The sequence below is a fragment of the Bradyrhizobium shewense genome, assembly GCF_900094605.1.
GTDB classification, from domain to species: Bacteria; Pseudomonadota; Alphaproteobacteria; order Rhizobiales; family Xanthobacteraceae; genus Bradyrhizobium; species Bradyrhizobium shewense.
The window spans coordinates 1-112479 of record NZ_FMAI01000003.1; the positions used below are offsets into that span (position 1 = coordinate 1).

A 112479-nucleotide genomic window follows, 5' to 3' on the forward strand; every position below is an offset into this window, starting at 1 on the left:
GCTTGGCCAACGCCCACCTGCCAGCGTCTATCAGCCCTCGCCGCGTGCGATGCCGAGGCGGCTTCCCGAGCCTGATTACCCGGCCGAAGCCGCGGTGCGCCAGGTTCGCTCCAACGGCGAGATCAAATGGCGAGGCGAGCTCATTCACATTTGCAGCGCTCTCGTTGGTGAAGCCGTTGCCGTCGAGGAGACCGAAGACGGAACCTGGCAAGTGCGCTTCTTCAACGTACCGATCGGCATCATCGACCAGAAAACGCGCAAGCTACGGCGCAGCGCCAGCGCCGCGCCGCAGCCGACCAAATCATGAACAACTGTTACCCATCCATCCGGTCTGTTTTGTTACCTATCCATCCGCTGGACAAAGTGCCTCACACCTTCTTCGCTTCCACCGCCATCCGTACCGCGAGCCCGGCCAGCACCGTGCCCATCAGCCAGCGCTGCACCAGCATCCAGCTCGGCCGGTTCGCCAGGAATTGCGCGATCGATCCCGCCGCGAGCGCGATCATCGCGTTGACGCTGACGCTGATCGCGATCTGGATTGCCCCCAGCACGACCGACTGCGTCAGCACGCTGCCGGCGGTGGGATCGATGAACTGCGGCAGCAGCGCGAGATAAAGCATCGCGATCTTCGGGTTGAGCAGGTTGGTGATAAAACCCATCGCGAACAATTTGCGCGGGCTGTCGATGGCGAGCTGCTTGACCTGGAACGGCGAGCGTCCGCCCGGTTTCACCGCCTGCCAGGCAAGCCAGAACAGATAACCCGCGCCGGCAAAGCGCAGCGCGTCATAGGCGAAGGGAATGGCGAGCAGTAGCGCCGTGATGCCGAACGCCGCGCACAGCATGTAGAACACGAAGCCGAGCGCGACGCCGCCGAGCGAAACGATGCCTGCCGCCGGGCCTTGCGTGATCGAGCGCGAGATCAGGTAGATCATGTTCGGCCCCGGCGTGAGCACGAGGCCAAGGCAGACGAGGGCGAAGCCGAGCAGGGCGGAGGTGTGGGGCATGGGTGAACCGGTGCGGGAGATGGCACGGTTCTAATATGCGAGGCGCGGTGGGGCCATCGCGCAATTGCTCGGAGGACAATTCAGGTTCTCGCATGTCACTCCAACGTCGTCCCCGCGAACGCGGGGACCCATACCCCCAGGGAGAAGTTTGGCGCGAGATCGTCATGGGCAATCTTCGCCAAACCCGATCCAGTGGCTATGGGTCCCCGCTTTCGCGGGGACGACACCGGCTGTGTGGCGTCAGCGAGTGCAAGCGGGAGAGGTAAAGAGCAGCCTCAATGCGCCTCGTCCCAGTTGGTCGCCGCGCGCGCATCGACGTGCAACGGCACCGACAGCAGCACGGCCGGGAAGGGCGCGTCCTGCATCACATGCTGTACGACGGGCAGCGTCGCCTCGACCTCGGCGTCGGGCACCTCGAAGATCAATTCGTCGTGCACCTGCAGCAGCATCTGCGCCGACAGCTTCTTCTCGGCGAGGGCATCCTCCACCCGCGTCATGGCGCGGCGAATGATGTCGGCAGCGGTGCCCTGCAGCCGCGCGTTGATCGCGGCGCGCTCGTTGAAGGCGCGCACCGAGGCGTTGGAGGCCTTGATGTCGGGGTAGTGGCATTTGCGGCCGAACAGCGTGGTGACATAGCCGTTCTGCCGGCAGAAGTCGCGCGTCTCGTCCATGTAGGCGCGGATGCCGGGGAAGCGCTCGAAATATTTCTTGATGTAGGCCGAGGCCTCCTCGCGGGCGATGCCGAGCTGGTTGGCGAGGCCGAACGCGGAGATGCCGTAGATGATGCCGAAATTGATCGCCTTGGCGCGGCGGCGGATCTCGCTCGGCATGCCCTTGATCGGCACACCGAACATTTCCGATGCCGTCATGGCGTGAATGTCGAGCCCGTCGCGGAACGCCTGCTTCAGCACGGGAATGTCGGCGATCTCCGCCAGCAGCCGCAGCTCGATCTGCGAATAATCGGCGGAGACTAGCTTGTGCCCGGGTGTTGCGATGAAGGCGCGGCGGATTTTTCTGCCGTCTTCGGTGCGCACCGGGATGTTCTGCAAATTCGGCTCGTTCGACGACAACCGGCCCGTCGTGGTCGCGGCCAGCGCGTAGGTGGTGTGCACACGATGGGTCTGCGGATTGACGTAGGTCGGCAGCGCGTCGGTGTAAGTCGATTTCAGCTTGGAGACCTGGCGCCACTCCAGAATCTTCTTCGGGAAGTCATGGCCCTGCTCGGCGAGCTCGTCGAGCACCTGCGCGGTGGTCGACCAGGCGCCGGTCTTGGTCTTGGTGCCGCCTGACAGTCCCATCTTGCCGAACAGGATGTCGCCGATCTGCTTGGGGCTGCCGACATTGACCGGCTCGCCCGCGATCTCCTGGATCTCGGCCTCGACGCGGGCCGCAGTCTGGGCGAAGTCGCCGGACAGCCGCGACAGCACCTGGCGGTCGATCGAGATGCCGCGCCGCTCCATGCGCGCAAGCACAGCGACCAGCGGCCGCTCCAGCGTCTCGTAGACCGCGGTCATGTGCTCGGCGACGAGGCGCGGCTTCAGCACGCGCCAGACGCGCAAGGCGACGTCGGCGCCTTCGGCCGACAGCGCCGCGGCCTTGTCGATCGGCACCTGGTCGAAGGTGATCTTGCCCTTGCCGCTGCCGAGCAGCTCGCTCTCCTTCAGCATGGCGTGTCCGAACCAGCGCTCGGACAGCGATTCGATCGCATGCGAGCCGCGGCCGGCATCGAGCACGTAGGAGATCAATTGCGCATCGTCGGTGTTGCGCAAGGTGATGCCATGCTGTGCCAGCATCACGGCGGTGAATTTGAGGTCGAAGCCGATCTTGAGAATGCCCGCCGATTCCAGCACCGGCCGCAGCGCCTCGATCGCATCGGCATGCTTGACCTGATCGGGTGCAAGGCCGGCGTCGAACAGGCCGGCCCCGCCGCCAGCTTGCTTGTGCGCCAGCGGCACATAGCAGGCCTCGTTCGGCGCCAGCGCCAGCGCGATGCCGCAGAAATCGGCCTGCATCGGATCGATCGAGTTTCCGCGGATCTCGACCGCGACATGACCGGTATCGTGGATGCGCGCGATGAAGGCGTCGAGCTCCTTGAGCGACTTGATCGTTTGATATCTGGCGCGATCGACTGGAAGCTTGCGCAACGCCTCTTCGCGCGCGGCGGCCAGCGAGATCGGCGCGCCCTTCGGGCTCGCAGCCTTGTCGTCCTTGCCCGCTGACTTGTTGGGCTCTTTCGCCCGGGCTTGCGCCGACGTATCGCCGCCCGGCGCAGGCACGACATCCGAGGGCGGCAGCGTCGTGAACACACTGGCGCCGCTGGCATAGCCAGGGTCGGCATCGACATTGGCGGGATCGATTTGCGAATATTCGGCGACGCGCCGTGTCAGCGTCGTGAATTCCATGGCTTTCAGGAAGGCGATCAGCTTGCGTGCGTCGGGCTCGTGGACCGCGAGGTCGTCCAGCGGCACCTCAAGGTCGACCTTGTCATCGAGCAGCACCAGCTTGCGCGAGATTCGCGCCTTCTCGGCATTCTCGATCAGCGCCTCGCGCCGCTTGGGCTGCTTGATCTCGGTGGCCCGAAATAGCAGCTGGTCGAGGTCGCCATATTCGGTGATCAGCTGCGCCGCGGTCTTGATGCCGATGCCGGGCACGCCGGGCACGTTGTCGGTGGAATCGCCGGCCAGAGCCTGTACCTCGACGACCTTGTTCGGCGGCACGCCGAATTTCTCGATCACCTCTGGGATGCCGATGCGGCGATCCTTCATGGTGTCGAACATGGTGACGCAATCGGTGACGAGCTGCATCAAATCCTTGTCGGAGGACACGATGGTCGCGCTGGCGCCGCGCTCGCAGGCCTGCCGCACATAGGTTGCGATCAGGTCGTCGGCCTCGAAGCCCACTTGTTCCAGGCAGGGCAGGTCGAAGGCGCGGACCGCCTCGCGGATCAGCGCGAATTGCGGGATGAGATCGTCAGGCGCCGGCGCCCGGTGGGCCTTGTACTCCGGGTAGATCTTGTTGCGGAACGTGACCTCCGACTTGTCGAAGATGATCGCGAGGTGCGTCGGTCGGTTGTCTTCCGGCATGTCGCGGAGCAGCTTCCACAGCATGTTGCAGAAGCCGAGCACGGCGTTGACCTGCAGGCCGTCGGACTTGCGGTTCAGCGGCGGCAGCGCGTGATAGGCGCGGAAGATGTAGCCGGAACCGTCGACCAGGAAGATGTGGTCGCCCTTGCCGGCCGGCTTTGCTGCAACCGGTTTGGCCGCAACCGGTTTGGCAGCAGCTGGCGCGGCAGTGGGGGTATCGGCTTTGGCGGAGGTCTTCGGGGAGGTCTTTGGCATGGCCGCAATGTATGAATTTTTGCGGGCTTTGACAGCCTTGGGAGGGGGATTTTTGGCTTGCTGGCGCCGCTATCCCCCGCTGTCATTCCCCGCGGAAGCGGGGAATCCAGTACGCCGCCCTATCGGTCGACAACGACTGTCTCTGGAATACGCCCGGTCAAGCCGGGTGACGACACCGAGATTGGCGCTACTCCGCCGCCTGCAACACCGGCCCAACCTTCTTCGGCGCAATCCAGAACGCATCCGGCCGCTCGAACAGGAAGCGGGCATTGAACAGCAAGGCGCCCCGCCAGATCGCGAGCGCGCCGACCACGCCGGCGACGGTGACGATCAGCGAAACCGTGCCGATGTCGGGAATGATGCCGGTGCGCAGCAGCAGCGTTCGCGTCGCCGCCATCGGCAGGAAGAAGGCGAGATAGATCACGATCGAATGCTCGCCGCAGAAGCGGAAGAAATTCAGCCACTGCGCGCGTGCGAGCAGCGTGCCCATCATGATGATGGCGCAGGCACCGGCAAAGCCGAGCACGAGCGAGACGATCCTCCATTCGCTGGCCCCCGACGCGACGAGGCCGGCATTGATCAGCACCCAGGTCGCGAGCGCTGCAAGCGCAAGGGCGGGATGTTCCCTCGCGCGATCCGACAATGCGAACACGTGAGGCGCGAACAGATAACCCGAATAGAAATAGACGAAGCGTGAGCAGAACTCGTCGATCGCGGTCCAGCCGGTCGAGATCCGGGCTGTCTCCAGGGCAGCGGCGACCAGCCAAATCGCGAGCGGCGGGAATTTGCGTGTCAGTTTTGTGACGATGAAGAAGACCGGCAGCAGATAGATGAACCACAGCGTGCCGAACGGCTCGATGAAGGATTCGAGATACAAGAAGCCAACGTGGTGCCAGCTCGTCTCCGCCGCGAAAGCCGGCGCCTTGAAGCCGAACTGGATTGTCACCCAGACGACATAGAAATAGGCGAAATGCACCACCTTGCGGTCGAGATAGGTTCGCCAGTCCCGATCGATCACCAGCGGCAGGAACAGGCCCGAGATCAGGAAGAAATCCGGCATCCGGAACGGCTTTGCGAAGGCCACGGCGACATGCATGAAACCGCTCTCGCCGGCGGCGAGCTCGACCCCCAGCACCGAATGCATCATCACGACCATGATGATGCAAATGCCCTTGGCGTAGTCGATCCAGTCGACACGCGCGGCAGAAGGGGATTGGCTGCCTCCGCTCCCTGCAATTGTGCCAGATGGTGCCATGGTGTCTCTTTTCGAGGCGCGTTCCGCCCCGTCCTGTTCGGGTGCGGGGCAGTGTGGGGCCTGCACGGTTTCCGACTTCTTTACCGGTTCAATTCCTATGCCGCTTTTTTGCCTGCGGACTGTTCCCTCCCCTCGGGAAAATGCTAAACCGCCCCGTGTCGGGGTTTCGTTAACCAATCTAAAACAGGGATTTTCATGCGCATCGCGATGATCGGCACGGGTTATGTGGGACTGGTGTCCGGAGCCTGCTTTGCTGATTTCGGTCACGACGTCACCTGCGTCGACAAGGACGAGAAGAAGATCGCGGCGCTCCGTCGCGGCGAGATTCCGATCTACGAGCCCGGCCTCGACGAGCTGGTCGCGACCAACGTCAAGGCCAAGCGCCTCGATTTCACCACCGATTTGTCCAAGCCGGTCGCCGATGCCGATGCCGTGTTCATCGCGGTCGGCACGCCGTCGCGGCGCGGCGACGGCCACGCCGACCTCTCCTATGTCTACGCCGCAGCGAAAGAGATCGCGCGGTCGCTCACCGGTTTCACCGTCGTGGTGACGAAGTCGACCGTGCCGGTGGGCACCGGCGACGAGGTTGAGCGCATCATCCGCGAGACAAATCCCAACGCCGACGTCGTCGTCGCCTCGAACCCCGAGTTCCTGCGCGAGGGCGCAGCGATCCGCGACTTCAAATTTCCCGATCGCGTCGTGGTCGGCACCTCCGACGAGCGCGGCCGCAAGGTGATGGGCGACATCTACCGCCCGCTGTCGCTGAACCAAGCGCCGCTGATGTTCACGGAGCGTCGCACCGCCGAAATGATCAAATACGCCGCGAACGCATTCCTCGCGACCAAGATCACCTTCATCAACGAAATCGCCGATCTCTCCGAAAAAGCCGGCGCCAACGTCCAGGAGGTTGCGCGCGGCATTGGCCTGGATAACCGCATCGGCACCAAATTCCTGCATGCCGGTCCCGGGTTCGGCGGCTCGTGCTTCCCGAAGGACACCAAGGCGCTGATCAAGATCGCGCAGGATTACGACGTCTCCTTGCGCATCGTCGAATCCGTGCTGGCCGTGAACGAAAATCGCAAGCGCGCAATGGCGCGCAAGGTCAGCCAGGCGCTCGGCGGCTCGCTGCGCGGCAAGACCATTGCGGTGCTCGGCCTCACCTTCAAGCCCGACACCGACGACATGCGCGATGCGCCGTCGATCCCGCTGGTGACAGGCCTGATCGACATGGGCGCGACGGTCAAGGCGTTCGATCCCGTCGGCATGGAGCAGGCCAAGGGCGAGTTGCCCGATATCACCTATTGCGAGGACGCCTATTCCTGCGCGCAAGGTGCCGACGCGCTCGTTATCGTCACCGAATGGGTGCAGTTCCGTGCGCTCGATCTCGACCGGCTGAAGAGCGTCATGGCGCAGCCCGTGGTCGTCGACCTGCGCAACATCTACCGCCCCGAGGACATGGAAGCCGCCGGCTTCACCTATGACAGCATCGGCCGCCCGCCTGTGCAGGGCTGATCGCCACACACGATTGTCATACCCCGCGAAGGCGGGGTATCCAGTCATCCCGATCTTCGTGATGATCGGGATCTGAGTTGACTGGATCACCCACCCGGCGCGCAAGGCGGGCGATGACGGATGCGAGATCTTGCCCCGCAGTTTCGACACACCCCTTCCGATCGATGCCGTGCTCGACGATTTGTCGCGCACGCTGGAGGCCAACAATGCCGCCGTGCTGGTGGCCCCGCCCGGGGCCGGCAAGACCACGCGCGTGCCGCTGGCGCTGCTCGATGCGCCCTGGGCTAGGGATAAGAAGATCATCGTGCTGGAGCCGCGGCGCATCGCGGCGCGGGCCAGCGCCGACCGCATGGCCAAATCGCTGGGCGAGCGCGCCGGCGAGACCGTCGGCTACCGCGTCCGGTTCGGCTCGAAGATCTCGCGCACCACGCGCATCGAGGTGGTGACCGAAGGCATCTTCACCCGCCAGATCCTCGACGATCCCGAGCTGCCAGGCGTTGCCGCCATCCTGTTCGACGAATTCCACGAGCGCTCGCTCGATGCCGACATGGGCCTGGCGCTCGCCCGTGACGCCCAAACCGGCCTGCGCGAAGACCTGCGCATCCTCGTGATGTCGGCAACGCTCGATGGCGCGCGCGTTGCAAAGCTGCTTGGCGATGCACCCGTCGTCGAGAGCGAGGGCCGCGCCTTTCCCGTCGAGACGCGCTATCTCGGCCGCAAGGCGGATGCGCCGGTGGAGCGGCAGATGGCGGATGCGATCGCATCGGCGCTGCGCGCCGACAGCGGCTCCGTGCTGGCATTCCTGCCGGGCGCCGCCGAAATCCGTCGCACCCAGAACTTTCTCAGCGAACGCGTGCAGGACGCCAGCATCGAAATCGTGCCGCTGTTCGGTGCGCTCGACGCCACCGTGCAGGATCGCGCCATTTCGCCTGCTCCCAAAGGCATGCGCAAGGTGGTGCTGGCGACATCGATCGCGGAGACCTCGCTGACGATCGAAGGCGTACGCATCGTGGTCGATTCCGGTCTTGCCCGCGTGCCGCGCTACGAGCCCGACATCGGGCTGACCCGGCTCGAGACCGTGCGCGCTGCGCGTGCGGCGGTAGACCAGCGCCGCGGTCGCGCCGGCCGCACCGAGCCAGGTGTCTGCTACCGGCTCTGGGACGAGCCGCAGACGGCCTCGCTCGCGCCCTACACCCAGCCGGAAATTTTGAGCGCCGACCTATCTTCGCTGGTGCTCGATCTCGCGCAATGGGGCGTGAGCGATCCCGCCGCGCTGTCGTTCCTCGATCCGCCGCCGGCGCCCGCGTGGAAAGAGGCAAAAAGCCTCCTCTCCGAGCTCAACGCACTCGATGGCGATGGCCGCATCACCGCAGAGGGAAAAAGCCTGCGTGCGCTGGCGCTGCCGCCGCGGCTCGCGCGCATGATCGTGGATTCGCATCGCGCAGGCGAGGGCGAAGCCGCCGCCGAGATCGCGGCCATCATCACCGAGCGCGGGCTTGGCGGCGACAGCGTCGATCTCGAGCATCGGCGCGACCAGTTCCGCCGCGACCGCTCGCCCCGTGCCGCCAGCGCGCGCGATCTGGCGCGGCGCTGGGCCTCGCAAGTGGCGGCTTCGGAGAAGGCGGGGCCGCAGGATGATCTCTCGACCGGTTTGATGCTCGCCTATGCCTTCCCCGATCGCGTCGCGCGCAATCGCGGCAATGGCAGTTTCGTGTTGGCCAACGGCCGTGGCGCCGCCGTCGAGCAGACCTCCTCGCTCGCCCGCGCGCCCTACATCGCGATTGGCGAGATGACCGGGACGGCGGCGAGCGGGCGTATCCTGCTCGCCGCGCAGATCACTGAGAGCGAGATCGAGCGGCATTTCGCCGAGCATATCGAGAGCGCCGACGAGATTTCGTTCGACCGCGGCGCGATGGCGCTGCGCGCGCGGCGCAAGCGCGCGCTGCATGCGATCACGCTGTCCGAAGCGACACTGGCCGTGTCGCCCTCCGAGGACACCGCGCGCATCTTCGCGGAAGGATTGATCGCCGCCGGCCTTGATCGGCTGCCCTGGTCGAAGGCTGCAAAGCAATGGCGCGACCGGGTGATGTTCCTGCGCAAGGCCGAGGGCGACAGCTGGCCCGACCTGTCCGACGACGGATTGATCGCGCGCCGCGACGACTGGCTGGTGCCGGCGCTCTACGACAAGATCGCGCTCAAGGACATTTCGTCCGGCGATCTCTCCGACGCGCTGATGGCGTTGCTGCCGTGGGAGATGCGCGCGCGGCTCGAGCGCGAGGCGCCGACGCATTTCGAGGCGCCGACCGGAAGCATGCTCGCGATCGACTACGAGGCCGAGCAGGGGCCGACCATCGCGGTGCGGCTGCAGGAGTTGTTCGGCCTCAACAGCCATCCCTCGATCGCGGCCGGCAAGGTGCCGCTGGTGCTGGAGTTGCTGTCGCCGGCGCAGCGCCCGGTGCAGGTGACGCGCGATCTTCCCGGTTTCTGGCGCGGCAGCTACGCCGCGGTCCGTTCCGACCTGCGCGGCCGCTATCCCCGTCATCCCTGGCCGGACGATCCGGCCAGCGCAGTGCCGACCCGACGCGCCAAGCCGCGCGGGACGTGAATCCCCATTAACCGTTCGCTCATCCTTTTCGTCAAAATAGCATTGCTCTGGCCGCGGCAATGCTCGCGGCCTGGCGTGTCGCGTGGTGAAATCGAGCTTTCCGGCTCGGAAGTGGTGTGATGCGTAACATTATGATCGTCGCAGCCGTCATGATCGGCCTTGGCACCTTCATGGCGCAGATGGCGGACAAGATGAGCTCCGCCTCCGCAACCTCGGTGCCGCGCACCACGGTCGCCGTCGCGGCAACCGCGCCTGCCGGCGGCCGCAGCCTCGCCATTCCCCGCGATGGCCGCGGTCATTTCCAGGCAGAAGGCCGGATCGACGGCCAGCGCATCGGCTTCATGCTCGACACCGGCGCCTCCGTGGTTGCGCTGAATGAGACCTCGGCGGCCCGCTTTGGCCTGCGTCCCTCGCGCAGCGATTACAACGCCACCGTCTCCACCGCCAACGGCACCATCAAGGCCGCGCGCACCCGCATCGCCATGCTCGAGGTCGGCGGTCTCGTCGTGCGCGACGTCGATGCCATGGTGCTGCCCGACGAGGCGCTGTCGGAGAACCTGCTCGGCCTCTCCTTTCTCTCCCGCCTGAAGCGCTTCGAATATTCCAACGGCCAGATGGTGCTGGAGCAATAGGCGGAGCCTTTCGCGATCAAGCGCCGTCCATTTCAAGATAGCTATTTGCGTCGACCGCCCTCGCGGTAACGTTTCTTCGTTACCAAACTGCCGCAATTATCGGCCATAAGCCTTCATTCCCGCCTTCCGCTGCGGCCTGGCATTCGCTAAGGCTGCATCAATTCCTGCCCTTTTTCACGAGACCGTCTCAATGTTCCCCAAGCCGAAATCCGTATTGCTGCCCAACACCTACGCCTTCGAATCCGAGCCGATGGTGAAGCCTACGGGCTTTCGCGAATACGACGCGCGCTGGTTGTTCCAGAAGGAAATCAACCTGATGGGTGTGCAGGCGCTCGGCATGGGGCTGGGCGCGCTGATCGCCGAGCTCGGCGTGAAGCAGGAGATCGTCACCGGGCACGATTTCCGTGGCTATTCGGCCTCGATCAAATACGCGCTGATCTCCGGCCTGATGGCGGCGGGCTGCAAGGTGCATGACATCGGCCTTGCCGTGACGCCGATGGCCTATTTCGGGCAGTTCGATCTCGACGTGCCCTGCTGCGCGATGGTGACCGCCTCGCACAACGACAATGGCTGGACCGGCGTGAAGATGGGCGCCAACCGTCCGCTGACCTTCGGTCCCGACGAGATGACGCGGCTGAAGGAGATCGTTCTGAACGCGGAGTTCAAGAACAAGGCCGGCGGCTCCTACCAGTTCCACGAGAACTACCCGGCGCGCTACATCGCCGATCTCACCTCTCGTCCGAAGCTGACGCGCAAGCTCAAGGTCGTCGCGGCCTGCGGCAACGGCACCGCCGGCGCCTTCGCGCCGCAGGTGCTGGAGGCGATCGGCTGCGAGGTGATCCCGCTCGACACCGAGCTCGATCACACCTTCCCGAAATACAATCCGAACCCCGAAGACATGGAGATGCTGCACGCGATTCGCGATGCGGTGCTGCATCACAAGGCCGATGTCGGCCTCGGCTTCGACGGCGACGGCGATCGCTGCGGCGTCGTCGACAATACCGGCGAGGAGATCTTTGCCGACAAGGTCGGCGTGATGCTGGCGCGCGACATGTCGGCGATCCACAAGGACGCGCAGTTCATCGTCGACGTGAAATCGACCGGCCTGTTCGTCACCGATCCGGTGCTGCAGAAGCAGGGCGCGAAGGTCGCCTATTGGAAGACCGGCCATTCCTACATGAAGCGCCGCACCAACGAGACCGGCGCGCTGGCGGGCTTCGAGAAGTCCGGCCACTTCTTCTTCAACAAGCCCTATGGACGTGGCTATGACGACGGCCTGGTGTCGGCGCTCGCGATCTGCGACATGCTCGACCGCGCGCCCGGCAAGTCGATGGCGGACCTGAAGAACGCACTGCCGAAGACATGGTCGTCGCCGACCATGTCGCCGCATTGCGCCGACGAGACCAAATACGGCGTCATCGACCAGGTGGTGAAGCACTTCGAGGGCTTGCAGGCCAAGGGTGCCAAGATTGGGGGACAGTCGATCCGCGATCTCGTCACCGTCAACGGCGTGCGCGTCACGGTCGAGGACGGAAGCTGGGGCCTGGTGCGCGCCTCCTCGAACAAGCCCGAGCTCGTCGTCGTGGTCGAGAGCCCGGTCTCCGAGCAGCGCATGCACGACATGTTCGAGATGGTGAACAGCGTGCTGCGCACGCATCCCGAAGTCGGCGAGTACAATCAGAAGATTTGAGGCGGGCCGAGGCAGGCGTGATCCATGCCTTCCTCACCGCTGTCATGCCCCGGCTTGACCGGGGTATCCAGTACGCCGCGGCCCCTCCGTATACGATTGACGTCTCTGGATACTGGCTCGCCCGGTCAAGCCGGGCGATGACAGCTTCCGTGTGGTGAAGAAGAGCTAAGCCGCCACCACTGCCGGGATCGGCAGCGCGGTGACCGATTTGATCTTCTCCATCGCGAAGCGCGAGGTGACGTTCTTCAGCGGCACGGCGCTGATCAGCTTCTTGTAGAACACGTCATAGGCCTGCATGTCCGCGACCACGACGCGCAGCATGTAGTCGACGTCGCCGGCCATGCGATAGAACTCCATCACCTCGGGCATCGCGCTGACGGCTTCGGCGAATTTCTTGAGCCAGGCGTCGGAATGATCGGAGCTTTCCACCGAGACGAACACGGAGATGCCGAGCCCGATCTTGTTCTGGTCGACCAGGGCCACCCGCTTCAGGATGACGCCGTCAGCCTCCAGGCGCTGGATGCGCTTCCAGCAGGGGGTCGAGGACAGTCCGACGCGGTCGCCAATCTCGGCGACGGACAGGGAGGCATCCTCCTGCAGCACCATCAGAATCTTGCGGTCGATGGCATCGAGGCGGCGGCTGGTCTCGGGGATCTGGACGGCGACGTCGGTCATTTGAAGAACTTTGTTCCATTTAAGGGGCTTATTTCCCTGATATAGAGAAAATCTTTCCCCAGCAAGCCCATAATCTCGGCTCATCCATGGAATTGCTCTAGGGCCTTCCTCGCAAAAACTCTTCAACTTCAATGCGTTGGGGTGCAGCCATGCCACCGCCATGGCGGGTGCATTTCAGTGCTGCCGCGGCCGCGGCGAATCGCAGCGCCTGCCGCACGTCGCCGCCCTCAGCGAGGCCGAGCGCGAAGGCGCCATGAAAGACGTCGCCGGCGCCGAGCGTATCGACCGCCTGGACCGGGAAGGCCGCGGTCTCCTCCAGCTCGCCTGCCTCGTTCAGCCAGATGCTACCGAGCGGACCGCGGGTTGCGGCAAGGAAGGCGGGCGTCAGCTTGGCCAGGCGTCGCAACGCCTTGCCGTCGTCGGCGATACCGGCGGTCTCCTGCACCTGCTCGCTGGCGAACAGCAGATGCGAGCCGGCGGTCAGCAGGCCGTCCTGCAGCGACATCGCGCGATCGACCCCGACGATGACGGGAATGCCGCGTCGCCGGGCCTCGGCGCAGAGATCAATGCAGAATGAGGCACAACGGCTTTCAACGAGGATGGCGCGGCAGTCGGCCAGCAATTCGTCGGCATCGGGCAGCTTCACGCTCCACAGGCCGGGATCGCGATAGATCGTGAGCGTCCGTTCGCCCGAGGGCTCGATCATGATCGCGGAAACCGGCGTGGTCACATCAGGCATGCGCACGATGTGCGTGGTGTCGATGCCCTCCTGCGCCATTTGGTCGAGGATGAAGCCGCTCGATGTCTCCCGCGCATCGCCCATGGGGCCAGCGAAAAAGACGTGACCACCAAGTCGCGCAATCGCGATCGCGGCATTGAGCGCGTTGCCGCCGCAGATCTCGGCGAGATGGCTGGCGTTGGCCTTGCTGCCGCGCACCGGCACGGCCTCGACCCGAAAGGTGAGGTCGCGCACGGGAATGCCGATGCAGAGGATTCGCGGCGCGATCCCGGATGCGGCCATCGGCGGTCAGCTCTTGTCGTGCACCCAGCGGCCGAGCAAATGATGGGCGATGGCGAAGGGATGCGGGCCGGCGAGTCCGTCCGGATGCGTTCGCGCCAGCATCAGGGCGGCCTCCTCGCGCGTGAACCAGCGCGCATCCTCCAGCTCTGAGTGATCCACGACGATGTCCTCGCTCACGGCCCGCGCGCTGCAGCCGATCATCAGCGACGACGGATAGGGCCAGGGCTGGGTCATGTAATATTGCACGTCGGTGCAGCGGATCCCGGATTCTTCCAGGATCTCGCGGCGCACCGCGTCCTCGATGGTCTCGGCGGCTTCGACGAAGCCGGCAAGGCAGGAATACATCCCTGCCGGAAACTGCTTCTGGCGGCCAAGCAGGCACTTGTCGCCGGAGGCGACGTGCATGATCACGACAGGGTCAGTCCGGGGAAAATGCTCGGCCTTGCAAGCCGGGCACTCGCGCTTCCAGCCGCCTTCCTTCATCGCGCTGCGCGTGCCGCAATTGGCGCAATAGCCGTGGCGCTGGTGCCAGCCGACCATCGACTTCGCCATCGCGATCGCCGACAGCTCGTCGGGGGGAATCGCGCCCTGCATCGCCATGCCGCGCAGCTCGGTCACGGTGTAGTCCTCGCGTCCCACCAGCTTCTCGGCGGCGGCCTGCGACAGGCCCATGCCGAACATCGCGGCGTCGTCGCGTAAGCCTAGGAAGATCGTGCCGGGATTGGCGCCGCACTTCAGCGCCTCGTCGATCGAGAGCAGCGCGCGAATCTTGTCGCCCTCGCGCTTGACCAAGAGCGAGTCGCGGTAAACGACATAGGCGCGCGAGGCCGGCTTCTGCTCCATCGCGAACAGCTTTTGGTCGTCGCGGCGCAGATGCGCGGCGCGATCGAGGATGTTGGTGACGAAGGCCGGCTGTCCCAGCGGAAATGCGTTGAATGCTGACATTATCGTTCTTTCAACCCAACCAGATCTTGCGGCGAAGCGCGCTGATGAAATTCTGAACCTCTGCGGCGTCATGCGCCAATGGCGGCATCACGCCCCAGACCGGCCGCGGCCAGGCCGCGTCACTGGTGCGGCGCGCGATGATGTGGACGTGAAGCTGCGGCACGAGGTTGCCGAGCGCCGCGACATTGAGCTTGTTGCATCTGGTGATCTCCTTCAGCGCGCGCGAGACGCGGGAGATCTCCGTCATCAGCTGCGCCTGCTGCACCTCGTCGAGATCGATGATCTCGACCGCATCGGCGCGCCGCGGCACCAGCAGCAGCCAGGGATAATGCGCGTCCTTGATGACCAGCACCTTCGACAGCGGCAGATCGCCGATATCGATGGTGTCCTCTTTCAGGCGGGAGTGCAGCGACCAGGCGGGTTCGGGCATATGCGTTTCCGGATGGCCCGACGGGAACGGGCGTGTTGGGCACGACCATACGATAGGGAGTTAGCGAGGGGAAGGATGGCAACTGCATACTCGATCGTCGTCCCGGACAAGCGCAGCGCAGATCCGGGACCCATAACCACAGGGAGTGGTTTGGCGAAGACACGGAGTTGCCAGCCCTCACCAAACTCGATCCTGTGGTTATGGATTCCGGGCTCGCGCTGCGCGCCCCGGAATGACGGAAACTACGCCTCCGCCAGCACCCGCGCATTGGCGCGGACCGAGGTTTCGCTGACGCGAATGCCAAGGCCGGGCCCGTCGGGCACCACGACATGGCCGCCGCGGTTGGCGACGCGCTCTTCTAGCACGTCCTCGGTCAGCACGTGGTGCGGCATGTAGAATTCGCAGCCGAGCGAGATGCCCGGCGTCGCCGCGATCAGCTGCGTGCCGGCGGCTAGCCCAATGCCACCCTCCCACAGCGTGCCGCCATAGCCGGGCAGGCCGGCGATGTCGGCGATCGCCATGATCGCCTGCGCCTCGAACAGGCCGCCGGCCTTCATCAGCTTGATCGAGACCGCATCGGCGGCCTCGCGGCGCACCACTTCCATCATGTCGCGGCGGTCAAAACAGCTTTCGTCGGCGAGCACGGGCGTTTCCAGCGCGGCGGTGAGCTGCGCCATCACGTCGAGAAACTTGCGCGGCACCGGCTGCTCGATGAAGGTCGGCGCGAACTCTTCGACATCGCGCAGGATCTTGATGGCGCCGAACGGCGCCAGCGCCTGGTTGTAGTCGACGCGCAAATCGACCGTGTCGCCGAATTCCTTTCGGATCGCTTCGAGATGGTCGAGGTCCTCGCGGTGCGGCTTCACGCCGGTCTTGACCTTGTAGATGACGTTGCCGTCCGGAACCATTCTTCGCATGCGCTCGAGATCGGCGGCGAAATCCGGATCGGCGATGGAGAAGGAGAGGGGAATCGTGTCGCGCACGCGGCCGCCGAGCAGGTCGGCAACCGAGAGCCCCGACGATTTGCCGACGATGTCGAGCAGCGCCATCTCGATGGCAACTTTTGCCTCGGCATGGCCGACCAGCGCGCGGTCGAGCTCGGCCATCAGCGCGCGGATCCGGCGCACCGGCTTGCCGAGCACGATGGGCCTTAAGTAAATGTCGAGCGCGGCGAACGCGGCTTCCGGCGTTCCCGTGAACACTTCCCACGGCGCCGCCTCGCCCCAGCCGACCACGCCGTCGCTGGACGTGAGCTCGATCAGCACGCGCTTTACCGTGCCCTTGACGTTGCCGACGCCCTGCAGGCGCGCCATCTTGATCGGGCTTTCGATCAGGAACAGCCTGAGACGTTCGACGGTTGCTTCGGTCATGTCAGGCCTCCATTGACGTGCCAGACCTGGCCGGTGACGTAGGATGCTTTTGGGGATGCCAGGAAGGCGATGATCTCGGCGACCTCTTCCGGCCGCCCGCGGCGGCGCATCGGGATCAGCGCTTCGGTCGCGGCGATCTGCTCGGGCGACAGCCGGCTCTCGCTCGGCTTGTCCTTGACGATGAGGCCCGGCGAAACCGCGTTGACGGCGATGCCATCGCTGGCGAGCTCGATCGCGGTCAGCCGCACCAGTGCTTCAAGCGCGGAGCGGCTCGCGGCCGTTGCCGCGAACGGCGCGAATTCGGGCCGGATCGCATGTGCGACGAAGGAGGACACGGCGACGATCCGTGCATCTTGCCCCGCGCGCAACACTGGGAGCGCGGCATCAACCAGACGTGTGAAGGCCAGCGCAGACTCGTCCATCGCCTGCCGGAACTGATCCGCCGGCGTGCCGATCGCGCTGCCGCGGCGGGCATGGCCGCCGACCAGGATCAATCCGTCGAGCCGGCCGAAGGCGGCTTTCGCGGCGGCGATGGCGTCGGTGGCGGCAGTCTCCTCGGCGAGGTCGCCAAGGCACGTTGCAACGGCCGCACCGCAGGCTTCGGCCTCCGCCGCGGTCGCCTTAAGTCCGTCTTCGTTCGAGCGCGTGTGCAGAACGAGCCCGACGCCGGGCGCCGCGAGCAGTTTTGCGGTGGCACGGCCGATGCCGCTGGCGGCACCGGTGACGAGATAGACGCGATTGATATCGGACATCACGATGCCGTTGTGGCCGGCGGCAGCGCGCCGGTGCGGTGGAAATGGCTGAGGAAGGCGCGTGTCGCCGCTTCCTGCGGATTGTCGATCACCTGCCGCGCCGGGCCTTCTTCGACCACGACGCCGTCGCGCATGAAGATGAGACGGTCGGCGACCTCGCGGGCAAAGGCGATCTCATGCGTCACGATCACCATGGTCATGCCTTCGGAGGCCAGTTGCTGGATCACGCTCAGCACCTCGCCGACCAATTCAGGATCGAGCGCGGAGGTCGCCTCGTCGAACAGCATCACATCGGGCTCCATCGCGAGCGCGCGGGCGATGGCGACGCGTTGCTTCTGTCCGCCGGACAGCGTCGCCGGGTATTGGTCGGCCTTCTCGGCAAGGCCGACCTTGGCGAGCTGCGCCCGCGCGAGCGTCTCGGCGTCCGCCTTGGCCATGCGCCGCACCGTGACCGGTCCCTCCATCACGTTCTCAAGCGTCGTCATGTGCGGGAACAGATTGAAATGCTGGAACACCATGCCGGTGGTAGCGCGGAATTTTGCCAGCGTCTTCACGTCGGGCAGTTTCGAACCATCGCCGAACGCAAAGCGGGTGTCGCCGACGCGGACGCTGCCGCCATCGGGCACGACCAGCAGATTGATGCAGCGGAGCAGCGTCGACTTGCCCGAACCTGATGGCCCGATCAGCGCGACGACGCCGCCTTTGGCGACGTCGAGATTGATGTTCTTCAAGACCTCGTTGCTGCCGAAGCTCTTGCGAAGGCTGCGGATCTCGATTTTCGACGTCTGGCTCATTCGCTGACCGCCAGTCGCTTCTCGCCGCGGCGGACGAGGATGGTGAGCGGGATCAGGATCGCCGCATAGGCGACCGCGACCGCGGTGTAGGTCTCCAGCGGCCGGTAGCTGTCATGGGCCGCGACCTGGCTCTGGTAGACGAGGTCCGGCACTGCCAGGACCGAGACCAGCGAGGTGTTCTTGAATTGGATGATCGACTGGTTCATCAGCGCCGGGATCATACGCTTGATCGCCTGCGGCAGCACGATGCGCCGCATGGTCTGGATCGGCGTCATGCCGAGCGCGGCGCCGGCTTCGGACTGACCGCGGTCGATCGAGATGATGCCGCCGCGGATGATCTCGGAATAGAACGAGCCGCCATAGAGCGAGAGCGCCAGCGCCGAGGCCGTGATCGGCGTCATCTCGACGCCGGCGAGGATCGGCAGCGCGTAATAGAACCAGATCAGCTGCACCAGGATCGGCGTGCAGCGAAATGCCTCGATGAAGGTGAGCGCGAGAAGACGCAACGCCCTAAAGCGCGACAGGGTGCCGAACGCCCCGAACAGGCCGAACAGCAGCCCGCACACGACGATGACCACGGTGAAGCCGACGGTGACGCCAAGCCCGTTGAGAAACAGCCAGCGATAGGTCCAGAGGATGCCGAAGTCCCACTGATACATGTGTGTTCAACTCGTCGTGGGTGCTGTTTCACACCGTCATTCCGGGGCGCGACAAAGTCGCGAACCCGGAATCCAGAGATTGTAGCGCGAGATTCCGGGTTCTCGCTTCGCGAGCCCCGGAATGACGAAAGTGGAAACTTACAGCGAAACGCCCGGCGGAATGTCCGCTTCGGTCACGCCCACCAGTTCCATGTTGGTGATGATCGCGTTGCGGATGAAGCCGAGGCCCTTGTTGAAGTCGATCCAGGTGTTGACGTAATCGCGCCAGGTCTTGTCGGTCTCGCGGCGGAAGCCGGCATTCGAGGTCGTTGCGAAGATCGGCGTCGGCAGCACGAGCTGGCCGAGCGAGGGGTTCTTCTTCAGTACGGTCAGCGACAGCATGGTGATCAGGCACTGCGCATCGACGCGGCCGGTCTGCAGCGCGGCGGTGGCGTCGTCCGCCGTCTTCAGCCGCGTGATCTGCGCCTTCGGCGTCAGGCGGCTGACGACCTGATCGTGCGAGGAGCCCTGGTCGACCGCGATCTTGATGTCGGGCGAGTTCAGCTCGGCCCAGCTCTTCGGCTTGAAGTCCTTCTTGCAGAGGATGGCGAAGGCGTTGTTGAAGACCGGCACCGAGAAGTCGACCACCAGCGCGCGCTTCGGGGTCGGGTTGAGGCCGAAAAAGATGTCAATCTTGTTGGCCTGCAGATCGAGCACCGAATTGCCCCAGGTGGTCTCGGTGATCTCGAGCTCGGCCTCCATGTCGTCGGCGAGCCCCTTGGCGATGTCGATGTAGAAGCCCTTCCACTGACCGCTGGAGAGATCCTTCATGTAATAGGGCGCGCCGCCGCCGACCGCGCCGATCCGCATCTTCTTGGTGCGGCGGATGCGGGCGAAGGTCGATTCGTTCGGATCGGCGGTCTGGGCCACGGCCGGCGAAGCCAGCGCGGCCGCTGTCATCGCGCCAAGTCCGACAATCGATGCAACATCACGACGTGTAACCATTGGGATCAATCGCTTTTCTGGTTGGGACAGGTTCCGGCAGGTTCATACCAAGGTCGCACTTTCAGTGAAAGCACAGCCTATCGGCTGGGCAGATCGGGAATTGCCCGGATGCTGGGCAGGCACCGTCAATCAAGGGCGATAGCCGCTTGCTTTCCGCCCCTTTTGGCTCCAAATAGGGACCGGGAGATTGGCGGTGGACGAGCCACTCGCCAACCGGGTCAGGTCCGGAAGGAAGCAGCCCTAACGAGGTCCGGATCGGGTCGCTCGTCAGTCTCCTACCTGTTTTTCGAGCGAACCAGCGCCGGCGGCACCAGCCGCCAGCGCGCTCCTTTCCGCAAAAGCCGGCCAAGAGACATTTCATTGCGGATCGACCGATGACCGACGCTGGCGCCCCTCCGAACCCCGACAGCGCCGGCCGGGCCGGCAACGCGCCCTACCGGGTGCTGGCACGCAAATACCGTCCTTCCAGTTTCGACGATCTGATCGGCCAGGAGGCGGTGGTCCGCACCGTTTCCAATGCGTTCGAGACCGGACGGATTCCGCAGGCCTGGATCCTCACCGGCGTCCGCGGTGTCGGCAAGACCACCACCGCGCGCATCCTGGCCCGTGCACTCAACTACGAGGTGCCTGATGGTTCGGTGAAAGGCCCGACCATCCACATGCCGACCCTGGGCGTGCATTGCCAGGCGATCATGGAAAGCCGGCACATGGACGTGCTGGAGATGGACGCGGCCTCGCACACAGGCGTTGACGACGTCCGCCAGATCAATGACAGCGTGCGCTACGCGCCGGCCAGCGCGCGCTACAAGGTCTACATCATCGACGAAGTCCACATGCTGTCGACGGCGGCGTTCAACGCCTTCCTGAAAACGCTGGAGGAACCGCCGGAGCACGCCAAGTTCGTGTTCGCCACGACCGAGATCCGCAAGGTTCCCGTCACCGTGCTGTCGCGCTGCCAGCGTTTCGACCTGCGCCGCGTCGAGGCCGACGTGCTGATGAAGCATCTCGCCAATATCGCGGCGAAGGAAAGCGTCGAGATCGAGCCCGAGGCGCTCGGCATCATCGCGCGCGCCGCGGAAGGCTCGGTGCGCGATTCGCTGTCGCTGCTCGACCAGGCGATCGCGCATGCGGCAGGCACCGTGAAGGCTGACGCGGTCAGGCAGATGCTGGGGCTCGCCGATCGCACCCGCGTCATTGACCTCTTCGATTCGATGGCGCGCGGCGACATCGCCGCCGCCTTCAAGGAGTTCCGCGACCAATACGACGTCGGCGCCGATCCCATCGTCGTGCTCTCGGACCTCGCCGAATTCGTCAATTTCGTTACCCGCGTGAAGGTCATTCCGGCGATTGCCGACAACGTCGCCTATGGCGAGACCGAGCGGGTTCGCGCCAAGGAGTTCGCCTCGAAAATCTCGATGCGCGTGCTGTCGCGGATGTGGCAGATGCTGCTCAAGGGCATCGCCGAGGTGCAGGCCGCGACGCGCCCGGCTGCGGCCGCCGAGATGGTGCTGGTGCGCATCGCCTATGTCGCCGACCTGCCGACGCCGGACGAAGCGATCAGGATGCTGGAGCAGAACGGCGGCGGCTCGCCGGCCGCGAGCGGCGGCGGTGCTGCACGCAGCGTACCGGCCGCGCCGACGGCCTCCGCAGCGCCTGTTCGCATGCCAACGTCGTCGCCTTCATTTGGCGGTGGTGGAGCGCGGCCGCAGATGGCCGCGCCTGCGCCGGATCCGCAAGGTGCCGCGCCGGCGTTGCGCATCACGAGCTTTACCCAGCTCGTCGCGCTGGCCGGGCAGAAGCGCGACATCATGACCAAGAGCGCGCTCGAAGGCGACATGCGCCTTGTCCGTTTCGAGGAGGGCCGGCTGGAGGTCGCGCTCGAGCCCAACGCCTCCAAGACCATGATCTCCGAGCTCGCCAAGAAATTCGAGCTGTGGACCGGCCGCCGCTGGACGGTGATCGTCTCCAATGAGCAAGGCCAGCCGACGCTGCGCTCGGTGAACCATGCGGCGAAGCAGGAGCATGCCCGTACCGCGGAGGCCGATCCGCGCGTGCGGGAGGTGCTGTCGCGTTTCCCCGGCGCGAAGGTTGTCGAGGTCCGCAGGCTTGCCCCCGAGACGCCGGAAGCCAATATAAACGCTGACTATGGCAGTGACGATCCGCCCGACGGTTCCGACGGCGACGATCTCTGAGCCCATCTTTTTCCAAGGACGAGCACCGATGGCTGATTTTCTCGGCATGATGAAGCAGGCGGCGCAGCTGCAATCCAAGATGCAGGAGATGCAGGAGCAACTGGCCAACGTGGAAGTCGAGGGCATCTCCGGCGGCGGCCTCGTCGCCGTGCGCATGACCGCGAAGATGGACGTCAAGGGCATCAAGATCGATCCCTCGCTGATGAAGCCGGAAGAGCGCGAAGTGCTCGAAGACCTGCTCGTCACCGCGCTCAGCGATGCCCGCCGCAAGGCGGAGACCGCGATGCAGGAGAAGATGCAGTCGCTGACCGGCGGTCTCGGCCTGCCGCCGGGGTTGTTCGGCCAGTAAGATGGGCGCGGTTGCAGGTCCCGAAATCGAGCGGCTGGTGCAGCTTCTCGCGCGGCTGCCGGGCCTCGGTCCGCGCTCGGCGCGGCGCGCGGCGCTGCATCTGATCAAGAAGCGCGAAGCGCTGATGATGCCGCTGGCCTCGGCCATGCAGGTCGCGCTCGACAAGGTCCAGGTCTGCAAGACCTGCGGCAACATCGATACGCAAAATCCCTGCACCGTCTGCACCGATCCCAAGCGCGATGACGCCATCATCGTTGTCGTCGCCGACGTCGCCGATCTCTGGGCGCTGGAGCGCGCCAATGCGACCCAGGGTCGCTATCATGTGCTGGGCGCGACATTGTCGCCGCTCGACGGCGTCGGCCCGCAGGATCTGACCATCGACGCGCTGGTCGCGCGCGCGCATGATTCTCGGGTGCACGAAATCATCCTGGCGCTGAATGCGACGGTGGACGGCCAGACCACGGCGCACTACATCACCGACCTGCTCCAGGACGCCAACGTAAAAGTAACCCGGCTGGCCCATGGTGTGCCTGTCGGTGGCGAGCTTGATTATCTCGATGAAGGTACGCTATCGGCCGCGATGCGGCAGCGTACCCTGTTCTAGCCATCCAGACTTTACGGAACGGACGACATGACGAAACTTTTCGCCACACGCTTGGCTTTGGTCGCGACGATGATGCTGCTGGCGAGCCCGGCCATCTCCGCGCAGCAGGACGACGGGGCGCCGCCGCCGTCCAAGCCCGGCAAGCCAATCAACGCCGGCGAGGTGTTGTCCGGCGAGTTGAACGCCTTGAAGGTGCGCGACGTCAAGAATGCCGGCAAGCGGGTTGCGACCTACCAGATCACGTCCGAGCCGCGCCGCCTGCCGCCGCCGAACGGGCTGTGCAATCTCGAGACCGGGCCCGAGACGTTCCAACTCGTTCCGAGCGGCGATGCACAAGCGGCGCAGCTGAAGACGTTCGCCGGCAAGGAAATCTCGGTCAAGGTCGACGAAGTCGCCTGCGCCAGCGATCCCGGCCAGATGAGCGAAGCCGTGATCACGAAGTGGAGCCTGATCAAGAAGCAGTAGGGGCGGCGAGACCCTCACCACGCTTCCGGTGTCATCGCCCGCGCAGGCGGGCGATCCAGTACGCCGCGGCCTCTCGGTCAATCACAACTGTCTTTGGAATACTGGATTCCCCGCCTTCGCGGGGAATGACAGTGGTCATCACACCCTGACCGGCCCCAGCGCCTCGAAGTGCCCGCGCTTCTGCAAGTACGCCAGCAGCACCAGGCTCGGGATCGCCACCAACACGCAGATCACGAAGAACAGCGGCCAGCCGGTCGTGTCCGCGACGTAGCCCGCACTCGACGACAGATAGGTCCGCCCCACCGCCGCGAGCGCGGTGAGCAGCGCATATTGCGTCGCCGTGTGCAGCGGGTTCTGGCAGAGCGCCGAGAGGTAGGCCACGAAGATCACGGTGCCGATGGCGCTGGTGAAGTTCTCGGCGCAGATCGCGAGCGCCAGCGCCCATTGATTGGTGCCGACCACTGCGAGCCAGGCAAAGGACAAATTGGCCAGCGCCTGCACCACGCCACCGATCCAGAGCGACATTGCCAGCGGATAGCGCCGCGCGACGAAACCACCGGCAAACCCGCCGATCAGGGTGGCGGCGAGGCCGACGCCCTTCACGATCGCCGCATAGTCGTTGCGGGTGAAGCCGAGGTCGATCACAAACGGCGCCGTCATCGTGCCCGAGAAGGCATCGGTGAACTTGAACAGCACCACGAAGGCGAGCGCGGCGAGTGCGTCCTTGCGTGACAGGAATTCGGAGAACGCGCCGATCGCCGCGCTCAACACACGCGCAAATGCGGTCTCGGTTTGTGTCGCAGCTTCCGCCTGTGCGGATTGCGCCGGCTCGGTCGCGGCCAACGCAGTGATCGTGCCGATCAGCACCATCGCGGCCATCACCACATAGCCCCACATCCACGCCGAGGTGCGGGGTATGCCGGTGCCTTCGAAGCCCGAGACGATGAACAGCGCGCCCGCGGTCGAGACCAGCATTCCGATGCGGTAGGCCGCAACGTAAGCCGCCATACCGGCGGCCTGCTCGCTCTCCGGCAGGCTCTCGACGCGGAAGGCGTCGACCACGATGTCCTGCGTCGACGACGTCGTCGCCACCAGCAGCGCGCCCAGCGCGACGTAGAACGGCGAGCTGGCCGGGTCGGTCATCGCCAGCAGCAGGATCGCGACGATCAGCAGCAGCTGCGAAAACACCAGCCAGCCGCGCCGCCGTCCGAAGGCGCGGGTGAACAGCGGCACATGCAGCGCATCCACCAGCGGGGCCCACAAGAATTTCAGCGTGTAGGGCGTGCCGACCAGCGCGAACAGCCCGATCGTCTTCAGGTCAACCCCGGCCTCGCGCATCCACACCAGCAGCGTCGAGCCCGACAACGCCAGCGGCAGGCCGGAGGAGAAGCCGAGAAACAGCACGATCAGCACCCGCGGCTGCAGGTAAACGGCAAGACTGTCGCGCCAGGAGGCGGCGGGGGCGGAGGTCGCGGCGGGGGAGGTCGCGTCGGGAGCGGTCATGGGGCCGTGTTAGCAGATTCTGGGGAAAAAGACTCGTGGTCGCCGGTGAGGTGGAGAGGCCGCAAACACCCTCGGTGTCATCGTCCGCGCAGGCGGACGATCCAGTAATCACCAGCGTTTCGATTCAATCACACTCGCCGCGGCGTACTGGATGCCCCGCCTTCGCGGGGCACGACAGCCTCATGGAGGGCGGCTATCTCGTGATAGAGGTCATCCCAATTCGGATTGTGTTGCTCGATCAACCGAACCTTCCAGGTTCTGTTCCCCTTCTTCAGGCGCTTTTCCCGCCTGATCGCATTCTCGGGGTCATCGAACTGCTCGAAGTAGACCAGCCTCACGACGCCGTAGTCTTTCGTGAAGCTCTCGATGAGCTTCAGCTTGTGTTGTGCGACCCGGCGGATGAGGTCGTTGGTGATGCCAATGTAGAGCGTTCCGTCAATCTTGCTGGCGAGAATGTACACGTAGTAGCAGCGAGGGCTCATCTGCCGTCTCTGGGATACTGGGTCGCCCGGTCAAGCCGGGCGACGACAGTGAAATTGGGCTGGCAGCGTACCTGATCTCAGAAGAGAATCACTCCCCCGCCTGGAGCTTCCGCGGGAACAGCGCACCCGCGCCCGTCGCCACCAGCCGCGGCCCTTCCGCATCGCTCTTGCTGAAATCGAGCTCCTCAATCCTTCCGGCACGCTTCTCGATCTTGTCGGCGGAGATCAGGATCTGGCGGACGTCCTCGTTCGCATCGGAAAAGTGTTTCTGCAATTTGACCACGCGGTCGCGAAGGCGGCCGAGATCGTCGCCGAGCTTGATCACTTCGGTTTGGATCTGGTCGGCGGCATCGCGCATGCGCGCGTCCTTCATGATCTGCTGCATCACCTGGATCGCGAGCATCAGCAGCGAGGGCGACACCAGCACCACGCGGGCGCGATAGGCCTTCTGGATCACGTCGTCGAAACCGTCGTGGATCTCGGCATAGACCGATTCCGACGGCACGAACATCAGCGCCATCTCCTGGGTCTCGCCGGTGACGAGATATTTTTCCGCGATGTCGCTGACATGCTTCATCACGTCGCCGCGCAGCCGCTGCGTGGCGACGCGCCGCTCCTCGTCGGTGCGGGCGTCGTGCAGCGCCGTCATCGCCTCCAGCGGAAATTTCGCGTCGATGCAGAGCGGGCGCTGGTCGGGCAGGAACACGACGCAGTCCGGCCGCTTGCCGGTCGAGAGCGTGAACTGGAACTCATAGGCGCCCTTCGGCAAGCCGTCCTGGACGATCGCCTCCATCCGCGCCTGGCCGAAGGCGCCGCGCGACTGCTTGTTGGCGAGCACGTCGCGCAGGGTCGTCACCTGGGTGGTGAGATCGGTGAGGTTCTTGTGGGCGCTGTCGATGATGCCGAGCCGCTCGTGCAGCGCGCGCAGGCTTTCCATGGTGTTGCGGGTCGAGTGCTCCATCGATTGGCCGACGCGATGGGTCACCGAATCGAGCCGCTCGTTGACCGCGCGCGTCATCTCGGCCTGGCGTCCGGCCAGCGCCTGGGTCATGGCGTCGACCCTCCCAGAGGATTCGCTCTGGGCGCGCAGCACCTCGCTGAGGCGCTCCTCAAGCTCGTCGGCCCGGATCGCATGCGCCATCGCGAGTTCCGCGCCGCGCCGGCCCGAGCGGCCGATCACGACGGCGATTACCACCAGGAGGATGAGGACGAGGGCGCCGAAGCCGATCAGCGCATCGATCGTGCGCACCGGCCAGTCGCCCAACATGAAAATGATCTCGTTCATTCCGCCCTTCTAGCCGATTCGCTGGACTCCCGCGAACGAAGAGGGAACGGTGGCGGTTAACGACCCCCTAATTTTTATGGTTAACGAAAGCTGAAGTTTTATGGTTAGCGAGGGGTTAACGAGGTTCCTCTCCGCATTGACCGCATCCGGCATGGGGCTTAAATCGCGGCCATGGCCCTCAGAGAAATCATCATCCTGCCCGACAGGCAGCTGCGTCTGGTCTCCAAGCCGATCGAGAAGGTCACGCCGGAGATCCGCAAGCTTGCCGACGACATGTTCGAGACCATGTATGACGCGCCCGGCATTGGCCTCGCCGCGATCCAGATCGCGCAGCCGCTGCGGCTGATCACCATGGACCTCGCCAAGCGCGACGAGAACGGCGAGACCACGCCGCTGCCGCGCGTCTTCATCAACCCCGAGATCATCGCCTCGTCCGAGGAGCTGTCGGTCTACGAGGAAGGCTGCCTCTCGATCCCCGAATATTACGAGGAGGTCGAGCGCCCTGCGAAGGTGCGCGTGCGCTTCACCGATCTCGACGGCAAGGTACACGAGGAGGACGCCGAAGGCCTCTATGCCACCTGCATCCAGCACGAGATCGACCACCTCAACGGCGTCCTGTTCGTCGATTATCTGTCAAAGCTCAAGCGCGACCGCGTGATGAAGAAGTTCGAGAAAGCCGCCAAGCGCGCGGAGTAAGTGTTTCGTAGCCAAGCACTCCGCTCTGCTCCCTCCCCCCTTGTGGGGGAGGGCGGGGGAGGGGGGTAGCCCAGGAAAAGGTTTGTCTGGGGCGAAGAACTAGTCCGCGCTCAATCCGCGAGAGCGCGTCGTGTGGCACCCCCCTCCCTAACCCTCCCCCACAGGGGGGAGGGAACGCATCTGAGTCCTTGTCATGCCCCTCCGCCTGATCTTCATGGGCACGCCCGATTTCTCCGTGCCGACGCTGCTCGAGCTGGTCGCGCATGGCCATGAGATCGTCGCCGTCTACACCCGCGCGCCGAAGCCCGGCGGGCGGCGCGGCCTGCACTTGCAGCCAACCCCGGTCGAAGAAGCTGCGCGAAAGCTCGGCATTCCCGTGCTGACGCCGAAGACGCTGAAGACCCAGGAAGCGCTCGACGAGTTCACCGCGTTCGACGCCGATGCGGCCGTGGTCGTCGCCTACGGCATGATCCTGCCGCAGGCGATCCTCGATGCGCCAAAACTCGGCTGCTACAATCTGCACGCCTCACTGCTGCCGCGCTGGCGCGGCGCAGCGCCGATCAACCGTGCGATCATGGACGGCGATGCCGAGAGCGGCGTGATGGTGATGAAGATGGATGTCGGCCTCGACACCGGCGATGTCGCCATGGCCGAGCGCCTCGCAATCACGGACAACATGACCGCGCTGGACCTGCATGATCGTCTCTCCCGCCTCGGCGCCGATCTGATGGTGCGGGCGATGGCCGCGCTCGCCCGCGATGGCCTCCAGCTCAAGAAGCAGAGCGAGGACGGCGTCACCTATGCCGCCAAGATCGACAAGGCCGAGGCGCGCATCGACTGGACCAGGCCGGCGCGCGCCGTGCTTCGTCACATCCACAGCCTGTCGCCATTCCCCGGCGCATGGGCTGAGCTTGCCGGCGTCAGCGAGAATGCGCGCGTCAAGATCCTGCGGTGTGAATTGGCAAAGGGGTCGGGCGCGCCGGGCGATGTGCTCGATGACAAGCTCACCATCGCCTGCGGCGTGGGCGCCATCCGCATCATCGAGCTCCAGCGCGAGGGCAAGGGCCGGATGCAGGCCGCGGACTTCCTGCGCGGCGTGCCGTTGAAGGCGGGAGCGAGGTTCACCTAGTCAACTCGTCATACGCGGGCTTGACCCGCGTATCCATCTTCTAACAAAACTCTTTCCCAGGCGATGGATTGCCGGGTCAAGCCCGGCAATGACGTCGGATAGAGCTGGATTGAGATGCCCCGCTACAAGCTCACCATCGAATATGACGGCGCGCCGTTTTTCGGCTGGCAGGTGCAGGACACGCTGCCTTCGGTGCAGGGCGCGCTGGAGGCGGCCGTGAAGGCGATGACCGGCGCGGATTTGCGCGTGCATGGCGCCGGGCGCACCGACGCCGGAGTGCATGCGCGTGGTCAGGTCGCGCATGTCGACATCGACAAGCAGTTTCCGCCGGGCCGGTTTCGCGACGGGCTCAACGCGCATCTGCGCCCGCATCCGATCGCGGTGCTGGAGGCGGAGATCGTGCTTGACGCGTTCGAGGCGCGCTTCTCGGCGGTGAAGCGCCACTACCGCTACCGCATCGTCAACACCCGCGCCAATCTCGCGCTCGACATCGGCCACGCCTGGCGCGTGCCGCGCCGGCTCGATGCCGATGCGATGCATGCGGCGGCACAGCGCCTGCTCGGCAAACACGATTTCACCACGTTCCGCGACACCGAATGCCAGGCCAAATCGCCGGAGAAGACGCTCGACCAGCTCGACGTACTGCGTGACGGCCGCGAGATCACCATTGTCACCTCGGCGCGCTCGTTCCTGCACAGCCAGGTCCGCTCGATGGTGGGCTCGCTGGTCTGGGTCGGCGAGGGCCGCTGGACCGCCGATGATCTCTCCGCAGCGTTAGAGGCGCGCAACCGCACCGCCTGCGGCATCGTCGCGCCGCCGGACGGGCTGTATCTGATGAAGGTGGATTATTAGAGCCTAATGCTGTCACATCGTCATGGCCGGGCTTGATGTTTGTCCCGGCCATCCACGTGCGTCAACATGCGACCATGCATGGCGGATGGGTCTACATCCTGGCAAGCGCGCCCAACGGCATTCTGTATGTCGGTGTGACCAGCGACATTGTCCGTCGCATCTACCAGCATCGAAATGGGTTCGTGCCTGGCTTCACCAAGAAGTATGGCGTTAAGCTGCTCGTCTATTTCGAGCGCTATGAAGACATCCAAACGGCAATCCAGCGCGAGCACAACATCAAGCATTGGTCACGAACGTGGAAGGTGAGGTTGATCCTCAGGGACAATCCCGAATGGAAGGATCTCTACGACACGATCGTCCAGTAGGCCATGCCGAGCTCTCGCCACATCGTCATGGCCGGGCTCGTCCCGGCCATCCACGAACTTTCTTGTTAGCGGCAGCAAAGAACGTGGATGCCCGGGACGAGCCCGGGCATGACGGTGGGTTTGGCGGAAAGCGCCCTACTCAAAATACCGCGTCAAAATCCCGCGATAGACCTGCGTCAGCTTCTCCAGATCCTTAACCGGCACGCGCTCGTCGACCTGATGCATGGTCTGGCCGACCAGACCGAATTCGATCACCGGGCAATAGCTGGAAATGAACCTTGCGTCCGACGTGCCTCCGCTCGTCGATAGCTCGGGCTTCCGCCCCGTCACCTCCTCGATCGCGGACACTGCAAGATCGGTGAACGGGCCGGGCTTGGTGACGAACACGTTGGAGTTCGAGGGCTCCCAGACGATGCGGGCCTTGATGCGGTTGCCGCAGGCTTTTGTCAGCCGCGTCTCGACCAGCTCGCGCAAGGAGGCCTGGGTGTGGTTGTCGTTGTAGCGGATATTGAACTTGGCGCGGGCCTCGCCGGGGATCACGTTGTTGGCTTTGTTCCCGACGTCCACCGAGGTGAACTCGAGATTGGAGGCCTGGAATTGCGCGCTGCCATGGTCGAGCGGCTCGTCGGAGATCGCCACGATCAGCCTGGAGATGTCAGGCACCGGATTGGAGGCGCGATGCGGATAGGCGACGTGGCCCTGCACGCCGTCGACATAAAGCGTGCCGGATTGCGAGCCGCGGCGGCCGACCTTGATGGTGTCGCCGAGGGTCTCGACATTGGAGGGCTCGCCCAGCACGCAATGGTCGAACTTTTCGCCGCGCTCGGCGGTCCATTTCAACAGCTTGATGGTGCCGTTGATCGAGACGTCTTCCTCGTCGCCGGTGATCAGGAACGAGATCGAGCCCTTTCCGTCGCTGCGCGGCTGGCCGCCGTTGGCGGCGAGATGCTCCAGCACCGCGGCCACCGAGCAGGCGATGCCGCCCTTCATGTCGACCGCGCCACGGCCGTGCAGGATGCCGTCTTTCACCTCACCGGAGAACGCACCGACGCTCCAGGCGCTCTCGTCACCGGGTGGCACCACGTCGGTATGGCCGGCAAAGGTGATGTGCGGTCCCTCGCTGCCGATCCGCGCGTAGAGATTGTCGACGTCGGCGGTACCGGGCTCGCTGAAGGTCACGCGGTGGCAAGTGAAGCCGGCGGCGTTGAGGGCTTTTTCGAGCACCCCGAGCGCACCGGCATCTTCAGGGGTTACCGAGGGGCAGCGGATCAGAGCGCGGGCAATGGAGAGAGCATCGGTCATGCGCCCCGCTTAACATGCATGCCGCCGGGTGGGCTAGCACGGGGCGGGACAATTTCGATCTCGCGGCTCTGGTCCCAGCTTTTCGCAGGGGGAGCGGCGGATGCGGAGCCGTCGTCGAAGTCGGCGAGCGGATCGGAGCCGAAGCGGTTGTGGCCCGAGGTGCCGGACCGGCAGAACATTTCGACGAGGCCCCACAGCCACAGCAGTGCGGCAGTCAGGTTGAGCGAAAATATCCAGCTTGATTTAGGCAGCAGGTCCGCGAACTGGCTGAACAGGCCGGGCAGGAAGAAGAACGGAACGATCCACCAGCCGCTCTTGTCGCGGTCATGGAGTCGCTTGATCGCCGTCGCGAGATAGATCCAGAAGAACAGCGCCATGCCGGACGCCTTGAGGATCGAGCCCGCGAGATCGGCTGGTGCCAGCGCGTGGGAGACGCGGGGGTCGACCAGCTTGAAGAGGCCGTCGAGACCGAAGTCGAAATCGAGCTCAATTCCGAGCTTCAGGGTGGACCTCGTCCCTCCGACGATCCCGATGACTTGACCGGCAATCTCCAGCAAGCCCGCCAGCAGCGCGACGATCAGCAGCGCCTGCCACAGCAACGCGCGGTTGATGCGGCCGTCGAAGCGGAACAGATACCAGGTCCAGTCCATGCCAACGGCTCCGGGCGGGAGGAGCCACCCGAGGATTGGTCGCGATGGAGGGAGAGGGGGTTCGATAGGGCTCTAAGACCCGTCATCCACGCGCAGCGGCGAAGCCGCTGTCGCTGGAGGTGCGAAGCATGGGACGCGACGCGTCCCATGGTGAGCCTCGAAGGATGAACGGCCCGCGATGTCGGCGCCAGCCGGGCCGTCGCCCTTCGAGGGCCGCTGAAGGAGCGGCCACCTCAGGGTGACGGGGATAGGTCTGGGATCGTTGCTCTAACTCAATCCCGCAGCAGCTCGTTGATGCTGGTCTTCGAGCGCGTGCGCTCGTCGACGCGCTTGACGATGACGGCGCAGGCGGTGCTCGGGCCGATCTGGCCGTTCTTCATCGGCTTGCCGGGCAGTGCGCCGGGCACCACAACGGAATATTCGGGCACTTCGCCGATGAAGACCTCGCCGGTCTCGCGGTCGACGATCTTGGTCGAGGCGCCCAGGAACACGCCCATCGCCAGCACCGCGCCCTTGCGCACGATCACGCCCTCGGCGACCTCGGAGCGCGCGCCGATGAAGCAATCGTCCTCGACGATCACGGGCTCGGCCTGCAGCGGCTCGAGCACGCCGCCGATGCCGGCACCGCCGGAGATATGCACGCGCTTGCCGATCTGGGCGCAGGAGCCGACCGTGGCCCAGGTGTCGACCATGGTGCTCTCATCGACATAGGCGCCGAGATTGACGAAGGACGGCATCAGCACGACGTTCTTCGCGATGAAGGCCGAGCGGCGTACCACCGAGCCGGGCACGGCACGGAAACCGGCGTCGCGAAAACGGTTCTCGCCCCAGCCTTCGAACTTCGAGGGCACCTTGTCCCACCAGGTCGCCTTGCCGGATCCGCCGGGAATGACGCCCATGTCGTTGAGGCGGAACGACAGCAGCACGGCCTTCTTCAGCCACTGATTGACCTTCCACTTGCCGTCGCTGCCGCGCTCGGCAACGCGCGCCTCGCCCTTGTCCAGAATCTCCAGTGCCTGGTCCACGGCCTCGCGCACCTCGCCTTTGGTCGAGGTCGAGATGCCGTCGCGTGCGTCGAAGGCGCTGTTGATGGTGGATTCGAGGGCTTGGAGGGACATCGGGATTTCCTCTGGGGAAGGCGTGGTTTCGTGTGAATTGGAGCGCTTTTTCGGGATTTGGCGGGGCGGAGTCAAGGCATACTCCGCTGTCGTCCCGGGGCGCGCGAAGCGCGAGCCCGGGACCCATAGCCACAGGCAGTCGTTTGGCGAGGATTCGGAGTTATCGATCTCGCGCCACAACCACTCCCTGTGGTTATGGGTCCCGGGCTCGCTTCGCGCCCCGGGACGACAGCGGTTATTCGGGCGACAACCCGGCCAAAAACCCCGTCAGATCATCCGTGACGTGGTCGACATGGGCGGCATCCCGGCCTTCCAGTTCCCAGTCCTCCCGCACCACCTCCTTCGTTCCGTCAGGCACCACCAGCACGGTGGTCATGCCGAGCTGGTGCGGGACAGTGAGGTTGCGGGCGAGGTCCTCGAACATGGCGGCGCGGGTTGGATCGACCGCGTGGTCGGCGAGGAATTTCTGATAGGTCTGCGCCGCCGGCTTCGGCTCGAACTGGGCGGCGATGATATCGAACACGCCATCGAAATGCGTTGCCAGGCCGAGACGCGCCAGCACCGCATCGACATGGTCGACCGAGCCATTGGTCAGGATCAGCTTGCGCCCCGATAATTTTGCAATGGCTTCGCCGAGCGCAGGGTTCGGCTCCAGCGGCGAATGGTCGATCTTGTGGACATAGGCGAGATAGTCGTCGGCGGACACGCCATGCAGGGTCATCATGCCGCGCATCGTGGTGCCGAAGCGCAGGTAATAATCCTTCTGGAGTTTTCGCGCCTCCGCCGGCGTCACCTGCAGCCAGCTGGACACGAACTCGGTGATCCGCACATCGACCTGCTGCCACAGATTGACGTGATGCGGATACAGCGTGTTGTCGAGGTCGAACACCCAGGTGTCGACATGGGCAAAGGTGCGGGGGGTAGTCATCGAGATTCTCTATCCGTTACACGCAAGCGCCGCCCCCTCTCAGCTGTCGTCCCGGACAAGCGGAGCGCCGATCCGGGACCCATAGCCACAGGGAGTGGTTTGGCGAAGATTCGGGATGACCAGCTTCGCGCCACAACCGCGTCCCGTGGTTATGGGTCCCTGCGTTCGCAGGGACGACAGCGGAGTTTTTGGTGACACCATCATCAGCAACACCATCACGGCACCGCAAAGCGCAGCGTCTTGCCGCCGCTCGACATGTCCACCGCGCCAAAGCCGGTCGCCGCGAATCCGCGCGCGCCGCAATCGGTCTGCTCAACGGTCTCGAACTTGGTCTCGCGCGTGCAGAGCTGCCTGTCGCCGCCCCAGTTCAGCGGCCGGTCCTTCAGCTTGACGGCGCGGTTGTCGGCGTCGACGGCTTCCGCGAAGCTGAAAATCTGCTTCGGCTGACCGGTCACATCAGGGTGCAGGCAGGTCTTGGGATCGATGCGATACCAGCCGCGGCTGGTCACGGACTTGCCGTCGTCGGTCGCGATCGCCGCCATCACCTTGTGCTGCGTGTCGTTGCACCAGGTGAGGCCGGTCGCGGACGGCGTCTGCACCGCATCGACCATGGTCTTGAAGAAGTTTTGCGAGCCCACGATGTCCGAGGACAAACCGCGGCTCTTCAGGAACGCGGCCAGGGCTGCCTGCGTCTTCGGCCCGTCGACGCCGTCGATCGGCGCGGCGTCGTAGCCCGCGATCACCAACAGCCGCTGGATGCCGGCGAGGCGGGCCTGCTCGTCGTCATATTCGGAGTCCTCGGCGAGATAGGCAATGAGGTTGCCGTCCGCGCTTTGCGTCGGGGTGACTTGCGTAAACGCAGCCTGGCTCTGGCCGCTGCGGCATTGCCGGGCCGCCGCGATGACGAAATTGTCCTGCGCCACGCACAGCATGTCGCTGCCGTTCTGCGGAATCGGGGAGGCGCCATAGACGCCGAGCGCGCGGGCGTTGAGCAGGATGCGGTCGGCGGTCAGCGTGCCCTGCACCACCACGCGGCAGGTGGCGGGATCGACCCTGAACCAGCCGCGCGTCGCGGTCGCCGCCTTGTCGTCGATGCCGATCGCGGCCTCGACGACATAGGACATGCGGTTGCAGATCTTCAGATCGGCGAAGGCCGGCACCGAGGAGAAGACGAACGAAACGGCCGCGGCCGGCAGCGCCATCAGGAAGCGGGTCAGGGGTGAGCGGCGATTTCTCCGCTCTCTCAGCTCGTCATGGCCGGGCTTGTCCCGGCCATCCACGTCTTTGCCACGAGAAGAAAGATCGTGGATGCCCGGGACAAGCCCGGGCATGACGGCTTTCGTGCGTGGCGTCTCTCGCATCACTTGTGGATCAGCGTTCCCGTGCCCTGGTTGGTGAAGAGTTCCAGCAGCACGGCGTGCTGCATCTTGCCGTCGATGATGACGACGCCCTCGACGCCCTGCTCGAGCGCATAGATGCAGGTCTCGACCTTCGGGATCATGCCGCCGGAAATGGTACCGTCGGCGATCAGCTTTCGCGCGTCCTTGACCGACAATTGCGGGATCAGCTTCTTCGACTTGTCGAGCACGCCGGGCACGTCGGTGAGCAGCAACAGGCGTTTGGCCTTCAGCGCGCCGGCAACCGCACCGGCAAAAGTGTCGGCGTTGACGTTCAGCGTCTGGCCGTCCTTCGAGGTTGCGAGCGGCGCTAGCACCGGGATCAGCTCGTAGCCGATCAGCTGGTTGAGCAGCGTGAGGTCCACCTTCTCGGGATCGCCGACGAAGCCGAGATCGATTGCCTTCTCGATGTTCGAGCCCGGATCGATGATGGTCCGCGTCGTCTTCGACGCCTTCACCATGTTGCCGTCCTTGCCGGACAACCCCACGGCCTTGCCGCCGGCTTCGTTGATGTAGCCGACGATCTGCTTGTTGACGGAGCCGGCGAGCACCATCTCGACGATCTCGATGGTCGCCGCATCGGTGATGCGCAGGCCGGCTGCGAATTCCGAGACGATGCCGAGGCGCTTGAGCATGGTCGCGATCTGCGGCCCGCCGCCATGCACCACCACCGGATTGATCGCGGTCTGCTCCAGCAGCACGATGTCGCGGGCAAAATTCTTCGCGGTCTCCTCGTCGCCCATGGCATGGCCGCCATATTTGATGACGATGGTTTCCTCGTCGTATTGCTGCATGTGCGGCAGCGCTTCCGACAGGATGCGGGCCTGGTCGAGCGGGGAGATGTCGGTCATGTCACGGATCTCGCTGGCGGGACTGGAGCGGCCTGCGTTCTATCCGATTGGCGGGCGTGGCGCAAAGTGTGGTGTTCGCTCTTACCCTCCCCTGGAGGGGGAGGGTCGATCGCGCGTAGCGCGAGCGGGGTGGGGTGGCGGTCTCTTCGCAATGAGCAGTGCCCGAGTGGAGAGATCACCCCACCCCGGCTCACATTTCGCTACGCTCAATATGAGCCGACCCACGGGCGAGCTACGCTCGTCCCGGACCCCTCCAGGGGAGGGTAAGAAAGAACGTCACTTCCTCGCCACCACCGCCGCCGCACTCACCGCCAGCCAGCCCAAAATCATCACCGTCCCGCCCGTGGGCGCTGCATATGGAAACAGCGAGTGTCCGGCATATTGCCGCAAGGTGAGGTCGCCCGCGAATAGCACGGCGCCGATCAAGAGGCCGAATGCGCCGATGAGGCCAATTCCGCCGTGCAGAAGGCCGCGCGCGAGCAGGGCGACAGCTGCAAGTATGGCAGTTGCATGAAACAGCAGCATCGCGCTGGCCGAGGCCAACCGGCTCGCATCGCCGCCATGCGCCGAGGCGGCGGCCAGCGCGACGCCGGCGGCGCCCATCAAACCGGCAAGTCCGATCAGCAGGCGCTGCGCCACCATTACGAAGCCCGCTCTTCCAGCAGTTTCGCCATCGCGGCGCGCAAGCTCTCCATGCCGGTCGAGCTGCGTGACGAGGTCGCGAGCACGTTCGGGAACGCGGCCGGATGCTTGGCCAGCGCCGCCTCGGTTTCGGCGATGCGCGATTGCAGCTCGGAGGCCTTCACCTGGTCGGCCTTGGTCAGCACGATCTGGTAGCTGACCGCGGAGCGGTCGAGCGTCTTGAGGACCTCGAGGTCGACCTCCTTGAGGCCATGCCGCGCGTCGATCAGCACGTAGACGCGCGCAAGCGAGGCGCGTCCCAGCAGGAATTTGTGGATCAGCTCGGTCCAGGACGCCACCTGGCTCTTGGGCGCCTTGGCATAGCCGTAGCCGGGCATGTCGACCAGGCGCAGGTCGGTCTTCCCGGGGACCTCGAAGAAGATCAGCTCCTGGGTGCGTCCCGGCGTATGTGAAGTGCGCGCCAGCGCGTTGCGCCCCGTCAGCGCGTTGATCAGGCTCGACTTGCCGACATTGGAGCGCCCGGCAAAGGCGACCTCCAGCCCCGCCATCGGCGGCAGCGTCTGGATCGAGGGTGAGGCCCAGATGAACTGCCAGTCGCGCGCGAACAGCTTTCGCCCGGCTTCGATCAGCTTGTCGTCTGACTTATCGGTCATCTGAAAAGTCTACCCTCGCGTCTTGGCCGGGCAAAAGCGCGAAGCGCGTCTTCCCATTCAAATGTCCCGGCCATCCACGCCTATCGGCGCGGCACCCTCCAAAACGTGGATGCCCGGGACGAGCCCGGGCATGACGCTGTGGAGGCATTTGCGCCCGCATGACCGGGCACGCTTCGTGTGCAGCTACGTCGCCTTCTTCGCGAACGTCGCCTTGAGATTGTCGAACAGCTCCACCTTCACCCCGTTGCGGCGCATGATGTAGCTCTGCTGGATCACCGAGAGCAGGTTGTTCCAGGCCCAGTAGATCACGAGGCCCGCCGGGAAGCCCGCCAGCATGAAGGTGAAGATCAGCGGCATCCAGTTGAAGATGATCTGCTGCGTCGGGTCCGGCGGCGTCGGGTTCAGCTTCATCTGGAACCACATCGTGATGCCCATGATGATCGGCCAGATGCCGAGCGCGAGGTAGTGGCCGAACACCGGGATCGTGGTCGGATCGAACGGGATCAGCCCGAACAGGTTGAAAAGGTTGGTCGGGTCCGGCGCCGAGAGGTCCTTGATCCAGCCGTAGAACGGCGCGTGCCGCATCTCGATGGTGACGAACAGCACCTTGTAGAGCGAGAAGAACACCGGGATCTGAATCAGCACGGGAAGACAGCCGGCGACCGGATTGATCTTCTCCTTGCGGTAGATCTCCATCATCTCCTGCTGCTGCTTCACCTTGTCGTCGGGGTAGCGCTCCTTGAGCGCCTGAAGCTGCGGCTGAACCGACTTCATCTTCGCCATCGAGGCGTAGGACTTGTTCGCCAGCGGGAAGAACAGCAGCTTCACGATCACGGTCACGAGCAGGATCGAGATGCCGAAATTGCCGAAGAAGCGGTAGAAGAAGTCGAGGCCGAGGAACATCGGCTTGGTGATGAAGTAGAACCAGCCCCAGTCGATCAAGAGATCGAAATGGTTCAGCCCCAGCTCCTTGTTGTAGCCGCCGAGGCCGGCGAACGGGAACACGCCGACCACGCCGGCTTCCTTGGCGCCGGCGAACAGACGCGCATTCGCGGTCGCAGTGCCGCCGATCGCGACGGTGACGGGGTCGAGCAGGTAATCGGTCTGGTAGGTGTGGACGTTGCCGGATGGGTTCGACGAGAAGCGCGCCTGCAGCTGGGCATTGGTATCCGGCAGCAGCGCCGAGGCCCAGTACTTGTCGGTGATGCCGAGCCAGCCGTTGGTGACCTTGAAGTCCACCTTCTTGCTTTCGTCGATCTTCTTGTAGGCATATTCCTGCAGGCCCTGGTCGCCGAGATAGCCGATCAGGCCTTCATGCAGGATGTAGTAGCCGGAGACCTGCGGCGCACCGTGGCGCGAGATCAGCGCGAACGGATAGAGCGTAACCGGCGCATTGCCGACATTGCTCACCTCGTCCTTGATGGTGAAGAGATAATGGTCGTCGACCGCAATGGTGCGGCGGAAGGTGAGACCATCGCCATTCTCCCATTTCAGCACCACCGGCGTCGTCGGCGTCAGGCTGCCGCTGCCGTCCTGCTGCCAGACGGTCTGGGCATCAGGCATCTTCGCCGTCACGCCTGTCGCCGCCACCCAGCCGAATTCGGCGTAATAGGGCTCCGCGGTGCCCGAGGGCGAATAGAGGATGATCGGCGGCGACTTCGGATCGACCGTTTCGCGGAATTGCACCAGCGCGATGTCGTCGATGCGGCCGCCCTTCAGCGCGATGCTGCCGGCAATCCGCGGCGTGTCGATCTTCACGCGCGGGCTGGCTGCAATCGCGGCCTCGCGCGCCACCACGGGCTGGGCCTGCTGGTTCGCGCCCGGCGTTGCCGGCTGAGCGGCGTTGCCCGGCTGCTGCGGCGTCGCGCCCGGCGTTGCGGAGGCCGACGGCTGCGGCGTGGTCTTCTGGAGCTCGGACTGCGCCTGCTGCTGGGCGCGCTGCTTCTCCATCGCCGGCACATTGTAGAAATACTGCCAGGCGATCAGGACGAGGCCCGACAGAATGACGGCGAGGATGGTATTGCGATTGTCGGTCATCTCTGGGGTCTCGTCATCAATCCGGTTTGCGGCTGGCAGCAGGAGCGGGGCGGGGCCCGGTACGGTCAGTCCTCGGGCTGCGTCCCTTCGCAGGTCCCTTGGCCGTATGCCGCGCCGGCTTCGTGAACGCCATGCGCAGATCGTCGAGCATGGTGGCGAAGTCGCGCGAGAGCGCGCCGCTTCGTCCGACCAGGACATAATCATGATGGGGCTGCATCGACACCGGATCGAGCCGCTTCACCAGTTCGCGAAGCCGGCGCCGGATACGATTGCGCGCGGGGGCGTTGCCGTTCTTTTTGGTAACGGTGAAGCCAATCCGGATCGGGCCGCCGTCATCGCGGGGGCGGCTTTGCAGGACGAACGCGGGACTGTTCACCCGCGCGCCATTGGCAACGGCGAGGAAATCCGCCCGCTGCCTCAGCCGATCCATGATGAAATCCCGGAAAAGGGGGTCCGGCTCAGGCGCTCAGACGCTTGCGGCCGCGAGCGCGGCGGGCGGCGAGAACCTTGCGGCCGCCGGCAGTGGCGAGACGGGCACGGAAGCCGTGACGGCGCTTGCGCACCAGTTTGCTGGGTTGATAAGTCCGCTTCACGGGTTTTTCTCCGCTGACCGGGCAATTTGCCTGTAGAATTGATGGTAAAGTCCGGAAGATGCGGCCCAAAACGAGCCGTTTCCGGCCCCAAGAGAGCCGCTCCCGGTGTCGCACCGGGTCATCGCGGACAATTTGGCCGGCTTATAAGGGAGCTCCATGTTTTCGTCAACGCCGCACAAGCGCACGATTCCGGTGAATATCGCTGTTTGTGCGGGGTTTTTAACCCTTGAGGTGGCGACTCGCGATATCAGCGCTTACATCCCACCTCGGCAGATTAGCGATCCGTAATTTGACCGGACCCGGGTCGGGCCGCATCTTCATACCAACAATCCTTCATCCGCCAAAAGGCGAGGGCGACTTTCGTGGCAACGACAGACCTCCAGCCGGTCCAGGATCAGGATCAGCCGGACCCGCCGGCGATGCGCCCCCGTGGGACGCGCGGGCTCGGGCTGTCAGGCAAGCTGTTGCTGCTCACCGTCCCTCTGGTGATGATCGCGGCCGTGCTCCTCTATGTGCCCGCCATTGCCAACTTCTGGGTCAACCGGCTGAACGACCGTGTCGCCGCAGCCAATACGGCGGCGCTGGTGCTGGATGCGGCGCCGCTCGGCATGGTTCCCGATTCGCTGTCGCGCCAGATCCTGAAAAGCATCAATGCCCGCGCCGTCGCGATCAAGATGGGCCAGCAGCGCCGATTGCTTGCCAGCGACAATTTGCCGACCGCCATCGAGCATGACATCGACCTGCGCGACATGACGGCCTGGGAGGCGATCACCGGCTCGTTCCGGATGATGCTGGAGACCGGGAATCAGGCCATCCGCATCGTCGGGCCCGGCGTCGGCACGGCCCAGTTCATCGAGATCGTGACCGACGAATTGCCGCTGCGGCAGCAGATGTACCGGTTCTCCCGCAACGTCGTGGTGGTCGCGCTGATCATCGCGGCGCTGACTGCGGGCCTCGTCTACCTGGCGCTTCATTATCTCTTCGTGCGCCCGATGCGGCGGCTGACCGCGAGCCTGGTCGGCTTCCACGAGAACCCCGAAAGCTCGGCGGGGATCATCGTGCCGAGCCAGCGCAGCGACGAGATCGGGGTCGCTGAGCGCGAATTGTCGGACATGCAGCGGGATCTGATGTCGATGCTGCATCAGAAGAGCCGGCTCGCCGCCCTCGGCCTCGCGGTGTCCAAGATCAACCACGATCTGCGCAATCTGCTGGCCTCGGCCCAGCTGCTGTCGGATCAGCTCGCCAGCGTGCCGGATCCGCGGGTGCAGCGCTTTGCGCCAAAGCTGGTGCGCTCGCTCGAGCGCGCCATCGCCTTCTGCCAGTCGACGCTCTCTTATGGCCGCGCCCAGGAGGCCGCACCGGATCGTCGCATGATCCTGATCGAGCCTGTGGTGCTGGAGGTGCGCGAGACCGCGGGCCTCGCCAGCGATGCCTCGATCGCCTGGGTCGCCGCGATCGATCGCGGGCTTGCGGTCGATGCCGATCCCGATCAGCTGTTCCGGGTGCTGCTCAACCTCGTCCGCAATGCCGCCCAGGCGCTGGAAAGTCACGCCCCCGGCGAGGGCGGGGTGCAGCAGATCCGGATCACGGGAAAACGCGAGGGTGCGGTCGCAATTCTCGAGGTTTCCGACACCGGCCCCGGTGTCCCCCCAAAGACCCGGGAGCACCTGTTCGAGGCGTTCCAGACCTCCGGCCGCCCCGGCGGCAGCGGCCTTGGCCTCGCCATCGCCGCCGAGCTGGTCCGCGCCCATGGCGGCGACATCCACCTGGTCGAAGGCACCATCGGCGCCACTTTCCGCATCGTGATCCCCGACCGCCCCGTCGAGCTCCTCTCCATCCGCAACGAGCGGCAGAGGGCGTAAGTCGGCCAAAGGCCGAGTTCTTCCGTCATTCCGGGGCGGCGCAAAGCGCCGAACCCGGAATCCAGAGGTTTGAGCGCGAGATTCCGCACTTCTCGCTTCGCAAGCCCCGGAATGACCGGGCGGAGATCGTCATCTCCTTGCAAAATCTCCCCATCCCGGACCTTGCCAATCGGGGCAAGAGCGGTTAGTCAGAGCGCTCTTTCGCACCCCCTCCGGCTTTGCCGGGGGCTGCCTGCGGGCCAAGCCCGCGCTGTTTGCGAAAAACGCGCCCGTAGCTCAGCTGGATAGAGCATCAGACTACGAATCTGAGGGTCGGACGTTCGAATCGTTCCGGGCGCGCCATTCTTCGCCGAAAGGTCAGGACCTAGCAGCATCTGGTCGCCAGACGGGCCCGAGACCGGATGGCGACGCCGTGTGAGGAGCGGAATGAAGATATCGCAGGCGTTCAAGTTCGAGGCGGCGCATCGGCTGCCGAACGTGCCCGAGACCCATCGATGCCGCCGGCTGCACGGTCATTCCTACCGGGTCGAGGTCCAGCTGGACGGGCCGATCGATCCGCACACCGGCTTCGTCGCGGATTTCTTCGACATCGAAAAATGCTTCGCCGACATCCTGGGCGCGCTGGATCACCACTGCCTGAACGAGGTCAAAGGCCTCGAGAACCCCACCGCCGAGAATATCGCGATCTGGATCTGGGACCGGTTGAAGCCGAGCCTTCGACAGCTGTCGGCGGTCCGTGTCTATGAAACGGCGGACTGCTGGGCCGAACATAACGGGCAGTAGCGATGGCCCTGCGCTGATCCGGCGCGGGCCGCCCTTGGCTCGGTCGGATAGAGCATCAGCTACAATTCCGGAGGGGCGGACGTTCGAATTGTTCCGGGTGCGCCATTTCGGTAGTAAGTACGTCCCATGCGTACCATCGATCGTCTGTTCTCCTGCCTCGTTCTGTTCCTTGCAATCGCAGCCGTCCCGGTGCTTCCCGCGCGCGCGGCCGAAACCTGCCCGTTCATCAGCGCCAAGGAGCTCGCCGGCGCGATGCCGGCGCTCAAATGGTCGTTGATTTCAAATCAGGACGGCCGCGGCTGCATCTACCAGGCCGGGCGCGGCGACACGATGATGCTCTCCGTGTTCCGCAATCCCGACAAGGACCGCGCCAGGGAATTGTACGCGACCTTCGTCAAGACGCTTGCCGAGCGCATGCCGCTCAACGCCGTGTCCGGGATCGGGGACGAAGGCCAGGGCGGAACGAGCGCGGCCGGCGCGGAGCGCCAGGAAGCCTCGGTCGTCGCCTTGTCAGGCGATTACATTCTGCAGATCACCGTCTATCCGATCGGCCGGCGCGCCGACGACGCGCTGCTCGGGCCGGTCACCGAGGCCGCGCGCGTGGCCATAGGCAACGTGAACAGGAGCAGCGAACGGTTCGGCAATTGCGAGTGGCTGACCGCCGCCGATGCCGACGGCTTTCTCGACGCGAGCACGCTGACGGTGCAGCGGACCGGCGCGGGCAGCTGCATGATGTTCGATCGCGAGGCCAACACCATGACTGTCGCGGTGATCGCGACCTCGCGCGACACCGCCATCGGCATGATGAAACGCGCGGGTCCCTGCAAGCACGTGGCGATACAAGAGCTCGGCGGTGAAGCGTTCGGCGAGCATTCCTGTACCAAGGGCAACGGCAACGCCGTCATCATCTATGTCTGGAAGAACGGCAGGCAGGCTTCGATCCTGTTCGCCCCGGTCAAGCCGCATCCGGAGTCGGGCTCGGTCGAGCGCCTGAAGACGGTCGCGGGGCGGGTCTATGGAAAGTTGTAACGGCGGCGTGCGACATTGCCGGCGAGAGATGCGCCTTTGGCTCACCGTCCGAAATTAGCCCGTAGGACACTGGCCAGCATCAAATGACGCCGCGCTCCCTCAGGAGGGTCTGCTCGTCCCCCGACACCCATCCGAAGACCTTGGGCTCTGCGCCCAAATGCTGGACGAGGTAGTGGACCTCGAAATCAATCACGACGTCGGATTGGTTCTTGCGGACATACGTCGCTCTCCAGGAGACGTGGGCGACGCAATGGTATTCGTCCACTGGCGCGATGCGGAGCCCCCGCATCTCCATCGCCTTTGTTCCGATAGCGCGGTAGTGGGCATAGCCCTTAGCAAGGACCTGCTTGAGATGCTCGTCGTTCTTCCCAGTCATCACGCCGGCGGGTGTGGCCGCGATGAACTCCGAGGCGTAGAGCGCGGCGACTTCATCCATGGCGACGTCGCCGCGCAGAGACGCCTTGGAGATATTCTCATATCGCTCGAACAGCTTCCTGACGTTCGTCTCCATCGTCTTCATAATCGCCTCCAACGCGTGTCGGGATCGGAAATTCCGCTGACGTCACTTTCGCAGGACCAGCTCGCCGGTGCGCGGGTTCGTCAAGGTCACGTTTTCGAGCGCCTTGAAGCTCAACGCATCTTGAAACGGAAGGTTGCCGCGAGCGCAAGCCAAGGGGCGCGTAGGGCCAGTCGGTAGCGAAGCGGCGGCGACCGGCTTCACTGGCCCGCCAGCACCTCCTTGCACTTTGCCGCGAACGCGTTGAGGTACGCGCCGATCTCGCCGGCCAGCGCCTCGGATCGATCGACATTCTGCAGGCTCATGTTGAGCGCGTAGACCGGCAGACCGCCCAGCACGATGGGCGTTGCAACGGCGAGAACGCCGGGTTGCCATGACACCGCGCAATAGCCGTTGCGTTCGACCGAGCGTATCGATGTCCTGACGTCCGCCAGTAGCGCCTTGGTGGCCGCAGCGCTGCGCCGCTTGAACAGTTTCAGCAATCGCTCGCGCTCGGCCTCGGCAATGCCGGCCAGATAAGCGCGACCCAGCGACGTCAACTCCATCGGGACCTGCTGGCCGGCGACGACGTTGCGCAGGGCCGCGCGTGGGCTGTAACGGATCGACTCCAGATAAACCATCATGGTTCGATCCGCGGTCGCGAGCCCGACGTTGAGCCGGCGCTTGGCCGATTCTGCCCGCATCATCGCTCCGATCGCGTTGAGCACCGGTGATCCCGTCCGCATGGCGTGACCGATACTGATGACGGACGCGGCAAGCCGGTAGGCCCGCATCGCGCGGACTTCGTCGAGCATCCCGGAATTGACCAGCGTTCGCGTCAGCCGGCTGACCGTCGATCGCGGCAATCCTGTTCGCTCCGCGATCTCGCCGTTGCCCAGCGTGTCGACGCCGGGCCGGAACGCCCGGAGGATTTCGATGCCCCGTTCGAGCGAGCGATTGCCGTCAACCCCGCCCGCATATCTGCGCGCCTGCGCCACATCAGCCTCCGCCCAGCGTTTCCACTAAGTGGAATTAGGGGGATGTTCAGGCGGACGCAAGCCGCTATCAGCACAGGGAAGAAGAACACCCGGCCGTGCTGGGGCCCAACGAGGAACCGGCACGGCCGAAATCGGCATTCGTCATCCGCAATGCGTCACGGTGATCGATCCGACTCGAACCAAGGAGTTTGCCATGTCCTATCAGCTCATCGAATTTTCCGTCGAGGCCGGTGTCGCGACGATTGCATTCAACCGGCCGGACCGGCGCAACGCCATGAGCGACGACATGCGCTCGGAGTTCGTCGCTGCGCTCGAAATCGTGGCTCGCGACAAAGCGATCAAGGCTCTGGTGCTGACGGGGCGCGGCAGCGCGTTTTGTGCCGGCGGCGACATCAGCGGAATGAAGCGCCGGCTCGCGGCGCCGCAGGGCGAAGTTGCATTCAACGGATGGAGCCGTCAGCAGGGCGTGCATCACGTGCAGTCGTTCCTGCTCGGGCTGCCGAAGCCGACGATCGCCGCCGTCAACGGCGCCGCGGCGGGCCTCGGTGCGGACACCGCGCTGGCCTGCGACTTCGTCATGGGCACGGAGCGATCGAAGTTCACCTGGTCCTACATCAAGCGCGGTTTGATCCCCGACGGCGGCGGCCTGTATTTCCTGCCGCGCCGGGTCGGGCTTCCCAAAGCAAAGGAGCTTATCTTCACCGGGCGCGTCGTCGAAGCCGACGAAGCGCTCGCGCTCGGCATCGTCGATCGCAAGGTGGCCTCGAGCGAGCTCCTGTCGGCCGCGCAGGCCTGGGCGGCCGAACTGGCTCAGGGCTCTCCCACCGCGCTGGCGCTGGGCAAGAAGATCCTGAACGAGGCGTTCGAGCATTCCGCCAATGACATCTTCAGTCTCGGCAGCCAGGCGCAGGCCATCTGCTACACCAGCGCAGAGCATCGGGATGCCGTGACCGCGTTCCTTGCGCAATCCGCGTCGAAGGATTGAGCCATGGATGCGATCGGACGCCTGATCCGGCCTCGTAGCGTCGCCGTCATCGGTGCATCGGCGGACCCGAGCAAGACGTCGGGGCGGCCGGTGTCCTACCTCCAAAAGTATGGATTTGCGGGTGAGATCTATCCCGTCAATCCGAAGGTCGAAAACATCGGCGGTCTGACCTGCTACCCCGACGTCGCCTCGTTGCCTGATGTGCCTGATGTCGGTCTAGTCCTGCTCGGCGCCGAGCGCGCGCACGTCGCGGTGCGCGAATTGTCCGAGCGGGGGGCTGCCGCCGCGATCGTTCTCGCCAGCGGTTTCACCGAGACCGGGGCGGAAGGCGCCGAGCGTCAGAAGCAGCTCATGCAAGCCGCCGGCTCCATGCGGATCCTCGGGCCGAACACGATCGGCCTCGTCAATCTCACCGACAATATCGTGCTGTCGGCGTCGGGCGCGCTGGCGATGGATGACTTCCCGGCGGGGTCCGTCGGATTGGTCTCGCAAAGCGGGGGCATTCTCGGATCCCTGCTGTCGCGCGCCGCGGCGCGCGGGGTCGGTCTGTCGAAGCTGGTGTCGACCAGCAACGAGGCCGATCTCGAACTCGCTGATTTCATCGACTTTCTCGCCGGCGACAGCGCAACCAGGGTCATTGCGCTCTATGTCGAGGCGATCCGCAATCCGGCTCGCTTTCGCGAGTCGGTTCTGAAAGCGCGACGCGCCGGCAAGCCAATTGTCGCCTTCAAGATCGGTCGATCGGAGGCGGGTGCACAGGCGGCGGTCTCGCACACCGGTGCGCTGGCCGGTTCCGATCGCATGTACGACGCCTTGTTCAGGCAACTCGGCGTGATCCGCGCAAAAACGTTCGAAGACCTGCTCGACATTCCCGCAATCCTTGCCGCGGGACGGAAGCTCTCCGGCCGGCGGGTTGCGATCCTCACCTCGACCGGCGGCGCCGGCACGATCGTATCAGACAGTCTCGGCGTCGCCGGCTTTGCAACGCCCGCCCCCGACACTGAGACGGCCGCGCAATTGCGCAGCCTCCAGTCGGGACCGCAGGCCAATCTCGATCGCAATCCGATCGACGTGACCCTGGCCGGCTTGCAGCCCGATCTGCTGCGCGCTGCCATCCGCATCTTGCTCGCAAGTTCGTCCTACGATGCGCTGGTCGTGATTGCCGGCTCGTCAGCCGTGGGATCGCCGAGCCTGATGGCCGATGCCATCCACGACTGCCTGCCACTCAGCGACAAGCCCGTCATTGCCTATGTGAGCCCCTACGCGCCCGAGGTGGTTTCAGTTCTCACCCGGCGAGGCGTCCCGGCCTACACGTCCGCGGAGAGCTGTGCAGCTGCCCTCGATGGGCTCTTGCGCGCCGTAAAGCCGGAGCAGGTCCAGACACCCACCTCGCCCCTGACGGCGGCCGATGTCAGCGACTTCCCGGCGGGATCGCTGGATGAGGCTCAAGCCAAGGCGTTGTTCGCCCGCTTTGGGATTTCTGTCGCTGAAGAGAAGGTGGCCGCAACGGCGCGCGAAGCCGAACAGGCGGCGCGCGACCTCGGCGGCCGGGTCGTGCTCAAGATCCTCTCGCGCGAGATCGCGCACAAGAGCGATGTCGGCGGCGTCGCGGTCAACCTGACCGCCGAGACGATCGGCGGCCGCCTGTCGGCGATGGCGGACGAGGTCGAGGCCAAGGTCGGGACGCGGCCTAACCAATTCCTGGTGCAGGAGATGGTTTCGGGTGGCGTCGAGATCATTCTCGGAATGCATCGCGATCCCCTGGGAACGGCGATCCTCCTTGGCATGGGCGGCGTCACCGCCGAATTGTTCAAGGACACGACGATGCGCCTGCTGCCACCGGATGGCGGCCTCAGTCATGCCGAGGCCCTCGCGATGGCGCGCGATCTCGTCACATGGCCGTTACTGGACGGTTTTCGGGGCCGGCCGAAATGCGATGTCGAAGCGCTCGCAGAAGCGATCGTCGCTTTCTCGCGCATGGTTGCGCAACTCGGTGATCACCTCGTCGAGGCTGAAATCAACCCGGTTTTCGTGCTGCCGGCGGGCCAGGGTGTGAAGGCGGCCGACGGGTTGGTTGTTCTTGATGTCTGAACAAAATCGGATGGAGTTCCAGATGGCCAGTGGCGGAATCATCAATCAAGACGGCGCGCGCAGGAACGGCTTCGCCGTGCGGCGCTGGCTGAACCTCGCCATCTTCGCTTGTGCCGTCGTGCCGGCGGTCGCCGGGCTGGGCGTCGCGCCGGCGCGCGCGGAATATCCCGAAAAGATCATCAAGATCGTGGTGCCCTTCGCAGCCGGCGGCGGGACCGACATCATCGCGCGAACGACGGCGCAGGAAATCCAGACGGATCTCGGCAAGTCCGTCATCATCGAGAACAAGCCGGGCGCCGGGACCATCATCGGGACCCAGACGGTGGCGACGAGCGAGCCCGACGGCTATTCGCTGCTGATGGCGACCTTCGCGCACGCGGTCAATCCGAGCCTGTACAAAAAGCTGCCGTTCGATCCGCACAAGGATTTCGCGGCGGTCTCGCTGATCGCGCGATCCTTCAACATCGTCGTCGTCAATCCGGCCTCCAAGATCAACTCGATCTCCGATTTGATCGCAGAAGCCAAGGCCAATCCCGGCAAGCTCAATTTCGGGACATTCGGCACCGGCACCTCGGCCCATCTCGCGGGCGAGCTGTTCAATGCGATGGCGAAGGTCAAGATGACGGCGGTGCCCTACAAGGGTGCGGCGCCCGCGATCAGCGATCTCTTAGGCGGCCAGATCGACGTGATGTTCACCACCGTGGCGAGCGCGGCCTCGCTGGTGGCTGCAGGCCAGCTCCGGGCGCTGGCTGTCACGTCCGCCGAACGTTCAGCGGCGTTTCCGCAATTGCCTGCTGTGGCCGAGGCCGGAGTGCCCGGCTACGCCGCCGAATCCTGGTACGGATTGTACGCTCCGGCCAAGACGCCCGCTCCGGTGATTGCGCGTCTCAATCAGGCGATCGCAAAGGCGGTTCAGTCCGGCGCTTTCAAGAAGCTGGAGGCCAACGAAGGCCTCATCATGGTCGGCGGCGCTCCGGAACAGCTCGATCGCTATGTCGGGCAGGAGGAGGAGCGATGGCGCAAGCTGGTCAAGGATGCCAACATCGAGGTGCAATAGGACAGCAGGAGGGCGCCTGCGCATTGCGAAACATTGCGCAAGCACGCTCCGCTTCTATCTGGCCTCGCTAGAGTGTTCTGCTCAGTCGGAATACAGCCCTCATTCGGAAACGGCGAGAACGGTCAGCCCCCTGGTGCGCTTGTCGGGCGTCTCGAACTCGATCCGCTGCCCCTCCGAGAGGCCGATCAGGGCCGCTCCAACAGGCGTCAGGATCGAGATCCGGTTGAGCTCGATATTCGCCTCGTGCGGATAGACCAGCACGATCTCCCGGCTCGCACCGGTCCCGTCATCACGATAGGTCACTTTGGAGCCCATCCTGACCACGCCGCGCAGATCGTTCTCTGCGGCGACCGACGCGCGCTCCAGTTCGCGCGCCAGAAACTGGGCGACGCGGGGAAACAGATCCATGGTGGAATTCGCTAGCGAGCTGAGACGCCGCGATTCGTCTTCAGTGATCTTGATCGGCGGCAACGCCGGCTGGTCTCGCCGAATCTCGGTTTCAAAGTTGTGCATTTGATGTCTCCTATGCTGCAGTTGGTCCGGGATCGTCATCGAGCGGCTTGCTGCGCCGATGAGCCCGGAAGAGCGGGACGACGTTGGGGCTTGATTGGGTGACGTTCTGAACCCTGACGACGTTCAGGCAGCCGGCGAGAATGTATGGCATTTGGTCGCCGACCCGCAGGCCGATCAACGCCGCCCCCAAAGGTGTCAGGACCGAAATGCGGGCGGGATCCGACCCACACTCCTCCGGCCAGACCAATTGCACGATGCGACGCGGAACGCCCCAATTCGTGCAATAGGTGACCCATGATCCCACGGTCACCCGCGAACGGAGATCGTCCCAATCGTTCGGCACGATGTCGGCGCGGTTGATCTCACTGATGAGGAATATCCCGTCCAAATCGCCTTTTTGGGCGGCAAGGCGGGCAAGTCGTTCGAGTCGCGGATAGTCCGATGCGGTGAGCGCGATTTTTGGAAGAGGCAGCACGGCACACTCCTTCTGCTTCAAGACGACCTCTCAGGGCGAGGTCACGAAAGCTGGAAAAGAGCCCGGACGGCGCAAGCACCGTCCGGCTAACCGCCTGCTTGGAGGCGGCCGGCGTGAAGACCAAAGCGCGCGGTGCGCGCATCTATGTCGACGACATATGCCATGACATCCTGACTATAGTGATTCATTTCACGGCGACCATTGCGGCGAAACCGCACAGTCGCGAGCGATCGAATCGTTGCTTTCACCGCAGCCCTTGTTCGTCGATCAGGATGCGGTGGATCTCGATGCGCTCCGGCAGCTCGATCAGGAATTCCGCGCCGCGCGCGAGATGATGGACCTTGGTCGGCTCGCCCTTGGTGAAGGCCGTCATGGCCGCGATGTCCGTCCAATAGGAGATGGTCGTGAACCACGTCTCCTCGTCGCGGTCCTCGCGCAATTGCTGCACACCGAGCGCGGTCCCTAGCAGCGGCGGAATGCCCTCGGCCTGCAGATAGGCTTGGTAGGCATCGGCGAGATCGCGGCGGCTGCGACCGCGCCAGATGCGAGCGATGGTCGGCTTGGTCGGCATGGCGGGCTCCCTTCCAGGCGAAACGCCGTGCTTCGCAGTCTCGTTCCATGCACCTCGCTGTCGCTGCCGGCGGCGGAACCTGTGCCGGCTGCTGACGGTCCCGTCTCGGAATTCCCCATCATTGATCTGAAGCAATGATGATCCCGACGACCAATGCTAGAACGACTCGCAAGTCGCCACTCAGGGCTTCCCAGCCGGTCGCGACAATCGCAGCGCGTGTTGGAATCTGAGGGCTCAATGGGACGACTACTGAATATCGTGACGCCGCTGCATACGGCGACCAAGCGCGACTACATGGGCCGCATGAACGACGACAAGATCGGCTGCTCGCTGAAAGCGCGGGAATACGAGGCCGATTATTGGGATGGCGACCGCCGCTTCGGCTATGGCGGCTACCGCTTCATCGAGGGGCGCTGGGCGCCGGTCGCCAAGGCGCTGATCGAGACCTATGGCCTGAAGAATGGCTCCAGCGTGCTCGACGTCGGCTGCGGCAAGGGCTTCCTGCTGTACGAGATGCAAAAGATCCTGCCGGGCTTGAAGGTCGTCGGCTTCGATATCTCCAAGCACGGCCTCGAAAATTCGCACGAGCAGGTGAAGCCCTACCTCTTCAACTATCGCGCCCAGGACATCTATCCCTATGGCGACGACAGTTTCGATCTCGTCATCTCGCTCGGCACTTTGCACAATCTCCGGCTGTATGAGCTCGAGGCGGCGCTCAAGGAGGTCGAGCGGGTCGGCAAGAACAAATACGTCATGGTCGAGGCCTACCGGAACGTCGCCGAATTGCACAACCTCGAGTGCTGGGCGCTGACGGCGGAGTCCATCCTGCACACGTCCGAATGGGTCTGGCTCTACGGCAAGCTCGGTTACACCGGCGATTACGAATTCATCTATTTCGAGTGATCGAGCGCTCCTCATGGATATCAAGACTGCCAAGGCGGCCATTCTCGTCGAAACGGGCAAGCCGCTGATCATCGACGAGTTCACTCTGCCGGATGCGCTGGAACACGGCCAGGTGCTCGCGCACGTGCACACGTCGAGCATCTGCGGCGCGCAGATCAACGAGATCGACGCCGTCAAAGGCGTCGACAAGTTCCTGCCGCATCTTTTGGGACACGAAGCGCTCGCCACGATCGTCGAAACCGGACCCGGCGTCGTCTCCTGCAAGCAGGGCGACACCGTCGTCATGCATTGGCGGCCCGGCAAGGGCATCCAGTCCAATACGCCGGCCTATTCCTGGCGCGGCAAGCGCCTCAATGCGGGCTGGGTCACCACCTTCAATGAATATGCCGTGGTCTCGGAGAACCGTGTCACGCCCGTTCCCGCCTCGATCGACCGCACCAGCGCGCCGCTGCTCGGCTGCGCGGTGACGACCGCGCTCGGCGTCGTCAACAACGATGCGCAGATCGCCATCGGGGAAGCCGTCGTCGTGTTCGGCGTCGGCGGCGTCGGGTTGAACATCGTGCAATTCGCCGCGATGGTCGGCGCCTATCCCGTCATTGCGATCGACCGCCTCGACAACAAGCTGGCGATGGCGAAGGATTTCGGCGCCACCCACACCATCAACTCCGAAGCGGTCAAGGATGTCGCTGCCGCGGTTCGCTCCATCACCGGCACTGAGGGACCCGACAAGGTCGTCGAGACCACCGGCGTCAAGAATCTGATCGAGCTCGCCTACGAGATCACGGCGAAGAAAGGTCGCTGCATCCTTGTCGGCGTTCCCCGCGAGAAGGCCGAGATCTACACGCTGCCGTTACACTTCGAGAAGGTGCTGAAGGGCTCGGAAGGCGGGCAATGCCAGCCGGCGCGCGATATCCCGCGTCTCGTTCGCCTGAGCGATGCCGGCAAGGTGAGCTACCGCGGGATCGTGACCCACGAGTTCGCGCTCGACGACGTCAACGACGCGCTGGATTTGATGCGCAGCGGCACATCGGGGCGGATCCTGCTGAACATCAGCTGAGCGCGGCGGCGACGACGCCGACAACATGCCGACGCTGGCGCTGCAGCAGCCAGGCTGCGATCGCCATGTTCACGATGTTCCAGGCGATGCCATTGACCAGCGCCGAAGCGTAGGAGCCGGTCCAGTCGTAGGTCGCGCCGGCCATCCAGGCCCCCAGCGCCATGCCGGCGAGGGTGACCGAGATGGCGAGGCTGACGCGGAAGCCGGCTTCCCGCGCCGGGAACAGCTCGCGGATGATCACCGCATAACTCGGCACGATGCCGCCCTGCGCCAGGCCGAAAATGGCCGACACGACGTAGAGTGAGACCAGCCCGTTGAACGGCAGATAGAGCGCGAGTGCCATGGCCTGCATCGCCGAGCCCAGCAGCAAGGTCGGCAGGCCGCCGATGCGGTTCAACAGCCAGCCGAAAACAAAGCGGCTCGCCACGCTGAAGCCGAGCATGACCGCCAGCATTTCGGCGCCGCGCGCAGAGCCGTAGCCGAGGTCGCCGCAATAGGCGACCAGGTGGACCTGCGGCATCGCCATGGCGACGCAGCAGCAGATGCCGGCTAACGCCAGCAGGCCCTGGGTGACGGAAGGGGGCAGGCCGATTGTTTGCATCGTGCTGCCGCTGCCTGCCCCTTCGCGTGCGGCCATGCGGACGACGGGTCGCCGCAGCAAAACCAGAGACAGCGGCAGCATCGTCGCCAGGCAGAACAGGCCGATGCCGATATGGGTCTGCCGCCAGCCATACGCGGCGATGGCGTGCTGGACGATCGGTGGCCAGACCACGCCGGCCAGAGAGCTGCCGGCCATCGCCAGGGAAATGGCAAGGCCGCGGTGCTTGTCGAACCACAGCGAGACGTCGGCGACCAAAGGCGCGAAGCTGGCCGCGCCGCCGAGGCCGATCGTGAGACCTGAGATCAGCGCGAACACGAACAGGCTTGGTGCGAAGGCGGCGAGGACGTAGCCGAGACTCATCAGGACCGTGCCGCCGGCCAGCGGCGGCAGGATGCCGAAGCGATCTGTCAGGCGGCCGATAACGATGCCGCCGATCATGAAGCCGATGATGGCGAGCGTGTAGGGCAGCGTTGCCTCGGCGCGGGGCGCGTTGAAATCGGCCTGCACCGCCGGCAATGCCACGACCAGCGACCACATGCCGACGCAGCCCAGTGTGCTGAGTGCCATGGAGACGGCGAGGCGAATCCAGGAATAGGAGTTTTCGATCGACGGCGTTTCGGGTGGCACTGCGACAGGTTTCCTCGGGCTGGGCTAGGATCGGCCCTGGGGTATCGCTCGCCTTCACCGGCGACAAAGCAGGATTTCTCTTTTGTCGAGCGAGCGAAACTCATGCATCCTCCCGGCCTTCCCGCATCGCCCGGAGCCGGCCATGACGTATCTGCTGCCGCCACTCAATGCCCTGCGCGCCTTCGAGGCCGCCGCCCGCCATCTCAGCTTCAAGCAAGCCGCTCATGAGCTGCACGTCACGGCCGGTGCGGTCAGCCAGCAAGTCCGCCTGCTGGAGGAGCGGCTGGGCGTGCAGCTGTTCGAGCGACGGACGCGGCAGATCATTCTGACCTCTGCCGGCGAAACCTATCTGGCGCGGGTTCGTGACGCCTTTCGTTGCCTTGCCGAGGCCACCGCCGAGCTCAAGCCCGAGGGCGTCACAAGCCTGCTGCATATCGGGCTCCACGCCAGTTTTGCGGTCGATGCGTTGCGGGCGCGCCTGGCGCAGTTCCGCCGGGCCGAGCCCCAGCTCGCCATTCGCATCAGCCAGCCGGCGGGGCTGCACGAGCTGCTCGAAGGCAAGGTCGACGTCGTGATTGCGGACAGGGTGCAACGCTGTCCCGGCTACAAATGCGAGCCCCTGGAGAGCGGCTTCCTGATCGGACCGCTGGGCACTGCCGATTGTCCGGAGATCGAAACCTTGCGGTCCTGCCTGCTTGGCGATGTCGAGCGCGCGGGGCCGGCCACGCCGAGGGCGCCGCTGGCTGCCAGTGCGGCAGGCCCGGCACGCAGACCATCCAAGCCGTTCTTTTCCGCCTGAACGGGCCTGTTCTCAGGTTTTACCATGACGGCTTCGCACGCTGGCCGTAACCGCCGGTTAACCATGGATATTTACGGTGTCGAAAGCCTCTGAACTTGTGACTGTCAGTTGATTTCGAGTCGAGCCCATGGCGTTCGGTAGCCGCGCAACTCCGCGAAGCATCGCCCCGACGGAGCCTGCGGCTTCGTGGGAAGCGCCGCGGGCTGCGCGGATGAAACCTGACGGCGCCGCGCCGGCGCTGATCAAGGGATCGCTGACCGTCACCGGTGTGCTCGCTTTCCTGCGCGAGAACGGCCGGCGCATTCTGACGCTGGCGGTGGCGCTGTTTGTCCTCGGCGCCGTCGTTCTGATGATTCTGCCGGTCCGGTACGCCGCGACCGCCCTGGTCGTGCTCGATCCCCGGGAGCTGCGCGTGACCTCGGATCAGGAGGTGCTGCCGGGCATCGGCCAGGACGCCGCGGCGCTTCAGAGCCAGATCGAGATCGCCAAATCGGACGGCTTTCTCCGCCCCCTGATCGAGCAGCTCAAGATCGCCGATGACGATGATATCGCGGGCGGCTATACCGACATGACGCGCCTGCTCGAGAAATTCCGCAACCGCCTCGAGATCACGCGGCGCGGGCTCACCTACGTCATTGCGATTTCCTTCACCTCGAACCGCCCCGAGCGGGCCGCTTACTACGCCAATGCCATCGCCGAGGCGTTCGTTGCCAGCCAGGGCCGCGTCCGCACCGAGGCCACGGACGAGGCGGCCGACTGGCTCAAGAACCGGCTGAACACGTTGAACGAGCGGCTGCGCGCATCGGAAGACGCCGTCGCCGCCTTCAGGCTCGAGCACAAGATCCTCAATGCCGGCAAGGATTCAACCACGCAGCAATTGCGGGTGACCGATCTCAATCAGCAGGTCTCCGCCGCCCGTCTTCGCACCGAGGAAGCCAAGGCGCGCTACGAGCAGGTGCAACGCGATCTCAAGGCCAATGTCGAGGGGCCGGTGAAGCAGGACCTGTTGAGCATGCTGCGCGCGCAGCGCTCGACGCTGAATGACCAGATCGCGCAGAAGAAGGCGGTGTACGGCGACCGCCATCCCGACCTCGCGATCTCCTACAGCCAGCTGGCCGATATCAACCGGCAGATCGAGGTCGAGCGGAAAAAGAACATCGACACGGCGAAGTCCGAATATGAGGCTCAGCTGGAGCAGCAGAACGCGCTGGAAAAGCAGCTCAAGGCGGTCGAGACGCAGATGCTGGTCGACGGCCAGGCGCTGGTGAAGTTGCAGGAGCTGCAGCGCGACGCCGATGCCAACAGGAACATTTACGAGCAGTTCCTGTCGCGGTTCAAGACGACCAATGAGCAGCGTCAGCTGCAAAACTCCCAGACCAAGATCGCTTCGCCCGCCATTCCGCCGCTGCGCTCGACGCGTCCGCCGCTCGCTCTGCTGCTGGCGGCGCTGGCGATCGGCTCGCTGCTGACATCGACCGCCGCCATTGCGGCGATGACGAGCATGTCCGGCGGGCCTGCGCCTGCCGAGGCTGCCCTGCACGCGGCGGCAGAGGACACGCAAGGCCGGCAAGTCCAGCAGCAAGCCCAAACTCAAGTCCAGCCTTCCGCCGCTGCCGCGCCCCGGCCCGAGGCGATGCCGCGCCTTCCTGTCTGGGCCCGCATCCCCGATCTTTCGTCCGGAGCCGGGACCAACACCGTCTGGCAAAGACCGATCGTCGCCTCGGCCGAGCTCGATCTCGGCGCCTATCTGCGGCCGCTGCTCGAGCGGATCGATCGCGTGCCGGTGCGCGGTTGCAAGGTCGCCCTCGTGCTGTCGGTCGGCAAGAGCGCCGGCGGCAACACCGTCGCGCGCTCGCTCAATCGCGCCGCCGTGAACAGAGGCATGATGAGCGTATTGATCCGGCTGCAGCCGGAATTCGCAGGTCACCAGCCGCCGGTGACCGAATGGAACGACGGCTCGACCACGGCGGGACTTCAGTCGATCGACGAGCTTCTCAGTGCTGGCCGAAAGGCCGATGCGAGGCCCGAGGACGATATTCGTTCGGAGTTCGATCTGATCATCGTCCACGCCGGCGATCTCGCCTTGCAGCCCGACGCCATCGCGCTGGCGGCGCATGCGGATTTGATCGTGCTGGTGGCGCGTGCCGGCGAGCTCGGTTCGGCGGCAATGCGCCGGGTGACCGCGGCGCTGTCGCGGTATGAGGCCGTGCCGACGGGTCTGGTCGTCAATCACGCGCCTGCGGGCTCGACGGCGCCTCACCCCGAGGGCGGCGCATTGGGTCTTGCGGTTTGACGATGACAGCGGCGCGCCGTCGTCTGCTGACTGCGGCGATGCTCCTGTCGATCTCGTTCGGACCGCCGGCATTCGCCAACACTTGCGTGCCCTTGCCGCAGACTGTCGCGCCGGCGAGGCTCGCCGCATTGTCGCGCGGCTTCAATGCCGACGGCTGGATCAACGGTGAGGTGCCAAGCCGCGAACTGCTGCAGCAATTGCGCCGCGCTGGAATGACTCACGTCCGGTTGCCGGTGCCGGCCGAGCGCGTGATGCCTCGTTTCGCTGCAAAGGCCGAGCGCGACGAGACGCTGCGTATGCTCGACAAGGCGCTGAAGCAGCTCACCGCACTCGGCTATGCCACGTCCGTCGACCTTCATCCCGGCGAGCGTTTCAATCGCCTGCACAAGGAAGATGCGGATGCGGCGCTGCGCGAGATGCAGGACGCCTGGAGCAGTCTTGCCCAGGTCATCCGCTCCTATCCGGCGGATCGCGTCTTCGCCGAGCTGCTCAACGAGCCCGATATCGACGCCGACACATGGCAGAGGCAGGTCGAGACGCTCGCCGGCTTCGTCCGCAAATTGCTTCCCGCCACCACCCTCATTGTCGGTCCGGTCAACTGGCAGCGTGCGGATTCGCTGCCACGGTTTCGTCCGCTGGAGGATCCCGACATCGTCTATGCCATCCACTTCTATGATCCCATGGTGTTCACCCATCAGGCCCACTGGGATGCGCAGGATCCGCTGCACGACATCATGGATCTGCCTTATCCGATCAACGCCGGCGATCCCAAAGTGCAGGCGCTGCGCCAGGATCTGCAGGCGAGAGGCGCGACCAAGACGCTCGGCATGCTCGACACTGCGATTGCCGCCGCCAAGGACAAGCCGGGCGCCGATCGCTGGCTCGCACCGGCGCTCGCATGGCAGCAGCAGTTCAAGCGGCCGATCATCGTCAACGAGTTCGGCGTGCTGAAAGCCGGAGCGCCGAGACAAAGCCGGTTACGCTGGCTGGCGGACGTCACCGCTTATGCAAGGGAGCATTGCTGGGGCTGGACGCATTGGGAGCTGGCGCAGGGCTTTGGCCTCGTCGATCGCAGCACCGGCAGGCCTGATCCCGACGTGATGCGGGCGCTGCTCGGCGGCGCAACTCGGCCCGCCCGGCGCTGACATCGCGCCGGTTCGCTATCGTTAACGAATCCTTACACATCGGCCCGCTATCGTGATCGACGCGCGCTGCCAAAGGACGATTGATGGGTGCCGGGGACTTAACCCAGGTTCAGACCGTGCCGGCCGAGCTGTCGCCGCCGGCTTGGCGCGAGCTGCTCCCGACCCTCTGCATCGCCATGGCAGCGATCGGCTTTGCTCCGGTCCTGCATTTGGCCTATCCGGCCCTGGCCATTGTGGTCGAGGTCCTCATCGGCATCGCCATCGTGCTGGCGGTCCCGACCTACGCGCCGGCCATCGCGATCTTCGTCCTGTTCTTCCAGAACCTGTTCGTCTCGATCCTGTCGCCGCTGGTCCCGCTGCCGTCCGATCTCGACTTCATCAAGGGCTACAATTTCCTCGTCTGCTCCGTGATGTGGCTGGCGACGTTCGGCCTTTACGTGCTGGGCCAGAGGAATCAATCGGCTGAGGTGAACCAGATCATGCGCTGGGGTGTCGTCACCCTGGCCGTGGTGTCGCTGTATTTCGCGATCGGCTTCATCCAGGACGGACAGCCGGCGGCGGTCTATCTGCGCAATATCGTGCTGCCGCTGTTCCTGTTCCAGCTCTCGCTTCTGACGGCCGCGACCTATGAGGTGCGCATCACGCCGTTCCTGGTGACGCTCGCGGTCATCCTTCTGCTGTGCGGGTATGTCGAACTCGTCTTCCGCGATCTCTGGCTGGCCATCACCAACAGCTATACGTTCTGGGGTTTCGACGAGCTCAAGGCGACCCATTCGGGTGTCTGGGAAGCCCAGATGCGGGCCACCGGCAACGTGCCCGTCGACCTCAAGGACCGCTTCAGCTTCGATTTTCTGAACACGCCCTTGCTCGAAGGGTTCGGCCTGTCGAAGATGCTGCGCATCAACGGTCCGAACATGCATCCGATCAGCTTCGCCTACGGCGTCGGCTTTCTCGCCCTGTTCCTGTTCTCGGTGGGACGGCCGTTGCTGGCCCTCGCAGCATTGCCGCTGCTGATCTTTTGCAGCGTGAAGGGCGCGCTCATCGTGGTGATCTTCGTGGTCGCGGCCTGGATCGCGACCCGTCTGATCGGCGCCGTGGCGACGTTGTTGCTCGGCTTCCTCGGCATGGCCGCCTTCGCGGTTCTGGCGATCCGCCTCGGGCTGCAGATCGGCGACTATCACGTCATTGGACTGATGGGTGGTTTGGACGGATTCGTGCAGAGACCTTTCGGCCGGGGCCTCGGCATTGGTGGCAATTTGTCGGAGAGCTATTTTTCCATCGACTGGAGTGCCGCACAGGCGGCCGGAACGATCGATGGCGCCGTCGAGAGCGCGATCGGCGTGCTCTTGTACCAGATGGGCGTTGGCGCCTTCGTGCTGCTGGCCTTCTATTTCGCGATGGCGCTCAAGGCCTGGCGCCTGTACGCGTCATCGGGATATCTGACGCAGGGTCTCGCCGGCTTTGGCGTCATGGTCGTGCTGCTCAACGGATTGTTCCAGGAAGAGGCTATGTTCGCGCCGCTCGCGCTGGGGCTCATGCTCTCGCTCGCTGGCCTCGTCATCGGCAGCCATGTGAGAACGCAGAGTGCCGCCAGCGAGCGGGCGGAGTTGAGGCACCTCACGCGCTACCAGCCCGTGGCGTAGCTCAGCGCCAGGCGCCCACACCTGAACGTTCTGACGCAGGAACTTCCGATTTTTCCCGGCGTTGGTCCCGTGTGTCGCATGAGCGGCCGGTCCGCACGATGAAGAATTTCTCCAACGCTGAATTTTCACCCGAGGTGATCGCGATCATGACGAGCGCCCTGGAAGCCGCGGTTGCGAGCCTGCCGGAGCCGGTGCAAGCGTCGCACGTCAACATGCTCGCCGAATCCATCCTGCGCACGGCCGGCGCGGGCGAGCGCAACGTCGCCGACCTGCAAAGGATCGCCTTGATGGAGCTGCAACTGATGCCGCGCGAGTGATGAGGCGGACATGAGGACGACCTCTGTTGCGATTGTCGCGATGCTTGCCACTCTGTCTGCCGCCCAAGCAGACAGCTGGACGACTTACCGCATCGCCGAGACCGGGACCTCGGTGGACATTCCCGCTTCGCTCTTCAAGGAGATGGCCGGCAAGCCCGATGGCTACGGCCAGCAATTTCGCACCTCCGACGGCAGGGCCGATCTCACCGTACAGGCCGTTTCCAACGGCCAAGGTCTTTCCCCGGCTGCATTCCTGGCCAGGAAGAGTCCGCCGTCCGGCATCATCTACAAGCGGGTTGCCCCAAATTTCTTCGTCGTCTCCAGCATCAAGCGGGATACGATCTGGTACGACCGCTGCAACTTTTCGCGCGGCTATGTCCACTGCGTGCTTATCAATTATCCCGCGGCCGAAAAGCGGCAATGGGACCGCGTCGTCACACGGATCAGCCACAGCCTGAGCGCCGACTAGACGGGCGCCATAAAAAGCTGCCCGAACTCACTCAGGCACCAGATTGCGAGCCTGGCGCTAGGTGGTTGACGTTTGTCCAGGCGACCATGGCCGGGCTTCGCGCCATGGGCTGTGCCCGAACGTGCAGGTGAATCGATCACGCCAGGAGCACGATTGCCTCGCCCGGCAGCATCATCGAACTGTCATCGCCTTGTCATTCGCGCTCTACTGATCGCTGCTCCTTTCGCCGCGCATCGTGGAGGCTGATATATGCATCTGACCAAGACCATTTCGTCCGACCGCCGGTCGATCCTCAAGGGCCTCGCGGCCGCAGCCATGGCGCCGCTTGCGGCGCCGGCGATGGCGGCCGAGGGCCTTCCGGCGCAGCCGACCGGTTCGGCCGCCGCGATCGCCGCCGACAAGGCCTATTGGGCCGCCGTGAAGGGGCTCTATGCCGTGACGCCCGATGTCGTCAATTTCGAGAACGGCTATTGGGGTATCATGGCCGAGCCCGTGCGGCGCGAGTTCATCCGCCAGTCCGACATGATCAACTTTCAGAACACCTATTACGCGCGGCAGCGCGCAGGCGCGGATTTTGAGGCGGTGCGTGCCAAGGTGGCGGAGGCGGTCGGCGCGGCAACCGAGGAGATCGCACTCACCCGCGGTGCGACCGAAGCGCTGCAGCTCCTCATCGGCGGCTACAACAGGCTGAAGCCCGGCGATGCCGTGCTCTATGCCGACCTCGATTATGATTCGATGCAGTATGCGATGAACGCGCTGAAGGGGCGCCGCGGCGTCGACGTGGTCAAGTTCGACGTGCCGGAGCCCGCCACCCGCCAGGCGGTGCTCGACGCCTATGCCCGCGCCATCGAGGCGAACCCGAAGACGCGACTTCTGCTCCTGACCCATGTCAGCCACCGCACCGGCTTCGTCATGCCGATCGCCGAGATCGCCCGCATGGCGAAGGCCAAGGGCATCGACATCATCGTCGACGCCGCGCATTCCTGGGGGCAGATCGACTTCCGGGTCGGTGAGCTCGATGCCGATTTCGTCGGCTTCAATCTGCACAAATGGATCGGCGCGCCGCTCGGCGTGGGCTTCCTCTACATCAGGAATGACCGCCTCGCCGCCATCGACCGCGACATGGGTGACGAGGATTTTGCGGAGGCCGATATCCGCTCGCGGGTTCACACCGGCACGGTCAATTTCGCCACGGTGCTGACGGTGCCGACGGCCGTGGCGTTGCATCAGCAGATCGGCGCCGCTGCAAAGCAGGCCCGCTTACGCCATTTGCGCGACTATTGGGTGAGCCGCGCCCGTGGATTCAAGGACATCGAGATCCTGACGCCCGACGAGGTCGGCTCATACGGCGCGATCACGTCGTTCCGTCTCGCCGGCAAGACCAGCAAGGCCGACAACGAGGCCATCGTGGTGAAGCTGCGGGACAGCCACAAGGTGATGACGGTGCGCCGGGCCGGCGTCGCCAGGGGCCAATGCATCCGCGTGACGCCTGCGCTCTTTACCGATGAGGCCGATCTCGACCGCCTCGTCGAGGCGCTGGCGGTGATCACGGGGACGAAGACGGGGTGAGGCAGAGGCGGCTGGCAAACCAGATTCGAAAGCAGTCTCGTGCGGCCATCCTTCGAGACGTCCGCTTGGGCGGGCTCCTCAGAAGAACGCGGAGCGCCTCAGATCACGCCTTGCCACATGAGCTGTTGCTCTGATGCAAGCTGGCGACATCGGCACGGCCTTGGCTTTCCGCGACCTGGATCAACGTGATTGCACCCGGCGTGATGATTCCCATCTGTGGCTGGGCGGAGAGGTAGGTGGTGCTGCCGGCGCGCAGATCGAGGCTCACTTTCTCGCTTCCCTGTCCGAACAGATTGCTGCTCAGCGGAAGATTATTGACCGCAACCTCGTGGCGGCCCGGAGGCAGGTCGCAGGCCAAGAAACCTGCAGCCTGACTGCCTCCAACGGAGCGTCCATCGACCGAATAGCTTGGTTGGATCGCGAAACCCAGAGCGGATGAGCGATAGACCACCAGTCGCGCAGTATTCGACTTGACGTTATCCGTCAGAGCCGTGCTGCCCATCGGCCCTGACGCACACCCCGCAAGCAGGAAAGCCGCAACGAAAATCCCCGGACGCAAGCCCATTCCAACCCCCTGATTCAGTCCAACAGTCCCCGGGGGATCATTGGCGGGGGTGGTGGACGAAGTCAATCGCGACTTCTGGTCGTGCCGCGCCAGCTCATGTCACCGCCACCCCAGCGCCGGTGCGACGTGCTTCAGGATCGCCTCGATCGCATGCGCGCAGTAATCGACCCCTAACTGGTTCGGGATCGTCAACAGCAGCGTGTCTGCCTCCGCGATCGCCTCGTCCTGGCGTAGCTGCTCGATCAGCGCATCGGGCTCGGCGGCATAACTCCGGCCGAAGATCGCCCGGGTCTGCGGGTCGATGAAGCCGATCTGGTCCTCGCCTCCGCGCTCCCGGCCGAAATAGGCGCGGTCGCGATCGTCGATCAGTGCAAAGATGCTGCGGCTGACGGAGACGCGAGGCTCGCGGCTGTGGCCGGCCTCTTTCCACGCCCCGCGATAGGCACGGATTTGCGCGGCCTGCTGCACATGGAAGGCTTCGCCGGTCTCGTCGTTCTTCAGCGTCGAACTCTGCAGATTCATGCCGAGCTTTGCCGCCCACACCGCGGTGGCGTTCGAGCCGGCGCCCCACCAGATCCGCTCGCGCAGGCCTTGCGCATGCGGCTCCAGGCGCAGTAGCCCCGGCGGGTTAGGAAACATCGGCTGCGGATTGGGCTCGGCAAAGCCTTCGCCCCGGAGCAGGTCGAGAAAGACTTCCGCGTGGCGCCGGCCCATGTCGGCATCGCTCTGGCCCTCGGCCGGGCGATAACCAAAGTAGCGCCAGCCGTCGATCACCTGCTCGGGCGAGCCGCGGCTGATGCCGAGCTGCAGCCGTCCGCCGGCGATGAGATCGGCGCTTCCAGCGTCCTCCACCATGTAGAGCGGATTCTCATAGCGCATGTCGATCACGGCGGTGCCGATCTCGATTGTGCTGGTCCTGGCGCCGACCGCGGCGAGCAGCGGGAAGGGCGAAGCGAGCTGGCGCGCGAAATGATGCACGCGGAAATAGGCGCCGTCCGCGCCCAGCTGCTCGGCCGCGACGGCAAGCTCGATCGATTGCAGCAGCGTGTCCGCCGCCGAGCGGGTCTGCGATTGCGGCGAGGGGGTCCAATGTCCGAAGGAGAGGAAGCCGATTTTCTTCATGAGGGCTAGGTATGCATGACCGGAAGAATTTGCGAGACGTTGGCCGAGGGAAAATAGCGGCAAGGCGTGTGCCCGTAAGTGCCTCCAGGAGGAAGCAGGCCCGGGTTCGCACCACGACGTCAGGTCTTTCGACTTTGATCTGTCGTGCCCGGAAGCGGCCTCAGATTTCGCAACCGGTCAAATTCAATGCCTTGAGTAGGCCGCCGAACGCCTTGAGTCGACAGGGCTCGGTCTCGCTGGCGGCCTTTGCACGCTGAGCATTGGCAGTTCGCTTGGCAACAATTGCCTTTGGCTTCGGCTTGGGGCGTTCGGCGGTCGCGATCGTCTTCGCATCGCGCCGATGACGGACGATCGGTTCCAGCGCTGTCGAACCGACTTGGATGTCTTGCGGAGCAACGGGGTTCTCGACCGGAGCAACCTGTGTCGCCATCGCGCTGCTCACAACGGCAACCTCGAGGCGATCGGCCTTCGGCAACGCGTCATGTGACGCAGAGACGCTTGCGCTCTGCTCGGCAAGCGGCGGGGCGATCGCGACGGCGCGACGCGGTGGAGCGCTCAGCTCCATTGCCGACAGCACGCCTGCGCTCAACAGGATGAGGAGGCCCAACAACGCCATTTTCAGCATAAAGCGCCTCTAACCCGGGTTAGTGCCGCTGAAAATTCTCCGCTGCAATAAGGCAACTTGTCGGCGGCAGCCGGCGTGCGGCCAACCATTTGCCAACAGGGTTAACGTCGGTGATGCGTCTGCAGCCGCTGAGAATGCCACCGCTCACGTCGGTGAGCAGACCGTACTCCGTCGTCGGAACACGGTCTGTTAGCGGCTTCGAACTGAGCACCGAGAGAGCCATCGTCATGTCTGCTGTTCGAGGGTAGCCGACACGGTCTGACCGATTGGGCGACCGCTGCTTGTGACCCAAAGCACACATTAATGGGGATATAGGTTTATAGAAGCTCTGTTATCGAGGCTTCCATTGCTCGCGGAATTGCCCTGGCGTTACGCCGGCAACTCTGCGGAAGGCGCGGGTGAAGTGAGCGGGATCCGTATAACCAGAAGCGAACGCAACCTCAATGATTTTGGAATCCGTGTCCCGCAGGAGCTTCCTTGCCTTCTCAAACCTTATCGCATCGAGCAAGCCAGAATAGGTGACGCCTGCGAGAGACAGCTTGCGCTGAAGGCTGCGTGCACTCACACCTGCCATTTCCGCGATTTCCGCAAGCACAGGAGGCCGCTCATCGAGGTATGATGGAAGCATCAGCTTCAGCGTTTGGATGAAGTCGAGGCTCGAAGACGCGATGTGATCGCTGGTCAGTGCAGGATGGCGCTCGTTCGCTCTGTTGGAAAGGGCCAGAAGCGAAGCGGGCACGTCGATCCACGATGCCTCCTGACCTGCCAGAAATTTAGACGTTGGCCAGAAAGACTGACATGCCATGCCCGGCACGTAATGAGCTTCAAATGCGATCGTTGCAGGTGCCCAATGCATTCCGGCAAATTCGCGGACGATGTAAATGGGAAAGACGTTTTGAAGCCACTGAGAATGTTCGAGATGCTGAAGCCCCTTAGTACCGGCAAGCCTGCTGCAATACCGGATATGATCGCCGTGGTGTTCGATCCAGTTGCTTAGATTTGTATCTTCGAGCGAAGCCCACTTGCAGGCCTGTTCTAGCGCCACGCGTAATGTCGGAGAATGGCGGACGAGATTTCGGGTCCTCTCACTGAGGTGGCCAAAATGCAGCGTCCGGGCTGCTTGGAATCCAAAATCATCAATGCCCTGTGACCGACTGGCAAACTCCGCAAATTCGATCGCTGGCAAAATCGGAATGTAATGTTCGGCTTTCTCCTCAAGCGAACCGGGCAGCCGAAACTTTTCAAGTAGCGAAGTCGTTGGTGCCCCAACACCATTCAGAATGTCCGCGAATGGACTGAGGTGCTGACAACGCGTCAGATGAATCTTCGGCATGGGTTGCGGTTCAATTGCAAGCTGGTTGTACAGTATTTCGCAAGGGTGACAGGGCCGCTATGCTCGCGTCGGGAACCGTTGTACTTCGACACTTTCACCACTGCAAAGCTCTTGGCTTGCTTTGACTTGAAGCCAGTCCTCCCAAAAATCTTTGATATCTCGCCCCATTCCATTCGACGAGAATCTGGCGCGTACTGGCCAGATGCTTCCTTATCTTCCCTTAGTCTCATTGCTCGATTTTTCATTGTGGGAGCATGGGCTTCACGCCCGACGACGAACGATGAGAGCAGTTCACTTGCCTTCATCCACTGCGGTCCGGGCCGCCATCAACGTATCGCTGCGACATGGTGACGCAACCTTGGATGGTACGGCCAAAACGCTCGGACTCAGCGGGCGTACATTGCAGCGTCATCTCGAACGCATGGGCACCAGCCACAGCAAGATGCTCAGTGAAATCCGTTTGGAGATCGCATGCCATCTGCTGGCTGGTTCGGATAAGCGCTTGGCCGATATCGCAGAATCTCTCGGTTATACCAACGCCAGTAGCTTCAGCCGCGCTTTTGCGCGTTTGATGAAAACTCAACCTATCGTTTATCGACGGCGGCAACTTCGCCGCAAGCATGGACGGGCGACCGGCACTCGCAGCCTCCGTCGATCAGCTGCCGAATAATTCCTCTTCGAATTGGCGCGAAATGGCAAGACGCGCGGGCTCTGTTGGCGCGAAATGCGAAAGCGTCGCCGGAGTAAGTGCTCAACCTTTGATCTATGTCAACGGCGGAGCAGACGCTGCTGACGAGAAGTGCCAACGCGGCTTGTTGGAGATTAGTCGTAACTCATTTTTGCGTGCGAATTGCTCGCGTGCCGTTTGAAAAAACAATCGGCCTGAAATGGAGAAGACGATCATGACGGTTCGCCTTGCGGTAATGGCGGTTTGTGCCGCTGGTTTACTGACTTTTCCGCAGAAGCTTCTTGCTCAATCGCCGGGCGAGCCCAAGCCGCATGTCCCACTTGAGAAGTCGATCGGTCAGGCCAAACCGGAAGTCGTGCCGTCCCTGTTCGTGCTGAATTCGCGCGGCGCGACACTCAAGGACGGAAAGCTCGTGCTGACCGGAGTTTCGCCGACCGCGATCGTGTTCGCTGATCGGCCTGTTCGGGCGGCCGGGCATGATCTCACATCGCGCGTCGTCGAGGATTGGGGCAACGGCACCGACAATTTTGCGAAGGACCCGCCGAACGCGACCGTCTCCGGCTTCAGGAAAGAGGGCGTCTCCGTCGCCGATGCAGTCGTCGTCCTGAAGTCGCCCAAGCTCGAGGGTGACAAGCTGACATTTGATGTCGATATCCTGGAAGGTGACCTCGCGGGAGCCGATGGGCCGGCTTCGGTCTTCATCGACATCATCGGCCGTCCCTTCACGCCGCTGTCCTTTGCCGGCGTCGCCCGCCGGACAGCCTGGCGCGGCGCTTATTATCGGGGGGCCGCCTATGCCGGCGCGGCCGCTCTCGGCGCTGCGGCCTATGCCGCTCCCTACTACGCGCCCCGTTGCGGATACTACCCGTACCCACCCTGCTATTGATTGAAACGTGTCGCCTTAGAGCATTTCGATAGCGGACAATGCCGCGTTGGGGACAACGGCGTCTCCGTTCTCAGAGTTCTTAAACTACTTGGGAGATGTGCATGAGGCGGTCAACCGTCCTCGCGGCATCGCTATTCCTTGCGATGCCACTACGGGTTCTGGCTCAGACGGACCTGAGCGCGTACGCAGACGCGAACGGCTACCTCGATGTCCAAAAGCTGACATGTGCACAGCTGGCAGGGACCTGGCAAGGCGACGCCGACCTTCTCACCGCCTGGTATAGCGGCTGGTACAACGGATTGGCCCGTAAGCACTTCCTCGACATCAGGAAGTCGCGCGAGGCAGAGCACGAAATCATTCAATACTGCAAGACCAATCCCGATCGACTCATCATCGAAGCGATCGCAGTGGTCTTCAAGGACATGCGAGCAAAGCTCGGAATCCAAATGCAACCGTGATGCAAAATCTAACAGCTAGTGATCAAGTCAGAGGAGACCAAAACTATGAATATTACGCGTCGTAACCTAGCGCTCGCCGGAATTGGATTGCTGAGCAGCGCGGCGATTGCGCCTTCAGCGTTTGCCGAGGAGGGAGCGTTTCTCGGCGTAGGTGAAGGCCTAGAGGATTTTTGGCTTGCGAGCGATGCCTACATCTTCGGCTACCCCTTGGTAACAATGGAGATGACGCGCCGCATTATTACCAACGTTGCCGAACCCGTCGGCACGCGCGGCCCCATGGGGCAAATCATCAAGCTACGCCAATATCCCGACGCTTCGTTCCGGGACGTCACCGCGCCGAACGCCGACACCCTGTATACGACTTCTTTCCTCGATGTCGGCAAGGAACCATGGATTCTCAGCATACCGGACATGAAAGGACGATATTTCCTCATGCCGATGCTCGACGGCTGGACGACCGTTTTTCAGGTGCCGGGTAAGCGCACCACAGGGACAGTCGCCCAGACTTATGCAATCACGGGCCCTGGCTGGAAAGGCACGCTGCCTGAAGGTGTCAAGGAATACAAATCACAGACCAACATCGTTTGGTTGCTTGGTCGAATCTACTGTACGGGCACGCCCGAAGACTACGCGGCCGTGCACAAGCTGCAGGACGAATGCAAGCTCGTCCCCCTGAGCGCATACGGCAAGCCCTACACTCCTCCCCCCGGGAAGGTCGATCCTTCAATCGACATGAAGACGGCAGTCCGCGAGCAGGTTAATCGCTTGGATGCGGTGTCCTACTTCAAGCTGCTGTGCGAACTCATGAAGACCAATCCGCCGTATGCGGCAGATGCACCCCAGCTCGCCAAGTTCGCTCGAATTGGCATCGTTCCGGGCCAAGATTTCGACGAAAGCAAGCTTAAGGCTGACTTCTTGAAGCGGGTGCCGGAATTGTCCTTCGACCGCATCATGATTCAGTTCAAGATCAACAAGGCAATCAGGGATGAGAACGGTTTTGCCTTCACGACCAAAACCGGTATCTATGGCACCGACTATTTGATGCGAGCCTTGGTGACCGCGATCGGACTTGGAGCCAACCGTCCGCAGGACGCCGTCTATCCGACATCACAGAAGGACGAGAATGGTCACAAATACAACGGCGCGAACAAGTACGTCATGAGATTTCCCAAGGGCCACCTGCCGCCGGCCGAAGGGTTCTGGTCGCTCACCATGTACGATAGCGGCTACTTCTTCGTGAAGAATCCGATCAATCGGTTTTCCGTGAGCGCGAGAGAGAGTCTGAAGGAGAATCCGGACGGATCGACCGACCTATACATTCAGAAGGAGTCGCCAGGTAAGGACAAGGAGTCCAATTGGCTTCCGGCACCGGAAGGAGATTTCATTCTCATGCTGCGCATGTACTGGCCGCAGGAGACTGATCCATCAATTATCAATGGCACATGGACGATACCGCCGGCTAAGAAGGTGGGCGCATAAGAGGAGACTTTGCCGGTGGTGGGTCCTGATCGACCGCCGGCAAGGGACTTGGGACCGGTGGGGGTTCTGCCATGCTAATCATCCTGACCCTTTATCTCCTTTTAGTGTGGCTCATCTTCTCCAAGCTGAAGCTGGTCAGATGGGGCTGGGCCTCCGGCACGGTTGCCGTGCTCATTGGTGGACTAATCCTTGCGACATTTCTGGCGATGTTCAACTATCTCACGCCGTCGGGAAGCTTTGTGGTGATCTCTCGGGTCGTCGAGGTCACGCCCAACGTCTCAGGTCAGGTGATTGAGATACCTGTCAAGCCGAACGCGCCGGTCAAAGCCGGCGTCACATTGTTTCGAATTGATCCTGCGCCATTTCAGTTCAAGGTCGACCAACTGGAAGCGTCGCTCGCCGGGGCCAAACAGCAGGTCCTGCAGCTCAAGGCCAGCTATGCGCAGGCGAGCGCGAATGTTGAGGGATTGACCAAGCAGCTCGCATATCACGACAAGCGGCTAAACGATTACGTGCAGATGGCAAGTGACGGGGCACAGAGTGAATTCCGTCTGCAAGACACCCAGGTCCAGCAGGAGACCGTCAGCGCTCAATTGTTGGCAGCAAAGGCGGCTCAGCAAAGCGCCAAACTCGCGATGGATGCCGAAATCGGCGGCGTCAACACCACGGTCGCAGAAATCCAGGCGCAGCTCGACCAAGCCAAATGGGAGCTCGACCAGACAACCATTCGCGCGCCTGGCGATGGCTATGTCACAGTCATGGCTTTCTCCGTCGGTGATCGTGCAGGACAGCACAAGGCCGTTATGTCCTTCATTATCAGCAACGACATCACCCTCGTTGGCATGTTCTCCCCGAATGGATTCCGGACGATCAAGCCCGGTGCCGCCGTCAAGCTAGTGTTCGACGACGATCCAGGCCGTATCCACGATGCGACAGTCACAGGAATTCCGCAGGGTGTCGGACAAGGCGAGATAGCGGTTTCGGGCACGCTTGCTAAGGTCGGCTCGATCGGCGGCGTCAAAGCCTACCCGGCGGCTATTTCAGTGCCGAATGACGTTGACCGGAGTCGGCTAAGGCTCGGGATGCCCGGAACGGCGACGATCTTCGCTGAGAACGCGGGCGTCGTGGGGCTGATCATGTCGATACTGGTTTGGGTCAGCTCTTACACGGCATATCTTTGAAACTGCGGACCATCAGCGAAGAAAATCAGCGAGTGTGTGGCCACTCAACTGCAACACGGAACAGCTTGCAGTTCGTGGCCAACGTGGGGGAGCGAAAAACATGAAGCGCAGGTTCAAAGAGGCATTTGGTCGTCAGTCCATCAATCGTACGACCGCGATAGCTTTAGTTATATCTGCATGGCTGCCCGGAGCCGCTTCCGCCGACGAAGGCGGCGTCTCCTACTGGCTCCCCGGCCGCTTCGGCAGCCTGGCGGCGACCCCTCAAGTCCCCGGCTGGTCGATGGCCGCGGTCTACTATCAGACCAATGTCAGCGCTTTTGGCACGGCCGCCGCCGCTCGGGAAATTCATGTTGGGCGAATTCCTGCGAACCTGAACGTCGATTTAAATCTTCGCTTGAATGCGCAGGCCGATCTCATGCTGCTCAACCCCACCTATACCTTCGCGACACCGGTATTGGGCGGACAACTCGCCATCGGCGTAACCGGGCTGTTCGGGCGATCGAGCGCCGATCTAGCAGGGACGCTGACAGCGGCCGTCGGCCCGCTCGCGGTAACCCGCACGGGCAGTTTCGGCGACTCGATCACGTCCGTTGGCGATCTCTACCCGCAGGCGACACTCAAATGGAATGCCGGCGTTCATAACTTCATGACCTATGTGACCGGAGACATCCCGGTCGGCGCATATAGTTCAACCCGGCTCGCCAATCTCGGGATTGGTCATGGTGCAGTCGATGCCGGCGGCGGATACACATACTTCAACCCACAGGCAGGTCATGAATTTTCTGCGGTTGCCGGGTTCACCTACAACTTCAAGAATACGGACACCCAATATCAGAATGGCGTCGACTTCCACGTCGACTGGGGCGCGTCACAGTTTCTGTCCAAGCAAATTTTCGTCGGCGTGGTCGGCTATGCTTACCAGCAGATCACCGATGACTCCGGGCAGCATCCGGTGCTGGGCGGCTTCCGCTCACGCGTGTTGGGCGTCGGACCGCAGGTCGGCTTCCTCTTTCCGGTGGGGGACATGCAGGGCTATGTGAACCTGAAAGGATATGGCGAGTTCGCCGCAGAAAACCGGCCGGCCGGTTGGAATACGTGGCTGACGTTCTCGATCTCGCCAATGGCGCCGTCTAGCACCGTGACTTCAACGCGGCGGATCACGAAATAGCGAAGTGGCTAAGCAGCTAATGTTGCCAGATACGCCATCAGTCAGTCAGCTCTCTCACGTCATTTCCCAAGCCGCCGCACCCGCATTCCTTCTCGGTGCATTGGCGGCTTTTATCGCCTTGCTGATAGCTCGCCTGAACAGAATTCTCGATAGATCGATCTACCTCAACCAGATCTCTGATCAGGACCAGGCGAGATGCCAGCTAAAGGCAGACTTGCCGCGTCTCGTTCGACGTGCAGGCATGATCAATCGTGCGATCTTCTGGTCCATCATAGGAAGCATTTCGATAGCGGTGGTCATCATCGTGGGAATCATCAGCGCATTCTTTGAGATCCGGCACGAACGTGGCGTTGCGATTCTCTTCGTCATCGCTGTTGCAGCTTTTGTCGTGTCGCTGGTGGATTTCGCTCGCGAAGTTCGGATTGCACTGAACGATTCCGATCATTACGGTTAATTCGGATGGCATCTTGCGGCTTTGGCCCCTAGCCACCTAGTGGGCATTTTACCGCTGAGGACCGCTTGTGGCCCATCGCGTCAGTTGGCGCAGTGCTGCGACATGTCCGGAGCCGGAGGTGGACTGGAAGTCCCGAACTCAAGTGCAGACCGACGCGATTGACCTGAAGCTGACGTTGTCGGGCAATGCGCGTGACGTTTAATCGTCTAGGCTTTTGCAAGATAAACTACAGATGGTTCCACCTCGACAAGAAATTCATCGTTCGCGAGGCTTGGTACTCCAATCCATGTAGCACACGGCGGATCGTCACCGAACATTGCTCTGAGTGCGCCACTGATGGCCTCGCCCTCGTGCAAATTGGCTTTGCTTTATGTAGAGCCGCAATGCTCCGACCTGATCAAGTTTTGCGCCTACCGATGCAAGTGCGACAGCGAGGTTCTCCAAACTCTTTCGGAGTTGGCGCCCGATATCTCCCGCGCCAACGACCTTTCGACCGGCGTCCCAGGCGACTTGGCCGGACACGTGCACGGTGTCACCGAAGGGCGTCGGGATAACCACCACTTGCCCGAATCCATAGTGTAGGCTGTCAAAGATTCCGGTCGGAGAATGTACCCGTCGGCTCATGGGCGCTCCTTAGTCAGGGTGGCCCGATCAGCGACGCCACCGCTCTGCAAATCGACCACATGAATATATAAGGGAAACTTCGGCTTTTGGGCCCTTTGCCGACTCGCAGAGGCAAACCGGCCATGTCCGGTTTGAAGGCAAAACGAACACCGCCTAATTCGCGGAGCAAGGAATCATGTCCACGCACCCTGGCGCATCCGGCTCTGGCATGAATCCCCGGCCGTGGTGACGTCTCACGCGTAGGCGACCCAGCCGCGGAAGGCGAAGCCGGTGTAGAACAGCGTGGGATCGGTGAAGCCGGCCTCGCGCAAGATCACCTCGTCCTGTGCGGGTGCGAGAATCTCCAGATGGTTGGTGACGGCGTTCCGCGCGGCCGCCGCCTGCTCGGGCTCGACACCGGACGCGGCCAGGAACGCGGAGTACCGCGACAGCCACAGCGGGCGCTCCTCCTTGCCATCGGGCGCGCTCAAATGCGCGATCACGAACGGCGCGCGCGGCTTGAGGCGGCGGCGGACCTCCGAGGCGATGCGGCGCCGCTCGGCGACATCGACGAAGTGCAGGGTCAGCAGGCAGGTGGCACCGTCGAACGGTCCCTCCGGCGCATCATCGATATAGCCTTGGTGAAGGCGCGCACGTGGTGCGAGCGATCCCAGGGTTTGCCCGGCCAGCGCCAGCATCGCCGCGGACGGATCGACGCCGTCGAAGCGCCAACCGGGATGAGCTTGCGCAAACGCTTTGAGCTCCAGGCCGCCACCCGCACCGAGGACGAGCACCTGCCCATCGCTGGGGACGCTTTCGGCGAGCAGAATCGCCGTCATGGACTGCATGGCGTCATAGCCCGGCACGAAGCGCCGCGGCCCCTCGGTGTATCTCGCCACGAATTGCGGATCGGAGAATGCGGCTTGAATGTCGGTCATGATGTTGTCCCCGTGAATGGAGCCGTTCACGCGCGATGCGCGCTGATGTCGTGGATCTTTCGAGATCCGAGGCGCTTGCGCAGGTCGTCGCCCAGCATCGCCAGCGTCACCTCGCCGAGCCGCGCCAGCAGCAGCGCCTCCGCATCGTCAAAGGCCTGATCGAGGGCGGCATTGACGGCCTGCTCGACGAGACAGCCGGGCGCCTCGGTCCGGTTGCCCATCGCCAGAAGCGGGGGATTGCCGAGCGCGGCATAGACGTCGCGCAGCGTCACCTTCGACAGGTCGCAGGCGATCGTCCAGCCGCCGCCGTGCCCTTTCTCGGAACGCACGTAACCGATCTCCCTGAGGCCCGCCATGATGCGGCGGATCACCACCGGGTTGGTGTCCATGGCCTTGGCCAGCGTCTCGGACGTGAACGGCCCAGGCTGCTGCGCCATGTGCAGAAGGACGTGCAGCACGCCGGAGAGTCGGGAATCTCGTTTCATGTAACTTTATATGTTACATGATGGCGGTGAGGTCAAGTGGTGTGGTCCGACGGGTCAAATTCTGCGCAATCCGGCTAAGCCATTGATCCCACGAGTGCCGGCTACTGTGCATGGGGTTGTTTTCGGCTTTTTTGTTTGGGCGGCCCAAAGGACCGAGATCGCCATGCTGATTTGTCACGGTGACGCCGCCGCGCGCGGGGACAACAATCGGCCAGGGCGACCGTAAGGACTTTTCGTCCTCACCTCGCGCGGCGTCCGTTTTGATCAGTCCATTTTTGGGAGGCGCATCATGCAGGTTTACAATGTGGTCAGGTTCAAGGTGAAGCAGGGCGAGGAAGCCGCCTTCCTCGACGCGCATCGGAACGGCAAGGCCAAATGGCCGGGGCTGGAGCACGGCGTCATCATCAAGACCGGCGAGCAGACCTTCTGCCTCATCGGCACATGGGCCAGTCAGGAGGCGCTGGTCGCAGCACGATCGGCGATGATCAAGACCCTCGACAGCTTCAGGTCCGTGCTCGAGGACCAAGGCAATGGACGCGGCGTGACGGACGCGGTGTCAGGCTCGGTTGTGCTCGACCTCTAGGAACGCTGCGGCGCGCGTTCACTTCATCACCCGCAGACCCTTGGTCGTGAACCGCTGCGTCTTCTCGCCCGGCCGCACCGGTCGCCGCGTGCCGGCGGCCTTGCCGGTGCCGGGGGGCTGGTGGGCGGGAACGAGTTGGTGGGGTTGCGAGCCGATCAGATCGCGGCGGCCCATCTCGATCAAGGCCTCGCGCAGCACCGGCCAATTGTCGGGATCGTGGTAGCGCAGGAACGCCTTGTGCAGGCGGCGTTGGCGCAGGCCCTTGATCGCCTCGACCTTGTCGCTGCCGCCGTGGCGCACGCCGCGCAGCGGGTTGACGCCGGTGTGGTACATCGCGGTCGCGGTCGCCATCGGCGAGGGCAGGAAGGTCTGCACCTGATCGGCGCGATAGCGGTTCTTCTTGAGCCACAGCGCGAGGTTCATCATGTCCTCGTCGGTCGTGCCCGGATGCGCCGCGATGAAATAGGGGATCAGGTAATATTTCTTGCCGGCCCGTTCAGCCGCTTCGTCGAACATCCGCTTGAACTTGTTGTAGGCGCCGATGCCCGGCTTCATCATCTTGTCGAGCGGCCCGCGCTCGGTATGCTCGGGGGCGATCTTCAGATACCCGCCGACGTGATGGGTGACCAGCTCCTTGATGTATTCGGGGCTCTCGACCGCGAGGTCGTAGCGCACGCCGGAAGCGACCATCACTTTCTTGATGCCCTTGGTCTCGCGCACCTTGCGATAGAGCCGGATCAGGTCGTCATGCGAGGTGTTGAGGTTCGGGCAGATCTCAGGGAAGACGCAGGACGGCCTGCGGCACGCCGCCTCGACCTTCGGGTCCTTGCACGCCATCCGGTACATGTTGGCAGTGGGGCCGCCGATGTCGGAGATCACGCCGGTGAAGCCCGGCGTCTTGTCGCGGATCTTTTCGATCTCGCGCAGAATAGAACCCTCGGAGCGGTTCTGGATGATGCGGCCCTCGTGCTCGGTGATCGAGCAGAAGGTGCAGCCGCCAAAGCAGCCGCGCATGATCGTCACCGAGAACTTGATCATGTCCCAGGCGGGGATTTTTGCTTCGCCGTAGGACGGATGCGGCGCGCGCGCGTAGGGGAGGTCGTAGACCGCGTCCATCTCTTCGCTGGTCAGCGGGATCGGCGGCGGGTTGAGCCAGAGATCGCGATCACCATGACGCTGCACCAGCGGCCGCGCATTGCCCGGATTGCTCTCCCGGTGCAGCACGCGTGATGCGCGCGCATAAGCTTCCTTGTCCTGCTCGACCTGCTCCAGCGCCGGCAGGCGGATGACCGTCTCGCCCTTCTGGCGCGTCGCGCCCTCGTCGGCGGAATCGAGATCGTCGGCGTGCAGCTCGGTGTAGTCCTCGGGGACCTTGCGGAACAGCGCGACGCCCCTGATGTCGTCCAGCGCGCGCGGCGCTTCGCCCGCGGCGAGCCGCTGCGCCACCTCGACGACGGCGCGCTCGGCGTTGCCGTAGAGCAGCAGGTCGGCCTTGGCGTCGGCCAGCACCGAGCGGCGCACCTTGTCCGACCAGTAATCGTAATGCGCGATCCGGCGCAGCGAGGCCTCGATGCCGCCGAGCACGATCGGCACATCCTTGAACGCCTCGCGGCAGCGTTGCGCATAGACGACCGTGCAGCGGTCCGGCCGCTTGCCGCCCTCGCCGCCGGCCGTATAGGCGTCGTCGCTGCGCAGGCGGCGGTCGGCGGTGTAGCGGTTCACCATGGAATCCATGTTGCCGCCGGTGACGCCGAAGAACACGCGTGGCTTGCCCAGCGCCTTGAAGGGCTCGGCCGAATGCCAGTCGGGTTGCGAGATGATGCCGACCCGAAAGCCCTGCGCCTCGAGCAGCCGGCCGATGATCGCCATGCCGAAACTCGGATGGTCGACATAGGCGTCCCCGGTCACCAGCACGATGTCGCAGGCGTCCCAGCCGAGCGCATCCATCTCGGCGCGGCTCATCGGGAGGAACGGTGCCGGTTTGCGCGGCTGCGCCCGGGCCATCAGCGGCTTTGCGGCGGTGATCATCTGGGTGTTCATGGCGCCTACGCATAGGACTCCGCGCCCCTGAATACAACCGACGGACGCGTGAAAGATCGAGGTTCCCGGGCCGCAGCCGGGTCGCGCCAGCGCGTTAACCAGTGGGCGCCTGCCCTTCCTCCTCGACCCCGATTGACCCGCGTCAGCGCCATGGGGGGTGTGACGCCCTCCACATACCGGCCGGTGCCGCCGCGTCATGCTCTCCCCAGTCTTGAAGGAGAGCCCCATGTTTCTGGTCGATGCGCTGCTGATCCTGGCGATGTTGTTCTTCCTCTTTCTGCCGATCACCGATCGCCGGACGGTGCGGATGAGGCTCTGCATGCTGTGCGCGCTGCTGGCGGTGTTCTCGGTCTCGCTCAGCCGCACCCCTGTCGTGCCGGTGCTGCCCGCGAGCATTGCCGCGCCGCCCGGAATGCTGCGCGTGCCGCATATGCATGCCAGTGAGCCGTCGTCGGGGTTCTCACCGCGGCCGACATCCGATATCCGATTGATCCATGGGCAAGGAAACGGGCAAGGAAACCTCTGACGGCGGTCATGACGCGGTGGCCGGCGTATCGCCGTCCACGAATGTCTGGCTCGGCGTGATTGCGCTGGTCGGCTTCATCCTGGTGGCGACCGCGCAGGCCTCCAATCAGATTTTGGCGCGCGGACTCGCAGGCTCCGTCCCGCCCTTCACGCTCGCCTTCTTCCGCTGGAGCATCGTCGCAATCGGGCTCGCGCCGATCGCGCTCAAGGAGATTCTCGATGGCCGCGTGCCGCTGGCCGGGAACATCTGGCCGATCTTCGCCGCCGGCTTCATGGGCATGTTCCTGTGCGGCGGTCCGGTCTACGCCGCGGGCGTCTCGACGACGGCGATCCACATCGCGCTGATCATGGCGCTGTCGCCGATCACGGTGCTGCTGATCTCGGCCCTGCGCGGCCTGGAGCATGTCGGTCCGCTGCAATGGCTCGGCACGGCGCTGGCGCTCGCAGGCGCGCTGCTCATCATCGCCGGCGGCCATCCTCAGACCCTGATCGAACTTCAGACTGCGGCGGGCGACGGCCTCGTCGTGATCGCGATGCTCGGCTGGTCCGGCTACACGCTGCTGCAATCGCGCGCCGCGCCAAAGGCGTCGCTGCTTGCACGCATCAGCCTGTTCTCGGGCGCCGGCGCCCTGTTCTCGCTGCCGCTCGCGGCCATGGAGATGTGGGCGATGCCGGGGCAGGTCTTCAGCACCAAGGCGCTGTCGGCCTATGTCTTCGCCGGGATCGTTCCCGGCCTGCTCGCCTATGCCGGCTTTGCCTGGCTCGGCGGCAAGTTCGGCTCGGTGCGGACCTCGCTCGTGCTCTACCTCGGGCCGATCGCAAGCGCGCTGCTGTCTTTCGCCATCCTCGGCGAACCGCCGCAGCTGATCCATCTTTTCGGCGGTTTGCTGATTTTGGGTGGCGTCTGGGCCAGTTTGCGCCGCTAGTTCCATCCGCATGCGTCCGGGTTCACCCGCAGGAACCATCGGCCTTCGCGGACATTCTGATGAGGGGTTACCGCGAGCTCGGCTCGCGCGCACTCGCGATGTTCGCCTCTGGCGATGGGGGAGCTGTGAGTACAGTGATAGAGAACCTGCTGTTGCGAAAGCAGAAGCTCGTGGAGCAGCTCGAAAAGGCGCCATCGGTCGAGGACCGCGACAGGATCGAGCACCAGCTCGAGCAGATCAACACCGCGCTGGATTTTCTGGACAGGCCGGGACCGAGGGAAGGGCGCTAGAGGCGCTCATTCCACCTTCAGCGCGTCCACCTTCAATGCCCTGGCGTAAACCACGCCAGAATTGGTGATATGCGTGGTCATCAATTCTTCGAAGGCGGTGAACTCACCGCGCGCGAACAAATCGAGCAGCCTGCGATGCTCGTCGAACGAGGTGCGGGTCCGCACGTCGATCGGCGAGGTCAGATTGGTGCGGAGCGCGGCGACGCGGCCCGAGACCAGCTGATAGGATTCGGCGAGATAGCGATTGCCGCAATGGGTGAACAGCGCCTCGTGAAACGCGGCATCGGCGCGGCCATAGGCGATGTTGTCCTTTGCCGTGACCGCCGGCTCCATTGCCGCGATGGCCTCGCTCATTGTGGCGATTGCACCGTCACGATCGTGACCATAGGCGAGCTCGGCGGCCTTGGGTTCGAGCGCGATGCGGAAGGTGCAGAGCGCGTTGATGTCGTCCGCGCTCGGCGTGAACACAAAGCTGCCGACCTGCGGCCGGATTACCACGAGGCCTTGCGCCTGCAGCTGGCCCATCGCCTCGCGCACCGGCGTGCGGCTGACGCCGAAGGAATTGGCCACCATCTCCTCGGAGATGGCGGCGCCGAGCGCGAACTCGCCGTCGATGATAGCCTGCCGCAGCCGCTGCATCACCCGCTGCGACAGCGATTTCGGCGTATCGAGCTTGAGCGAGCGCATTTGCGTTTCTCAGACGACCTTGCCGGGATTGAGCAGATGATCGGGATCGAGCGCCGCTTTCAGCGTCCGCATCAGCGCGATCTCGGCCTCGCTCCTGGCATGGCCCAGCCACTGCTTCTTCAGCGTGCCGATGCCGTGCTCGGCCGAGATGCTGCCGCCGAGCTCGCGGACGAGACCGTAGATGATCGTATCCATCGCTTCCTTCGGCTGCTGGTCGACGGAGAGGCCGGTGACCCAGGAGACCAGATGCAGATTGCCGTCGCCGATATGGCCGTAATAGACGCTCTCGCAGCTTTTGATGCCGGAAGCCAGCGCCGCCTTGCAGCGCGTGACGAATTCGTCCATCCGCGCAACCGCAAGGCCGATGTCGTAGGAGATGTGCGGGCCCAGCACCTGGCCGAATTCGGCGCAGATGTCGCGCACCCGCCAGAAGGCCTGCGTCTGCGCCAGCGATTGCGCCACCGCGGCATCGGCCAGCAGCCCGCGTTCCATCAGCTCCTCGAGCCAGGCCTGGAAGCGCGGCGCGTCCAGGCTCTCGTCGGTGCCTTGCGCCTCGACCAGCACGTAGAGGCCGTGACCTGCGGCGACCGGCGGCTTCACGCCGGCGCGAGTCGTGATCACGTCCCAATAGTCCGGCCACATCACCTCGAACGCCGACAGCAGCGGCCCGAGCCCGCTGCGCGCCGCATCGAGCAGCGCGATCACCGCGGCGTAGTCCTTCAGTGCGCAGAGAGCGGCCATGGTCGAGCGCGGCTTCGGAAACAGTTTTAGCACCACGCGGGTGACGATGCCGAGCGTGCCTTCCGAGCCGATGAACAGATGCTTCAGATCATAGCCGGCATTGTTCTTCATCAGCTTGTTGAGGCTAGTGATGATGGTGCCGTCGGGCAGCACGACTTCGAGACCGAGCACCAGCTCGCGCGTCATGCCGTAGCGGATCACGCGGTTGCCGCCGGCATTGGTCGAGAGATTGCCGCCGATGGCGCAGGAGCCGCGCGAGCCGAGGTCGAGCGGAAAGAAGAAGCCGGCTTCGTCCGCCGCCTTCTGAATCGTTTCCAGCGGCGTGCCTGCTTTCACCGTCATCGTCGCGGAAGCGCGGTCGATCTCCTCGATGCCGCTCATGCGCTCGAGCGAGATCGCGACCCAGCCGGCTTCGGGCGATGCGCCGCGGCACAGCCCGGTCAGTCCGCCCTGCGGCACGAACGGCAGCTGCGCCTGCCGGCAGGTCGCAATCGCATCGGCCACGCCCTGCGCATCGACGGGGCGGATCACCGCGAGCGGCGTCTGCGGCAGGCTCGCGCTCCAGTCGTTGCAGTTGCGCGCCGGCACGTCGGTGCCGATCAAGACGGCGGCTGCGCCGAGCTTGTCGCGAAGTGCGCCGAGCAATTGGTCGGGCCGCTTCACCGGGGTCACCATGTTCATGCGAGACCTCCCTAAATCTGGCTGCGCCCATGCGCGCCGTGACGGGGAAAAGGATTTGCCTCTTTCTTGTATGTAAGGTACAAGATGGAAAGTAAAGCAAAAACAAGGCTCGGAAGCCCCTTGAAGTCCATTGGGAGATCAGAGGCTTGGTCCGAGATCGCAGCTTAGAGGGTAGTGAGATGACGGAGGCAATTCGCGGGTTCTGGGTGGCATCGGCGACGCCGCTGGCGGCCGACGGCAGCGTGGACTCCGCCAAGCTGGCGGCTCACTCCAAGCAGCTGTTCGGCAAGGGTGTCGACGGCGTCGTGCTGTTCGGCACCACTGGCGAGGGCACCTCGTTCAATGTCACCGAGCGCGTTGCGACCATCGAAGCCGTGCTCAAGGCCGGTGTCGCGCCGGAACGCATCGGCATCGGTGGTGGCTTCCCCGCCATCACCGACAGCATCGCACTCTCGCGCGCCGCGCTCGGTCTCGGCCTGCGCCACGTGCTGGTGCTGCCGCCTTACTTCGACCGCAGCGTCGCGCCTGAAGGCATCGAGGATGCCTTTGCCGCGATCATCGACGGCGTCGCCGACGATCGACTGCGCGCCTATCTCTATCACATCCCGCAGACGTCGGGCGTTGCGATCCCCACCGCCGTCGCCGCGAGCTTGCGCAAGCGTTACGGCAAGGTGATTGCCGGCCTGAAGGACTCCAGCGGCGACTTCAGGCAGTTTCAGGCATTCCGTGCCGCGGCTCCCGAGCTCGCCATCACCGTCGGCAATGAAGCCGATATCACCCGCGCGATCGCCGCTGGCGGTGCCGGCACCATCTGCGGCATGGCCAATGTCGTGCCTGAGCTGGTCAAGGGCATGGTCGAGGGCAAGGATGTCGAAACGCGTATGCAGGCTGCGATCGACGTCGTGCTCAAGACGCCCTCGTTCACCGCGACGTTGAAAGCGATCCTGGCGGCACAGACCGGCGATGCAGCCTGGCAGCGCGTGCGCCCGCCGCTCCGCGCCTCGTCCGACGGCTCCGCGTTCAAGCGGAAGCTCGACGAGTTGACGGCTCCTGCCATCGCCTGAGACCGCACAGTATCGTGATACGCGCCGCGAATTCGCGTGTTGCGGCCGGCACGACGGCAATTGGAGATTGCCGTTCGGTGCTGCTTCGTTCTTAGAACGATTCAACACTAGAGCGATTCAACTCCGCCTGCGGTTCTCTTCACGCGCTGCGACTGTTAGACGCGCCAGCTTCAATGCTGCGTCTGACCTGGAAGTGAATCGAACGTGCGTGCTTATCTGGATGGCCAGCGCGTCTGCGGCCATCGAACTCATGCCGGCAAGAGCCGTGCGGGTCTTCTCATCGGAGCGGCCGTGCTGCTCGCCGAATGCCCCTCCAACATGACGACCGCGCAGGCGCAATCGGCCCTGCCGCCGGTGACGGTGGAGGCGCCGGCGCAGCGGCCGAAGCCGGTGCGCGCATCGGACCAGGCGTCACGCCACACGCAGACCGCCGCGCGCCAGCGCAATCGTAACCCAGCACCCGCAGCGCCGACGCTCTCGGAGCGCGCGGCCGCGGAAGCCGCCGCGCAGCAGGCCGCCAAGCTCGGCTATCGCGCGATGCCTAGCGCGACCACGTTGCGCAGCGGCGCCTCGCCGCTCAATACGTCGCAAGCCGTCAACGTCGTGCCCGAGCAGGTGCTCAAGGACCAGCTCCCGCGCAACATCGACGATGCGCTCGTCAACGTCTCCGGCATCACGCAGACCAACACGCTTGCCGGCAGCCAGGACGCCGTGATCCGGCGCGGCTTCGGCGACAATCGCGACGGCTCGATCATGCGCAACGGCATGCCGCTGGTGCAGGGCCGCAGCCTCAATCCCGCCGTCGAGAGCGTCGAGGTGCTGAAAGGGCCGGCCTCGCTGCTCTACGGCATCATGGATCCCGGCGGCATCGTCAACACCATCAGCAAGCGTCCGGAGCTCTATCAGCACTGCTCGATCACGCTGCTCGGCTCGGCCTTCAGCGCCACCAAGACCGGCGCGGACGGCCTGCTCGACGTCACCGGTCCGATCGGCGACCAGGGCCTCGCCTATCGCTTCATCGGCTACGGCCTCAGCGAGGACTATTGGCGCAATTTCGGCCGCCACCGCGAGATGTTGGTCGCGCCGTCACTGGCCTGGTACGGCCAGGACACCACGGTCCAGCTCAACTACGAGCATCGTGAGTTCATCTACCCGTTCGATCGCGGCACGGCGTTCAACCCCGTGACCAAGGCGCCGCTCGCGGTGCCCGCCACGCGCAGGTTAGATGAGCCCTTCAACAACACGTGGGGTACGTCCGACCTGATGCAGGCCTCGGTCGAGCATCGCTTCAACCAAGACTGGAAGCTCTACGCCGGCTACAGCTACAACACCGAGACCTTCAGCGCCAACCAGCTCCGCATCACCAACATCAACTTCACGACCGGCGCCGAGACGCGCAGCAATGACGGCACGGGGAGCTCTCTCAGCAACGTCAGCCACGGAACGTCATACATTTCCGGCGGCTTCTGGCTCGGCAACATGCGCAATGACGTCGTGTTCGGCGGCGATGGTCAGTATCGTACGATCTACCGCGACGTTCTGATCCGGCAGGCAACTCCCGCGTTCAATGTCTACAATCCGGTCTACGGGCTGATCGGGCCGGGGACGACGGCGTCGAACCCCGACAGCGCCCAGACCGACAAGCTCGGCCAGTGGTCGCTGTTCTTTCAGGACACGCTGCATCTGACCGAGCGATTCGCGCTGGTCGGCGGCGTGCGCTACATGGACTACGACCAGGTCGCCGGGCGCGGAAAGCCCTTCATCACCAACACCAACGTGTCCCAGGACAAGGTGCTGCCGCTCGGTGGCGCCATTTTCAAGCTCACCGACCAGATATCGCTCTATGCGAGCTACACCGAGTCGCTGAAACCGAACTCGACCATTGCGCCGATAGGCGTCGTGATCGATTCCAGGGTCGCGCCCGAGGAAGGCGTGTCGTACGAGGCCGGTGTGAAGTTCGACTTGAACAAGCGCATCTCCGGCACGTTGGCGCTCTACGATCTCGACAAGAAGAACGTGCAGACGACGAAGACGAACAGTGCAGGAGTTGTAGAGCTCCATACCGTCGGCCGCGCACACTCGCGCGGCGTCGAGCTGGACGTCACCGGACGGCTTAGCGACAGCTGGGCCCTGATCGGCAGCTATGGTTATACCGACGCGCGCGTGACGGCCTCCGAGGACGTGACGCTGCGCGGCAGGAAGCTGCAGAACGTCGCCCTGAACACCGCATCGCTCTATCTGGTGTATGACTTCGGCACCGCATTGCCCGGTCAGCTCCGCCTCGGCGGCGGTGCGCGCTATGTCGGCGACCGTCCCGGCGATTCCACCAACACCTTTTTCTTGCCGTCCTATGTGGTCGCCGACATTTTTGCGACCTATGAGACGAGATACCAGAACACGCCGGTGATCTATCAGTTCAACGTCAAGAACCTGTTCGACACCGTCTACTATCCCTCAGCCGTCAACAATCTCAATGTCGCCATCGGCGATGCGCGACGCGTATCGCTGTCGGCCACGGTGAAATTCTAGCCATGGCAGCGCGGCTCGGACACACCATCAAGGCGGTCCTGTTCCAGGTCCATTCCATCGCGGGCCTGATCCTTGCTCTGCTGGTGTCCCTGATCGCGCTGACCGGCGCGATCATGAGTTTCGAGGACGAGATCGTCGATCATCTCAACGCCGGCATCATGCAGGTCGCGCCGCGTCAGGCGCCGGCGTTGATGCCTGATGCGCTGGTTGCGCGACTGAAGGCTTCGCAGGACCTCGGCAAGGTCGCCGCCGTCACACTGTCGAGCGATCCATCTGCGGCGGTTCATGTCCGCTTTGCGCGTGACGACCGGGGCGACCGGCCGACTTCGCTCTATGTCGATCCCTATGACGCTAGCGTGCTCGGCGCGCCGCGCGGCGAAGCGTTTTTCGCGACCGTGCGCCGACTGCATCGCTGGCTGCTCATTCCCGGCGACGGCAAAGGCTGGGGACGTCCGATCACCGGCACGGTCGCGCTCGGCCTGATCGTCATGCTGGTCTCGGGCCTCGTGCTGCGCTGGCCGCGTCGTGCAGGCAGTCTGAAGATGTGGCTGAAGCCGAATCTTGGGCTTGGTGGCCGCGCTCTGCACCGGTCGTTGCACACCGTGATCGGCACCTGGGTCCTTCCGGTCTATCTGACGATGACGCTCACCGGCCTGTATTTCTCCTTCGAATGGTACAAGGACGGCGTGACCTGGCTGCTCGCGCGTCCGCACGTCACAGCAGCGAAAATGCCCGCAAAGCTGCCGCGTGCGGCCAGCTCCGAACCGGCGCCGCCAATCGGATTCGATCGGGCCTGGGTGACGTTCCAGCGTGAGGAAGGCGATCGGTTCTCGAAGGCCTTGCTGACGCTGCCGGCGCAGGGTACGACTTTACGCATCCGGTCGTGGGGGAAAGCCTCGTTGCTGGAAACCACACGCGACGAATTCCGCATCGACGCCGTCACCGGGCAGTTGGTCTCAGCGGAGCGCTTTGCTGACAAGACGTTCGGCGAAAAGATCATCGCGGCCATCTACGACATCCATCGCGGCGAGATCCTGGGTTGGCCGGGCAAGCTCGCGTTCATGACTGCCGCGATGTTGATGCCGTTATTCGCTGTCACCGGCATCCTGCTCTATCTGTCGCGCCGCAAGCTGCGCCGTCCGGCACAGCGGCCGCTCGGGCGGCTCGTTCCCGGCGAGTGAGCCGACGAGGCTAGCCAACGCGCTTCTAATCGGTCAAAAGCTCATGGCCCTCTTCTCAAGGTCCGTGCCATGAAGCTTCCGACCGTCACCCCCGCCGATATCCGCCGCGCACTGCTGCTGCGCGAAGAAATCGCGCTGCTCGATCTCAGATACGAGGCAGGCTTTGCGACGGGGCATCCCCTGTTCGCAGCCAACATGGCCGTGGATCGGATCGAGGTCGAAGCCGAGATGAAGCTGCCGCGCAAGGACGTGACGATCGTGCTTTACGATGACGGCGAGGGGCTGGTCGCGGCCGGCGCCGAACGTCTCGCCGCGCTCGGCTACACCCATATCAGCGCGCTCGATGGCGGCCTGAAGGCCTGGCGCGCGGCGGGCTATCAGATGTTCGAAGACGTCAATTCCTATTCGAAGGCGTTCGGCGAGCTGGTCGAAGCGCGACGGCACACGCCGTCGTTCAGCGCCGACGAGGTGGCCAAACTCATCGCGGACAAGGCCAACATCGCCATCCTCGACGTCCGCCGTTTCGACGAATATGCCACCATGAATATTCCGGGCTCGGTCAGCGTGCCCGGCGCGGAGTTGGTGCTGCGGGCAGGGCAGGCCGCGCCCGACCCTGAAACCACCATCATCGTCAATTGCGCCGGCCGCACGCGCTCGATCATCGGCACCCAGTCGCTGATCAATGCCGGCGTGCCCAACAAGGTGCGGGCGCTGCGCAACGGCACCATCGGCTGGACGCTGGCGCGACACACTCTCGACCACGGCGCTGACAGGCGCGGCGCGATCGGCTCGTTCGAGAGCGGCCCGGCCAATGCGCGCGACGTCGCCTATCGCGCCGGCGTTCGCCATATCGGCGCAAGCGAGATGGCTGCACTCGTCGCGCAAACGGACCGCACGCTCTATCGCTTCGACGTGCGCGATGCCGAGGAATATGCGGCAGGTCACCTCGCGGGCTTCCGCCATTATCCCGGCGGCCAGCTGGTCCAGGAGACCGACATGGCCGCGCCCGTGCGTGGCGCTCGCATTGTCCTGAGCGACGACAGGGGTGTCCGTGCCGATATGACCGCATCTTGGCTCGCCCAGATGGGCTGGGAGGTCTATGTGCTGGAAGGGGGCTATGACGCCGCGCTCGAAATCGGCCCGCCGCGCGTGCTGCTCAAGCCCGATCCGGCCCACCGCTACCGCCGACCCTATGAAGGCACCGACGTCGCGCAAGCCGCGATGCAGGCCTATCTCGATTGGGAATATGGGCTGGTCGAGCAACTCCGCCGTGACGGCACGCACGGGTTTTATGTGATTTGACCTTGAACGGGTGGGTTATCCGTCACCCTGAGGTGGCCGCTTCTTAGCGGCCCTCGAAGGGCGACGGCCCAACTCTCTCCGCGCGGCTGCATCGGGGCCCCAGCGGTGCATTCGCACCGCAGGGCTCACGCCTCAGGATGACGGAGTGGCTGATGCGAGCATGACCATCCGCCATTTTCTCCCCGTATCCGACCCCTATTGTGCCGCGCACCGTCCGCGGTCTATGAGCTGCGACAAAGCTCATCATCTATGGAGACACCATGCCAGCCCCAGGCCAAAGCCCTGAGCGGAGTGCCAAGGCGCTGCTGCTCGAAGGCGTCAATGACAGCGCTGTCGACCTTTTCAAGGGCGCGGGCTTCACCAATGTCGAGCGGCTGACCAAAGCGCTGGACGGTGACGATCTGCGGCGTGCGCTCAAGGGCGTGTCGCTGCTCGGCATCCGCTCGCGCACCCAGATCACTGATGACGTGCTCGCGGCCGCCGACCAGCTTCTCGCGGTCGGCTGCTTCAGCGTCGGCACCAACCAGGTGGATCTCATAGCGGCGCGCAAGCGCGGCATTCCCGTCTTCAACGCGCCGTTCTCCAACACCCGTAGCGTCGCCGAGCTCGTGATCGGCGAGATCGTGATGCTGCTGCGGCGGATCTTTCCGCGCTCGGTGTCCGCGCATGACGGCGGCTGGGACAAATCGGCGACCGGCAGCCGCGAGGTGCGCGGCCGCACCCTCGGCATCGTCGGCTACGGCAATATCGGCTCGCAGCTCTCGACGCTGGCCGAAGCGATCGGCATGCGCGTGATCTATTTCGACCGCACCGACAAGCTCCGCCACGGCAACACCGAGCCGGTCGAGAGACTGGAGGAGCTGCTGGCAGAGAGCGACGTCGTCAGCCTGCACGTTCCGGAGACGCCGGAGACCGCGGGCATGATCGGCGAGAAGGAGCTGCGGGCGATGAAGCCTGGCTCGTTCCTGATCAACAACAGCCGCGGCACCGTGGTCGATCTCGATGCGCTCGCGCACTCTTTGCGCGACGGTCATCTCGCCGGCGCGGCCGTCGATGTGTTTCCGGTCGAGCCGTCGTCGAATTCCGATCGCTTCAAGAGCCCCATACAGGGCCTCGAGAACGTCATCCTCACCCCGCATATCGGCGGCTCGACCGAGGAGGCGCAGGAGCGCATCGGCGGCGAAGTCGCGCGCAAGCTGGTCGATTATTTCATCACGGGCTCGACCATGGGCGCGGTGAATTTCCCCGAGGTGCAGCTGCATCTGCGTCCCTCCGGCGCGCGCTTCAGCCACGTCCATCGCAACGTGCCTGGCATGCTGCGCCGGCTCAACGAGGTCTTCCTCCAGCGCGACATCAACATCGCCGCGCAATACCTGGAGACCGCCGGCGATCTCGGTTACGTCGTGCTCGATGCCGATCTCGGCGGGCAGGATTCCGCGGCGCTGCTCCAGCAGATCCGCAGCCTGGATGGCACGGTCGGCGCCCGGCTGGTGTTCGAGCACTAAAGCATGATCCGGAGAAGCGCGCAGCGGTTTTCCGAAAAAATCATGCTTAAACAACGACCTAAAGCGCGATGACGATTCATCCTCATCGCATCGCGCTCTAGACGGCGAGGGGCCCACGTTCCGGTTGCATTCCTTCGCCAAGGCTCTCTACACTACGCCATCGACTTCGACGCGCACGTGACAAATCGCGTCGGATTTGTGCTTCAGTTGCGGGAGTGCCGCGATGGAACCGGACACCGTACTGATTGATCTCGCGCTTCAAGGCGGCGGTTCGCATGGCGCCTTCACCTGGGGCGTGCTCGATCGCCTGCTGGAAGAGAAGCGGCTTACGATCGCCGCGATCTCCGGGACGTCCGCGGGCGCGATGAACGCGGCGGTGCTGGCGGATGGGTGGACGGCCGGTGGCGCCGAGGGTGCGCGTGACGCGCTCGAACAATACTGGCGCCGCGTTTCGAAGGCGGCGGCCTTCAGCCCGCTCCAGCGCTCGCCGCTCGACCGGCTGATGGGGCGCTGGACGCTCGATACGTCGCCGGCCTACATCCTGACCGACCTGATGTCGAGGGTGCTCTCCCCCTACGACCTCAATCCGACCGGCTACAATCCGCTGCATGCGGTGCTGGCTGAGAGCATCGATTTCGAGCGCCTCGCGCGCTCGCCGATCAAGCTGTTCATCACTGCGACGCGGGTGCGCACCGGGCGAGGACGCATCTTCCGCAACGCGGAGATCACGGCTGACGTGTTGCTCGCGTCGGCCTGCCTGCCAACCATGTTCCGCGCGATCGAGATCGACGGCGAACCGTATTGGGATGGCGGCTATGCCGGCAACCCGACTATCACACCGCTCATTCGCGAAAGCGACGCGCACGACACCATCCTGGTGCAGATCAATCCGACTGAAAAGCCGGAAGAGCCGCGGACGGCTGCGGAGATACTCAATCGGTTGAACGAGATTTCGTTCAACTCGCCGCTGATGAAGGAGTTGCGTATGATCGCGTTGCTGCGTCAGGCGGCCGACCCGGGAAGCGGCGAGGGCGCGCGCTGGGCGAAGATGCGGACCCACCGCGTCAAGAGCGACATGCTCGCGAAGTTCGGCGCCTCGTCCAAGCTCAACGCCGAATGGGAGTTCGTCTCGATGCTGCACGGCGAAGGACGTCGGGCGGCCGAAACGTTCCTCGACGAGCACGGCCCGGATATCGGTCGGCGCTCGACCGCCGATCTCGACATCCTGCTGTCGGAGTGCTGAGACGTGGGGCTTCTCGGCATTCTCGTCGGGCTCGGCCTTCTCGTCCTATTCGCCTTTCGCGGCTGGAGCGTTCTCCTGCTCGCGCCGTTCGCCGCGCTCGTCGCGGCGCTGTTCGGCGGCGAGCCGCTGCTTGCGAACCTGACGCAAATCTTCATGGTGAATGCTGCTGCATTCCTGGCGCAGTTCTTCCCGATCTTTCTGCTTGGCGCCGTATTCGGGAAACTGATGGACGACAGCGGGGCGGTCGCGTCGGTTGCCACCTTCATGGCGAGACGTCTCGGCGAGCGCCGCGTGATCCTGGCGGTCGTGCTCGCCGGTGCGATGGTCACCTATGGCGGCGTCAGCCTGTTCGTCGCGTTCTTCGTGATCGTCCCTATGGCCCGCTCGCTGTTTCGTGCCGCCGCGATTCCGCGGCGATTGATTCCGGCCGCGATCGTGCTGGGCACGTCGACCTTCACGATGTCGGCCTTGCCGGGCACGCCATCGATCCAGAACGCGATCCCGATGCCGTTCTTCGGCACGACGCCGTTTGCCGCGCCCGGACTCGGCATCATCGCCTCCCTCATCATGGTTGGCGCGGGATTGTGGTGGTTGCGCCGCGCCGAAGCCGCGGCTCGCCGTGCGGGGGAAGGCTATGGCGAGGACATGGAGGGTGCAGCCGAACGTGCCGTCGATGACGAACTGGTCCGCGAATACGCGACCACCGCACGAGAATTCGATCCGGCCGAGATCCGGCATGGACGGCGCGGTGAAATGTCTGCTCCGGTGGTGAGTGCCATCCTGCCGCTGGCCGTCGTCGTGGCTGTCAATCTCGTGATGTCGCTCCTCGTGTTGCCGCGGCTCGATGTCTCGTATCTGAGCGAGCAGCGCTTCGGCGGTACATCGTTGGCGGCGGTCGCTGGTGTGTGGTCGGTCAGCACCGCGCTGGGTGCTGCCATCGTCACGACCATCTTTCTCAATTGGGCCCGGCTTCCGTCACTGCGGCAGACCATGGACGCCGGTGCCAATGCATCGGTTCTGCCGGCGCTCAGCGTCGCCAGCCTCGTCGGATTCGGCGCGGTCATCGCGGCGCTGCCGGCTTTCGAAACGGTGCGCGACTGGGTGCTTGCGATCGAAGGTGGCCCGTTGGTCTCGCTCGCGGTTGCGACCAATATTCTGGCCGCGCTGACCGGCTCGGCATCCGGCGGCTTGACGATCGCGCTCGACGCGCTCGGCCAGACCTATGTCGAGATTGCCGCGCGCAACGGCATCGACCTTGCGCTGATGCATCGCGTCGCGGTGATCGGTTCGGGGACGCTGGACATCCTGCCGCACAACGGTGCGGTGGTCAGCCTGCTCGCGATCTGCGGCCTGACCCATCGCGACAGCTATCTCGACATTGTGATGGTGGGCATCGTGACGTCGCTATTGGCGCTGGTGGCCGTGATCGCCTTGGGGAGCGCGCTCGGATCATTCTGATGGCGGCTCGGCGTGAGCGATTGACGGGAGGACGAAGGTTGCATTGAATGCGGCCAGCCGTCGACGCAACAAACGAGAAAGCCGGGTGGAAACGATGACGCGAAAGAAAGCGAAGCTGTGTGCGTTGCTTGTAAGTTCGACGGCAATACTGGGGACGGGCACGGCGTCGGCGGCAACGCTGGCAGAAGACGCCGGTGCGGTCTGCAAGGGTCTCGTTGGTGGCGCCGCCGCCGCGAAGATCGACTCCGCAGCCTTGCAGACGCCCTCGCCGATCGCCGTCGCCGAACGCGGGCCGACGCCGTCAGGGCGCATCACGCCAGCCAATCCAGCGTTCTGCAAGGTGCTCGGCCATATCGATCCTGTCGATCCCAAGGCGCCGCCGATCAAGTTTCAGGTCAACCTTCCCGTCGAATGGAACGGCCGCTCGCTGCAATATGGCGGCGGCGGTTTCAACGGCGTGCTGATCACCGGCCTTGCGCTGCCGCCGGCCTATCCCTTCGACAAGCCGTCGCCACTGGCGCGCGGCTTTGTTACCTACGGCACCGATTCGGGCCACGAGACCAGGCAAGGCGAGCCGCCGCAGGTGTTTGCGCTGAACGATGAAGCCTTCGAGAATTTTGCTCACCGCGCCTACAAGAAGGTGCGCGACGTGGCCGTTGGGCTGATGGAGCGCGCCTACGGCAAGAAGCCGGACAAGATGTATTTCATGGGTTCGTCCGAGGGCGGCCGTGAAGGCCTGACCATGGCGCAGCGCTACCCCGAGGATTTCGACGGCATCTTCGCACGCGTGCCCGTGATCAACTGGGTCGGCCTGCAGCATGCCGGCACGCGTTCGGGGCTCGTCACCATGGGTGCGGGCTGGATCAATCCGGCGCAGGTCAAGCTCGTCGGCGATGCCGTGCGGGCGGCCTGTGACAAGGCCGACGGCTCCGACGACGCGCTGGTGCAGGACCCCGTCGCCTGCAAGGCGGCATTCAAGGTCGAGACGCTGCGCTGCGCGGCTGGCCAGAGCGGTGATCAGTGCCTGACCGATGCGCAGATCAAGGCGATCGATACCTTGCACGGGACCTACAAATTCCCGTTCGCGCTCGCCAACGGTCTCGACGACTATCCCGGCTGGGGCGTGTCGGGTGAGGATACGCCGGCGATCGGCCCGACCGGCGGCTGGGTGGCGTGGTGGCTCGGCACCGCGCCGCCGGCGCAGCCGCCTGCGCCGAACAACGGCATCGCCTGGATCTACGGCGCCGGCGGCATTCAATATGTCTTTGCGCGCGATCCCAAGCTCGATGTCACCACCTACAAGGTGGAGGAGCACAAGGCGCGGTTGCTCGAGGTTTCGAAGCTGATGGATTCGACCGATCCCGATCTCAGCCGCTTCCGCGCCCGCGGCGGCCGTCTGATCATGCTCGAGCACATGGCCGACTACGCGCAGAGCCCCTATGCCGGCATCCGCTATTTCGAGAGCGTCGAGCGCAAGCTCGGCAAGGCCGAGACGGCGGAGTTCGCGCGGCTCTACACCGCACCCGGCGTCGATCATGTCGGCTCCGGCGCACCGGCCAATGTCGATATGCTGAGCGTGCTGGTCGACTGGGTCGAGAAAGGCAAGGCGCCCGGCGATCTCGAAGTCAGCGAGCCGAAGGTCGAGGCGCCCTCATTCGCGACGCTGCGCGCGCTGCCGCTGTGTCGCTGGCCGGCCTGGCCGCACTACAAGACGGGTGCGGTGACGGAGGCTTCCAGCTTCACCTGCGCGCCGTAACGAGGTGGCCCGTTTGACAACAAGCTTGCGTCCGGCTATCTATTTCGCATGCGAAACAAATCGGCCGACGCGCGGCATCATCGGCTGATCTACCTGCTGAGCGTCGCGCAGCGCCGCTTGCAGCGCTGGATGGCGGCGCGGCCGGAGAACGAGGTGACGCCGGCGCAGGCTGGGCTGTTGTTCATCCTCGGCAGGCAGGACGGCGTCCTGATGGGCGAGGCGGGCGCTGCGCTCGATCTGGGGCCGGCCGGCATTTCCGGCCTCGTCGATCGCACGCAGGCGGCGAAGTTGATCGAGCGGCGGGCCGATCGCGAGGACGGCCGCGCCTGGCGCATCTGGCTGACGCCGAAGGGGCGGACCGCGCTGGCGCAAGCAAAGGCAGGCGCGGCAGAGGTCAACGCCGCGCTGACGGACGGATTCACGGCTGCGGAGATCGACATCGTCGCGCGCTGGCTGACGAGCATTCAGGACAAGTTTCCAAGATCTTCAGAAACAAGACATTCAGACGAATAAAAGGAGAGACCGATGGCCGAGCACGTCCGGATCGAGAACAATGGCGGAATCCTCACCCTCACGCTGGCGCGTCCCGACAAGAAGAACGCGCTGACCGATGCGATGTACGGCAAGCTCGCGGACGCAATCGAATCGGCCGAGTTCGATCCGTCCGCCCGCGTAATCCTGATCCGCGGCGAGGGCGACATGTTCACCGCCGGCAACGACGTCGGCGAATTCGCCGCGGTCGCAGCCGGCAAGTCCGAAGGCAGCCGTAACGTCGTGCGCTTCATCCAGTCGCTGGCCCGCTGCACCCGGCCGCTGGTCGCCGCCGTGCAGGGCCGCGCCGTCGGCGTCGGCACCACGATGCTGCTGCATTGCGACCTCGTCGTGCTCGCCGACAACGCGCAATTGTCGACGCCCTTCGTCAGCCTCGCATTGGTGCCGGAGGCCGCATCGAGCCTGCTGATGCCGGCGCGTATCGGCCATGCCCGTGCCTACGAGATGTTCGCGCTGGGCGAGACCGTGCCGGCGAAGGCCGCGCTGGAATGGGGCCTCGCCAACCGCGTGGTGCCGCTCGACAAGCTCGATGCCGAGGCGCTTGCGCTGGCGCAGCGTCTTGCCCGCCAGCCGGCCGGCGCGCTTACCGCCACCAAGAAGCTGATGCGCAACGGCGAAGCACTGGTCGCGCAGATGCAGGCCGAAGGCGAGCAGTTCGCGCAGCGCCTGCGCACCGCCGAGGCGCGCGAGGCGTTTACGGCTTTTGCCGAGCGCCGTCCGCCCGATTTCACCAAGGTCGCGTGAGGGACGCAGCCTGCAGGAGGCGCGGCGGGCACAACCGCAGGTATTTGATTAAAGTCTTAACCAAACCTTGGCATGTCGCGATGCAAGGTGGCCGCTCGTGAAGAGTAGGCCCCCGACCCATGGCAATGTTTAAGAAATCGGTAAGCTCGCTTCTCCTGACGCTGATGGCCCTCCTTGCTGCCGGCGCGCTGGCCTCGACGGCGTTCCAGATGGCGGGGGCTTTTGGCCGCTACAGCGAGAGTCTCGAGACGGAACGTCTCGCGAATGCCGACAAGGCGATCTTCCACGGCGTGCTCGCGCTGCGTAACAATCGGGGCGATGCCCAGAGCGCGCTGCTTGGCGAGGACGATCCGCGCGCCAAGCTCGGTGCCGCCGAGAAGGCCGAGCAGGCCGGCTATGATTCCATCGTCGCAGCGCTCTCGACCGTCGACTTCGCCCGCCGCGACGAGCTCGCAAGCACGCTGAAGCAGCGCTGGAGCGAGGCCGCCCCGAAATTCCAGCTGTTCTACGACGAGGCCAAGCATCCGCGTGCCGAGCGCAAGATGGAGCGCACCGCACCGTGGTACGATGCCGTCACCAAGGTGATCGATACCGCCAACCTGGCGTCCACCGCGGTGTCGAACCGTGCCTGGATGAACGACCCCTTCATCGCACGCATGATCCAGGCCCGCCGCCTTGCCTGGCAGGTGCGCGACCGTTACGGCATCCAGTGCTCGACGCTGCGCCCGAACGTCAATGCCAGCAAGCCGCTCGACGAGACCCAGAAGCAGACCGTGGCGAGCTGGAACGGCATCGTTACCGCCGGCTGGACCGGGATGGACGAGCTGCTGGCTGCGCCCGACGTGACGGCCGACCTCGTCAATGCGGCGAAGGAGGCGCGGGCCAAGACCGACGGCGTGCTCAAGCAGATCGGCGATCTCACCCGGAATTTCGACGGCAGCGGCAAGCCGGCGATGCCCCCCGCGGAATGGAACGCGCTGTGCCAGTCGCCCTTTGCGCCCATCGTCGCAGTCGCCAACAAGGCCCTCGACCAGTCGATCGCGCGTGCAGAGATGGTTCAGGCGAAAGCCCTTACCAACCTCATCGTACAGTCGCTCGCCTTCCTGCTCGCGCTCGCGGTGACCATGGCCGGCGTATACGTGGTGCGCAATCGCCTGATGCGCCCGGTGCGCGCCATTCTCGACGCCATCGCCCGCATCAGCGCGCGCGACTACGCGACGCCGGTGCCGCAATCCCGGCATCCCGACGAATTCGGCACCATGGCCGCGGCGCTCGAAAGCCTGCGCGAGAGCGCGGCGACCGCCGAGCGCCTGGGCCGGGAGCGCGAATCGCAGCAGGCCTTGCAGCTGGCCCGCTCCGGTACCGTCGACGAGGCGTGCCGCAGTTTCGACGATACTGTGCAGGCGGTGATCCACAGCGTTGTCGCCTCGACGCGGGAGCTCGATGACACCGCAACCGGCGTGCGCTCGCTGGTGTCGGAATCGAGCAGCCAGACCGCGGCGGTCTCCTCCGCCGCCGAGCAGGCCACCAACAATCTCGAGACCATCGCGGCGGCGACCGAGGAGCTCTCCGCATCGGTCGGCGAGATCTCCGCGCAGGTGCAGTCGAGCGCCCGCGAGGCCCGCGAAGCCGTGTCGCAGGCCGAGCAGACCAACGCGACGGTCGAGATCCTCGACCAGACCGCAAGCCGCATCGGCGAAGTCGTGAAGATGATCAACGCCATCGCCGGCCAAACCAACCTTCTGGCATTGAATGCCACCATCGAAGCCGCGCGCGCCGGTGAAGCGGGCCGGGGCTTTGCCGTGGTCGCGGGCGAGGTCAAGAACCTCGCCGCACAGACGGCGACAGCGACGGAAGAGATCTCGCGTCAGGTCGAGGAGATCCAGGGCGCCACCGGCCAGGCCGTGACCGCCATCCGCGCCATCGGCGGCGCCATCAGCGGCATCGACGAGAAGATGACGGCGATTGCCGCCGCCGTCGAGCAGCAGCGCGCGGCCACCACCGAGATCTCGCGCAACTTCCAGCAGGCTGCGCAAGGTACCCGAGAGGTCACCGACACCATCGGCAGCGTCGCCAGGCTCAATCAGGAGACCGGCAACGCCGGCACGGTGTTGTCGGAATCCGTCAAGAAGATGTCGGTCGACGCCGACCGCCTCCGCGTCGCGGTCGAGGGCTTTTTGGGCGCGGTCAAGACCGCGTAGTTTCGCCTCATTCTTCCAACCTGACGTCGTGCGTTCGGCATTGCCGCCGGTCCGCGCGGCGGCTACATCTGTGCCGCCTCGCTCCGTGGGCGCGGCGCCAGCCGTAAGACATATCAGGGATGGAGAGTTCGATGCCGGTCACCCCACACAAGGCCCAGCGCCCCTTTCGCGGCGTGTTCCCGGTCGCGCCCACCATCTTCGACGAGCGCGGCGAGCTCGACCTCGAGGGACAGCGCCGCTGCATCGATTTCATGATCGATGCCGGCTCGAACGGCCTCTGCATCCTCGCCAATTTCTCCGAGCAGTTCGTGCTCACCGATGCCGAGCGCGAGACCGTGATGCATGCGGTGCTGGAGCACGTCGCGGGCCGGGTTCCCGTGATCGTGACCACCACGCATTTCAGCTCTGCCGTCTGCGCCGCACGCAGCAAGCAGGCCGAAGCCGCCGGCGCCGCGATGGTGATGGTGATGCCGCCCTATCACGGCGCGACCTTCCGCGTCCCTGAGAAAGGCATCGTCGAATTCTTCAAGGTGCTCTCGGGCGCCATCACCATTCCGATCATGATCCAGGACGCGCCGGTCGCGGGCACGCCGCTGTCGGTCGAGCTGCTGGCGCGGCTGGCGCGCGACTTCGCCAACATCCGCTATTTCAAGATCGAGGTGCCGGGCGCGGCGTCAAAGCTCCGCAGCCTGATCGAGGCGGGCGGCAAGGACATCGAAGGCCCCTGGGACGGCGAGGAGGCGATCACGCTGCTCGCCGATCTCGACGCCGGCGCCACCGGCGCGATGACCGGCGGCGGCTATCCCGACGGCATCCGCCAGATCGTCGATCCCTATTTCGCCGGGAAGCGCGAGGAAGCGAAGGCCGCCTACGAGCGCTGGCTGCCGCTGATCAATTACGAGAACCGCCAATGCGGCCTGATCGCCTGCAAGGCGATGATGCAGGCCGGCGGCGTGATCAAGTCGGAGGCGGTGCGCCATCCGCTCCAGCCGCTGCATCCGGCAACGCGCGCGGGCCTGCTGGAACTCGCCAAGGAACGCGACGCGCTGGCGCTGCGGTGGGGGAAGTAACGGTAGCAAACACTCAGTGTCGTCCCGGACAAGCGCGCCTCAAGCGCGCGTAGATCCGGGACCCATAGCCACAGAGAGAAGTTTGGCGAAGACTCGGAGTTGGCAGCTCGCTTGATAACCACTCCCTGGGATTATGGGTCCCCGCGTTCGCGGGGACGACATCGAGTGTGAGGCCCGCCCTCCAACCTCACTCGCCAGCTTCCCAGTTGGCTGACGGCGTCGAATTAGCGCGATTCGGGCCGTTTCCGGCAGCCCGGCGATGAAGTAGTATACGTTCGCCAATCGGGCCCCGCGGAGCATCTCAAGACATCGCGTAACACCTCTTCATAATGCCGTTATCCCGAGCCAGGTTGGCGCGAACCGACAGAACAGGGAGGCAGTGCCATGACGATGAGGCCGGACCCCACCTTTCACGCATCGCCCAGGCTTGCGATGGAAGCACCTGCGGAGAACTTTGCCTACACGTTGCTGCTCAGTCCGGATTTCTCGAAGCCGGATGCTCTCGCGGTCATCGACGTCAAGCCGGGATCGCCGACCTACAGCCAGATCGTCCACACCGTGACGATGCCCAACAAGGGCGACGAATTTCATCACTTCGGCTGGAATGCCTGCTCCTCCGCTCTGTCGCCGCTCGCCGGACATGCCTTCATCGAGCGGCGCTATCTCATCATCCCCGGAATCCGTTCGTCGCGGATCTACATCATCGATACCAAGCCAGATCCGACCAAAGCCAAGATCCACAGGATCATCGAGCCCGAGGAAATCTTCAAGAAGACCGGCTACTCGCGGCCGCATACCATCCATTGCGGGCCGGACGGCATTTACGTGAGCACGCTCGGCGGCGGCGGCAAGGACGGCACCAACGGACCTCCAGGCGTCTTCATCATGGATTGCGAGACGTTCGAGGTCCTCGGACGATGGGAGATCGACCGTGGCCCGCAGACGCTGCATTATGACTTCTGGTGGAATCTGCCGCGCGATTACATGGTGACGAGCGAATGGGCGTTGCCGCCGCAGTTCGAGAACGGGATCGTCCCGGAAGATCTGCTGTCGAATAAATACGGCCATCGTCTTCACTTCTGGGATCTCCGCGCCCGGCGCAATGTGCAGACCATCGACCTTGGTGCCAATCATCAGATGGCGCTGGAGGTGCGGCCTGCGCACGATCCGGTTCGCGAATACGGTTTCGTGGGCGTTGTGGTCGACACCACCAATCTCGAAGCATCGATCTGGACCTGGTGGCGCGAAGGCGGGAAATTCCATGCCGAGAAGACGGCAACGATCCCGCCCGAACCCGCGCCAAAGGAGAAACTCCCGCCGCTGCTGCAGGGATTTGGCGCCGTGCCACCGCTGGTGACCGACATCGACCTGTCGATGGATGACCGGTTTCTCTACGTCTCGTGCTGGGGCACCGGTGAAATGCGCCAGTACGACGTCAGCGATCCCAGAAAGCCGAAGCTTGCTGGCTCGGTCCACATCGGCGGCATCGCACGCCGTACAGCGCATCCGAATGGCAAGTCCTTTGCGGCAGGCCCGCAAATGGTCGAGATCAGCCGCGACGGCAGGCGCGTGTACTGGACCAATTCGCTCTATTCCACCTGGGACGACCAGTTCTATCCCGATGGGGTTCCGGGTGTGGAAGTCATGGCCAATGTCGGTCGCAACGGCGGCCTCGAGCTCGACAAGGACTATTTCGTGAGCTTCCCGGACGGCTATCGTGCGCACCAGATCAGGCTGGAGGGCGGCGATTGTTCGACGGACTCCTTTTGCTACCCGTCGGTCTAGATTGGGGGCACGCGAGCCCGGCGCTTGGCTGGCTGTGGCTCGCTCTTGTCGCGAGCGGCCTCTATCACGGAGTCAATCCGGGGATGGGATGGCCGCTCGCCGTTTCGGCCGGGCTCATGGACAAGAGCCCATCCGCACTCTTCCGTGCGCTGTGGGCCCTGTCGGCCGGGCATCTCCTGGCAACATTTCTCGTGCTGCTGCCGTTCGCGTTCCTGCTCGTGCTGGTCGAGTGGCAGCGTTCGATCCAGATTGGCGCGAGCCTTCTCGTCATCGGCTTCGGCGTTTATCGCCTGATCGCGCGGCGTCATCCCCGTGGGCTGGCACGAATTCCGCCGACGCAATTGGCGCTCTGGTCGTTTGCCGTCGCCATTGCTCACGGCGCCGCCTTGATGCTCGTGCCGATCTATCTCGGGCTCTGCCAGGCCTTCGAATTCGATGCCGGCCATGAGGCGGCGGGCGCGTTGATGAAGACAAGTCTTTTTAAGACAAGTCTTGGGATGGCGGTGCTCGTGTCCCTGGTGCACGTCGCCGCCATGGTCGGCGCCGGCGGATGTCTGGCGTGGCTGGTCTACCGCCATCTGGGATTGAAGTTCGTCTCGCGAAGCTGGTTCAATCTGGATGCCGTCTGGGCGACCAGCCTCGTTTTGGTTGGGGCGGTGGCGCTCGCCTTGAATCTTGCGAGCTGGCGCTGAGGTCTATCGCGCCAGAGGCCACTCGTCGACGATGTGGAATCTTGCCGACGCATCATCCTGCCGAAATAGCGCGATGCGGTCGATCGCCAGCGTCTCGATCCCCAGCGCCGCAAACCGCGTCCGCAGCATCTCCAGGATCGGCCCGCGCCGCTCGGCATCCAGCCGCCCGGTCAGAGTCATGTGGAAGCGGAATTCTTCCATCACGTAAGGATAGCCCCAGCGGTCAAGATAGTCGCGCTGCCGCTCGTTCAGCTTCTCGGGTTTGCGCCGCGCGCGGTCCTCCGCCGACAGCGCGGCGCGGAAGGAATCGAAATCGCGGACGCAATCGGCGGCGAGCTGCTGGAGCGCCTCGACCGGCTCGGCCGGAATGACGGCGATGAAGCCGCTGAGGGAATCGACCACCGGCAGGATCACAGGAAGTGGCCGCGGCCTGCCGGCGAATGCGGCGCAGGCGGCCATCAGTTCCGCTTCGGACCTACCCGGCGCGAGCGCCATCGGCGCCTTCAGCGTGGCGTGAAAGCCGTATTTGCGGGGATCGGTGCTGACATTGCGCCAGTCCGGCGCGACATGCAGCGCATCATGCGGGAACGGCAATTCGTTGCCGGTGCAGGCATCGTAGCCGAGCAACTCGGCGCCGAAGCGGGACAGCGCGCTGTCGCTGCCTGCGGCAAAATAAATCGCGTAGCGGGGAAAACCTGTCATCGGCTCAACATAACCAATTTATGCCGCGACGACAGCCTCGCGCGGCGTCGCCACAGCAGTGAGCAGCCGGGTCGCATCGGTGAGGTGCACGAGCTTTCCGCCTGATATCACCGCGATCAGCCGCGGCCGCAGCTTCACGCTGTCGTCGACCAGCAGAATGTCGGCGCGGCGTCCTTCCGCAAGCACGCCGCGGTCGGCAAGGCCGGTCGCGCGGGCAGGCCCGGCCGAGACCAGGCTCCAGGCTTCCGTCAGCGGCAGCACGCCATCGGCGGCGAGGCGGAACGCGGCGAGCAGTTGCGCGGGATAATAATAGTCGGACGCCAGCACCGAGCAGAGCCCCTTAGCGATCATGTCGGAGGCCCTGGTCCAGCCGGTGTGGCTGCCGCCGCGCACGACGTTCGGCGCGCCGTAGACGATGGCATCGCCGTGGCTTGCTGCCGCCCGTGCCGTCTCCTCGTTGATCGGAAACTCCGCGATGTCAGCGCCGAGCTCGCGAAACTCCTGGCGCATCCCCGGCGTCGCATCGTCGTGCGAGAGCATCCGCACCTGGGCCGCGCGCGCCGCGGCGGCCAGCCGCGCAACTGAAGCCGGCACCTCGTCGGCGCGCGAGACCACGCGTTCGACCAGCCGATCGAATTCCCCAGCTGAAAGCCCCGTGCGCTCGACCATACGGTTGCGCTTGCGCGGCTTGGCCATGTCGGCGACCGTGCCGTCCATGTGGTCGTTGAAAGCGAACAGGTCGACCCGGCCTTCGTTGAGCCACTCGCTGATCTCGGCCTCGGCGTCGAGATTGTAGGTTTCGTGCCGCAGGTGGAAGCGGGTGTCGGCGGCAAATTGCGGACGCTGCCGCTCGATGGCCTCCATCAGGCCGCGCGCATTGTCGGCACTGCGCAGGCCCGGCTCCCACGAGCAGGTCGTGGCGTGAAACACCGTGGTGATGCCGTTGCTGATCGCCTGGCGATCGCTGTCGGCGAGCGCGACGTCGATCGGGAAGTCGACGCCGGCGCGCGGCATCATCTGCCGCTCGAAGGCATCGCCATGCAGATCGACGATGCCGGGGAGCACCAGCAGGTTGCGTGAATCGATTATCAGCCGCGCCCGGCCCCGTGAGGCATCGACCTGCGCGATGTCCTGTCCCGACACCGCCAATGACGTTTCGACGAGTTCGGTGCCGATCAGGGCCCGGCCGCCTTCGAGGAAAATGTCTGTCACGCGACCGCGTTTCGTTTGCTGGTAAAGGATCTGGTCAGGGGAGTCGCCCGTGCTTCGTATGTCGCGAGAAAATCTTCAATCCCGAGCTTGCGGAAATCGGGCAGCGCGTCGCGCAATTTGTCGTGATCCCAGTCCCACCAGGCGAGCCGCGCGAGCCTTCCGGCGATCTCTTCCGAAAACCGCCGCCGCACGATGCGGGCCGGATTGCCGGCGACGATGGTGTAGGCCGGCACGTCCTTGGTGACGATGGCGCCGGCCGCGATCACCGCGCCGGTGCCGATATTGCGGCCCGGCAGCACGATCGCGCCGTGGCCGATCCAGACGTCGTGGCCGATATGGACGTGATGCTGGCGCCTCCAGTCGAAGAACTCGGCGTCGTCGCTCTCGCCCTCGAAGTAGGCGCTGGAGCGATAGGTGAAATGCGCCTGGGTCGCGCGGTGCATCGGATGATTGCCGGGATTGATGCGCGTCATCGCCGCGATCGAGCAGAACTTTCCGATGGTGGTGTAGGTGATCTGGGAATCGTTCACGACATAGGAGTAATCGCCCATCGCGACGTCGTGCAGGATGGTGCGCGCGCCGACCTCGGTATAGGCGCCCAGCCTGGTCTCGTGCAGCTTGGCCGAGGGGTCGATGGTCGGCTGGACCGAGAGAATCTTGACGGCCATGTTGCATCCGAAGCGGGAGGGCGGGCGTTCCTCTTCGGGCGGCTTGATGACGATGTCATGACACGGCGATGACAGGGGATGAGGTGTGTAGGATCGCCGCACTGGAACGGCTGTGTCACACAAGTGTCAAGCGCGGGCGTTAGCGGTTGGCTCCAGCTAATCTGGAGTCCTGCATGCTGGTGTTGGAAGGTCTGACGTGTCGCTTCGGCGCGAAAGCCGCAGTGGACGACGCTTCGTTTCAAGTCTCCCCCGGCGGCTTCGTCGGTGTGATCGGACGGTCCGGCGCCGGCAAGTCGACGCTGCTGCGAACCATCAATCGTCTCGCGACGCCGACGCAGGGCCGCATCCTGTTCGACGGCATCGACGTCACCGCGCTGCGCGGCAAGGAGCTGCGGCAGTGGCGGGCGCGGTCGGCCATGATCTTCCAGCAATTCAACCTGGTCGGCCGGCTCGATGTCCTCACCAACGTCCTGATGGGACGCCTTGCGACGATGCCGGCCTGGCGCTCGCTGTCGCAAGTGTGGCCCGAGCAGGACAAGGCGCTGGCGATGTCCGCGCTCGAACAGTTCGACATCGCATCGCTCGCCGCCCAGCGTGCCGACCAGCTCTCCGGCGGCCAGCAGCAGCGCGTCGCGATCGCGCGTGCGCTGGTGCAGCAGCCCGACATCATCCTCGCCGACGAGCCGATCGCATCTCTCGATCCGCGCAACACCAAGATCGTGATGGATGCGCTGCTGCGCATCAACAAGCATTTCGGCATCACCGTGCTCTGCAATCTGCATTCGCTCGATCTCGCCCGCAGCTATTGCGACCGCCTGATCGGCATGGCGGCGGGGCGCGTCGTGTTCGACGGCGCACCGGCCGCACTGACCGACCACGTCGCGCGCGAGCTTTACGATCTCGAAGCCGCCGACGTCATGGGCGCCATGCCTGTCCCGTCGCCCGAGGGCGTGCCGGCGCTCGGAACGGCCGCGGCGGCCTGAAGCGCCACCTGTTTTGCTGTCAGTTTTGCGTCAACCGACCCCAACCGATGAAGAGGGTATCATGATCACTCGCAGATTAATTCTCGCCGGCGCCGCCGCGCTCGCGTTCACGGCCTCCGCCTCCGCCGACGATTGGAAGGCGAAATATCCCGAGCTGACCTTTGCGGTCGTCCCGGCCGAGAACGCCTCCGGCGTCACCGAGCGCTGGGCGCCTTTCGTGAACTATCTCTCCAAGGAACTGGGCGTGAAGGTCACTCTGCGCATCGCCAACGACTACGCCGCCGTCATCGAGGGCCAGCGCGCCGGCAACATCCACATCGCCAGCTACGGCTCGGCCTCGTTCGCCCGCGCCCGCCTGACCGGCGTCAAGTCCGACGCCTTCGCCAACGACATCAACGCCGACGGCTCGACCGGCTATTACTCGGTGTTCTTCGTCAAGGCGAGCAGCGCCTACAAGAGCGTCGACCAGCTCAAGGGCAAGAACCTCGGCCTCGTCGATCCGAACTCGACCTCCGGCAACAATGTGCCGCGCTTCGAGCTGGACAAGATGGGCATCCCCGATGCCGACGGCTATTTCGGCAAGGTCGTCTTCACCGGCAGTCACGAGAACGCGATGCTGGCGCTGTCGCAGGGCACGGTCGACGTTGCCGCCAACCAATGGACCAGCGACGACGATTCCACGCTGGCGCAGATGTTGACCAAGGGCATGCTGAAGAATGCCGACGGCTCGGCGATGAAGAAGGACGACTTCCGTATCATCCATAAGTCGGCGCCGATCATCAACGGCCCCTATGCCTACAATTCCGACCTGCCGGAAGACGCCAAGGCCGCTATCGCCAAGGCGTTCTTCGACGCGCCGGCCAAGGACAAGGCCGCGTTCGACCGCCTCTCCGACGGCCAGAAGAAGGGCTTTCATCCCGCCACCACCAAGGATTGGGATGGCACGATCGAGCTGATCAAGTTCGTCGATGCGCTGCGTAAAAAGAAGGCGTCCTGATCTCAGGGCGATGTAACTGGAGCCGGGTCCATGGACCCGGCTCTTTCTTTGACGGAGCTTATCTCAGGCCGATGACAACAGCGGTTTCGATCCTCCCCGAGCAGCAGCTTGCCGTGCTCAACGCCGCCTATCGCCAGGCGGTCGGGCGCAGGCGGCTCCGCCTGCTGTTGGGGATCGCGGTCTTCGCCGCCGCGCTGGTTCTCGCGGGAATCGGCGCGGAAGTGAATCTGCGCACGCTGTTCACTTATTTCGGCAATTTCGTCAGCTATTTTGACCGCATCCTCACGCTCGACAACGGCCAGCGCGTCTGGACCGATGTCGGCGAGTGGCTCTGGGGCTGGCGCAAATGGCTGAAGATGCTCGGCGAGACGCTGCTGATCTCCTATGTCGGCACGCTGATCGGCGCGACCTTGGCATTTTGCCTGAACTTCTTCGCCGCTGAAAACACGTCGCCCGCACCCTGGCTGCGCTTCGTCGTCCGGCGCCTGCTCGAATTCGCCCGCACCGTTCCCGGCATCGTCTTCGCGCTGATCTTCGTGATCGCCTTCGGACTCGGACCGATGGCGGGCGTGCTCGCGATCGCGATCCACTCCACCGGCGCGCTCGGAAAGCTGTTCTCGGAAATCGTCGAGAACGCCGACATGAAGCCGGTCGAAGGCATTCGCTCGACCGGCGCGAGCTGGCTGTCCTGCATGCGGTTCGCCGTCGTGCCGCAGGTGACCGCGGGCTATGCCAGCTACGCGCTGCTGCGCTTCGAGATCAATGTTCGTGAAGCCTCCGTGATGGGCTTCGTCGGGGCCGGCGGCATCGGCCAGGAGCTCGTCGTGGCGATCCGCAAATTCTACTATTCGGACGTCAGCGCGATCCTGCTCACCATCATCGTCACCGTGTTCATCATCGACATCAGCACCGGCTGGCTGCGCGGCCGCCTGTTCGGCAAGGAGGCGCGGACGTGACGAGGCGGCAAGCGGTCGACACGCGAGAGCTTCGTGCGCGCTATCCCGATGTGTTCGACCGGCCAGCCTCGGCGCGGCTTGCCACACCGGCGATGATCGTCCCGGCGTTCGCGATCCTCATTTACGGCCTGGTCGATCTCGACTTCTCGCCGTCGCGCTTCTTCGCAGGCCTCAGCCAGCTCGGCTGGATCACCTTGATGATGATCCCGCCTGACCCCGGATCGTCACTGCCGATCTATCTGAAGGCGCTCGGCGAGACGCTGTCGATCGCGCTGCTCGGCACGACGCTGGCGGCGGTATTCGCGCTTCCGGTCAGCCTGCTCGCGGCGCGCAACGTGGTGCCGTCGAAGCTGTTGCGCTTTCCCGTCCGCCGCGTCCTGGATTCGATCCGCGGCGTCGACACGCTGATCTGGGCGCTGGTGTGGATCAACGTCGTCGGGCTTGGCCCGTTCGCCGGCGTGCTCGCCATTGCGGTGTCGGATTTCGGCGCCTTCGGAAAGCTGTTCTCGGAGGCGATCGAGGGCGCCGATCAGAAGCAGGTCGAGGGTATCCGCGCCTCCGGCGGCAGCCCGCTGCACGAGATCCGCTTTGGCCTGTTGCCGCAGGTTCTGCCCGTGATCGCCGGCCAAGTGCTCTATTTCATCGAATCCAACACGCGCTCGGCCACCATCATCGGCATCGTCGGCGCCGGCGGCATCGGCCTCCAGCTCGCCGAGCAGATCCGCGTGCTGGAATGGCAGAAGGTGTCGTTCCTGATCCTGATGATCCTGGTCGCGGTCGCCGCGATCGATTTCATCTCGGGCAAGCTGCGCTTTGCGATCATTGGGCGAAGGGCTGTCGCCTGATCAGAGGTGCCGCAGGGTGGGCAAAGCGCAGCGTGCCCACCATTTTTAACAATCGAGAAAGATCGTGGGCACGGCGCGAAGTGCGCCTTTGCCCACCCTACGGCTCCGGTTTCTTGGAGAGAGCCCCTTACGACTCCACCAGAAACTCCACGCGCTCCGCCGCAAAGCGCGAATGCTTGGTCACCAGCGGCCTGCCCTGCAGATCGTGGTCGGTCGCATCGACCACGAGGATCGGCCGTCCCAGCGCCAGATCGAGCCGGGCCGCGTCGGTGGCGTCGACGATGCCGGCGGTGATCCGGGTCGCGCCGCGGCGATAGTCGCGGACGCCGTAATATTCCAGCAGCTTCGTCATCGAGCGCGTCGCTGCGAACACGGCGCCGGCACCCGGAAACAATTCCGCCGACAGCCAGGTGGTGGAGACGCAGATCGGCGTGCGGTCGGCAAGGCGAATCGCCTCGATCCGCACCAGCGGCGCGCCGGCCTTCAAGCCGAGCTCGCGTGCCAGCTCACGGGTCGCGACATCGTCCGTCGCCTCGATCAACTGCCCGCGCGGCTCGCGGCCGCCGGCGCCGACGATCTCGGAGAAGCGGGTGCGCGAGCGCAAGGGATAGGCGAGCTTCTGCGCTTCGACATAAGTTCCGCTGCCGCGCTCGGCGCGCACGAGGCCGCGCTCGGCAAGGGCCGCCAGCGCGCGCCGCACGGTGTGGCGGTTCACCCGATAGGTTTCGGCGATCTCCATCTCGCCCGGCAATTTGTCGCCGGCCGCGAAACGGCCGTCGGCGATGCCGCGCTCGATGCCGTCGGCAACGAGGCGCCATAGCGCGACGCCGGACGACGCAGTGTCTTGCATGGTCATATCGCCGGCCAGCCTAGCCCAGAAATCACAGCTTTGTCACGAAACAGTCATGGCGCTCCCGTATGAAGTTGTCTATTATCATAGACAACTTCGATGCGGCAAGTTCTGTCAAAGGTTCGGTGGATCAGGTGACCCAGCACAACAACCAGCAAGCCCAGCGCCAGGCCGCCATGGCCGTGCTGGCGCACGCGGAGGCGGGCGAGATCGCCGCCCGCCTCCGCAACTTGGCTGTCCCGGCCCATCAGGATTTGCGCGCGCCCGAAAACGGCCTCGTCATGCTGCGCGGCCGGGTCGGTGGCGACGGCGCGCCGTTCAATCTCGGTGAAGCCACGGTGTCGCGCGCCGCGGTCCGGCTGGCGAGCGGCGAGGTCGGCTTCGGCTACACGCTCGGGCGCGACGGTGAGAAGGCGCGGCTGATCGCGCTGTGCGATGCGCTGGTGCAGTCGAGGGATTTCGGCGGAGCGGTGGAGCGGGACGTTATCGCCCCGTTGCGTGAGCAGCTTATGGCTGGCCGCGCGCAGGCAGCGGCCGAGACCGCCGCGACGAAGGTTGATTTCTACACCATGGTGCGCGGTGAGGGGTGAGATCATGACCACGATTGCGGAACTGCCGCCGGGCTTCGCCGACAAGGTGCTGTCGGCGCAATCGACCTTTCGCTCGGTCATGGACGCGATGGCGCGGCCCGGGTCGGTCCAGCGCATCGTGCCGGGCGCGGGGACGCCCGACAGGATGATGCGCGGCACGGCCGCGATCGCGCTGACGCTGTTCGACCACGACACGCCGCTCTGGCTCGACGCGCGGATGTCGGAGAGCCCGGACGTGGTGAAATGGCTGAAGTTCCACACCGGCGCGCCGGTGGTGCAGGATTCCTCCATCGCGAGTTTTGCGCTGATCAGTGACGGCGGTGCGCTGCCGCCGCTCGAACGCTTCGCGCTCGGGACCAGCGAATATCCGGATCGGTCCACCACGGTGATCTTCCAGGTCGATAGCCTCGACGCAGGGCGCAGTTTCGAGCTGCGTGGCCCCGGCATCGACGGCGTCGCCATGCTCAATGCCGCGATCAGACCTTTCGATTTGTTCGAGCGTCTGCGTGTCAACGAGGCGCTGTTTCCGCGCGGCACCGATGTGGTGCTGGTCGCCGATGACGCCGTGGTCGCGATCCCTCGCACCACGCGTATCGTGAGCAAGGGAAGCTAGAAGCATGTATGTCGCAGTCAAAGGCGGCGAACGCGCCATCGAGAACGCCCATCGCCTGCTCGCAGACAAGCGACGCGGCGACCGAGCCGTTCCGGAGGTCACGCTCGACCAGATCTCGGAACAGCTTGGGCTCGCCGTCGACCGCGTCATGAGCGAAGGCTCGCTCTATGACCGCGAGCTCGCGGCGCTCGCGATCAAGCAGGCGCGCGGCGACCTGATCGAGGCGATCTTCCTGGTTCGCGCCTTCCGCGCCACGATGCCGCGTTTCGGCGCGAGCGAGCCGGTCGACACCGGCGCGATGCGCGTGCAGCGGCGGGTGTCCTCGACCTTCAAGGATATTCCGGGCGGCCAGATCCTCGGGCCGACCTTCGACTACACCCATCGCCTGCTCGATCCTGCGCTCGCCGAAGGCTTCGTGCCGGAGGCGCCGGCAACGGCGGAAGCGTCCACGGCGCCGACCCCGCGCGTGACCGACATTCTCGGCCGCGACGGGCTGATCGAATCCTCACCGCAGGCCGAGGACGGCGCCAGCGTCGGCGATCTCACCCGCGAGCCGCTGAATTTTCCAGCGGACCGTGATTTGCGCCTGCAAAACCTCGCGCGCGGCGACGAAGGTTTCCTGCTGGCGATGGGCTATTCGACCCAGCGCGGCTATGGCCGCAACCATCCTTTCGCCGGCGAGATTCGCTTCGGCGAGGTCGAGGTGGAATTTTCGGCGGAAGACGTCGGCTTCGCCGTGCCGCTCGGCTCGATTGAGCTCACCGAGTGCCAGATGGTCAACCAGTTCAAGGGCTCCGCGACCGAAGCGCCATGCTTCACCCGCGGCTATGGCCTCGCCTTCGGCCAGAGCGAGCGCAAGACCATGTCGATGGCCCTGGTCGACCGCGCGCTGCGCGCCCGCGAGCTCGGCGAGGAGGCACTCGCCCCCGCGCAAGATGAAGAATTCGTGATGTCGCATTCGGACAACGTCCAGGCCACCGGCTTCGTCGAGCATCTGAAGCTGCCGCATTATGTCGACTTCCAGTCCGAGCTCGGCCTGCTCCGCAAGCTGCGCAAGGAGTTCACTGACGCCCAGGCGCCTGACGCCATGAAGGAGGCCGCGGAATGAACGCGCCTGCCTACAACTTCGCCTATCTCGACGAGCAGACCAAGCGGATGATCCGCCGCGCGATCCTGAAGGCGATCGCTATTCCCGGCTATCAGGTGCCGTTCGCCAGCCGCGAGATGCCGATGCCCTATGGCTGGGGCACCGGTGGCGTGCAGGTCACCGCTGCAATCCTCGGTCCCGCCGACGTGCTGAAGGTGATCGATCAAGGCTCCGACGACACCACCAATGCGATCTCGATCCGCAAATTCTTCGCCAAGACCGCCGGCGTCGCCACGACCACGGCGACTGAGGATGCGACCGTGATCCAGACCCGCCACCGCATCCCCGAGGCGACGCTGCATGCAGACCAGGTGCTGGTCTATCAGGTGCCGATCCCGGAGCCGTTGCGTTTCCTCGAGCCGCGCGAGACCGAGACGCGGCGCATGCATGCGCTCGCCGAATACGGCCTGATGCATGTGAAACTCTATGAGGACATCGCCCGCTTCGGTCACATCGCCACCGCCTATGCCTATCCGGTCAAGGTCAACGCGCGTTACGTGATGGATCCGTCGCCGACGCCGAAATTCGACAATCCCAAGATGGACAATTGCCCGGCGTTGCAGCTGTTCGGCGCCGGCCGCGAGAAGCGCATCTATGCGATCCCGCCTTACACGAAAGTGGTGTCGCTCGATTTCGAGGATCACCCGTTCGAGCCCTATCGCTTCAACGCGCCCTGCGCGCTGTGCGGCGCGGAGAATTCCTATCTCGACGAGATCGTCACCGACGACAAGGGCGGACGGATGTTTGTGTGCTCGGACACCGACTATTGCGAGAGCCGCCAGGCCGCCGGCCATCACGGCAGCCTCAGCGCCGCGCCGTACAAGGAGAAGGCGCAAGGAGGCACCAATGGTTGACCAGGCCGCGCTCGAAAACGACCAGCCGCTGCTGGTCGCGACCTCCCTCAGCAAATCCTTCGGCCGCATCGCCGCCTGCCGCGACGTCTCCTTCTCGCTCTATCCCGGCGAGGTGCTGGCGATCGTCGGCGAATCAGGTTCGGGCAAGTCGACGCTGCTGCAACTGCTGTCGGGCCAGCTCGCGGCCAGCGGCGGCCATGTGTCCTATCGGATGCGCGACGGTGTCGCCCGCGATCTCGCCTCGCTCGGCGAAGCCGAGCGGCGCTTCCTGTACCGCACCGACTGGGGTTTTGTGCATCAGGATCCCGCCCAGGGCCTGCGCATGGCGGTCTCGGCCGGCGCCAATGTCGGCGAGCGGCTGATGGCGGTGGGCTGGAATCACTATGGCCGCATCCGCGAGACCGCGTCCGACTGGCTGACCCGTGTCGAGATCGACACCGCCCGCATCGACGATGCGCCGCGCACCTATTCCGGCGGCATGCGCCAGCGGCTCCAGATCGCGCGCAATCTCGTTACCGAGCCGCGGCTGGTGTTCATGGACGAGCCGACCGGTGGCCTCGACGTGTCGGTGCAGGCGCGCCTGCTCGACCTCCTGCGCAGCCTCGTCGCCGAGCTGAACCTCGCCGTCATCATCGTCACCCACGACCTCGCCGTCGCGCGGCTCTTGTCGCACCGCGTGATGGTGATGAAGGGCGGCCGCGTCATCGAAGCCGGCCTCACCGACCAGGTCCTCGACGATCCCCGCGAGCCCTATACGCAACTCCTCGTCTCCTCGATCCTGCCGCCATGAACCTTTCAATATGAGTTTTCCAATGACCGCCATGATCGACGTCACCGATGCCAATAAGACCTTCACCATGCACCTGCAGGGAGGCATCGAATTGCCTGTCGTCAGCGGCGTGACCTTCCAGGTCAACGCGAGCGAATGCGTCGTGCTGTCGGGACCATCAGGCGCCGGCAAGTCCTCGATCCTGAAAATGGTCTTCGGCAATTACCGTTGCGACTCCGGCCGCATCGGCATTCGCCACCGCGGCGCAGTGATTGATCTCGCCAGCGCCGAGCCGCGGCAGATCCTCAACGTCCGCCGCTCGACCATCGGCTATGTCAGCCAGTTCCTGCGCGCGGTGCCGCGCGTGGCCACCATCGACGTCGTCGCCGAGCCGCTGATCGTGAACGGCATGCCACGCACTGATGCGCAGCAGCGCGCAGGTAACCTGCTGCGCCGCCTCAACATTCCCGAGCGGCTCTGGCAGCTTCCGCCCGCGACCTTCTCCGGCGGCGAGCAGCAGCGCGTCAACATCGCGCGCGGCTTCATCTCGGACCTGCCGATCCTGCTGCTGGACGAGCCGACCGCCTCGCTCGATGCCGCCAACCGTGCCGTCGTGGTCGAGCTGGTCGCCGAGAAGAAACGCCAGGGCGTCGCCATGGTCGCCATTGTCCATGACGACGAAATCCGTCATCTGATTGCCGACCGTATCGTCGACGTCACCAGCTTCGCCGCCGCGGCCTGAGGGACAGGGAAATGAACGTCAAGCCGAAGGACATTGTGATCGCCAACGCCAGGATCGTGCTGGCTGACCGGGTGATCGAGCAGGGCTGGCTCGCTCTTGCCGACGGGCGCATCGCCGAGATCGGCGATGGTAGGGCGCCTGCGGGTGCCGAGGATGCCGGCGGCGATTTGATCATGCCGGGGCTGATCGAGCTGCACACCGACCATCTCGAAGCCCATTACGTGCCGCGGCCAAAGGTATTCTGGAATCCGGTTGCTGCCGTCATCTCCTACGACGGCCAACTCGCGACTTCGGGCATCACCACCGTGTTCGATTCGCTCCGGGTCTGGCGCGAGGACGGCGCCGAGGAGGTCGACGGCCGCGCCGGCGTGCTCGCCGCCGCGATCACGACCGCGCGCGACGCCAGCCTGCTGCGCGCCGATCACTTCCTGCATCTGCGCTGCGAGATCCCGATGCCGAGCGTGGTCGAGGAAGCCAGGGAGCTGATCGACCGTCCCGACGTCAAGCTGATGTCGCTGATGGACCACACGCCCGGCCAGCGTCAGTTCCGCGACGAGGTCAAGCTGCGCGACTATTACCGCGGCAAGGGCGGCGGCAAGACCGATGCCGAGCTCGACGAGCTGTTCGCAAAGCGCTTCGAGTATCAGAAGCTCTATGCCGCGACCAACATGCGCGAGATCGTGGCGTTGGCGCATGGCCACAATATTCCGCTTGCGAGCCACGACGACACCACCGAGGAGAACGTCGCGGACGCCGTGCGCGATCGCGTCTCGGTGGCGGAGTTCCCGACCACGCTGGAGGCCGCGCGCGGCTTGCACGAAGCTGGCATCGACATCCTGATGGGAGCACCGAACGTCGTGCGCGGCGGCTCGCATTCGGGCAACATCGCCGCGGTCGATCTCGCCCGCGAAGGCCTGCTCGATATTTTGTCGTCGGACTACATTCCGTCGAGCCTCCTGATGGGGGCGC

109 protein-coding genes, 1 tRNA gene, 1 other RNA gene and 1 pseudogene (1 of these 112 only partly in view) are annotated in these 112479 nt (G+C 64.4%); 66 read left to right on the forward strand and 46 right to left on the reverse strand.

Features of this window, described 5'->3' with window-relative positions; translation table 11 throughout:
- Positions 1-307: pseudogene (locus tag GA0061098_RS44800) on the forward strand (integrase); the annotation flags it as partial.
- A gap of 61 nt (positions 308-368) precedes the next feature.
- Here GA0061098_RS44800 and GA0061098_RS06895 read toward each other — a convergent pair.
- The 3 genes from GA0061098_RS06895 to GA0061098_RS06905 all read right to left on the reverse strand — a co-directional run bounded on the left by GA0061098_RS06895 (position 369) and on the right by GA0061098_RS06905 (position 5597).
- Positions 369-1004 (reverse strand): LysE family translocator, encoded by a 636-nt coding sequence (locus tag GA0061098_RS06895; RefSeq protein ID WP_091955371.1) that lies wholly within the window; start codon positions 1002-1004, stop codon positions 369-371.
- A 275-nt stretch (positions 1005-1279) separates the two neighbouring features.
- Positions 1280-4342 (reverse strand): DNA polymerase I, encoded by a 3063-nt coding sequence (gene polA, locus GA0061098_RS06900; RefSeq protein WP_091955374.1) that lies wholly within the window; start codon positions 4340-4342, stop codon positions 1280-1282.
- Between the two features lie 187 nt (positions 4343-4529).
- A complete protein-coding gene (locus GA0061098_RS06905; RefSeq protein ID WP_091955379.1) occupies positions 4530-5597 on the reverse strand; it encodes an acyltransferase family protein in 1068 nt (355 codons plus the stop codon).
- A 195-nt stretch (positions 5598-5792) separates the two neighbouring features.
- On the opposite strand from GA0061098_RS06905, the gene GA0061098_RS06910 reads away from it, so the two are divergent.
- The 4 genes from GA0061098_RS06910 (at position 5793) to GA0061098_RS06925 (ending at position 12036) form a co-directional block, all read left to right on the forward strand.
- Positions 5793-7109 carry a UDP-glucose dehydrogenase family protein gene (locus GA0061098_RS06910; RefSeq protein ID WP_091955383.1) on the forward strand — a complete coding sequence of 439 codons (1317 nt, stop codon included), beginning with the start codon at positions 5793-5795 and terminating at the stop codon, positions 7107-7109.
- A 130-nt stretch (positions 7110-7239) separates the two neighbouring features.
- Positions 7240-9714 carry an ATP-dependent helicase HrpB gene (hrpB, locus tag GA0061098_RS06915; RefSeq protein ID WP_165637206.1) on the forward strand — a complete coding sequence of 825 codons (2475 nt, stop codon included), beginning with the start codon at positions 7240-7242 and terminating at the stop codon, positions 9712-9714.
- A gap of 119 nt (positions 9715-9833) precedes the next feature.
- Entirely contained in the window at positions 9834-10346 is a 513-nt protein-coding gene (locus GA0061098_RS06920; protein ID WP_165637207.1) for a TIGR02281 family clan AA aspartic protease, read from the forward strand.
- A 190-nt stretch (positions 10347-10536) separates the two neighbouring features.
- Positions 10537-12036 (forward strand): phosphomannomutase/phosphoglucomutase, encoded by a 1500-nt coding sequence (locus GA0061098_RS06925; protein ID WP_091955394.1) that lies wholly within the window; start codon positions 10537-10539, stop codon positions 12034-12036.
- A gap of 165 nt (positions 12037-12201) precedes the next feature.
- Here the strand turns inward: GA0061098_RS06925 and GA0061098_RS06930 are convergent, their stop codons facing one another.
- The 9 genes from GA0061098_RS06930 to GA0061098_RS06970 all read right to left on the reverse strand — a co-directional run bounded on the left by GA0061098_RS06930 (position 12202) and on the right by GA0061098_RS06970 (position 19666).
- Positions 12202-12711, reverse strand: a complete 510-nt coding sequence (locus GA0061098_RS06930) for an Lrp/AsnC family transcriptional regulator (RefSeq protein ID WP_018320799.1) — start codon at positions 12709-12711, stop codon at positions 12202-12204.
- A 97-nt stretch (positions 12712-12808) separates the two neighbouring features.
- Entirely contained in the window at positions 12809-13732 is a 924-nt protein-coding gene (locus GA0061098_RS06935; RefSeq protein ID WP_091955398.1) for a sugar kinase, read from the reverse strand.
- 6 nt (positions 13733-13738) lie between these two features.
- Positions 13739-14677 (reverse strand): NAD(+) diphosphatase, encoded by a 939-nt coding sequence (gene nudC, locus GA0061098_RS06940; RefSeq protein WP_091955402.1) that lies wholly within the window; start codon positions 14675-14677, stop codon positions 13739-13741.
- Between the two features lie 10 nt (positions 14678-14687).
- Positions 14688-15107, reverse strand: coding sequence for an HIT domain-containing protein (locus tag GA0061098_RS06945; RefSeq protein ID WP_091955406.1), 420 nt, complete (start codon positions 15105-15107; stop codon positions 14688-14690).
- A gap of 242 nt (positions 15108-15349) precedes the next feature.
- A complete protein-coding gene (locus tag GA0061098_RS06950) occupies positions 15350-16477 on the reverse strand; it encodes a muconate cycloisomerase family protein (protein WP_091955410.1) in 1128 nt (375 codons plus the stop codon).
- On the reverse strand, positions 16474-17229 hold the full coding sequence (locus tag GA0061098_RS06955) for an SDR family NAD(P)-dependent oxidoreductase (RefSeq protein ID WP_091955414.1): 756 nt from the start codon (positions 17227-17229) through the stop codon (positions 16474-16476). The genes GA0061098_RS06950 and GA0061098_RS06955 overlap by 4 nt, the downstream gene beginning before the upstream one ends.
- Positions 17229-18023: an amino acid ABC transporter ATP-binding protein gene (locus GA0061098_RS06960; protein ID WP_091955419.1), complete on the reverse strand. Its 795-nt coding sequence runs from the start codon at positions 18021-18023 to the stop codon at positions 17229-17231. Before GA0061098_RS06960 ends, GA0061098_RS06955 begins: the two co-directional genes overlap by 1 nt.
- Entirely contained in the window at positions 18020-18682 is a 663-nt protein-coding gene (locus GA0061098_RS06965; protein WP_091955423.1) for an amino acid ABC transporter permease, read from the reverse strand. Before GA0061098_RS06965 ends, GA0061098_RS06960 begins: the two co-directional genes overlap by 4 nt.
- 138 nt (positions 18683-18820) lie before the next feature.
- Complete coding sequence (locus GA0061098_RS06970) at positions 18821-19666, reverse strand: transporter substrate-binding domain-containing protein (RefSeq protein ID WP_028140845.1); 846 nt, start codon at positions 19664-19666, stop codon at positions 18821-18823.
- A 182-nt stretch (positions 19667-19848) separates the two neighbouring features.
- Here GA0061098_RS06970 and ffs point away from each other — a divergent pair.
- The 5 genes from ffs (at position 19849) to GA0061098_RS06995 (ending at position 23276) form a co-directional block, all read left to right on the forward strand.
- Positions 19849-19945: signal recognition particle sRNA small type (gene ffs / locus GA0061098_RS06975), an RNA gene on the forward strand.
- 95 nt (positions 19946-20040) lie between these two features.
- Complete coding sequence (locus GA0061098_RS06980) at positions 20041-21858, forward strand: DNA polymerase III subunit gamma/tau (protein ID WP_091955426.1); 1818 nt, start codon at positions 20041-20043, stop codon at positions 21856-21858.
- 28 nt (positions 21859-21886) lie between these two features.
- The gene (locus tag GA0061098_RS06985; protein ID WP_091955430.1) at positions 21887-22207 is read left to right on the forward strand and encodes a YbaB/EbfC family nucleoid-associated protein; all 321 of its coding nucleotides are present in this window, start codon (positions 21887-21889) and stop codon (positions 22205-22207) included.
- Between the two features lies 1 nt (position 22208).
- A complete protein-coding gene (gene recR, locus GA0061098_RS06990; protein WP_018320788.1) occupies positions 22209-22811 on the forward strand; it encodes a recombination mediator RecR in 603 nt (200 codons plus the stop codon).
- A 27-nt stretch (positions 22812-22838) separates the two neighbouring features.
- Positions 22839-23276, forward strand: a complete 438-nt coding sequence (locus GA0061098_RS06995) for a hypothetical protein (RefSeq protein ID WP_091955433.1) — start codon at positions 22839-22841, stop codon at positions 23274-23276.
- A gap of 138 nt (positions 23277-23414) precedes the next feature.
- Here GA0061098_RS06995 and GA0061098_RS07000 read toward each other — a convergent pair whose 3' ends face one another.
- The 3 genes from GA0061098_RS07000 to GA0061098_RS07010 form a co-directional block, all read right to left on the reverse strand.
- The gene (locus tag GA0061098_RS07000) at positions 23415-24779 is read right to left on the reverse strand and encodes an AmpG family muropeptide MFS transporter (RefSeq protein ID WP_091955439.1); all 1365 of its coding nucleotides are present in this window, start codon (positions 24777-24779) and stop codon (positions 23415-23417) included.
- Positions 24780-24907: 128 nt separating this feature from the next.
- Complete coding sequence (locus tag GA0061098_RS07005) at positions 24908-25261, reverse strand: GIY-YIG nuclease family protein (protein ID WP_091955442.1); 354 nt, start codon at positions 25259-25261, stop codon at positions 24908-24910.
- An 88-nt stretch (positions 25262-25349) separates the two neighbouring features.
- Positions 25350-26546 carry a DNA recombination protein RmuC gene (locus GA0061098_RS07010; RefSeq protein ID WP_091955445.1) on the reverse strand — a complete coding sequence of 399 codons (1197 nt, stop codon included), beginning with the start codon at positions 26544-26546 and terminating at the stop codon, positions 25350-25352.
- A gap of 171 nt (positions 26547-26717) precedes the next feature.
- Here GA0061098_RS07010 and def point away from each other — a divergent pair, with 171 nt between their 5' ends.
- The 4 genes from def to GA0061098_RS07030 all read left to right on the forward strand — a co-directional run bounded on the left by def (position 26718) and on the right by GA0061098_RS07030 (position 29588).
- A complete protein-coding gene (gene def, locus GA0061098_RS07015) occupies positions 26718-27242 on the forward strand; it encodes a peptide deformylase (RefSeq protein ID WP_091955449.1) in 525 nt (174 codons plus the stop codon).
- 193 nt (positions 27243-27435) lie between these two features.
- The gene (gene fmt, locus GA0061098_RS07020; RefSeq protein ID WP_091955452.1) at positions 27436-28371 is read left to right on the forward strand and encodes a methionyl-tRNA formyltransferase; all 936 of its coding nucleotides are present in this window, start codon (positions 27436-27438) and stop codon (positions 28369-28371) included.
- A gap of 114 nt (positions 28372-28485) precedes the next feature.
- Entirely contained in the window at positions 28486-29223 is a 738-nt protein-coding gene (gene truA, locus GA0061098_RS07025) for a tRNA pseudouridine(38-40) synthase TruA (RefSeq protein ID WP_091955456.1), read from the forward strand.
- 35 nt (positions 29224-29258) lie between these two features.
- Entirely contained in the window at positions 29259-29588 is a 330-nt protein-coding gene (locus GA0061098_RS07030; RefSeq protein WP_245323180.1) for a GIY-YIG nuclease family protein, read from the forward strand.
- Between the two features lie 135 nt (positions 29589-29723).
- On the opposite strand, the gene dapE is transcribed toward GA0061098_RS07030, so the two are convergent.
- From dapE to rpmH, 11 genes are all read right to left on the reverse strand, one after another.
- Positions 29724-30890, reverse strand: coding sequence for a succinyl-diaminopimelate desuccinylase (gene dapE, locus GA0061098_RS07035; protein ID WP_091955461.1), 1167 nt, complete (start codon positions 30888-30890; stop codon positions 29724-29726).
- On the reverse strand, positions 30887-31540 hold the full coding sequence (locus GA0061098_RS07040; RefSeq protein WP_091955465.1) for a DUF805 domain-containing protein: 654 nt from the start codon (positions 31538-31540) through the stop codon (positions 30887-30889). The genes dapE and GA0061098_RS07040 overlap by 4 nt, the downstream gene beginning before the upstream one ends.
- 272 nt (positions 31541-31812) lie before the next feature.
- Complete coding sequence (gene dapD / locus GA0061098_RS07045; RefSeq protein ID WP_028140835.1) at positions 31813-32658, reverse strand: 2,3,4,5-tetrahydropyridine-2,6-dicarboxylate N-succinyltransferase; 846 nt, start codon at positions 32656-32658, stop codon at positions 31813-31815.
- Positions 32659-32893: 235 nt separating this feature from the next.
- A complete protein-coding gene (locus tag GA0061098_RS07050; RefSeq protein WP_091955469.1) occupies positions 32894-33586 on the reverse strand; it encodes a pyrimidine 5'-nucleotidase in 693 nt (230 codons plus the stop codon).
- Between the two features lie 215 nt (positions 33587-33801).
- A complete protein-coding gene (locus GA0061098_RS07055) occupies positions 33802-34788 on the reverse strand; it encodes a DUF1036 domain-containing protein (protein WP_091955473.1) in 987 nt (328 codons plus the stop codon).
- A gap of 158 nt (positions 34789-34946) precedes the next feature.
- On the reverse strand, positions 34947-35834 hold the full coding sequence (gene argB / locus GA0061098_RS07060; RefSeq protein ID WP_091955477.1) for an acetylglutamate kinase: 888 nt from the start codon (positions 35832-35834) through the stop codon (positions 34947-34949).
- A 276-nt stretch (positions 35835-36110) separates the two neighbouring features.
- Complete coding sequence (locus GA0061098_RS07065) at positions 36111-36476, reverse strand: DUF423 domain-containing protein (RefSeq protein ID WP_091955481.1); 366 nt, start codon at positions 36474-36476, stop codon at positions 36111-36113.
- Positions 36476-37129, reverse strand: coding sequence for a ribosome biogenesis GTP-binding protein YihA/YsxC (yihA, locus tag GA0061098_RS07070; RefSeq protein WP_091955483.1), 654 nt, complete (start codon positions 37127-37129; stop codon positions 36476-36478). Before yihA ends, GA0061098_RS07065 begins: the two co-directional genes overlap by 1 nt.
- A gap of 183 nt (positions 37130-37312) precedes the next feature.
- Positions 37313-39166 carry a membrane protein insertase YidC gene (gene yidC, locus GA0061098_RS07075; protein ID WP_091955486.1) on the reverse strand — a complete coding sequence of 618 codons (1854 nt, stop codon included), beginning with the start codon at positions 39164-39166 and terminating at the stop codon, positions 37313-37315.
- A gap of 16 nt (positions 39167-39182) precedes the next feature.
- Complete coding sequence (gene rnpA, locus GA0061098_RS07080) at positions 39183-39596, reverse strand: ribonuclease P protein component (protein WP_018321165.1); 414 nt, start codon at positions 39594-39596, stop codon at positions 39183-39185.
- 28 nt (positions 39597-39624) lie between these two features.
- Positions 39625-39759 carry a 50S ribosomal protein L34 gene (gene rpmH, locus GA0061098_RS07085; RefSeq protein ID WP_008542748.1) on the reverse strand — a complete coding sequence of 45 codons (135 nt, stop codon included), beginning with the start codon at positions 39757-39759 and terminating at the stop codon, positions 39625-39627.
- A gap of 362 nt (positions 39760-40121) precedes the next feature.
- On the opposite strand from rpmH, the gene GA0061098_RS07090 reads away from it, so the two are divergent.
- The 4 genes from GA0061098_RS07090 to GA0061098_RS07105 all read left to right on the forward strand — a co-directional run bounded on the left by GA0061098_RS07090 (position 40122) and on the right by GA0061098_RS07105 (position 43433).
- On the forward strand, positions 40122-41621 hold the full coding sequence (locus GA0061098_RS07090; protein ID WP_091955490.1) for a sensor histidine kinase: 1500 nt from the start codon (positions 40122-40124) through the stop codon (positions 41619-41621).
- A 265-nt stretch (positions 41622-41886) separates the two neighbouring features.
- Positions 41887-41963: transfer RNA gene (locus GA0061098_RS07095), tRNA-Arg, on the forward strand.
- An 84-nt stretch (positions 41964-42047) separates the two neighbouring features.
- Complete coding sequence (gene queD, locus GA0061098_RS07100; RefSeq protein WP_091955494.1) at positions 42048-42404, forward strand: 6-carboxytetrahydropterin synthase QueD; 357 nt, start codon at positions 42048-42050, stop codon at positions 42402-42404.
- Between the two features lie 126 nt (positions 42405-42530).
- On the forward strand, positions 42531-43433 hold the full coding sequence (locus tag GA0061098_RS07105) for a hypothetical protein (protein WP_091955497.1): 903 nt from the start codon (positions 42531-42533) through the stop codon (positions 43431-43433).
- A gap of 79 nt (positions 43434-43512) precedes the next feature.
- Here the strand turns inward: GA0061098_RS07105 and GA0061098_RS07110 are convergent, their stop codons facing one another.
- Complete coding sequence (locus GA0061098_RS07110) at positions 43513-43944, reverse strand: DUF6841 family protein (protein ID WP_091956005.1); 432 nt, start codon at positions 43942-43944, stop codon at positions 43513-43515.
- 206 nt (positions 43945-44150) lie between these two features.
- On the reverse strand, positions 44151-44927 hold the full coding sequence (locus GA0061098_RS07115) for an IclR family transcriptional regulator (RefSeq protein WP_091955500.1): 777 nt from the start codon (positions 44925-44927) through the stop codon (positions 44151-44153).
- Positions 44928-45120: 193 nt separating this feature from the next.
- Here GA0061098_RS07115 and GA0061098_RS07120 point away from each other — a divergent pair, with 193 nt between their 5' ends.
- From GA0061098_RS07120 to GA0061098_RS07130, 3 genes are read left to right on the forward strand one after another with little or no spacing between them, the layout of a single operon-like run.
- Positions 45121-45912: an enoyl-CoA hydratase/isomerase family protein gene (locus GA0061098_RS07120; protein WP_091955503.1), complete on the forward strand. Its 792-nt coding sequence runs from the start codon at positions 45121-45123 to the stop codon at positions 45910-45912.
- Positions 45913-45915: 3 nt separating this feature from the next.
- The gene (locus GA0061098_RS07125; protein ID WP_091955506.1) at positions 45916-48003 is read left to right on the forward strand and encodes an acetate--CoA ligase family protein; all 2088 of its coding nucleotides are present in this window, start codon (positions 45916-45918) and stop codon (positions 48001-48003) included.
- A 22-nt stretch (positions 48004-48025) separates the two neighbouring features.
- Entirely contained in the window at positions 48026-49060 is a 1035-nt protein-coding gene (locus GA0061098_RS07130) for a tripartite tricarboxylate transporter substrate binding protein (protein WP_091956006.1), read from the forward strand.
- A gap of 99 nt (positions 49061-49159) precedes the next feature.
- Here the strand turns inward: GA0061098_RS07130 and rnk are convergent, their stop codons facing one another.
- The 3 genes from rnk to GA0061098_RS07145 all read right to left on the reverse strand — a co-directional run bounded on the left by rnk (position 49160) and on the right by GA0061098_RS07145 (position 50619).
- Entirely contained in the window at positions 49160-49573 is a 414-nt protein-coding gene (gene rnk, locus GA0061098_RS07135) for a nucleoside diphosphate kinase regulator (RefSeq protein WP_091955510.1), read from the reverse strand.
- Positions 49574-49583: 10 nt separating this feature from the next.
- A complete protein-coding gene (locus tag GA0061098_RS07140; protein WP_245323181.1) occupies positions 49584-50048 on the reverse strand; it encodes a GreA/GreB family elongation factor in 465 nt (154 codons plus the stop codon).
- 244 nt (positions 50049-50292) lie between these two features.
- Entirely contained in the window at positions 50293-50619 is a 327-nt protein-coding gene (locus GA0061098_RS07145; protein ID WP_091955518.1) for a hypothetical protein, read from the reverse strand.
- Positions 50620-50856: 237 nt separating this feature from the next.
- Between GA0061098_RS07145 and GA0061098_RS07150 the strand changes: the two genes are divergently transcribed.
- A complete protein-coding gene (locus GA0061098_RS07150; RefSeq protein WP_165637208.1) occupies positions 50857-51522 on the forward strand; it encodes a class I SAM-dependent methyltransferase in 666 nt (221 codons plus the stop codon).
- 13 nt (positions 51523-51535) lie between these two features.
- The gene (locus tag GA0061098_RS07155; protein WP_091955525.1) at positions 51536-52579 is read left to right on the forward strand and encodes a zinc-binding dehydrogenase; all 1044 of its coding nucleotides are present in this window, start codon (positions 51536-51538) and stop codon (positions 52577-52579) included.
- On the opposite strand, the gene GA0061098_RS07160 is transcribed toward GA0061098_RS07155, so the two are convergent.
- Positions 52572-53807, reverse strand: a complete 1236-nt coding sequence (locus GA0061098_RS07160) for an MFS transporter (protein ID WP_165637209.1) — start codon at positions 53805-53807, stop codon at positions 52572-52574. The two genes, GA0061098_RS07155 and GA0061098_RS07160, sit on opposite strands and share 8 nt — an antisense overlap.
- 142 nt (positions 53808-53949) lie before the next feature.
- On the opposite strand from GA0061098_RS07160, the gene GA0061098_RS46935 reads away from it, so the two are divergent.
- The 7 genes from GA0061098_RS46935 (at position 53950) to GA0061098_RS07195 (ending at position 62042) form a co-directional block, all read left to right on the forward strand.
- Positions 53950-54606: a LysR family transcriptional regulator gene (locus GA0061098_RS46935; protein WP_091955528.1), complete on the forward strand. Its 657-nt coding sequence runs from the start codon at positions 53950-53952 to the stop codon at positions 54604-54606.
- Positions 54607-54733: 127 nt separating this feature from the next.
- Entirely contained in the window at positions 54734-56899 is a 2166-nt protein-coding gene (locus GA0061098_RS07170; protein WP_091955531.1) for a GumC family protein, read from the forward strand.
- A gap of 2 nt (positions 56900-56901) precedes the next feature.
- The gene (locus GA0061098_RS07175; protein WP_091955534.1) at positions 56902-58044 is read left to right on the forward strand and encodes a glycoside hydrolase family 5 protein; all 1143 of its coding nucleotides are present in this window, start codon (positions 56902-56904) and stop codon (positions 58042-58044) included.
- A gap of 83 nt (positions 58045-58127) precedes the next feature.
- Entirely contained in the window at positions 58128-59687 is a 1560-nt protein-coding gene (locus tag GA0061098_RS07180; protein WP_208610632.1) for a hypothetical protein, read from the forward strand.
- 146 nt (positions 59688-59833) lie between these two features.
- The gene (locus GA0061098_RS07185) at positions 59834-60004 is read left to right on the forward strand and encodes a hypothetical protein (protein WP_409362465.1); all 171 of its coding nucleotides are present in this window, start codon (positions 59834-59836) and stop codon (positions 60002-60004) included.
- 10 nt (positions 60005-60014) lie between these two features.
- Positions 60015-60473, forward strand: a complete 459-nt coding sequence (locus tag GA0061098_RS07190) for a hypothetical protein (RefSeq protein WP_091955537.1) — start codon at positions 60015-60017, stop codon at positions 60471-60473.
- Between the two features lie 249 nt (positions 60474-60722).
- Complete coding sequence (locus GA0061098_RS07195) at positions 60723-62042, forward strand: aminotransferase class V-fold PLP-dependent enzyme (RefSeq protein WP_091955540.1); 1320 nt, start codon at positions 60723-60725, stop codon at positions 62040-62042.
- 103 nt (positions 62043-62145) lie between these two features.
- Here the strand turns inward: GA0061098_RS07195 and GA0061098_RS07200 are convergent, their stop codons facing one another.
- From GA0061098_RS07200 to GA0061098_RS07215, 4 genes are all read right to left on the reverse strand, one after another.
- Positions 62146-62607 carry a DUF2846 domain-containing protein gene (locus tag GA0061098_RS07200; protein WP_091955542.1) on the reverse strand — a complete coding sequence of 154 codons (462 nt, stop codon included), beginning with the start codon at positions 62605-62607 and terminating at the stop codon, positions 62146-62148.
- A 99-nt stretch (positions 62608-62706) separates the two neighbouring features.
- Positions 62707-63729, reverse strand: coding sequence for an LLM class flavin-dependent oxidoreductase (locus tag GA0061098_RS07205; protein ID WP_091955544.1), 1023 nt, complete (start codon positions 63727-63729; stop codon positions 62707-62709).
- Between the two features lie 160 nt (positions 63730-63889).
- Positions 63890-64354: a hypothetical protein gene (locus tag GA0061098_RS07210; protein WP_091955546.1), complete on the reverse strand. Its 465-nt coding sequence runs from the start codon at positions 64352-64354 to the stop codon at positions 63890-63892.
- A gap of 331 nt (positions 64355-64685) precedes the next feature.
- Entirely contained in the window at positions 64686-65687 is a 1002-nt protein-coding gene (locus tag GA0061098_RS07215) for a helix-turn-helix transcriptional regulator (RefSeq protein WP_091955548.1), read from the reverse strand.
- 295 nt (positions 65688-65982) lie between these two features.
- Here GA0061098_RS07215 and GA0061098_RS07220 point away from each other — a divergent pair, with 295 nt between their 5' ends.
- The 7 genes from GA0061098_RS07220 to GA0061098_RS07250 all read left to right on the forward strand — a co-directional run bounded on the left by GA0061098_RS07220 (position 65983) and on the right by GA0061098_RS07250 (position 72001).
- Positions 65983-66357: a helix-turn-helix domain-containing protein gene (locus tag GA0061098_RS07220; RefSeq protein WP_245323182.1), complete on the forward strand. Its 375-nt coding sequence runs from the start codon at positions 65983-65985 to the stop codon at positions 66355-66357.
- Between the two features lie 373 nt (positions 66358-66730).
- A complete protein-coding gene (locus tag GA0061098_RS07225; protein WP_091956010.1) occupies positions 66731-67261 on the forward strand; it encodes a hypothetical protein in 531 nt (176 codons plus the stop codon).
- A 101-nt stretch (positions 67262-67362) separates the two neighbouring features.
- Positions 67363-67719 carry an HdeA/HdeB family chaperone gene (locus GA0061098_RS07230; protein ID WP_091956011.1) on the forward strand — a complete coding sequence of 119 codons (357 nt, stop codon included), beginning with the start codon at positions 67363-67365 and terminating at the stop codon, positions 67717-67719.
- Between the two features lie 45 nt (positions 67720-67764).
- Positions 67765-69198 carry a DUF1254 domain-containing protein gene (locus tag GA0061098_RS07235; RefSeq protein ID WP_091956012.1) on the forward strand — a complete coding sequence of 478 codons (1434 nt, stop codon included), beginning with the start codon at positions 67765-67767 and terminating at the stop codon, positions 69196-69198.
- Positions 69199-69269: 71 nt separating this feature from the next.
- Positions 69270-70379, forward strand: coding sequence for an HlyD family secretion protein (locus GA0061098_RS07240; RefSeq protein WP_091955553.1), 1110 nt, complete (start codon positions 69270-69272; stop codon positions 70377-70379).
- A 100-nt stretch (positions 70380-70479) separates the two neighbouring features.
- Positions 70480-71547, forward strand: coding sequence for a SphA family protein (locus GA0061098_RS07245; RefSeq protein ID WP_091955556.1), 1068 nt, complete (start codon positions 70480-70482; stop codon positions 71545-71547).
- Positions 71548-71551: 4 nt separating this feature from the next.
- Positions 71552-72001 (forward strand): DUF2721 domain-containing protein, encoded by a 450-nt coding sequence (locus GA0061098_RS07250; protein ID WP_245323184.1) that lies wholly within the window; start codon positions 71552-71554, stop codon positions 71999-72001.
- Positions 72002-72307: 306 nt separating this feature from the next.
- Here GA0061098_RS07250 and GA0061098_RS07255 read toward each other — a convergent pair whose 3' ends face one another.
- The 3 genes from GA0061098_RS07255 to GA0061098_RS07265 all read right to left on the reverse strand — a co-directional run bounded on the left by GA0061098_RS07255 (position 72308) and on the right by GA0061098_RS07265 (position 74027).
- The gene (locus tag GA0061098_RS07255; RefSeq protein WP_245323185.1) at positions 72308-72625 is read right to left on the reverse strand and encodes a RidA family protein; all 318 of its coding nucleotides are present in this window, start codon (positions 72623-72625) and stop codon (positions 72308-72310) included.
- Between the two features lie 233 nt (positions 72626-72858).
- Positions 72859-73542, reverse strand: coding sequence for a class I SAM-dependent methyltransferase (locus tag GA0061098_RS07260; protein WP_208610633.1), 684 nt, complete (start codon positions 73540-73542; stop codon positions 72859-72861).
- 26 nt (positions 73543-73568) lie between these two features.
- Positions 73569-74027, reverse strand: a complete 459-nt coding sequence (locus tag GA0061098_RS07265) for an Rrf2 family transcriptional regulator (protein ID WP_091955566.1) — start codon at positions 74025-74027, stop codon at positions 73569-73571.
- A 289-nt stretch (positions 74028-74316) separates the two neighbouring features.
- Between GA0061098_RS07265 and GA0061098_RS07270 the strand changes: the two genes are divergently transcribed.
- Positions 74317-74610: a DUF718 domain-containing protein gene (locus GA0061098_RS07270; protein WP_091955569.1), complete on the forward strand. Its 294-nt coding sequence runs from the start codon at positions 74317-74319 to the stop codon at positions 74608-74610.
- A gap of 18 nt (positions 74611-74628) precedes the next feature.
- Here the strand turns inward: GA0061098_RS07270 and GA0061098_RS07275 are convergent, their stop codons facing one another.
- Complete coding sequence (locus tag GA0061098_RS07275; RefSeq protein ID WP_091955572.1) at positions 74629-76650, reverse strand: YgiQ family radical SAM protein; 2022 nt, start codon at positions 76648-76650, stop codon at positions 74629-74631.
- A gap of 226 nt (positions 76651-76876) precedes the next feature.
- Here GA0061098_RS07275 and GA0061098_RS07280 point away from each other — a divergent pair, with 226 nt between their 5' ends.
- Genes GA0061098_RS07280 through GA0061098_RS07290 form a run of 3 tightly spaced genes read left to right on the forward strand, consistent with a single transcriptional unit; the run spans position 76877 to position 78391 of the window.
- A complete protein-coding gene (locus GA0061098_RS07280; RefSeq protein WP_091955575.1) occupies positions 76877-77176 on the forward strand; it encodes a hypothetical protein in 300 nt (99 codons plus the stop codon).
- Entirely contained in the window at positions 77145-78101 is a 957-nt protein-coding gene (locus tag GA0061098_RS07285) for a DMT family transporter (protein WP_208610634.1), read from the forward strand. Before GA0061098_RS07280 ends, GA0061098_RS07285 begins: the two co-directional genes overlap by 32 nt.
- Positions 78102-78160: 59 nt before the next feature.
- On the forward strand, positions 78161-78391 hold the full coding sequence (locus tag GA0061098_RS07290) for a hypothetical protein (RefSeq protein ID WP_091955578.1): 231 nt from the start codon (positions 78161-78163) through the stop codon (positions 78389-78391).
- 6 nt (positions 78392-78397) lie between these two features.
- On the opposite strand, the gene GA0061098_RS07295 is transcribed toward GA0061098_RS07290, so the two are convergent.
- Positions 78398-79078 carry a GntR family transcriptional regulator gene (locus GA0061098_RS07295; RefSeq protein WP_091955581.1) on the reverse strand — a complete coding sequence of 227 codons (681 nt, stop codon included), beginning with the start codon at positions 79076-79078 and terminating at the stop codon, positions 78398-78400.
- 9 nt (positions 79079-79087) lie between these two features.
- Positions 79088-80500 (reverse strand): FAD-binding oxidoreductase, encoded by a 1413-nt coding sequence (locus GA0061098_RS07300; protein ID WP_091955584.1) that lies wholly within the window; start codon positions 80498-80500, stop codon positions 79088-79090.
- A 179-nt stretch (positions 80501-80679) separates the two neighbouring features.
- Here GA0061098_RS07300 and GA0061098_RS07305 point away from each other — a divergent pair, with 179 nt between their 5' ends.
- The 14 genes from GA0061098_RS07305 to GA0061098_RS07370 all read left to right on the forward strand — a co-directional run bounded on the left by GA0061098_RS07305 (position 80680) and on the right by GA0061098_RS07370 (position 99582).
- Positions 80680-81564 carry a dihydrodipicolinate synthase family protein gene (locus tag GA0061098_RS07305; protein ID WP_091955587.1) on the forward strand — a complete coding sequence of 295 codons (885 nt, stop codon included), beginning with the start codon at positions 80680-80682 and terminating at the stop codon, positions 81562-81564.
- 204 nt (positions 81565-81768) lie between these two features.
- Entirely contained in the window at positions 81769-84093 is a 2325-nt protein-coding gene (locus tag GA0061098_RS07310; RefSeq protein WP_091955591.1) for a TonB-dependent siderophore receptor, read from the forward strand.
- Positions 84094-84095: 2 nt separating this feature from the next.
- A complete protein-coding gene (locus GA0061098_RS07315) occupies positions 84096-85274 on the forward strand; it encodes a PepSY-associated TM helix domain-containing protein (protein WP_091955593.1) in 1179 nt (392 codons plus the stop codon).
- Positions 85275-85343: 69 nt separating this feature from the next.
- Complete coding sequence (locus tag GA0061098_RS07320; RefSeq protein WP_091955595.1) at positions 85344-86576, forward strand: rhodanese-like domain-containing protein; 1233 nt, start codon at positions 85344-85346, stop codon at positions 86574-86576.
- Positions 86577-86836: 260 nt separating this feature from the next.
- Positions 86837-88081, forward strand: coding sequence for a phosphoglycerate dehydrogenase (gene serA, locus GA0061098_RS07325; protein ID WP_091955596.1), 1245 nt, complete (start codon positions 86837-86839; stop codon positions 88079-88081).
- 223 nt (positions 88082-88304) lie between these two features.
- A complete protein-coding gene (locus tag GA0061098_RS07330; RefSeq protein ID WP_091955598.1) occupies positions 88305-89324 on the forward strand; it encodes a patatin-like phospholipase family protein in 1020 nt (339 codons plus the stop codon).
- 3 nt (positions 89325-89327) lie between these two features.
- The gene (locus GA0061098_RS07335) at positions 89328-90782 is read left to right on the forward strand and encodes a GntP family permease (RefSeq protein WP_091955599.1); all 1455 of its coding nucleotides are present in this window, start codon (positions 89328-89330) and stop codon (positions 90780-90782) included.
- Positions 90783-90876: 94 nt separating this feature from the next.
- Positions 90877-92538 (forward strand): tannase/feruloyl esterase family alpha/beta hydrolase, encoded by a 1662-nt coding sequence (locus GA0061098_RS07340; protein ID WP_165637210.1) that lies wholly within the window; start codon positions 90877-90879, stop codon positions 92536-92538.
- 48 nt (positions 92539-92586) lie between these two features.
- Positions 92587-93051, forward strand: a complete 465-nt coding sequence (locus GA0061098_RS07345; RefSeq protein WP_091955605.1) for a MarR family winged helix-turn-helix transcriptional regulator — start codon at positions 92587-92589, stop codon at positions 93049-93051.
- 12 nt (positions 93052-93063) lie between these two features.
- On the forward strand, positions 93064-93834 hold the full coding sequence (locus GA0061098_RS07350; protein WP_091955608.1) for an enoyl-CoA hydratase: 771 nt from the start codon (positions 93064-93066) through the stop codon (positions 93832-93834).
- Between the two features lie 119 nt (positions 93835-93953).
- Positions 93954-96035: a methyl-accepting chemotaxis protein gene (locus GA0061098_RS07355; RefSeq protein ID WP_091955611.1), complete on the forward strand. Its 2082-nt coding sequence runs from the start codon at positions 93954-93956 to the stop codon at positions 96033-96035.
- Positions 96036-96166: 131 nt separating this feature from the next.
- Complete coding sequence (locus GA0061098_RS07360) at positions 96167-97105, forward strand: dihydrodipicolinate synthase family protein (RefSeq protein WP_091956014.1); 939 nt, start codon at positions 96167-96169, stop codon at positions 97103-97105.
- A gap of 384 nt (positions 97106-97489) precedes the next feature.
- Complete coding sequence (locus GA0061098_RS07365; protein ID WP_091955615.1) at positions 97490-98890, forward strand: selenium-binding protein SBP56-related protein; 1401 nt, start codon at positions 97490-97492, stop codon at positions 98888-98890.
- Positions 98891-98973: 83 nt separating this feature from the next.
- A complete protein-coding gene (locus tag GA0061098_RS07370) occupies positions 98974-99582 on the forward strand; it encodes a hypothetical protein (RefSeq protein WP_091955618.1) in 609 nt (202 codons plus the stop codon).
- Between the two features lie 3 nt (positions 99583-99585).
- Here GA0061098_RS07370 and GA0061098_RS07375 read toward each other — a convergent pair whose 3' ends face one another.
- The 3 genes from GA0061098_RS07375 to GA0061098_RS07385 are packed head-to-tail and all read right to left on the reverse strand — an operon-like array spanning position 99586 to position 102164.
- A complete protein-coding gene (locus GA0061098_RS07375; RefSeq protein WP_091955620.1) occupies positions 99586-100284 on the reverse strand; it encodes a DUF1045 domain-containing protein in 699 nt (232 codons plus the stop codon).
- A gap of 18 nt (positions 100285-100302) precedes the next feature.
- Entirely contained in the window at positions 100303-101496 is a 1194-nt protein-coding gene (locus tag GA0061098_RS07380; protein WP_091955621.1) for an alpha-D-ribose 1-methylphosphonate 5-triphosphate diphosphatase, read from the reverse strand.
- Positions 101493-102164, reverse strand: coding sequence for a transferase hexapeptide repeat family protein (locus tag GA0061098_RS07385; RefSeq protein WP_165637211.1), 672 nt, complete (start codon positions 102162-102164; stop codon positions 101493-101495). Before GA0061098_RS07385 ends, GA0061098_RS07380 begins: the two co-directional genes overlap by 4 nt.
- 173 nt (positions 102165-102337) lie before the next feature.
- On the opposite strand from GA0061098_RS07385, the gene phnC reads away from it, so the two are divergent.
- The 4 genes from phnC to phnE (GA0061098_RS07405) all read left to right on the forward strand — a co-directional run bounded on the left by phnC (position 102338) and on the right by phnE (GA0061098_RS07405) (position 105945).
- The gene (gene phnC, locus GA0061098_RS07390) at positions 102338-103147 is read left to right on the forward strand and encodes a phosphonate ABC transporter ATP-binding protein (RefSeq protein ID WP_091955623.1); all 810 of its coding nucleotides are present in this window, start codon (positions 102338-102340) and stop codon (positions 103145-103147) included.
- Between the two features lie 61 nt (positions 103148-103208).
- On the forward strand, positions 103209-104144 hold the full coding sequence (gene phnD / locus GA0061098_RS07395) for a phosphonate ABC transporter substrate-binding protein (protein ID WP_091955625.1): 936 nt from the start codon (positions 103209-103211) through the stop codon (positions 104142-104144).
- A 71-nt stretch (positions 104145-104215) separates the two neighbouring features.
- The gene (gene phnE, locus GA0061098_RS07400; RefSeq protein ID WP_091955628.1) at positions 104216-105100 is read left to right on the forward strand and encodes a phosphonate ABC transporter, permease protein PhnE; all 885 of its coding nucleotides are present in this window, start codon (positions 104216-104218) and stop codon (positions 105098-105100) included.
- Complete coding sequence (gene phnE / locus GA0061098_RS07405) at positions 105097-105945, forward strand: phosphonate ABC transporter, permease protein PhnE (protein WP_091955631.1); 849 nt, start codon at positions 105097-105099, stop codon at positions 105943-105945. The genes phnE (GA0061098_RS07400) and phnE (GA0061098_RS07405) overlap by 4 nt, the downstream gene beginning before the upstream one ends.
- A gap of 127 nt (positions 105946-106072) precedes the next feature.
- On the opposite strand, the gene phnF is transcribed toward phnE (GA0061098_RS07405), so the two are convergent.
- The gene (gene phnF, locus GA0061098_RS07410; protein WP_091955634.1) at positions 106073-106801 is read right to left on the reverse strand and encodes a phosphonate metabolism transcriptional regulator PhnF; all 729 of its coding nucleotides are present in this window, start codon (positions 106799-106801) and stop codon (positions 106073-106075) included.
- A 119-nt stretch (positions 106802-106920) separates the two neighbouring features.
- Between phnF and phnG the strand changes: the two genes are divergently transcribed.
- The 7 genes in view from phnG to GA0061098_RS07445 are tightly spaced (at most 22 nt apart) and all read left to right on the forward strand, a layout consistent with a single transcriptional unit that may run on beyond the window.
- Positions 106921-107385: a phosphonate C-P lyase system protein PhnG gene (gene phnG / locus GA0061098_RS07415; RefSeq protein WP_165637212.1), complete on the forward strand. Its 465-nt coding sequence runs from the start codon at positions 106921-106923 to the stop codon at positions 107383-107385.
- 4 nt (positions 107386-107389) lie between these two features.
- Positions 107390-107998 (forward strand): phosphonate C-P lyase system protein PhnH, encoded by a 609-nt coding sequence (gene phnH, locus GA0061098_RS07420; RefSeq protein ID WP_165637213.1) that lies wholly within the window; start codon positions 107390-107392, stop codon positions 107996-107998.
- Between the two features lie 4 nt (positions 107999-108002).
- A complete protein-coding gene (locus GA0061098_RS07425) occupies positions 108003-109106 on the forward strand; it encodes a carbon-phosphorus lyase complex subunit (protein WP_091955643.1) in 1104 nt (367 codons plus the stop codon).
- A complete protein-coding gene (locus GA0061098_RS07430) occupies positions 109103-109999 on the forward strand; it encodes an alpha-D-ribose 1-methylphosphonate 5-phosphate C-P-lyase PhnJ (RefSeq protein WP_091955646.1) in 897 nt (298 codons plus the stop codon). Before GA0061098_RS07425 ends, GA0061098_RS07430 begins: the two co-directional genes overlap by 4 nt.
- Entirely contained in the window at positions 109992-110789 is a 798-nt protein-coding gene (gene phnK, locus GA0061098_RS07435; RefSeq protein ID WP_091955649.1) for a phosphonate C-P lyase system protein PhnK, read from the forward strand. Before GA0061098_RS07430 ends, phnK begins: the two co-directional genes overlap by 8 nt.
- Positions 110790-110811: 22 nt before the next feature.
- Entirely contained in the window at positions 110812-111510 is a 699-nt protein-coding gene (phnL, locus tag GA0061098_RS07440; RefSeq protein ID WP_165637214.1) for a phosphonate C-P lyase system protein PhnL, read from the forward strand.
- An 11-nt stretch (positions 111511-111521) separates the two neighbouring features.
- Positions 111522-112479 carry the 5' portion of an alpha-D-ribose 1-methylphosphonate 5-triphosphate diphosphatase gene (locus tag GA0061098_RS07445; RefSeq protein WP_091955655.1) on the forward strand. It continues 200 nt past the right edge of the window, so 958 of the gene's 1158 nt are visible here — the first part of the coding sequence; its start codon is at positions 111522-111524; the stop codon falls past the right edge of the window.

Bases quoted from the DNA above. Each gene is read 5' to 3' on its own strand.
- GA0061098_RS06895 (WP_091955371.1), bottom strand. From the start codon at position 1,004: ATGCCCCACACCTCCGCCCTGCTCGGCTTCGCCCTCGTCTGCCTTGGC.
- polA (WP_091955374.1), bottom strand. From the start codon at position 4,342: ATGCCAAAGACCTCCCCGAAGACCTCCGCCAAAGCCGATACCCCCACT.
- GA0061098_RS06905 (WP_091955379.1), bottom strand. From the start codon at position 5,597: ATGGCACCATCTGGCACAATTGCAGGGAGCGGAGGCAGCCAATCCCCT.
- GA0061098_RS06910 (WP_091955383.1), top strand. From the start codon at position 5,793: ATGCGCATCGCGATGATCGGCACGGGTTATGTGGGACTGGTGTCCGGA.
- GA0061098_RS06920 (WP_165637207.1), top strand. From the start codon at position 9,834: ATGCGTAACATTATGATCGTCGCAGCCGTCATGATCGGCCTTGGCACC.
- GA0061098_RS06925 (WP_091955394.1), top strand. From the start codon at position 10,537: ATGTTCCCCAAGCCGAAATCCGTATTGCTGCCCAACACCTACGCCTTC.
- GA0061098_RS06930 (WP_018320799.1), bottom strand. From the start codon at position 12,711: ATGACCGACGTCGCCGTCCAGATCCCCGAGACCAGCCGCCGCCTCGAT.
- GA0061098_RS06935 (WP_091955398.1), bottom strand. From the start codon at position 13,732: ATGGCCGCATCCGGGATCGCGCCGCGAATCCTCTGCATCGGCATTCCC.
- nudC (WP_091955402.1), bottom strand. From the start codon at position 14,677: ATGTCAGCATTCAACGCATTTCCGCTGGGACAGCCGGCCTTCGTCACC.
- GA0061098_RS06945 (WP_091955406.1), bottom strand. From the start codon at position 15,107: ATGCCCGAACCCGCCTGGTCGCTGCACTCCCGCCTGAAAGAGGACACC.
- GA0061098_RS06950 (WP_091955410.1), bottom strand. From the start codon at position 16,477: ATGACCGAAGCAACCGTCGAACGTCTCAGGCTGTTCCTGATCGAAAGC.
- GA0061098_RS06955 (WP_091955414.1), bottom strand. From the start codon at position 17,229: ATGTCCGATATCAATCGCGTCTATCTCGTCACCGGTGCCGCCAGCGGC.
- GA0061098_RS06960 (WP_091955419.1), bottom strand. From the start codon at position 18,023: ATGAGCCAGACGTCGAAAATCGAGATCCGCAGCCTTCGCAAGAGCTTC.
- GA0061098_RS06965 (WP_091955423.1), bottom strand. From the start codon at position 18,682: ATGTATCAGTGGGACTTCGGCATCCTCTGGACCTATCGCTGGCTGTTT.
- GA0061098_RS06970 (WP_028140845.1), bottom strand. From the start codon at position 19,666: ATGGTTACACGTCGTGATGTTGCATCGATTGTCGGACTTGGCGCGATG.
- GA0061098_RS06980 (WP_091955426.1), top strand. From the start codon at position 20,041: ATGACCGACGCTGGCGCCCCTCCGAACCCCGACAGCGCCGGCCGGGCC.
- GA0061098_RS06985 (WP_091955430.1), top strand. From the start codon at position 21,887: ATGGCTGATTTTCTCGGCATGATGAAGCAGGCGGCGCAGCTGCAATCC.
- recR (WP_018320788.1), top strand. From the start codon at position 22,209: ATGGGCGCGGTTGCAGGTCCCGAAATCGAGCGGCTGGTGCAGCTTCTC.
- GA0061098_RS06995 (WP_091955433.1), top strand. From the start codon at position 22,839: ATGACGAAACTTTTCGCCACACGCTTGGCTTTGGTCGCGACGATGATG.
- GA0061098_RS07000 (WP_091955439.1), bottom strand. From the start codon at position 24,779: ATGACCGCTCCCGACGCGACCTCCCCCGCCGCGACCTCCGCCCCCGCC.
- GA0061098_RS07005 (WP_091955442.1), bottom strand. From the start codon at position 25,261: ATGAGCCCTCGCTGCTACTACGTGTACATTCTCGCCAGCAAGATTGAC.
- GA0061098_RS07010 (WP_091955445.1), bottom strand. From the start codon at position 26,546: ATGAACGAGATCATTTTCATGTTGGGCGACTGGCCGGTGCGCACGATC.
- def (WP_091955449.1), top strand. From the start codon at position 26,718: ATGGCCCTCAGAGAAATCATCATCCTGCCCGACAGGCAGCTGCGTCTG.
- fmt (WP_091955452.1), top strand. From the start codon at position 27,436: ATGCCCCTCCGCCTGATCTTCATGGGCACGCCCGATTTCTCCGTGCCG.
- truA (WP_091955456.1), top strand. From the start codon at position 28,486: ATGCCCCGCTACAAGCTCACCATCGAATATGACGGCGCGCCGTTTTTC.
- GA0061098_RS07030 (WP_245323180.1), top strand. From the start codon at position 29,259: ATGTTTGTCCCGGCCATCCACGTGCGTCAACATGCGACCATGCATGGC.
- dapE (WP_091955461.1), bottom strand. From the start codon at position 30,890: ATGACCGATGCTCTCTCCATTGCCCGCGCTCTGATCCGCTGCCCCTCG.
- GA0061098_RS07040 (WP_091955465.1), bottom strand. From the start codon at position 31,540: ATGGACTGGACCTGGTATCTGTTCCGCTTCGACGGCCGCATCAACCGC.
- dapD (WP_028140835.1), bottom strand. From the start codon at position 32,658: ATGTCCCTCCAAGCCCTCGAATCCACCATCAACAGCGCCTTCGACGCA.
- GA0061098_RS07050 (WP_091955469.1), bottom strand. From the start codon at position 33,586: ATGACTACCCCCCGCACCTTTGCCCATGTCGACACCTGGGTGTTCGAC.
- GA0061098_RS07055 (WP_091955473.1), bottom strand. From the start codon at position 34,788: ATGGCGCTGCCGGCCGCGGCCGTTTCGTTCGTCTTCTCCTCGGTGCCG.
- argB (WP_091955477.1), bottom strand. From the start codon at position 35,834: ATGACCGACATCTCCCCGCTCGACCAGGCCCGCATCCTGTCGGAAGCG.
- GA0061098_RS07065 (WP_091955481.1), bottom strand. From the start codon at position 36,476: ATGGTGGCGCAGCGCCTGCTGATCGGACTTGCCGGTTTGATGGGCGCC.
- yihA (WP_091955483.1), bottom strand. From the start codon at position 37,129: ATGACCGATAAGTCAGACGACAAGCTGATCGAAGCCGGGCGAAAGCTG.
- yidC (WP_091955486.1), bottom strand. From the start codon at position 39,166: ATGACCGACAATCGCAATACCATCCTCGCCGTCATTCTGTCGGGCCTC.
- rnpA (WP_018321165.1), bottom strand. From the start codon at position 39,596: ATGGATCGGCTGAGGCAGCGGGCGGATTTCCTCGCCGTTGCCAATGGC.
- queD (WP_091955494.1), top strand. From the start codon at position 42,048: ATGAAGATATCGCAGGCGTTCAAGTTCGAGGCGGCGCATCGGCTGCCG.
- GA0061098_RS07105 (WP_091955497.1), top strand. From the start codon at position 42,531: ATGCGTACCATCGATCGTCTGTTCTCCTGCCTCGTTCTGTTCCTTGCA.
- GA0061098_RS07110 (WP_091956005.1), bottom strand. From the start codon at position 43,944: ATGGAGACGAACGTCAGGAAGCTGTTCGAGCGATATGAGAATATCTCC.
- GA0061098_RS07120 (WP_091955503.1), top strand. From the start codon at position 45,121: ATGTCCTATCAGCTCATCGAATTTTCCGTCGAGGCCGGTGTCGCGACG.
- GA0061098_RS07125 (WP_091955506.1), top strand. From the start codon at position 45,916: ATGGATGCGATCGGACGCCTGATCCGGCCTCGTAGCGTCGCCGTCATC.
- GA0061098_RS07130 (WP_091956006.1), top strand. From the start codon at position 48,026: ATGGCCAGTGGCGGAATCATCAATCAAGACGGCGCGCGCAGGAACGGC.
- rnk (WP_091955510.1), bottom strand. From the start codon at position 49,573: ATGCACAACTTTGAAACCGAGATTCGGCGAGACCAGCCGGCGTTGCCG.
- GA0061098_RS07145 (WP_091955518.1), bottom strand. From the start codon at position 50,619: ATGCCGACCAAGCCGACCATCGCTCGCATCTGGCGCGGTCGCAGCCGC.
- GA0061098_RS07150 (WP_165637208.1), top strand. From the start codon at position 50,857: ATGGGACGACTACTGAATATCGTGACGCCGCTGCATACGGCGACCAAG.
- GA0061098_RS07155 (WP_091955525.1), top strand. From the start codon at position 51,536: ATGGATATCAAGACTGCCAAGGCGGCCATTCTCGTCGAAACGGGCAAG.
- GA0061098_RS46935 (WP_091955528.1), top strand. From the start codon at position 53,950: ATGACGTATCTGCTGCCGCCACTCAATGCCCTGCGCGCCTTCGAGGCC.
- GA0061098_RS07170 (WP_091955531.1), top strand. From the start codon at position 54,734: ATGGCGTTCGGTAGCCGCGCAACTCCGCGAAGCATCGCCCCGACGGAG.
- GA0061098_RS07175 (WP_091955534.1), top strand. From the start codon at position 56,902: ATGACAGCGGCGCGCCGTCGTCTGCTGACTGCGGCGATGCTCCTGTCG.
- GA0061098_RS07180 (WP_208610632.1), top strand. From the start codon at position 58,128: ATGGGTGCCGGGGACTTAACCCAGGTTCAGACCGTGCCGGCCGAGCTG.
- GA0061098_RS07185 (WP_409362465.1), top strand. From the start codon at position 59,834: ATGACGAGCGCCCTGGAAGCCGCGGTTGCGAGCCTGCCGGAGCCGGTG.
- GA0061098_RS07190 (WP_091955537.1), top strand. From the start codon at position 60,015: ATGAGGACGACCTCTGTTGCGATTGTCGCGATGCTTGCCACTCTGTCT.
- GA0061098_RS07195 (WP_091955540.1), top strand. From the start codon at position 60,723: ATGCATCTGACCAAGACCATTTCGTCCGACCGCCGGTCGATCCTCAAG.
- GA0061098_RS07200 (WP_091955542.1), bottom strand. From the start codon at position 62,607: ATGGGCTTGCGTCCGGGGATTTTCGTTGCGGCTTTCCTGCTTGCGGGG.
- GA0061098_RS07205 (WP_091955544.1), bottom strand. From the start codon at position 63,729: ATGAAGAAAATCGGCTTCCTCTCCTTCGGACATTGGACCCCCTCGCCG.
- GA0061098_RS07210 (WP_091955546.1), bottom strand. From the start codon at position 64,354: ATGCTGAAAATGGCGTTGTTGGGCCTCCTCATCCTGTTGAGCGCAGGC.
- GA0061098_RS07215 (WP_091955548.1), bottom strand. From the start codon at position 65,687: ATGCCGAAGATTCATCTGACGCGTTGTCAGCACCTCAGTCCATTCGCG.
- GA0061098_RS07230 (WP_091956011.1), top strand. From the start codon at position 67,363: ATGAGGCGGTCAACCGTCCTCGCGGCATCGCTATTCCTTGCGATGCCA.
- GA0061098_RS07235 (WP_091956012.1), top strand. From the start codon at position 67,765: ATGAATATTACGCGTCGTAACCTAGCGCTCGCCGGAATTGGATTGCTG.
- GA0061098_RS07240 (WP_091955553.1), top strand. From the start codon at position 69,270: ATGCTAATCATCCTGACCCTTTATCTCCTTTTAGTGTGGCTCATCTTC.
- GA0061098_RS07245 (WP_091955556.1), top strand. From the start codon at position 70,480: ATGAAGCGCAGGTTCAAAGAGGCATTTGGTCGTCAGTCCATCAATCGT.
- GA0061098_RS07255 (WP_245323185.1), bottom strand. From the start codon at position 72,625: ATGAGCCGACGGGTACATTCTCCGACCGGAATCTTTGACAGCCTACAC.
- GA0061098_RS07260 (WP_208610633.1), bottom strand. From the start codon at position 73,542: ATGACCGACATTCAAGCCGCATTCTCCGATCCGCAATTCGTGGCGAGA.
- GA0061098_RS07265 (WP_091955566.1), bottom strand. From the start codon at position 74,027: ATGAAACGAGATTCCCGACTCTCCGGCGTGCTGCACGTCCTTCTGCAC.
- GA0061098_RS07270 (WP_091955569.1), top strand. From the start codon at position 74,317: ATGCAGGTTTACAATGTGGTCAGGTTCAAGGTGAAGCAGGGCGAGGAA.
- GA0061098_RS07275 (WP_091955572.1), bottom strand. From the start codon at position 76,650: ATGAACACCCAGATGATCACCGCCGCAAAGCCGCTGATGGCCCGGGCG.
- GA0061098_RS07280 (WP_091955575.1), top strand. From the start codon at position 76,877: ATGTTTCTGGTCGATGCGCTGCTGATCCTGGCGATGTTGTTCTTCCTC.
- GA0061098_RS07285 (WP_208610634.1), top strand. From the start codon at position 77,145: ATGGGCAAGGAAACGGGCAAGGAAACCTCTGACGGCGGTCATGACGCG.
- GA0061098_RS07290 (WP_091955578.1), top strand. From the start codon at position 78,161: ATGAGGGGTTACCGCGAGCTCGGCTCGCGCGCACTCGCGATGTTCGCC.
- GA0061098_RS07295 (WP_091955581.1), bottom strand. From the start codon at position 79,078: ATGCGCTCGCTCAAGCTCGATACGCCGAAATCGCTGTCGCAGCGGGTG.
- GA0061098_RS07300 (WP_091955584.1), bottom strand. From the start codon at position 80,500: ATGAACATGGTGACCCCGGTGAAGCGGCCCGACCAATTGCTCGGCGCA.
- GA0061098_RS07305 (WP_091955587.1), top strand. From the start codon at position 80,680: ATGACGGAGGCAATTCGCGGGTTCTGGGTGGCATCGGCGACGCCGCTG.
- GA0061098_RS07315 (WP_091955593.1), top strand. From the start codon at position 84,096: ATGGCAGCGCGGCTCGGACACACCATCAAGGCGGTCCTGTTCCAGGTC.
- GA0061098_RS07320 (WP_091955595.1), top strand. From the start codon at position 85,344: ATGAAGCTTCCGACCGTCACCCCCGCCGATATCCGCCGCGCACTGCTG.
- serA (WP_091955596.1), top strand. From the start codon at position 86,837: ATGCCAGCCCCAGGCCAAAGCCCTGAGCGGAGTGCCAAGGCGCTGCTG.
- GA0061098_RS07330 (WP_091955598.1), top strand. From the start codon at position 88,305: ATGGAACCGGACACCGTACTGATTGATCTCGCGCTTCAAGGCGGCGGT.
- GA0061098_RS07340 (WP_165637210.1), top strand. From the start codon at position 90,877: ATGACGCGAAAGAAAGCGAAGCTGTGTGCGTTGCTTGTAAGTTCGACG.
- GA0061098_RS07345 (WP_091955605.1), top strand. From the start codon at position 92,587: ATGCGAAACAAATCGGCCGACGCGCGGCATCATCGGCTGATCTACCTG.
- GA0061098_RS07350 (WP_091955608.1), top strand. From the start codon at position 93,064: ATGGCCGAGCACGTCCGGATCGAGAACAATGGCGGAATCCTCACCCTC.
- GA0061098_RS07355 (WP_091955611.1), top strand. From the start codon at position 93,954: ATGGCAATGTTTAAGAAATCGGTAAGCTCGCTTCTCCTGACGCTGATG.
- GA0061098_RS07360 (WP_091956014.1), top strand. From the start codon at position 96,167: ATGCCGGTCACCCCACACAAGGCCCAGCGCCCCTTTCGCGGCGTGTTC.
- GA0061098_RS07365 (WP_091955615.1), top strand. From the start codon at position 97,490: ATGACGATGAGGCCGGACCCCACCTTTCACGCATCGCCCAGGCTTGCG.
- GA0061098_RS07370 (WP_091955618.1), top strand. From the start codon at position 98,974: ATGGGATGGCCGCTCGCCGTTTCGGCCGGGCTCATGGACAAGAGCCCA.
- GA0061098_RS07375 (WP_091955620.1), bottom strand. From the start codon at position 100,284: ATGACAGGTTTTCCCCGCTACGCGATTTATTTTGCCGCAGGCAGCGAC.
- GA0061098_RS07385 (WP_165637211.1), bottom strand. From the start codon at position 102,164: ATGGCCGTCAAGATTCTCTCGGTCCAGCCGACCATCGACCCCTCGGCC.
- phnC (WP_091955623.1), top strand. From the start codon at position 102,338: ATGCTGGTGTTGGAAGGTCTGACGTGTCGCTTCGGCGCGAAAGCCGCA.
- phnD (WP_091955625.1), top strand. From the start codon at position 103,209: ATGATCACTCGCAGATTAATTCTCGCCGGCGCCGCCGCGCTCGCGTTC.
- phnE (WP_091955628.1), top strand. From the start codon at position 104,216: ATGACAACAGCGGTTTCGATCCTCCCCGAGCAGCAGCTTGCCGTGCTC.
- phnF (WP_091955634.1), bottom strand. From the start codon at position 106,801: ATGACCATGCAAGACACTGCGTCGTCCGGCGTCGCGCTATGGCGCCTC.
- phnH (WP_165637213.1), top strand. From the start codon at position 107,390: ATGACCACGATTGCGGAACTGCCGCCGGGCTTCGCCGACAAGGTGCTG.
- GA0061098_RS07425 (WP_091955643.1), top strand. From the start codon at position 108,003: ATGTATGTCGCAGTCAAAGGCGGCGAACGCGCCATCGAGAACGCCCAT.
- GA0061098_RS07430 (WP_091955646.1), top strand. From the start codon at position 109,103: ATGAACGCGCCTGCCTACAACTTCGCCTATCTCGACGAGCAGACCAAG.
- phnK (WP_091955649.1), top strand. From the start codon at position 109,992: ATGGTTGACCAGGCCGCGCTCGAAAACGACCAGCCGCTGCTGGTCGCG.
- phnL (WP_165637214.1), top strand. From the start codon at position 110,812: ATGACCGCCATGATCGACGTCACCGATGCCAATAAGACCTTCACCATG.